Here is a 115,343-nt window from a genome sequence, read left to right on the forward strand (position 1 = left end):
CCAAACACAATTCTGCTCACCTGGAACCAGTACGATGCCCCGGCGCACATTACACAGGGTTCCATAGTTACATATAAAGTACAGCCCGGTAAATATTTACCCCCCATGGAGTTGGCCGCGGCGGTTAAAGCCTGCATTTCGGCATGGGCCGATACGTCGCTCAACCGCTCTGTTAGGTTGTGCCCCCGGCCAATAATTTTACCTCCATACACCACAATAGCACCAATGGGTATCTCGTCTTCTTCAAGTGCGTAGCGGGCCTCCTTTAAGGCTTCGCCCATAAAAAAATCGTCGGGCGAAATGGCGGGTTCATCCTCGAAACTGATATATCTCATTATATTAATTTACTGCCGTTAGGTACTGGTTTATCAATGTTGACCAAAACTATGTCGCCGTTTTCATCGGCAAAACCGGTAACTAAAAACTCCGACATGAAGTTAGCGATTTGTTTTTTCGGGAAATTGACCACTGCCACAATCTGCCGGCCGGGCAGTTCTTCTTTAGTATAATGCTTAGTGATCTGTGCGCTCGACCATTTAATGCCAAACTCGCCAAAATCAACCTTAACCTTAAAGGCAGGTTTGCGGGCCTCGGGGAAATCCTCAACTTGCAGTATAGTGCCCACCCTGAGCTCTACCTTTTCAAAATCATGCCAGGTAATAGTTTCCATGTGGGCAAAGGTAAAAACCTCAATTGAAAAAGTCTGAATCGTAATTGAAAACCTTACCTTGTTCACGTTCACGACTGCATGAACATCATGAACATTTATGAACACTTGACAATCAGTGATTTGCATTTTAGGCCTTAAGGCCAATCGCGGTACACGGGGAGGACATAGGACATCGTACTTTGCTGAATACTATTTACTAAAAGCCTTTTTTTCTAACTATTCCTGGTTTACGGTTCCTTCTTTTATCATCAGCGGCAACTCCCTCCGCACCATAACTGCGGGCCATTTTGGCTATACGTTCTTCCAGTGTTTCGGTGGTAAGCCGTTCGCGGCCAAGGCTGTCGACCATAATTGGGAAAGCAAATGGTGTAGGGCGCTCAATCACTTTCAGGATAATGTTTTGTGTAGCTATGCGTTGCAAGGCGGCCCGCAGCCTGAACTCTTCCAGCTGAAATGCCAGCGCTTCGTTATAAGCCTGCCTCACCAACAGGTTATCAGGTTCATACTCGCTAAACACCTCAAACAACAGGGAGGTTGATGCCTGCAGGTGCTTGTTTTTTACCTGTTGCCCGGGATAGCCAGTAAATACCAGTCCGCCGATGTGGGCTATATCTCTGAACCTGCGGCGTGCCATTTCATTGGCATTCAGGCTATGCTGTATATCATCGAGCAGGTTATCTATCGAAAAAAAACTGGCATCTTCCAGTGCCTGTTCAATGGGTATATCTTCGTCGGTAAGCAGTTCAAAACCATAATCGTTCATAGCGATGGAAAAGCTGGCCGGTTTTATTTTGCTGATACGATATGCCAGTAACGACGCCATGCCTTCATGCACAAGCCGCCCCTCAAAAGGATAGAACAGCAGGTGGTGCCCTTCGCGCGATTTAAATGACTCGATCAAAAACTCATGGCTTTGCGGCAAGTGCGAAAGTTGCTGCTGTAAATCAAATAATGGCTTAAGCGCTATAACTTCCTCATCCTTTTCAATACCATGCGCCACCTCATCAAGTTTATCCCTGAACACGGCGGCCAGTTGCGATGACAGCGGCATACGACCGCCGTTCCAACTGGGGATAATGCCTTTGGTGGAATTTGATTTTTTCACATAAGCAGTCATCTCTTTTACCCTGATAAACTCCAGACTGCGCCCCGCAAACCAAAAAGTGTTGCCCGGTTTTAATTTGGATACAAAAGATTCTTCAATTGTGCCCAGACTGCCGCCGCTCAGCCATTTTACTCGGATGCTAAGCTCGCTGGTAATGGTGCCAATGCTGAGGCGATGGCGCATAGCCACCCGGCGGCTGTTCACTTTGTACAGACCGTTTTCTACCTCTACTTTCAAAAATTCATCATACTGTGCCAGCGTTTTGCCTCCGCTGGTTATAAAATCAAGCAGCTGACCAAACTCATTACGGGTAATATCGGCAAAGGCATAGGTGCTTTTTACTTCTTTAAACAATTCATCGGCCCTAAACCCGTCTGATACCGCCAGTGTAACCATATACTGGATCAGCACATCCATAGTAAGCAGCATGGGGTCACGGCTTTCAAAAATCCCCCTTTTTATTGCCGCTTTCAGCGCCGCCCCCTCTAATAATTCTAACGAGTGTGTGGGTACGAAATACGCCCTTGATACCGCACCCGGGTGGTGACCGCTCCGGCCAGCCCGCTGCATAAAGCGGGCCACACCTTTAGGGCTGCCTACCTGCACCACCGTATCTACCGGGCGAAAATCGACGCCAAGATCTAGGCTCGAGGTGCATACCACCAGTTTCAACGCTTCGGCATGCAGGGCTTGCTCTACCCAGTTGCGGAGCTCATTATCCAGCGAGCCGTGGTGCATGGCCATGATGCCGGCATACTCCGGGTAATTATCTAATATGGCATGATACCATATTTCGGATTGTGAGCGGGTATTGGTAAATATGAGCGTGGTTTTGCTGCGGGCCACAATTTCCATTACCTCTGGCAGCAGTTTTAAACCGATATGCCCGGCCCAGGAGTAATTCTCTACATTGTCCGGAATGATTGATCTGATATCCAGTTTTTTATCAAGATTAGCGCGCACCATTTTTATACGTTCGGGCGGGAAATCGTTACCCAGCAATACTTCCGCGGCTTGTTCGAGATTACCTATGGTAGCGCTGATGCCCCAGATGCGAACCCCACCCCAGCCCTTCCCGAAGGGGAGGGGGATTTTTTCCTCTTGCTTTTCAACTCCCTCTCCAAAGGAGAGGGCTGGGGTGAGGTTTTTAAGTTTCGACAACCCCAGCTCCACCTGCACACCTCTCTTTGTACCTAAAAGCTCATGCCATTCATCAATTACCACTACCTGCAGTTGATTGAATAATTTAGGATATTCTTTTTGGGCAAGCATCAGGTGCAGGCTTTCGGGGGTGGTGAGTAATACTTCGGGCAGCTTTCTTTTGAGGGCGGCTTTTTCTGCTGCAGGGGTATCGCCGGTTCGTGTGGCAATGTTCCAGGGCAGGCCAATCTCATCGCAGGCTTCCTGCATGGCTTTGCGGATGTCGTTTGTGAGCGCACGCAATGGGGTTATCCACAGCATGAGCAGGCCATTGTTTTTTTGCGTGGTATAAGTATCCGGGTGTTTATTGATAAAATCGGCCAGAAAGGGGAGAAACAATGCAAAAGTTTTACCGCTGCCGGTAGGGGCATTGAGCAAACCCGAATAGCCGGAAAGGTAAGTAGTCTCCATTTCCTGCTGAAAAGGGAACTGCTGCCAGTTTTTTTGCCTGTACCACTGCCGTATAACCTGTTGACCTTTGGATGTCATTATTTTTGTTCAACAAATTAATGTTAATTTGGTTAGGATATAAACATCTGTACCAACAAAATAAATATAATCTGTTATTTAATTTATTATGAAAAACACCTTTGTACTATTATTATGCACCGCGTTATTTGCCTGCAATCAATCTGCTAAAAAAGAAAATACTGCCGATAAAGCTGCAGATACAGGTCGCGTAGAGCAGCCCATATTGGATGATTCCATAGCAAAAACCCCGGCATCAACAGATTCTACCAAAACTGAAACCGTTGCAGCCGATAAACTGATTATTCCTGGCCGGAGCATTGGAAACATGCAGATGAGTGGAGATGTAGCCAATGTTAGTGAACTATTGGGCCGCCCGGATAGTGCCGATGCCGCTATGGGTAGTTCGCTGATGGTTTGGTTTACTCAAAATCATAAACCTACAGGTTACAGGGTAAGCATATTTGCGCATCGTAAAATGGGCACAAAGGATGAGATCATCAGTCGCATTCAAAAGATACTGGTAACATCGCCCCAGTTTAAAACCGCTGAAGGCTATGGTGTAGGTACTTCTTTTGAAGAGATTAAAAAAAACTATGATCTTAAACCTACCGATACGTACAAGGATAAAAACGGAAAGGTGCAGATCTATACCGATCTGGATAAAGGTATTTCTTTTGAAATTGGAAGCGCCAATAAATGTGTAGGAGTTGTAGTGCACAAGCCACATGATACTGCGGCGGCCTATCTGAATATGCATTAATTGTCTACATAAAACAAAAGCCCCGGCCTGATCATCAGGTCGGGGCTTTTGTTTATATCGAAAGTTTATTTCTTCTCAGGCATTAGTATCAGCTTGATGAAGTTTTTATCGCTCAGGTATTTGTTAGCAGCATCTTTAGTGCTTTGCACGGTTACCTGTTCAAGACTGCTTACATGGCTCAGTATCTGATCAGGATTCTCTTTGTTTTGTACGGAAGAAGTCAGGTACCCGGCCCAAAAAATATTTTCTTTCAGTTGTTCCTGGGTTGAACGGGCTTCTTTAGCTACAAATTTCTGAATATCGGTAGGTTGGGCGCCGTTTTGTTTAATCTTGCCAATTTCTTCTATCGTAGCGTTTATCATTTTATCCACATTTTCAGGAGCGCATCCAAAATAAACAGAAATGGTGTACCTGCCGCTTGGAAGTTTATGATAACCGGCTCTTACCCCAGGCGCGTAAACACCGCTTTCCTGTTCACGCAGGCGCTCAATCAGTTTAATGTTCAACACCTCTTCCAGGGCATCCATTTGTAAATTGTTGGCCTCGTTATAATCATATTGACCGCTGAAAACCAGCTGAACACTGCTTTTCTCGCCAACTCCCTTGTTAACCGTTTTGGTAACTAAACCAGTTTGCGGATGTATGTCGAGATTTTTGAAGGTTTCGTTGCTGTTGGTTGATGGCAGTCCGCCTAAATAATGCTCCAGATAGGGTTTGATAGTTTCTACATTAAAGTTGCCCACCAGCGTAAAAGTAAAGCCGCTGGCATCTGCAAACCTGCTTTTATAAAAATCAAAAGCCTTATCAAGCGAAGCCGCGTTTAACCGCGGGAGCGTAGTAACCATCGCCCTAAAGTTGTTATTGCTTAAAACAGCCGCCACGGTATCCTGAAACACATTAACCGGCTCGAGGCTGCGATTAGCTAATAACGAGCGGGTTTGATCAATTTGTGACTGCCAGATATCCTTGTCTTTGCGGGGTTGGGTAATGTATAAATAAATAAGCTGTAAGGCGGTTTCAAAATCGGCAGGCGATGAACTGCCGCTGATACCTTGTGTAAACTCGCTGATATAAGGTGATACGTTCACATTTTTGCCCGCCAGTTTTTTATCCAATTGTCCCTGGTTAAACTGGGCAATGCCGCTGCTGCTTATAATAGATGCAGCCAGGTTTGCTGAGGTAAAATCATCATCGCTGGCTAATGAAGTGCCGCCAAAAGCATAGCCGTTTATCAATACCTGGTCGTTCCTGAAGTCGGTAGGTTTTAAAACTACCTTTACACCATTGCCCAGGGTTAGGGTGGTGGTGCCGATAGCATCATCCTTAACTTCATTGGTAACCTTGGTGCCTTCGGGCAGTTTGTTCAGCAAGGGATCTGACGATACATTATCAACATAAGCGGTAACATTTTGTCCTGCGGTGCTTATCCATTGCAATAATGTTTTTTCTGCAGGCAACTTGTCCTTTTCTTTATCCGGCGCCTCTACAATAACCACCCTGTTTTGGTCGCTGATAAATTTACCCGCGAGGGCATTCATTTCGGCTAATGTTATTTTATTAATGTTGTTAACATAGTAATTGTACTCATACTCAATACCCGGTATAGCTTCGCCTGTTAAAAAGTGTTGCTGGTATTCATGTACAAAATTTACCGACCTGGTTTTATCTTTTTCCCTGAAGGCGTTACCTATTTGTACCAGCGCGTCCTGTTTGGCCCGTTCCAGTTCGGTAAGTGTAAAGCCAAACTTACGAGCACGTTCTGTTTCCGCAACTACAGCTTTTATAGCGCCTTCCAGTTCGCCCGATTTAGCAACTGCAATGGAAGTAAAAGCATCCTGTTCCCCTAAAAAGCCTCCATAACTTGAACGGCCATATAAAAACGGTGGATTAGGTTTTTGCAGCAATTCGCCCAGGCGCGCGTTAAGCATCTGGTTAAATAGTTGCTCGCGTATTTGTTGCATATAATCGGCAGTTGTTTTGGTTGTTGTTCCGGGGTGTTTTACTATAATTTCGGCAAGGGTATAAGGGAACTCTGCATCCGTAGCAATCTTAACTGCCGTACCCGGTGTAGCCGGAACGGTATATTTTACACGAGGTTTTTCTCCGGCCGGATTTTGCAACTGCGAAAAATTCTGTTTAATAAGCTCTTCAACACGTTTAGGGTCAAAATCGCCAACGGCAATAACGGCCTGCAGATCCGGACGGTACCAGTCGTGATAAAAACTTTTAATAGTTTCAGGTTTAAAGTTTTTCAGGATATCCTCTTTACCTATTGGCAAACGCAAAGCATAGCGCGAATTGTTCAGCAGTACAGGTAAAATTTGTTGCTGTAAGCGTTCCTGCGCGTTTTTGCCGCGTAAACGTTCCTCTTCTAATACCACGCCGCGCTCTTTATCAATTTCGGCAGGGTCAAAACTTACATAACCGGCCCAGTTGGCAAGTATTTTAAAACCATTCTCAAAAATTTTAACCGTATCAGAAGGGATAGGTAGCTGGTATACGGTTTCATTAAACGAGGTATAGGCGTTCAAATCGGCGCCAAACTTAACCCCCGATTTCTGAAGGTAATCAACCATGGCGTTTTTTGGGAAATCGCGCGTGCCATTGAAGGCCATGTGCTCTGTAAAGTGAGCAAGGCCCTGCTGATCGTCAGTTTCCAATACAGAGCCTGCTTTATTTACGAGGTAAAGCTCGGCCTTGTTTTTGGGCTCAACGTTTTTCCTGATATAATAAGTTAGTCCGTTGGGCAGTTTGCCTATGATCACCTGATCGTCTACGGGTAATACATCGGCTTTTGCCTGCGTTGCGGCAGGTTTATTTTTGGACGAAGGTGCGGGTTTCTTTTTAACCTGCGCAAAAGCGCCGCCCGAGGTTATAATCAAAGCTAAGGCAACCGCGGAAAGCTTGAGGTTTAATTTCATATATTAATTAAGGAATATTTTATGCTAAGATGCAAAACGAAATTATTAGTTACAAATGCCGGAATTGTTAATTGCTTTTAGGTGTGGCGGTGGCAGTATCTGCCTGAAACGCGTCTTTCATCATCTGCTCCAGCTCGGGCCGATGATCAGTAACTACCTGCTGGCCCATGGCCATTCCTTTTTGCATCAGCAGCGGTGTTTTTAAGCTTACCTTTTTGCCGATGGGAGAATTGTAAAAGACGGTTAACTGTTTAAGCTCATCTTCCGTAAATTCGGCAGCATAAATTTTGGCGAAATTATCTTTGAGTACATCCCATGTATAATATTTGGCCATAAATGCCTGCATTACTTTTACATAAGATGCCCGGTGTTCTTCGGGCATTTGCGCGCTTGAGGAGTTGATCATATTCAGGGTAATATCTCCAAATTGTGCATTAATGCCCGTAGCTACCAGGTATTGTTCTGCCGCTTTTAAATGCGATGGCGTAAATGTGGGTGCTGTTGTCTGGGCTTTAAGGCCGGCAACTGAGAAAAGAAATAATGCGATAAGGATAATGCGGTTTAATTTCATGATTATATTTTGATAAAGATTTTTTTGATGTAGAACATCCACATCACCAGCCATAAAATAATCACCGTAAATATGGCGCTTGCCAGTGACGCGTTGATAGGTGAAAAGTACGGTGCGAACAGGGTTTGATAAATGGAAGCGCCTTTGATTTTGATCATGTCCATGTAATGCGGAATAAAACCCGAGAGCACGTAAGCAGTAATGGCATTAGCGCCAAACACCACAAAGAAATAAGTGAACCTTTTACGGCCCTGCACGTCAATAAGCCAGTAACTCAGAGAAAGTGCAATAGTAGCCAGACCGCCGGTGAATAATACAAATGAACTTGTCCATAAGGCTTTGTTAATAGGAAAGAACAAGTCCCAGATTAAACCAGCCACTACAGCTAATACACCATAGGTGAACATCCAGCTTACTTTTACATTTTCGTCGCGGTCCTTTCGTTTCAGCCAGCTGCCTACCCGTATGCCAAATAAACCGGTAGCCACAGCAGGTATCGTCCCTAACAAACCTTCCGGATCCCAGGTATGCGATTCGCGCCATAGGTGGTTGGTGGTAAATACAAGCCTATCTATCCATGCGCCCATATTGGTTTCTGATTCAAGATTGGCATAACCCACACCCGGTACGGGGATAAAGGTCATGATAATAAAATAACCAATTAAAGCGAATGCAAATATCCAGTCGCGTGTTTTTTGGGATGTTTTTAAATATAGTATGGTGCAGATAAAGTAAACCAGTGCAATACGCGGCAATACACCCGGCAAACGCAGGTGCGCCAAACCACCTTCGGGATGAAAGATCAGTTGTGTAATCCACGGGATAGCGATCAATATTGCCGTACGGCGCAGCGCGGTTAATATCATTTTGCCATGCGGCATGGTGGTTTTCTTGCTTTCCATAGCATATACCACAGATACGCCAACCATAAACAAAAAGAATGGAAACACCAGGTCGGTAGGGGTACAGCCATTCCATTTGGAATGTTCAAGTGGTGGGTAAATGTGTCCCCAATCGCCCGGATCATTTACCAGGATCATAGCTGCTATGGTGGCCCCGCGCATTACATCGAGGGAGAGGAGTCGTGGGCTTTTGATTTGCGTAGTCATTAGGTTGTACGTTTTACGTGGTACGTTATACGTTTTTATGGACTTATATTATTTATTTCTTACTTTTTCTATTAGATTTATATTCATCGCTCTCACCTTGTTGATCTTCTCCTGTAGAATGTTAAAGTCGTTTTCTGAAAGGTAGTTTAGATCTTTCGCTAATATGGTTAGATAATCTGTTTCGTTAGTAGATCCTAGTGAAATTTGAAGAAAGTTTGCAAAGTCTTTGGCCGTATGTCTGCCGCAGCCTTCGGCTATATTGCAAGATATGGATGTGGCAGCCCTTCGTGGCTGAGAGGTAACACCAAATATTTCTTCTTTTGGAAACTTTTTAGACGCTTCATAAATTTTAAGAGTAAGCTGATGAGCTTCTTGCCATAAAATCAGCTCCTTAAATTTTTGCATAGCAATAACTTAATTATATAACGTGCTACATTTAACTAAAAACGTAGCACGTACCACATCAAACGTATAACCCCTTAAAATTTATATCTCATAAACGCCTCCATGGCCTCATATTCAGCGAGGCCAAGGCGGTCATAGCGCTGAGCGGTGTCACGGGTACGGTCCTCGGCGCGCACCCAGAACTCACGGGCATCATCACCCGGGAACACGGGACGATCCTTTTGCGACTGGTGCTTGAAGATGGCATTGCGCTTGCGGATCACCTCCTGGGGAGATAAAGGCACGGCCATCTCAATCTCATAAGTTTCAAACTCATGCCATGCCCCGCGGTACATCCAGAGCCAGCAATCCTCCACCCAGGCCTCCTTGCCCTTCAGACGGTCCAAAGCAGCCAGGATAATTTTAAAGCATACCAAATGCGTGCCGTTCGGATCAGCAAAATCACCGGCCGCAAAGATCTGCTGGGGTTTCACCTGTTGCAGCAGTTCGATGGTCAGCAGGATATCCTCCTCGCCCACGGCATTCTTTTTGGTTTTACCCGTTTCGTAAAAAGGCAGGGCCATAAAATGGATATGGTCATCATGCAACCCCGCGTAACGGGCCCCCGAGATGGCCTCGGTCTTGCGGATAAACCCTTTCACGTTGCGGATCTCCTGGGTATCGATCTGGTTGGGCTGTTTCTGCGGGAAGAAAGCCCTCATGTCCTCGTATAGTTTTTTCAGGTGACCGGTGTCCTCACCAATGCTGTTGGTAAAGTCAATGGCAAACTCCATGTACCGCAATACATCATCATCCCACACGGCGGTATTGCCCGAAGTCTGGTAAGCCACATGTACATCATGTCCTTGATCCACCAAACGGATAAACGTGCCGCCCATAGAGATCACATCATCATCCGGGTGTGGAGAAAAGATGATGGAACGTTTCTTGGCTGGTAAAGCCCTTTCCGGGCGCTGCGAATCATCCGCATCGGGCTTGCCACCCGGCCATCCGGTAATGGTATGCTGTATCTTATTAAAAATATCAATGTTGATGTTGTATACCGGCCCCTGCTCTACGGCTAACTGCGCCATACCATGGTTGTTGTAATCCTCCTCGGTGAGCTTCAGTACCGGCTTGCCAATGGTATCGGCCAGCCAGATCACGGCTTTCTTCTTTAAAACCTTGTCATCCCAGGAACAGTCTTTTACTAACCAGGGGGTATCAAAACGGGTGAGCTCGGAAGCGGCGGCCTCATCCAGTACAAACTCCACGTTATCGGACAGCTGCAGGTAAGTAGCCGGAACATCGCCCGACATTTCGCCCTCCACGGCTTTCTTGATGATAGGGGCCTTCTTTTTGCTCCAGGCCATCAGGATGATCTCGCGGGCCTTGAAGATGGTGCCGATACCCATGGTGATGGCCTTGGTAGGCACATTGGCCTTACCGCCAAAATCACGGGAAGCATCATTGCGGGTCAAATCATCCAAAGTCACCAGGCGGGTACCCGAATTGGGTGCAGAGCCCGGCTCGTTGAACCCGATGTGACCGGTACGGCCGATCCCTAAGATCTGGAGGTCGAGGCCGCCGAGAGCTTCGATCTTGTGCTCATAATCGAGGCAGAAAGCCGCCACGGCATCCTGTTCCAGGGTACCATCGGGTATGTGCACATTAGCCTTATCAATATCCACATGGCTGAACAGGTTCTCGTACATGAAGGTGACATAGCTTTGGGCCGCATCGGGCTTCATGGGATAATACTCATCGAGGTTGAAAGTGATCACATCCCGAAAAGACAAGCCCTCTTGTTGATGCAACCGCACCAGTTCGGCATACACGCCAATGGGGGTAACGCCGGTAGCCAAACCTAAAACGGCTTTTTGTCCCTTGCTTTGTTTGCTGCGGATCAAAGCAGCAATCCTTGCGGCCACCGCCACGGATGCCACCTGCTGGTTATCATAAACGCTTACCGGCAGCTTCTCGTACCGGGTCTCTTCCAATAAATTTAATCGGGCCATGTATAAGGATTAATAAGTTTGTATGCTTGTTCCAAACAAATATATCAGATATTTACATAGTGCAGCTATTAAATTAACTTTTATAAAAACGCAATAAACTGTAATTTAAACCCATGTCGTCGCTTAATCAAAATCTGCAAAAACTCTTTACCATTGCCCAAAAACCTGTTAAAGTCGGTATCGGCTTAATGTCAGGCACCTCGCTTGACGGGTTGGATATAGCCTTATGCAGCTTTACAGGTAACGGCCTGCAAACCAGTTTTAAGCTGCTGCAATTTATTACTATACCTTATGGTCAAAGTTTTAAAAATGAGGTGCAGCAGGTATTTGCCCGTAAAACCGTTGATCTGGAGCAGATCACTTTATTGAATGCTTTTATTGGTGATTATCATGGTGAACTGGTATTGCAAGCGCTCGAAATGTGGAAAATTAACCCGGTTCTGGTCGATTTTATAGCCAGTCATGGCCAAACCATATACCACGCGCCTAAAAGACTGCATCAGCGCCCGGGTTATTCTAATGCAACTTTACAGATTGGCGACGGCGATCATCTGGCAGTAAAAACCGGAATATTGACCATCAGCGATTTCAGGCAGAAACATATAGCTGCCGGGGGAGAAGGTGCTCCATTAGCATTATATGGCGATGTATTGTTAGGTAGCAAGCCTGGCGAAAACAGGATATTGCTTAACATTGGCGGCATTGCCAATTTAACCTATTTACCTGCTGATGGTGATACGGCCAAAGTGTTATGCACTGATATTGGTCCGGGCAATACCTTGATTGATGCGGCCTGTCGTAAATATTTTAATGTGGCGTATGACCAGGATTCGGCTATTGCCAATAAAGGAAAGGTAAATGATGTATTGCTCGCGACCCTGCTTGATCATCCATTTTTCAACGAGGAATTACCAAAAACAACCGGACCGGAATTGTTTAGTCTCACGTATGTAGAGCAAGCACAGGCACGATCAGAGACTGAAAATATTAGGAATGAGGATTTGATTAGTACACTGAGTATGTTCACCGTGGTATCTATCGTGAATTTTATTAAGCAGCATATAGTGGCAGATAGTCTGAACATATTTGTAAGCGGAGGCGGTGCAAGAAACCCATTTGTGATCACCCATTTGAAAAAGGCATTTGCTGATACGACTATTGCCGATACAGGCAGCCTTGGAATAGACCCCGATGCCAAGGAGGCTATATTATTTGCTTTGTTGGGCAATGAAGCCTTGTGTGGAGAACCTATTGTTATTGGAAATAATCCCGCGGTGTTAATGGGCAAGTTCAGTTTTCCGCTTTGATTATATCATTAGCTTTTCGCAAAACAAAACATATAATTCCTTACTTTAGAATTATATGCTGCCTTTACTTATTTCTGAACAAATACGACAGGCTGACGCTTATACCATAGCCAACGAACCCATAACTTCGGTCGACCTGATGGAGCGTGCCTCAAAAGCTTTTGTTGGCTGGTTCATTAATCATTTTCCAGATAAAAAGCAATCTATATCCTTTTATTGCGGTACGGGCAATAATGGGGGCGACGGATTGGCTATTGCCCGGATATTAAGTCAGCACCAGTATAAAAAGTTGCGGGTTTACATAGCGCGTTTCAGTGATAAGACCTCTGACGATTTTGAGGTTAACCTGACACGGCTTAAACAAGCCGGTATTTCCCTTACTGAAATAAGTAAAGGCGATAGGGTTCCGGATGACGATAGTTCCGTTATTGTTGACGCGCTGCTGGGCAGCGGCCTAAACAAACCCCTCACTGAAAATTATGAGCGATTGGTAAAACACATCAATGAGCTCCATAAAACTATTGTCGCGGTTGATGTACCAACCGGATTTTTTTCGGAAGGAGAGGTGCAGCCTAACTCTACAGCCATAAAAGCTGAGCTTGTGATCACTTTTCAGCAACCTAAGATCAACTTTCTGCTGCCCGAATCAGCTCCATATATTAATTGCTGGGAAGCGGTTAACATCGGCATTGATGAAAAATATGTACAATCGCTCAACTCCCCATATCAATTTGTGGAGGAGAAGGACGTAAGATCGTTCCTTAAACCCCGACACCGTTTTAGCAATAAAGGAACTTACGGTCATGCACTGACCATTGCGGGCCAGGCGAAAACCATGGGAGCGGCCCTGCTTTGTTCTTCGGCTGCCGTACATGCCGGGGCCGGATTAACAACCGCCTGCGTGCCAGAAAGCGGCCTTATCGCTTTAAATAGTTACCTGCCCGAAATTATGGCCATCATAAGAAATGATCATGAGGTACCCGAAATTGAATGGGATAAATTTAGTTCAATTGCAGTTGGCCCAGGTCTGGGTAAAGACAATGATGCTATAGCTTTACTTTTCGCTATCATTAAAAATTACAAAAAACCTGTGGTTATTGATGCCGACGCCCTTAATTTGTTAGCTGATGATAAAGAGCTTTTAAGGCATTTGCCTGCCGGGAGCGTTTTAACCCCACACATGAAAGAGTTTGACAGGTTGTTTGGCGAACACAAAAATTGGTGGAACAGGCTGCAAACAGGAATAGAGCAGGCTCAAAAACTAAATCTGTACATCGTTTTAAAGAATGACTACACGATTACTATAGCCCCCGATGGTAAGGCTTATTTTAATTCAACAGGCAACCCGGCTATGGCATCCGGGGGAATGGGAGATGTGCTTACCGGTGTCATCGCTGCGCTTTTAGCTCAAAAATATACTTCATTGCAAGCTTGCCTCGCAGGGATTTATATACATGGAAAAGCTGGTGATGAGCTGGCATTGCCTAATCGCTTAAATGTAGTTTTACCGGGTAAATTGGCTGCACACTTACCTGTTACCATGGCAAAATTAATGGCATAAAAAACGGTTGCAAGTATTTATACAACCGTTTTTAATTAACTATTAACTGATCTTATAAAGAACTAAATACTCAAAATTTAAAGGTTAGATTTCCTGATATAAATCAGGTTTTTCAAACTAACTATTCATAAGACACCCGAACTGGGGTATTTGTTACAAAAAAAAGGATAATTGCTTTAGAATTTAGTTAAATAATTGTTAAATAACGGTATAAAGGTATGTTTTATTTATAAAATAACGTAAAAATGCTTTAATATTATATAAAGCAACCCGAATATGACAATAAAAACTAAAATTTAACACCTATGTGAGGATAGGCTGATATGATAAAAATAATAAAAACGGGAGGGGAATAGCTAATTAAAATTTACCTAAAACCACCATTTGGTCCATGGTAGGATTAACGCTGCCACCCTTAGGTTCGAGTGTTACGGCAAAGGCATCGGCCAGGGCAATCGGTTTCATTTCTTTCATATTGGCGGAGTCGGCTGGCGCGTCGAAAACGCCCAGATCAACAGGCTTGCCACCTACCAATGCCCAAAGCTGGTATTGGTGATCTTTATCATTTTGAGGCAATTTTACATTGCTCATATCAATAATTACTTTTTTCTGTGCTGCACTAAATGCAACGGTTACAGCCAGAGCCGGATTTTTAGTTCCCTGCAGCATTAGTAATTTAAAGGATGGATCCCGGAAAATACTTAATTGGCGGTCCATTAAATTAACCCTATTGCTAAACCGTTGGTTTTGCACTTGTAATGCCACTAACTGGCTTTTTGACTGCTGCAGGTTTGAATATACGTTCACCAAAGCAATACTACTTGCTATTAATAATGTAAGGGAGGCTGCAAAAGCATATTTATAAAAATTGCTTCCTCCGCCGGCAGGTAAAGTTACAATGTTGTCTTCTTCGTAAGATGTGCTTTCTTCGTGATGTGGCGCTGCTGTAAAATTATTATCATCGCCCAAATTGGTCAGGATGCTGCCTAACACACGGCTGCGTAAATTTTCTGACGGTTCAACAGCATTCGCTTGTGCATATAATTCCATTGACTGCTCAATAGCATCCAGTTCTGCCTTTATCTCCGGATATTTTAAAGCCATCTCTTCCACCAGCAACTTTTCGCCGGGGCTTATATCCCCCAGAACGTAAAGCTCCAGTATCCCTGATTCCATATATGCTTTTATATCTTCCACTTCAATTAAAATGTTTTCTGAGCTGCTGTATGCCCATCCTTAACCTCGTTTTGATGGTACCAAGCGGAACGCCCAGTTCATCAGCAGCTTCAACATGTGTATACCCCTGGAAATACACCAGATCAATAATTGATTTTTGCTCGGGTTTTAAGGTGTCAACCAAATCCTTCACCCCCATCAACTCCGGTTTATAAACCGTGTTTCTTTGTTCGTCAATGGAAGTTACGTTATTTTCAATCTCCTGGTTTTTATTCTGATTCTTAAAATCTTTTGATCTGATCTTGTCTATCGCGAGGTTACGCGCAATATTAACCATCCAGGTAAATAAACGGCCTTTTTCGGCACTATAGCCTGAAAAGGAATGCCAGATTTTTACAAAGGTTTCTTGTAAAACATCTTCGGATATGGCGGTGTCAATAACAATACGTGAAATTATTCCATATAATGAAGCAGAATACATATCATATAAAGCTTCAATAGCAATTTTTTCATGGTTCCTTAGCGAAAGGACCAGTTGCTCTTCTGTTAGCGATATTTTATGTTTCTTGCTCAACTATGTGAATATATAAAGGAATTATAATATATCAAACAGATGTTTTTCTGCATGATAGGATGAGCGTACCAATGGTCCGCTTTCCACGTATTTAAAACCCTTATCTAATCCAAATTGTTTGAGCCTGGCAAATTGATCAGGGTGAATCCAGTCAATTACCGGGTGATGGTTACGTGTAGGCTGTAAATATTGCCCAAGAGTTAGGATATGTACGCCGGCAGCCAGCAGGTCGTCCATTGCTTCTAAAATATCGTCTTCGGTTTCGCCTAAACCCAGCATAATACCCGATTTGGTACGCAAACCTGCTTCCGAAACGTGTTTTAAAGCCTCCAGGCTGCGATCGTATTTGGCTTGTATGCGTACTTCTTTGGTCAAACGGCGTACAGTTTCCAGGTTATGTGATACTACCTCGGGCCGGGTTTCCAAAACACGGGCAAGGTTATCCCAGTTACCCCTGAAATCGGGTAGTAAAGTCTCTAAAGTGGTATTAGGGCTTTCGCGGCGTATGGCATTAATGGTTTCGGCCCAGATGATAGATCCGCCGTCTTTCAGGTCGTCACGGTCAACAGAGGTAATAACACAGTGTTTTACCTGCATCAGCTTAACCGAAGTTGCCACCCGGTTAGGCTCGTCAATATCAACCGCTAAAGGCCGGCCTGTTGCTACCGCGCAAAAAGAGCATGACCGAGTACAAATATTACCCAGGATCATGAAGGTAGCCGTTCCCGCTCCCCAGCACTCGCCCATGTTAGGACAATTGCCGCTCTCGCAAATGGTGTGCAGCTTATGTTCATCAACCAAACCGCGCACATGAGCATACTCTTTTCCAATAGGAAGCTTAACTCTGAGCCAGTCTGGCTTACGTTGAGGCTGGCTAACAGCGGGAACTACCGGTAAATCAATCATGGTACAAATGTAATTAAAAACCAAATAACCCTTTAGGGGCTAACGGGTAAGTTTTACGAATAGATTATAATAGTAGAAAGGAATAAGAATTAAGAGTCAGGAAATAAGATGCTGAGCACCGCAGCAGCATGGCGGGTAAACCTTCACGCACGCTTCTTCGACAAGCTCAGGATGGCAGGTTATTTTTAGCTTATCAATGATACCGGTAAAATTTCTGAAACTGCTAATTTAAAACTGAAAGGGCCTCTTCGATAGAGATGCCGCCATGTGATTGGTCAAGTATGCATTCGCCATCTTTTATCAGCAATAACTGGGGCGATTCATGATGCACCTGGAAAACTTCGGCTACCTGTTTTGAAAGGTCACGATAACTGATCAGATCCAGAAAATAAAGGGGCATATCTTCAGGTAAATCTTCCCAGTCGAGCTCAAAACGCCTTTTGGCCATCATACTGATGGAGCAGCGGGTGCTGTGTTTAAATATAAGGCTGTAACCTTGATTTTGTTTAATTTGAGTTATTTGATCTGCCGACTCCAACGATATCCAATTCATAAAATAATTATATAGTATACTGTGTTACAACGTAATTATAACACAAAAACTGCTAATAGTTTTGGGCGAAAATAAAAAATGACAATATCCTGTTATCTGCCGCTTTTAGGATATGAACCATAAGCAGGGCATAATTTATTTGAGCATGATGAGATCATGCTTCCAACAACCAGGGCAATAAGCGCTATGTAAATAACTTTTTTCATTTTATATTAACTAACAGTTTTTACGAAAATTAACTCCTTAATGTTTCGGCAAGGGCGGCCATTTTTATAGCTGTAATGGCAGCTTCGTCGCCTTTATTACCATGTTTACCACCGGCACGGTCAATAGCCTGCTGTTGGTTATCAGTGGTTAATACACCAAATATAACGGGTTTTGAATATTTTATAGCAACATTGCTTATCCCATTTGCTACCGCGTTGCAAATAAAATCAAAATGCCGGGTTTCTCCCTGTATTACACATCCCAAGCAGATCACCGCATCTAATTTATCATTTTTTAATAACAGATCAGCGCCGGATGTTAATTCAAAGCTGCCTGGTACCGAGTAGGTGTAAATATGCTCGGGCAATGCTCCATTATTAACAAGGCTTTGGTAAGCGCCCTGATAAAGTGCATTAGTAATTTCAGCATTCCATTCGGCTACAACTATGCCAAAGCGGTATGCTATGGCCGATGGTATTTCGGTTTGAGAAAAGTCTGATAAATTTTTAAGCTGTGTAGCCATTTTGATTTCGGATTTATGTTGATTTCGGATTTTTAATTTCGGAATTGTTTTTTATTGTAGTTCAAATCCTCTGTAAAAAAAATGTCCGATTTCGGATTTCATGGCTCTGTAAGTCAATAAATCCAAAATCGAACATCCCAAATTCGAAATTTTAATTATTATTTCGCTTCTGCGCGTGCAATATATTCGTCAATATTTTGTGCTTCTGCACTTTCCGGATATTCTGTTTTTATCCTTTTATAAGCTTCGGCGGCAGATTTGCTGTCTTTTTGTTCTTCGTAAACAAGGCCAAGCTTTTTTAGGTAAAGCGGCGATAAAAATTTATTTTTTGCTTTATCAACTGCCTTATTAAAATAGGTTATCGCATTGCTGTAATCTTTTAACTCTACGTAAGCATCGCCCGCACTTCCATAAGCTTCGGCAGCTACCATGCTATCGTCGCCGTGGTAGTTGTTTAGGTTGTCAATAGCCTTACGGTATTCGCCTTTGTTTAAATAAGCGGTACCCAAGTAAAAGTAAGCAAGGTTTGCTGCCTTGGTATTGCTGTATTCGCTGATGATCTTTTCAAAACCAGGATAGCTGGCATCGCCTTTAATAGCTTTGTCCCAATCTTTTTTGGCCCAAAAATCCTGCGCAACGTGCATTTGATCTGCAGCTGTTATTTCGCGCGGACCCAAATATAATTTCAGATACAGAAGATAAATAGCAATGAGGGCAATAATAGCCCCACCTATAAATAATAGGCTTTTTTGATTCTCGCGTACAAAATTGCCGCTGTGCCCGATATTACTTTCCGGTGATGCAACTTTGGTATTCGCCTGGGTTTTTGACATTGTTGTTACAAAATTAAGTTTGCAAAGTTACGGTTTTCAAAATTTCTGGCAATACCTTTTAAATTAAATAATTAAAGTTTTGTTGGTGGGTTAACCCATGCAAAAAATAAAGCTGTTCAATTAGGTAAAAAAGTAGCTATAGTGAAGTGGTAAATAAATACAGGACATTCCAAGCAACTCAGAAACAGGTAAATAATCTTGCTATCTATTGGCTGTTTACAAAAAATGTAAAAATACCCTGATTGTGGAAACTTAATACAAATACCGAAGAACTAATTGCCTAAATTTGCCTTCCCGTTATGTATTTGCAACAGCTGTCAGTTATTAATTTTAAGAATTATGAAGAGGCCGAACTTGTTTTTAGCGAGGGGGTGAATGCCTTTACCGGAAATAACGGAGCCGGTAAAACCAATCTGCTCGATGCTATTCATTACCTCTCGTTGTGCAAAAGCTATTTTAACCCCATTGACAGCCAGCAGATAAAACAGGGCACCGATTTTTTTATCATTACCGGTGTTTTTAATAAAAATAATCAGACCGAGGCTGTGGCCTGTTCTGTAAAACGTAACCAGAAAAAACAATTTAAGCGCAACAAGAAAGATTATCAGCGCCTGGCCGATCATATAGGTTTACTGCCGCTGGTGATGATATCGCCGTATGATACCAGTATTATTACCGATGGCAGTGAGGAGCGCCGCAAGTTTATCGATAATGTAATATCACAAACAGATAACCATTACCTCGACGAATTGATTACTTATAATAAGGTACTGGCCAACCGTAACGCGCTGTTAAAGCTCATTGCAGATACCGGCCGTTATGACCCGGGACTGCTGGAAGTACTTGATGAGCAGCTAACTGCTTCGGGCAACCGGATTTTTGAAAGGCGCAAGGCCTTTATGGAAAACTTTACGGAGATATTTAACAGGCATTACGGTTTTTTAAGCGATGGGGCGGAGCAAGTAGAGCTGGTTTATGAATCGCAACTGCTGCAGGATGATTTTGCTGTTTTGCTGAAAAAAAGTGTGGAGCGCGACAGGGTGCTGGAGCGCACCACAATGGGCATACATAAAGACGATCTTCAGTTTGGCATACATGGCATGCCCATGAAAAAATTTGGATCGCAGGGACAGCAGAAGTCTTTTCTGATAGCGCTTAAACTTGCGCAGTACACATTTTTATATCAGCAAAAAGGGTTTAAGCCCCTGTTACTGCTTGATGATATTTTTGACAAGCTTGATGATGACCGCGTTACCAAGCTCATGAAAATGGTATCAAATAATGATTTTGGACAAGTATTTATTACCGATACCAGTGTAAGCAGGGTTGAAAATGTTTTTAATAAAATAGCGGTAGGCGTGAAACTATTTAAAGTAACAGGAGGGGCAATTGATGCGTAAAGCAAATGACAAATCGTTAAAAGAGGCTATTGAACAAATGCTTAACGTTTATAAAATTAAACGCCGTTTTGATGAAACTGCTGTGGTTGCCGCCTGGCCCGAGCTGGTTGGCAAGCCCGTGGCTAACCGCACTAAAGAGTTATTTATACGCGACAAAAAACTGTTTTTACGTATCGAATCGTCAGTAATAAAAAACGAACTGATGATGATGCGCGCGCAGATAATGGATAAGATAAATGAAAAGGCTAACAGCGTGTTGGTAGAGGAGGTTATTTTTCTTTAGAAAAACGCAGCTTTTGTTTTACACCGATATCATCATTGATTACCGAGTAAGCAAAAATAAATATCCCCGGAATAATAAAAGCGAGCTGAACTTCGGGGTGTGCCTTATAAAGCAATATGGTTGCAGCTGTTAAACACACAATCAGCAGCAAATATATGATGCATTTCAAAAACAGTTTCATACAATTAACTTTAATTAGCCGGGTACTAAATACAGAAGTGTAATCAAAACAGAATGTTACCCCCCTGTTAGGTAAATTTACAAAACCAATATTGAAAAAGAACAAAAAAAATGATAATTACAGGCGTAATTAACTCATTAACACCTGTAATTATCTAATGATTAAAATTTTTCGAAAGCCGAAAAGAAGAAGTTGCCTTCAATTTCAGCATTCTCATCAGAGTCAGATCCGTGAACTGCATTTGCTTCAATTGATTTAGCGAATAAGTTACGGATAGTGCCTTCTTCTGCCTTTGACGGATCGGTTGCGCCAATCAGCTTGCGGAAATCTTCAATAGCATTGTCTTTCTCTAATATAGCAGCTACAATTGGTCCTGATGACATGAATTCAACCAATGCTTTGTAAAAAGGGCGTTCTTTATGAACTTCATAAAACTGACCGGCTTTTTCGGCGCTTAAAGCAGTATATTTAAGAGCGATGATCTTGAATCCGCTCTTGGTAATTTTGTCTAAAATTGCACCAATATGCCCGTTTGCAACTGCGTCGGGCTTTATCATGGTAAAAGTTCTGTTGGTTTTCATTCTTGCTTTTTAAAATTGCCGCAAAAATAGGGTTTTACATCTGTAACATAAAGCGTTTTGAATTAAATTAGATGGTTTGTATTTAATTTATTTATTTAGCTTTGCAACTCTTTTTTAAAATTGATGTTAGATTTAGCCGCGCTTAAAAACCTCTTAGCTCAACCTCAAAAAATAGTGATCACCACCCATCATAAACCCGATGGTGATGCTATGGGTTCGTCGTTAGGATTGTACAACTACCTGATACAGCAAGGCCATCATGCCAAAGTGATTACCCCTACAGATTATCCCGACTTTTTGAGCTGGATGCCTGGCAACGAAGAGGTTATCATTTTTACCGAACAAACAGCGCAATCGGCTGCTTTAATTGCTGATGCGGATCTGATATTCTGTCTTGATTTTAACGCCCTGGGCCGTATTAACGAAATGGGAGTGTTAGTAGGCGAAAGCCCGGCTTACAAGATCATGATCGATCATCACCTGGAGCCCGAAGATTTTGATGATTACCGCCATTGGAACATCAATGCCTGCGCTACAGCTCAGCTCATTTATGATTTTATTGTTAATGAACTGCACCATTCTGAATTAATTAATAAGGATGTGGCTACCTGTTTATATACGGGTATCATGACCGATTCGGCATCGTTCAGGTTGCCAAATACCACCTCAGCCGTACACCGCATAGTAGCCGAATTGATTGATGCGGGCGCGGTTAACTGGCGTATACATGAGCTGGTTTATAATAGTGCATCAGAGAGCCGTTTACGCTTCCTGGGCCACTGCCTGGCTAATTGCCTGGAGGTTTTGCCTGAGTATAATACCGCAATTATTGCCGTAGGTAAACACGATCTGGAAAAATTTGACGTTGATACAGGTGATACTGAAGGTATAGTGAATTATGCTTTATCAATAGCCAGCATCCGTTTGGCAGCATTTATAGTGGAGCGGAAAGATAAGGTTAAGCTTTCGCTGCGCTCAAAAGGCGAATTTCCTGCAAACGAGATCGTTAAAAAATATTTTAGCGGCGGTGGTCACCGCAACGCGGCCGGCGGTCATTCAAACGACAGTCTTGAACAGGTTGTACAACAATTTAAATTAATATTACCCGAATATAAAAAACTATTAATACAGTAAGAAAAACAGTAAAAATGAAAAGAAAATTAATGTTCTTGTCTCTTGCGGCTATAGGTTTAGCAAGTTGCAACGGTGGATTTAAGCAGGGCGATGGCGGTTTGCTTTATAACATCCACACCTCAAAAGGCGGTGCAAAAATCAAAGAAGGTGACTTTGTGAGCCTTAACATGGTAATTAAAACCGACGGCGACTCTATATTGAACAGCACCTATGAAAGCGGTCAGCAGGCAAAAATGGCTATGCCAAAATCTCAAAGCAAAGGTGATATTGTGAGCGGTATAAACTTGCTTGGCGAGGGCGATAGCGCCACATTTAAAATAGCTGCCGATTCTTTGTTTAAAAATGGCCAGCAACGTCCTCCGGGTTTTAAAAGCAAATATGTAGTATATACCGTTAAAATTGAAAAAGTAATTGCAAAAGGATCACTTAACGAGCAGGTTTTCCGCGGCCGTATTACCGACTACTTAAAATCAGAAACTGAAGCCGTTAAAAAACAAGAGCCTGCTAAAATTCAAAAATATATTGCCGATCATCACCTGAAACTTGAAAAAACAGCGTCAGGTTTGCAATATGTAATCACCAATCCGGGTACAGGCGCAAAACCGGCAGTTGGCGATACTGCCGTTGTAAACTATACAGGTAAACAAACTAATGATAAAGTATTTGATACCAGCATAAAAGATATTGCGAAAAAAGAAAAAGTACAGATGGATCCAATGCGTCAGTTTGCTCCAATCCGTATTCCTGTTGGTGAAGGTAAAGTAATACCAGGCTGGGACGAGGGTTTGCAACTCCTGAACAAAGGTGCAAAAGCAACCTTCATCATCCCTTCTGATATCGCTTACAAAGACCAGGGAGTAGGCCCTATCGGTCCATACTCTCCGCTTGTTTTTGAAGTGGAAATGGTAGACATTGTTAAACCAAACCCCAATGCGCCAAAACCGGTTGCACCACAAATGCAGCCACCGGCAGCCAAATAATTAAGAACATTCATCCACAGCCTTTCTGCCCACAGGCAGAAAGGCTTTTTTTATTTATTACTTATGAAGAAGAATCCTGTTTATTTCCTGTTGTCATTATTCGCTTTGTTAACCACAAGCGCTTATGCGCAGGACCCGAGACCTAATATGCAGCCCACGCCAAAGGGAGCATTTTATCAGAAATTCACCAACAATACCGGCGAAAAAATAAAGCTGAACGATGTAATTACATTTAACTTTATCCAAAAAACCGATAAGGATTCTATTCTTTTCAGCACCTATAAATCGGGTAAACCGGTACAGGCGCAAATACAACCTTCACAAAATGTGGGCGATTTAATGGATGTATTCCCTTTATTAGCTGTTAAAGACAGTGCGCTGGTTAAGGTACCAACCGACTCGGTTTTTAAAGGTCATGAAGAAGCCCGTCCGCCGTTTTTTCCAAAAGGAAGCTATTTAACATTCATCCTTAAAATTGAAAAGGTACAATCATTAACCGATGCCATCGCCGAAAAAAAGGCAGAAGGGCAGAAGTTAAAAGATAATGAAGCCGCTGCTGCTAACAGTTATATAGCCACTAATAAAATAAACGCCACAACAACAGCATCGGGCTTAAAGTATGTAATTACCCAGCCATCTGTAAAGCGTAAACCTGTTGCCGGCGATACCGTACTGGTAAACTATACCGGGCGTATATTAAGCGGTAAAGTTTTCGATTCGAGTATTGAAGCCGAAGCCAAGAAAGCCGGTTTGGATCAGCCTGGCCGCCCATATGAACCTATCAGTGTTGTGGTTGGCCAGGGCCAGGTAATCCCGGGTTGGGACGAAGGTCTGCTTTTATTGAACGAAGGATCAAAAGCTACCCTGATTGTTCCATCGGCCCTTGCCTATGGCGAAAAGGGCGCGGGGCAGGATATTCCTCCTTACAGCACACTGCTGTTTGATGTAGAACTGGTGCAAGTGAAGCCAGCCAAACACGCGCCTGTCGCTAAAAAAACCGGCATAATAAGCCCGGGCAAAAAGCGGGTGTACAGAAAAACACCGGTAAGTAAAAAGAAAAATTAACATAAAAGCCTTCTGCCAAAAAACAGAAGGCTTTTTTATTTTTGCATCATGGTATTAACCGACACCCATACCCACCTATATTACGAAACCATTGCCGATAAGCGTGCCGCCCTTATGGAGCGCTGCATCAGCAATAATATTAACCGACTGTTTTTGCCCAATGTTGATACGGAATCGGTACCGCTGGTATTTGACCTGGTGCATAACTATCCAGAGCAATGTTTCCCTATGCTGGGACTGCACCCGTGCTCGGTAAAGGCCGATTGGGAGCAGGAACTGGATAATATCCGTAACGCGCAGCAACAAAACAAAATTTTTGCCATTGGTGAAATAGGTATTGATCTGTACTGGGACAAAACCTTTTTGAAAGAACAGATAGAAGCTTTCAGGCAGCAAATTAACTGGGCTAAAAGTTTGAAACTGCCCATCGTGATACACTGCCGCGATGCTTTTAACGAAGTTTATGAAGTACTGCAACAAGAACAGGACGAGGATCTGCGCGGTATATTTCATTGTTTTACAGGTACGCTGGAACAGGCAAACAACGTAACTGCATTGGGTTTTTACCTGGGAATAGGCGGGGTAGTAACCTATAAAAATTCCGGGCTGGACAAAGTTGTGGCCGAAATTGACCTGAAACATATAGTTTTAGAAACAGATTCTCCGTACCTTACGCCCGTTCCGTTCCGTGGTAAGCCTAATGAAAGTTCATACCTGATCTACATAGCACAAAAAGTGGCGGAGCTCCATCAAACAGATGTAGATACAGCGGCCCATATCACCACTGAAAATTCAAAACTACTGTTTGGTATATAAAATATTTATTTCATGGATTTATACAGCATAAACCTTACTTCATGAGTCAGATACTGATCATCTATACCGGGGGTACAATTGGGATGATGACCGATCCTGTGACCAAAGTTTTAAAACCGATAAACTTTGAGCAGATAATGGATAACGTTCCCGAACTCGAAAAACTGAATTGCCGTATTAAGGTACATTCTTTTGATGAGATCATTGATTCGTCGAACATGAATCCGGCTATCTGGAGCGAACTGGCTGGTCTTATCCAGTCAAACTATCATGATAACGATGGTTTTGTAATATTGCACGGGTCAGACACAATGGCGTATACGGCCTCGGCACTGAGCTTTATGCTCGAGAATTTGGGCAAGCCCGTTATATTCACTGGCTCACAGCTGCCTATTAGCGCCATCCGTACCGATGCTAAGGAAAACCTGATGACGGCCATTGAAATTGCCAAATCAAAAAAAGCCGACCGCGCGCGCGTACCTGAAGTATGTATCTATTTTGATTATAAGCTGTTTCGCGGTAACCGGGCATTTAAATATAATTCTTCAAAATTTGAGGCCTTCCGCTCGCCTAATTACCCAATACTGGCCGAATCGGGTGTCCACCTGCGTTTCAGCGCCAATGATATCAGGCATCCAGAGGAAGGTTCTAAACTCATTATACATAATAACCTCGTGAGCGACGTTGCGGTGTTGAAGCTTTACCCGGGCATTGGCACCAAAGTGGTTGAAACCATCCTGAACTCAGATGTAAGGGGCGTAGTAATGGAAACATTTGGCGCAGGTAACACTACTACCGATGCCTGGTTTATCGACCTGTTGAAAGGTGCTATTGACAGTGGTAAGGTGATTGTTGATATATCGCAATGTAAGGTGGGCACGGTGGAGCTTGGTCGCTACGAAACCAGCAGGCATCTGAAAGATATTGGCGTGGCCAACGGTTATGACATGACATTTGAATCGGCCGTAACCAAAATGATGTACCTGCTGGGCATGTTTGATGATCCGGCAATGGTGAAGCAATACATGGAGCTTGACCTGCGGGGAGAGATTACAGTATCATAATTAAAATCTGAACGCCCGTCATTGCTGTAACGAAGCATTCTCTAAGCTATACAGGGTGAGTAATGCTTGTTGTAGAGCGCTCAATTGCCGCTGTGACTATTACTCTGAAACAGCCACAGCGGAACGAGATAATGGGCAGGTATGGTACCACCCAATTCAAAATTACTTTAATTTAAAGTGGTAGCCCAGCTTAAGCGATAAGGCATCCTGGATAAGACGGCTGCCGTAGTTGTCGTACTTGGCACCAATGTCGATACCGTTTTTAAGTTTTATACCTAATGATGGTGTATAGACAAAAGAGGTATTATTATTGGAGGCAAAGCCAACACCTGCTTCTCCGCCTAAATAAAACGCATCAGCCAGGTAAAAACGCAGGCCAACCTTAACAGGCACTACGTTTTTTACTGTATAATTATTGTTGTAATAAACATTGCCATTATCATCCATAATGCCGTAGCTGTAATAGTATGAATTGAACATGTGCGTATAACCCACAGAGAAAGTAGCTTCCAAATTGTTTGATAGAGGTTTATATAAGTCAACTTCGGCACCCAAAATATGATCGTCCCAGTTATCAGAACTTGCACCGGGGTTAATGCTTACGCCTAATTCAAAGTCATGATTGTTGCCGGTGGAAGTAATTGGTTTACGCGAACCCAGCTTAACGGTACCAAAGCCATAAGCCAATCTTAAAGCGATGTTTTTGGTCATTTTATCTTTGGTATAGTCTTCATATTTAACGCTGATATCCATGCCGTTTTTCAAGGCCAGGCCAACAGAAGGCGACCACAGGAACGAGGTGCCCCACTGCTCAAAGGCAAAGCCTGCGCCGGCTTCGCCGCACAGGTAAAGGCTATTGGTTACAAAATATTTAATGCCCAGCTTAGCTGGGATCACGTTGTAGGGGCTGCCATATTGCGAGTAATTGGCAAAATGATCTTTTTCAAAAAAGTGGGTAAAGCCTGTAGTAATAGTTCCTGAAAAATGACTGTTAAAATCCTTTTGTAAGCGGATATCGCCGCCTAAAGTGTATTTAAAGGCGTTGGTAGGAGTTATGCCTGTATTAATACCGAAGCCGACACGCCAGCTGTTGTTTGTTTGAGCATATGCTGCGGAAGTAAATAGTACGAAAAGAACGAAAATAGATGAAAGTAAATGTTTCATGTGGGTGTAAATTGATTTATAAATGATTTGTGTAATAGCGATTTAATCGGCAGGTAAAAAGTCGAGCGCTTTTTTGATGGTCAATAAACTGATAATGAAGGCCAGGGCTGCAGCAGGCTGTTGGCTCTGGAGCACGTAGGAAATAAATACAATAATTAAAAACACACTCAGGATGCTTAGTAAAACAAGCTTAATAAACCTTGTATCCTGACAACTTAATTCCTGTGACGACTGATGATTATGCAGGTTGGCAACTATACCTTTTAACAAGGCCAGTGAAAAAAGCAGCACCATTGCCAGTGTTTTTGGCAGCTCCTGCCATATAAGCAAACTATAGACAATAGTTAGTGTGCCTATCAATAAAAATAGCATCAATACAGTAACAGCTGTTTCGCGAACTCTTTCCATGTTGTTGTTTTTGGAGATGTGACAACAACAGCCGCTTTTACCCCTACAGCAATCTGATATTATTTACCTAATTTAAACCGATACCCCAGGCGCAGGGCAAATTGTTTGTAATAGGACTGAAGTCCGTAATCCTCAAACTTGAAACTGGTTTCCAGTCCGCTATGAAAACTAAACCCTGCAGATACGCCATATGTTAATGAGCGATAAGGTTTATTTATGACAACCGGATCAGAGCTTCCGGAAATGTAAGGATTACTATAAGGCTCATCAAATAAACCGAACGCTGCGCCTACCTCGCCTCCTATAAAAAAAGTTTTACCAGTATATAATCTTATGCCTGCTTTAACAGGTATGAATTTTAGATAATTACTTTTATAAGTGTAATCGTTTTCTGAAAATGAAGTGTATCCAACAGAAAATGTGCCGGTTATATGTTCGCCCAGATCACGATGGGTAAATATTTCACCGCTGTAAACAGCCCCGCCGAAAGGATCGTCCCAGATAATGCCGGCGCCAGCTGATGCGCCCAAATACCATGAACTTGAATTATCATGGGCTTTGAGAGCAGGATCAAAGGCTTTGCTAAAAACAGAATTAAAAGCAACACCCGCTTCCCAGCCAACCCATTTCTTAACCTGGTGCTCATATAGGTAGTTGTTATTCGAAGGTTCGGGTATGTGGGTAACATTCTTAAATCCGGCAATATGGAATGAGCCGCTATGGTTATAATGGTTAAAGGTTGGGCCGCCTACCAGGCTGATACTTTTTGAAAGCTGAATATTTAACAATAGTTTACCCTGTAGCCACCTGTCATCAAATGATGAGCCGGCATGAACAAACTGGTAAGCTGTCTCTGTAGAAAAATATATCCACTGGCTTAGCATAAAATCATGGCCAAGGCCTAAACCAAAATAATGCAGTTTACTGTTTGGTGATATGTTTGACCCTATATATACCGTACTGTAAAATGCATGGGTGCCGGTTTTTAAACTCACATTAGTGTTTACAAGATCATTGCTTGATAAGGTTACTTTGTAAAAGCCATTGCCAATAATATTTACCAGGCCAATGCTGGCCCCTTTGGAGGTATCTGCACGGTTCACTAAGCCTATTTGCAGGCCTTTTAGTTTACCGGCTTCATTATGTAACCCAGCTACCTGCATGCCTTCAACCTCACTTTCGGCTTTGTTAATAAACCCGGCTACCTGTAAACCCCTTACGGTATCCAAAGCACGGTTATGTACACCTGCGGCCTGTATACCTGTAACTGTACCACCAACAAGATTAAACACCCCTGCCAGTTGCATATATTTGGAATCCATTTTATTGATGTTGAAAAGGCCTCCAAATTCAAAACCGTTTACACCTGCTGTATAGCCACCGATAAGATTAAGCGAAAATTTATTGACTACCTGCGGACTAAACATGCCATGTGAGCTTAAACCAGGTGTTAAAGATACCTGGAACGGGCGTTTGGCAAAAAAATCGGGAATATTTAAGCTTTGGATGCGTTGCTTTGCTGATGAAAATAAATGGCCCATAGCGGTGCGCTCTACCCGATTACTTTTATTTACGGCATTATCATAATTGCCACTTTGTGAGCGGCTGTTAATTGATACGGCCTGCAAAAAATTGATGGAGGTATCCCGGTAAGCTAACTTGCTTGCCGTTAAACTGATCTGCCCCGGATGATCTGCTCTAAACTTCAGCTTAAAATAGCCATGCTCATCGGTTAGTGCCGAAGCCAGTTGCTCTTTTATATAAACGCTGGCATTCATGAGCCGTTCGCCGGTACGTTCATCAATCACCAATCCGCTTATGGAGTAGGTGTTATTATCATTGGTAATATCGGTATTGAGTAAAGAAAGAGTTGGTAACGGCTGGGTTATGATCAAGTAATTATTGCGTTCCTCAATATCATATTTACCATGAAACAGCGTAACTAAAATATCCGATATGGTTTGATTATCCGCACTCATCGTGATCAGGCTGTCCTGCGATAACAGTCTGCCATTGTATGAAAAATAAAACTCTCCTTTTTTTCCAATATCCCGCAGCGCGTCGGCCAATCTGGCGTGGTCAAACTGAATGCTTATACGTCTATTCAAAATACTTTGAGCCTGCGCCGGCCGGATACCGAATAGCAGCATTACCATTAAAAGCAGCAGTAATTGGCGTGGTGGTAAAAATTTGGTAGCAGTTATAATCATTAAAAATGGCGAACTTATTTAAGGATAATCCTATTCTGTTCTTTTTCTATCGTAATTTTAAAAGTGCGGCTAACAATTGTTAAGATATTATCTAAAGTGTCATCTGTTCTGAAAGTAGAATTTACAAGCAAGTTATTTAGTTCTTTTCTTTTGATAATAATATGGCTGTCATAAGCCTGGTTCAGTACCTCCACAAATCGTGATAGCGGAACATTATTGGCAAGGAATTCCTTACTGCGGTAATAATTATACAATTTGTCGGGATTGGTTTCTTTAACCAGCTTGCCCGATGCCTGTTGTACCCATACTTTTTCTCCCGGTTTAAGCAGTACCATACTACCATTTTCGCTTACCTGCACTACGCCTGTTTCTACAATTACTTCAACTATCCCCTTTTTATTAATTACATTGAATGATGTGCCTACCACTTTTATGGTAGTACTGCCGGCCGTAATAATAAAAGGTTTTGTTTTGTTGTGTGCAACATTAAAAAAAGCTTCACCTTTTAATAAAGTTACCATACGCTGGCTGCCGGTAAATTTCTCCGGATAATTAAGTAATGCGTATTTATTCAGGGTGATCATTGAACCATCGGATAAGGTATCGGTTTTAACCAGTTCCTGAGTTTCAAACTTAACCTGATGATCAACAAACCGGTTAAAATATAACCAGGAGCTGCCTGCAATAAACAATACGGCGGCGGCAATTTTTAGCCAGGTATAATTATTTAACGATACAATTTTAGCATGCCTTGTTTTTTGTTCCACCGCCCTTTGTTTTAGTTGTTGAAGCGATGCGTAAGCGTCAATATCCGGGTCGGCTTTGAAATTTTTGCTGCTGTCCCATATCAGCCTGAATTGTTCAAACCTGCGTTCATTTTCAGCGTTAAGAGCCCGCCATTCGGTAACCTGTGTGGCTTGCTCGGGCGAAACCTCCTGAAGCAGATAACTGATCAGCAATTCATCATTTATATGTAATTGTTTCTTCATGCCATCAGTTTTATTAGTATCCATATCATCAGCGGCAGGTAATCTGCCAGTTGTAACCGGAGCCGTTTAAGTGCCTTGCCCATTTGGTTATCTACCGTTTTAATAGAAATGCCCAGTTGGGTAGCTATTTCCGAATATTTTAGTTCTTCAAACCGGCTTAGCTGGAACACAGTACGGCACTGCTCCGGCAAATCATTAATTGATTTTTGCAACCGCTGCTCAAACTCCTGGTATTGCAGCTTGTCAAATGGGTGTTCTGTGTGTTTGTCCATTTCGTGAATTGTATGTGTCTGATATTTCTGCTTTACCTTATGATGCTTAAAATAATTCATACATTCATTATAAACGGAGCGGTACAGGTAGGCCTTTAATGACGTATGTATGGTGACCCGTTCCCGTTTTTCAAGGATCTTTAAAAACACATCCTGTACTATTTCGTCAGCTAGGGCGCTGTTGTTAACCATAGTGAAGGCATAATGGTGTAATGACGCATAATTATCCAGGTAAATCTGGTCAAAGCCCGGCCTTTCCGCATCTAAATGCAGTACATAAGGTGTTTTAGGTGTGTTATCTGTTTGCAATTGCTGGGTTTAAAATTAATACTTTAAACTTTTATTATGCAGCAGACAACAATCCGGGCATAAACCCCTATGCCGGTTTGAAATTTTTTTTGAAAAATAAAAGAGCCAATACTTATGTGGTAATGGCTCTTCTTATAACAGGTTCAATTGAGGTTTACCTCACCGGCTGGGTTTTGTAAATAATGATATCACCGTCGCGAAGATCATAGGTGTTATTTATAAACGCCTGGATGTGTGGCTGGGCATTGTGAAATGCTAAACCTTCGGCATCGCTCCATTCCTCATGAAAAATGTACATGTCCGGGTCGGTATCTACCTGGTGCAGGTCATATTGCAAACACGCAACCTCCTGTGTTGAGTGACTTACCAATTCCAGCAGGTGTTGTTTTAAAACTTCGGCCTGGCCAGGTTTGCTTTTAATTAGCGCAGTTAAGTAAATGCTCATGTTTTTGTGTTTTTACGGTGATGAAATTTTTGGTGAGGTGGTCTGTGTATATCAAAAGGTCGCGTTGTACATCGGCGTTCTTTTCCACGTCATGAAAATGCAGGCTTTCCAAAGGCGTCATGCCGGTAAAGGCGTTCATGCGGTGAAAGCCAAACAGCACACCATTATCTACGCTGGTTTCATTAAAGAATTCATCGGGCAGCGTAAATGCTTCTTTTGGTGCATTCCATGAGCTGGTTACCATATACTGACGGCCGTGCAGCATGCCACCGGTTCCGTAATTAATAGCCGGATTGGCAGATGAGCGCCCGTCGCTATGATATATCCCCTTGGCATAACCTTCGGTAAATACCACGTCAATGTATTTTTTTAGCCCGTGTGGTACGTGGAACCACCAGATAGGGGTGTGGTATATTACAACATCGGCCCATACATATTTTTCAACCTCTTCAGCCGGATCATATGCTTCATTAATATCCGTGTATTTAACCTCAAAGCCTGATTGGTTCCGGAAAAAATCGATGGTGGCATCGGTTATGGTTTTATTAAACCTCCCGCCTGAATGGCCAAATTTTTGACCCCCGTTTATTACAAATATTTTCTTCATGATGATATTCAAATTTTAATAAGACAAAATTATGGTGGAATTATCTACTATTAAAATAATTTAAATCATATATTTGTATCATAATTATAATAGTTAAAATCATGGTGAACTTAGAATGGTACCGGACGTTTAAAGCCATATATGAAACCGGTACACTTACCGGCGCTGCCGAAGCGCTGTATGTATCGCAGCCTGGTGTTAGTTTGCACCTTGGCTCATTGGAGGCCTATGTGGGTTATAAGCTTTTTGACCGTACTTCCCGTAAAATAGTATCAACAGAGCGCGGTAAAATATTGTATAATTATATACAGGAAGCGCTGGAAAAACTGGAATTGGCCGAAAAGCATTTTCACCGCAGTACCGAGAAAGACACGCCAACTATTAGTATAGGCATGTGCTTTGAAACCTTTCAAATTACGCTGGAGCCTTATCTGGCAAGCTTGCCTTTTAACGTGATCATCAAGTTTGGCGAATACCCTGAAGTGCTGAGCGATTTGGACAATGGTATCCTCGACTTGATTATCACTCCCCATCGGGGCAATAATAAAAGTATTGAATACATTCCTTTCTCCAAAGAGACTATTGTATTGGTAGCCGGTAAAAATACCGACACAACGTTATTTGAAAAATTGCGACAGCAAAACGATATGGCTGGATTACAGCAATGGCTCACCGGCCAGAAATGGTACGGCACAACCGGCGATATGGAACACTGGATAAGGTTCTGGTACGTTAATTTTAGTAAACGCCCCAATTTTAAGCCCAACTTTATTGTCCCTAATTTAAATTCTATTGTACGGTGTTTGAGCAGTGGCGAGGGCCTGGCGGTAATCCCTGATTTTTTATGCAAAAGAGAGATTGAAAACGGAGAGGTAAAGCTGATATGGGAGGGCAGGCAAAAAATTGAGAATACGCTTCATTTTGCCATGCGCAAGAAAACCATTTACGACAAAGAAATTAATACCATTAAGGAAATTTTTGTGAAAGAGATGGCGTAACCTCTGTGTATCGCCGTTTCGGGAACCAATAATAACCCCATCCAACCCTCCCCTTAGGGGAGGGTTGGATGGGGTTATTTCTTCCACTCGTTATCAACCAGGCGCCATATATTTAATGGGTTGGCATTTTGCAAAGCTAAGGGCAGCAGACTGTCCGGCCAGTTTTGGTAACATACAGGGCGTACCCAGCGTTTTACCGCGTTAATACCAACTGCTGTGAAACGGCTATCTGTAGTGGCCGGGTATGGCCCCCCGTGTACCATGCTTGCGCAAACTTCAACACCGGTTGGTACTCCGTTAAACAAAATTCTGCCGGCAATTGATGGTAACAGGTCCACCAGCTTTGTATGGCTGTTAAGATCATCAGCAGTGCCCATCACGGTAACCGTTAGCTGCCCCGATACCGATTTTAATATGGTTACCAGCTCCTGTTCATCCTTACAGGATACCATAAGTGAATAAGGGCCAAATACTTCTTCGTGCAGCAGTGGGTTTGCTAAAAATGTTTCGCCGCTTACCAGCGCAACGGTTGGCAGGGCTTCAATATCCTGTGCAGCAGTGGCGGCTTGCTGAACCACTTTTACGCCTGCTTGTGCCAGAGCTGCGTGGCTCTTTTTTTCGTATGCGGAGTGAATGCCTGCATGCAACATTTTAGCAGGCTGCACCGCTTCAATTCCGCTGCTTAAATGATCCAGAAAGCTATGCAGGGCAGGGCTTTCAACCGCCAGCAATAAGCCGGGGTTAGTGCAAAACTGACCCATTCCCAATGTAATGGAGCCGGCGTATTGTGTTGCAAGGTCGGCGGCGTTTTTTTGCAGGGTATCTGGCAAAAATATAACCGGATTAATGCTGCCCATTTCTGAAAAAACAGGTATAGGGTTTTTGCGCTGTGCCGAATAGTCAAATAAAGCTTTACCACCGGCTGTTGAGCCCGTAAAACCTACAGCGGCAGTATGGTCGGCTTGTACAAGGGCCTTGCCGCTTTCAAAAGAATTGCCATGAACGTGCTGAAAAACATCATCGGGCATGTTGCATTTTGCAATAGCCTTTTTGATAGCTCCATACACCATTTCAGATGTTTCGGCATGTGCCGGATGTGCTTTTACCACAACAGAACAACTAGCGGCCAACGCACTGGCGGTATCTCCACCTGCGGTTGAATAAGCGAACGGGAAATTACTGGCGCCAAAAACAACCACTGGTCCTAAGGGAATGAGCATTTTACGCAAGTCGGGCTTAGGTAACGGAGTTCTTTCGGGGTTTGCAGTATCAATATTGGCCTCTACCCAACTGCCTTCGCGTAACATGGCGGCAAACATGCGTAATTGTGAAGTAGTTCGGGCCCGCTCGCCGGTTAGGCGAGGTATAGGCAAATTGGTTTCTGCTGACGCTTTTTGCAGCAACTCGTCGCCAAGGGCCTCAATTTCATCGGCAATAGTGTCAATAAATGTACTTTTCTCTTCAATGCTCTTTTTTTGGAAGATCTCAAAGGCGGCGTGCGAGCGCTGCATTATCTGGTTTATTTCTTCAGTACTCGCTTCTTTAAAAGTATTAGCCATGATAGATATATGATTGGTTATAATGATAAAACGGCAGGAGCCGGAAATAATTTTTAACAAATATATTTAATCAGGGTTCAATATGATTCACTGATACTATCCATTAATGCTATGATTTTGGCATGTTTGGGTACGGATATAAATTATCTGGCTACTCACCATGCTAAAATGCCCGGAAGTTAACCCACGTCTATAGTGCTGCAGTAATAAGGAGTAAAGTGAGTGCCTGCTCAAGGTAAATTAGCGGGTGCTTTCTACGGTATAAACAAAACTATCGGCCTTATAATAACCCAGGTTATATTCAATGGGTCTTTCGCCCTGGTCATAAACATATCTTTTTCTGAATAGCACGGGGCTGCCAATTGCAACCCTGAGTTTATCGGCAATAAAGGTACTGGCGGCTTTAGCGCTAATCTCTTCTTTTGACAGGGTAGCAATAACAGAATGTTCCTGCTCCAGCATTTCATATAGGGGCCTTTTAAAATCTTCGTCGCCGGTAAGGCCAACACGCGGATGAAAATAAGAGGCAAAATACACGAAAGGCTCATCTGAACGGCCACGTACCCGTTCCATTTTTAATATTTTCCGGTCGGTTTTTATTTCAAAGAATTTGGCCAATGCTTCATCCGGAAATACCCAGGTGACATGCAGTTCGAAGTTTTTGATAGGGATGCCCCTTAATGCCATTTCCTGCGAAAAGCTTAACCAGTTATTTGATTTTGAACTAACCGCGGCCTGGGCAACCTTTGTACCAAATCTTTTTTTACGAACCAGCAGTCCTTCAAAAACTAATTTATTAATGGCTTGTCTTAAAGTAGTACGCGATATGGCCAGTTTTTTGGCAAGGTCGACTTCGTTGGGTAAAAGTTTTCCTTCCTGATATTCGTCTTCTGCTATTAACTTTCTTAAAAGGGCTTCTGCCTGTATGTGTAGAGGAATTGGGCTTTTATGGTCTATAGCGTATTTCATTTATCCGAATAAGTTACAATGATAAGTATTTTTAACCAGCAAGTTAATTGTTGCTACATAAAGACGCTTTGGTTCGATATTTAGTACAATCCTTTACAATTATGATACGTAAAAATAAAATAATTTGAAAACTATTCTAATAAAGAAATTATTTATATGTTTGTACATAATAATTTGATAAGCCTATCCTTGCCGAATTTCATTAATAACGGATTCCCTTTCCATAAGTTAATAGGCATAATCAGATATGTTCATACATTATTACAATAAATGGATACTAATCAAACTAATACCCCTATACAGTACGGACCGGTTGATAGCCTGCTCCGTAAGACTTCTCAATTTTTAATGCCTGTAAAGTTAAACGGATTTAATACCCAGCAGGATGAATATAACATTTATCCGGTGCATTCCATGTCAACAGGCAAAATTTTTAATGGATATGACTCACTTGCTCAATACATTATTAACCAAAAAACTGTAATAATTGATGGTTATACGGGTGTTTTCTGGAATAAGGTACAAGACGCGTTAAATAAATGTTTTACAGCAAAGGGTTTAACCATAAACTGGATAGAAACTTCGGCTTATTTAAAACCGGCCGGGGATATTGATGTCCTGACCGAGCCTTTTTTAGGGACGTCTGATGCTGTGTGGGGAACCAAATGTACCTTGTCCCTTCATGACTTTTATGACCTGGATAAGCTAATCGGACAAGCACCAAATCAAGCGTATGATATCAATATAGTCATGGGCACTGGGGCCTTCTTAATTGGATGGGATGTGCCTGTAATTTATATTGATCTGCCAAAAAACGAGCTGCAGTTCAGGATGCGAGCAGGCTCCATTACTAATCTGGGTACCAGCCAGGTAAAAGGGCCGTTTCAGATGTACAAACGCTTTTACTTTGTTGACTGGGTTTTATTAAATGCACATAAAAAACAGATACTCGATAAAATAACAGTGATAGCAGACGGGCAATGGCCCGATGATATTAACTGGATGCACCAAACCGACTTTGTAGAAAGGTTAAACCAGATGAGCAAGTCGGTGATCAGGGTTAGGCCCTGGTTTGAGCCAGGCGCCTGGGGTGGGCATTGGATCAGGGAACACATTAAGGATATCAATAAAGATGTAGTTAATTATGCATGGTCGTTTGAATTGATAGTGCCCGAAAATGGTCTGGTATTTGAAAGTGATGGTTACCTGCTCGAGGTATCGTTTGATTTCCTGATGTTTCATAACAGGGAACAGGTATTAGGTAAGCATGCACAGCGGTTTGGCGATGAGTTCCCCATCCGTTTTGATTTTCTGGATACTTGTGATGGGGGTAATTTATCAATTCAGTGCCACCCTAAATTAAAATATATACAGGAAAACTTTGGGGAAACCATAACCCAGGATGAAACCTATTATATATTAGATTGCAAGGATAATGCCGAGGTATATCTCGGTTTTCAGGAAGATATTGATGCCGGAGAATTTAAATCGGTGCTGGAAGCAAGTCAGGCTGAAAACAGCGAGGTGGACATTAAACATTACGTGCAGGCGCATGAAGCCAGAAAGCACGATCTGTTTTTGATTCCGAATGGTACTGTACATAGCGCTGGTGCCAATAACCTGGTATTGGAAATCAGTGCCACACCCTATATTTTTACCTTTAAAATGTATGATTGGCTGAGGCTTGACCTTGATGGTAACCCCCGCCCCATAAACATTGACCATGCCTTTAATAACCTTGATTTTAGCCGCAAGGGGCAAAAGGTTCAGGATGAGCTTATTTCAAAGCAAACCGTAATACAACAGGGCGATGATTGGCAACTGGTGCACGTACCAACACACCGCGAGCATTTTTATGATGTGCACCGCATAGAGTTTGATACGGAGGTTAAGGCTGAAACAGACAATCAATGCCATGTAATGATGCTGGTTGAAGGATCGGCAATATCGATAAAAACCGCCGACGGGACAGAACATGTTTTTGCCTACGCCGAAACTTTTGTAGTGCCCGCTGCTGCAGCATCATACATATTGACCAATTTGGGCCAGGGACGTGCAAAAGTTGTAAAAGCCTTTTTAAAATAATATACATTTTACTCCTGTTATTCACAAATACGTTCAGGTTAACCTAATCACAAACACCAAATTCATTTCAGAATGTTATACAAAGGCCGGTGATTTGATCATCGGCCTTTTGTTGTTTTTAACATGGCAATGTAATTAAATGCAATTAAGTTGCATTTAATTTATGACTTCTGTAATTTCAAATCGAAATCTAACTAACCATATTATGAATGCAGAAATGGACTTTGATGTAATTATTGTAGGAGGCAGTTATGCCGGTTTATCGGCTGCTATGGCTTTGGGCCGCGCTCTCCGTAAGGTTTTGGTGATTGATGGTGGTAAACCCTGTAATCGGCAAACTCCCCATTCGCATAATTTTTTAACCCGCGACGGTGAAACGCCGGCCGCTATAGCAAGCATAGCAAAAGAACAACTGGCAAAATATACAACTGTTAAATTGGTTACTGATTTTGCTATAGAAGCATCAAAACTTGATGCAGGTTTTCAAATAATTACCCGTTCGGGAACAAACTATACCGCAAAAAAGATACTGTTTGCTACGGGCATAATCGACATAATGCCTGCTATTCCCGGTTTTGCTGAGTGTTGGGGCATTTCGGTATTGCATTGCCCATATTGCCATGGCTATGAGGTCCGTCATCAGCCTACCGGAATTTTGGGTAATGGCGATGCTGGTTTTGAGCTTGCAAAACTTATCAGCAACTGGACGAATGATATTACATTCTTCACTAACGGTAAATCAACCTTGTCTGCAGAACAGGAACAACTGCTCGTAAAGCACAACATTAAGATTATTGAAACCGAAGTACAGCAAATTGTTCATGATAACGGCCAGATCAAAAATATAATACTCCAAAATAACGAAGCTTACCAGCTAACCGCCATGTATGCCAGGCTGCCATTTAACCAACACAGCGATTTGCCGCAGCAGTTTGGGTGCGACCTTACAAATGAAGGATATATAGCGGTTGATGGTTTTTATCATACCAGCATACCTGGTATTTATGCCGCCGGAGATAATGCAACCATGGTGCGGTCGGTTGCCGTAGTTGTAGCTGCCGGAATGGTGGCAGCGGCTGCTATCAACAGGGACATGATTACTGAAGAGTTTTAAAATATATTACCGGGGGCAGTAAAAGTTTACGCTTCCGGTAATACAAGATCATACCTTAATTCGGTTAGGGCTTTATCAAAGGCATGAGATACTTTTTCTTCGGTTAAACGGAAGCCGTATTTGGTGTATAAAAAAATGGCGGCGTGTTGCTCATTAGTCGTCCATAAATATGCCTTTTTGTAGCCAAGTTCACGCATATAGGCCATAAACTCATTCATCAGTTTTTTCCCAAGACCAACTCCGCGGTATTCTGGCAAGAAAATAAGATACCGGAGCTGAACTGATTGCCCGCGATGAAAACCTATCATGCACCCGATAATCTGATTATTATGCTCGCAGATCCAAACCCTGTCTTTCACTGTATCGTATTTGCGGGCAAACTCCTGCAGGCCTTCCAAAACGTACCCTTCAAAATTTAAACCATACCCAAGTTCATGTGCATACTGTTTTCCGTGCATGTAAGCTATGTAACCCAGGTCGCCCGGCAACAATTCTTTTCTGAGTGTGATATTATCAAGATGTATAGCGGTCTCCATTAAATTAAGATTGTTTTTTTAGAATATTCATTATGGCATTCATGTGGGTTACCAGTTCCTGCCGATCTGTGCTGTTCAAATTGGTGATCAGATCACTGATCTGTTTGTCTGATGCTTTGTTCAGCATGGTAAACTCCTGTATACCTTTTTCGGTTAACGAAATAAGCATGGCCCGTGCGTCATTACCAGATGAAGTCCTGGTTATTAAGCCATCCTTCTCCAGCTTTTTTAGTAGCCTGCTTAAATAGCTTTTATCAATATTCATAACCGTCATAATCTGCGAGGCCTGCACGCTTTTTCCGCTGTATATTTCAAAAATGATGCGGCCTTCGGCAAGGGAATAAGCGCTATGTAGCAGGTGTTTGTCGAGCAAACCGATAATATCTGTATAAAACCGGTTGAACTTTCGGATATCCGGAATGGGATCTTTTTCTTTAACCATATACAAAGATAAATGAATATAGTTGACTTTGTCAACTATATTCATTGAAAAAAAGAAGACCGGCTTTTAAAGCCGGCCTTCTTTTTTTAATAGGTGAGGGTTAATCCACCGCCTAAGCCCATATCGCTATCGTAATGGGTTGACAGGGAGAAGGATTTATTGATGATGTATCGGAAACCCGCGGCATACTCCTTGTCGGTATTGCCCATAATGGTAAAGCGCAGGCGACTGGTAAGCGGAATATCATCCCGGCTTAGCTGAAATCTTAGTTTTCCGTTTCCATCTATACGCGCATCAGCCACAAAGAGCATGGGCAGGGTATAGGCTACGCCAGCAACTACGGTTTTACGATTACTTTTATTACTTACCTGTCCGAAGAGGTTTTTTTCTGCCCCATGGTTTCTTTGATAATGATAATCAAAACCGCCATAAGCGTATAGCCATTGCATTTGGCCAAAATATCGGCCAATCATGGTTTCACTTTCATAACCTGAGCGGTCATTATAACCCAGGTGCCATAGCGTAGAAAATTTCCAGCGGGTATTGGCCAATGCCGCATTGCCATCGCTGCCAATACTTTCCAGTCCTACCTTTGCCGAGGCATAAAAATGTTGGTCATCGGCATATATCTTTTTAATTGACTTGGCCGGGTCTGGGATCTCAGGATTTGGAGGTGAATTTTCATAACTGAATATACGGCCCATACCACTCATCATGTGGTAAAGTATATGACAGTGAAAAAACCAGTCGCCGCTTTCAGTTGCCCTAAACTCAATGGTATCCCGTTCCATAGGCATAATATCAAGCGTGTTTTTCAATGGAGCGTATTCGCCCTGCCCGTTTAGCACCCTGAAGTAATGGCCATGCAGGTGCATAGGATGGCGCATCATGGTATTGTTATACAGGATGATCCTGACGTTTTCGCCACTTTTTATCAATATCTTATCCGATTCGGATACGGTTTTATTATTGATACTCCATACATAACGGTTCATGTTGCCTGTTAGATCAAACCGCAGCAGTTTAGTTGGACCTTTAGGAAGGGTAGTAACTTTGGTTGATTTGAGCATACCATAATTCAGCGTCACAATATCTGATGATGAACTATTGTTCATGTCCATACCGGCCATGTGCTCATGTTCCATTTTCTTATCGCCCATGCTATCCATTTTCATGCCGTCCGTATGGGGTATTTCTTTCTTCTTAGCTGTTGGTTTTTCTGCTTCGCCGGTAATTTCAGGGTACATTACGGTATTCATGTCCATTACCTGGTTGCTCATTTCCATGCCCTCCATTCCTTTCATGTTGCCATTCATGTCCATCATGTCGTTCATCATTTTCATCCCCTCAAAGTATTTGAGCCGGGGTAGGTGAGCAGCCTTGTGCGGTGTACCACTGCCTAGCCATAGGGAGGTGAATTTGGTCCGGTCCTCGGGTGTAGCTAAAAACTCATAACTGCCGTCTTTGGGTATGGTAACTACTACATCATAGGTTTCTGCAACGGCAATGATCAGCCTGTCTACCTCTACCGGTTCCACATCTTCACCATCATTGGCTACCACACTAATTTTACCGCCTGCATAGTTAAGCCAGAAATAGGTAGATGAACTGCCGTTAACCACATGAAGCCTTACCTTATCGCCGGCTTTAAATTGCGGAGCTGTATTTTCAGACTTCCCGTTGCTGAAAAAGCGGTCGTAATATACATCGCTCACATCCATGGCCGTCATGCGTTTCCACTCGTTGGCCACCTTGGTTTTAAAATGGCCTTCCCTAATGGCTTCCAGGTAGTTTTGCGTGCTGCCTTTTTGTATGGCAAACCAATCGGTAGCGTTATGCAGCCTGCGTTGTACCTGATCAGGATTTTCATCTGTCCAATCACTCAGCAATAATGTATAATCTTTTATGGGCGATGGCTTCTTTTCATTAATGATAAAAGCGCCATACATGCCGCTTTGCTGCTGCGTCATGGTGTGCGAATGATACCAATATGTACCATGCTGCACCAGGGGAAATTTATACAGGTGGGTTTCGCCCGCTTTTACAGGCGAGGTGGTTAAATAGGAAACTCCGTCATAACGGTTAGGCAAAATTAAGCCATGCCAGTGTATGGAAGTTTCCATCATCATGTTGTTATGCACATAAATTTCGGCCGTATCACCCTCGGTAAACGTAAGGGTAGGTGCCGGTATAGAGCCATTGATGGCCATGGCTGGCCTGGCTTTACCCGTGTAATTTACTGTGGTATCGCCAATATATATATGGTAAATATCCCTGTTGCCAATTTTGGTATAAAAGGGCAAACGTTTTACAGCTGCACCCGGATCCGTTTTCATAGACATGCTATGCTGGCCAAAAGCAAAAAACGACAGTGATAAGTTTACCCATATTAAAAGGAAACTTTTCATAATTAAAAAAGAATTATGACTACTTAACAGCCGGGGTCAGTGTCTCTGTTGTTTTGCCGCAGGTAAGCATTTGCTTACCATAATAAGGGTTTTTGACAGCGCTGGTTTCACTTAACCAGGTTGCCTTTTTCATAGGGCAGTATTGTTCATAAACGGTCGCCGTATTAAGCTTTAAACCCTTTGTTACTTCGTAAAGGTTTTTTGATAAGCTGGTAAAATGCTCACGCTGATGATCAATAGCATCGCTTTCGCTAATGTGCTTGCTGTCAAACCGGAGCTTTTCAAAATAAGTCATCCATAGTTTGTGCTGCTCTGGGGTAAGTTTGTTCATTGGCACAGCGGTAATTGCAGTGAGCAGGTCGGCAGCTTTGGTTTTAGCGGCGGCCTTATCGTCGGCAGTTAGCGCGTTTTTAACATCAAGGTAAGCGGTTAGTACATTGTTTACAGCTACACCAGCAGGATTATCCTGTGCTTTGGCGTTTGAATAAGAAATAAATACAGTTATTAATATGATGAATGTTTTAAGCGTTTTCATGGTGTTTTTATTTAAAGGTATTGAAATTTATCTGGTAGATTTTAATGCGGCAGGCAACAGTGATATGCTTACCCTGAAGTATGGATTGGAGAAAACGGAGCAATAAATCTTCGCCTGCCCAAAAATAACCTGCCTTTTATCAGATTTGGAGAGACCGTAATTGTATAGCAATAAATTTACCCGATGGGCTTGGTGGCGCCTTAGCGTACCGTCCAATAAACCTATCTGAAATGCTATACTGATCGGTTAGGGGAACGTAATTAAGTTGTTGAAAAACCAAAAAAACTTGTGGTGCCTGAACATCAACTGAAACCGGTTTTATGTTCTCTTTAATTACATAGTTACCATGTTTACTGCAGCAGTCGCAAGCTTTATTTTTATCGCAATGTCTGTCCTGATGACTGTTATGGTTCATGGCTTGCATAGCCATTTTGGGTTGAAAAAAGTGTTCGCCGGCGCAATGCACCATGCATACAAACATCCCTGTTGTGAGCGACAGGTAAAATGCTGCAATGGTTATAATGGCTGCTTTCTTCATTGAAAGCAAAGTTAAGCTATTCTAGAACACCCGTCTTATAAAATTTTGTCGGGGATTTATAAAATTTTGAGGATTACTGCAGGCGGCTTATCTGAAAAACGGATATATTGTTTAACATCAATTGGTGAGTATCGCACATAACATTTTGATTGTTTGTCTGTTTACTCAGTTATAAACCATGATGCTGATATTATGAATACGAGTGACGAAGCGCAATTGCAGATCTTTATCCATGAGCGGGTTGAGGCTATTTGTAATAAAGATATTGCCGGGGCCACAAACCGTTATGCACAAGATGTCATGTTGTTTGATGTGGTTGGCCCCTTGCAGCAAAGCGGCATTAAAGCGATGCAGGAAAGGCTGAACACATGGTTTGCCTCATTTGACGGAAATATTGGCTTTGAAATTAAGGATCTTAACATTGTTTTAGGTGGTGATGCCGGGTTTTGCTATAGCTTTAACCATGTTAGCGCCAAAACAAAAGACGGCGGGAACCTGAATATGTGGTGGCGCGAAACGCTTGGATGGCAGAAGATTAACGGTGAATGGCTTGTTACCCATGCGCACAGTTCTGTACCTTTTGATGCTGTAAGTGGGAAGGGAGCTATAGGGTTAAAACCCTGAAGTTATTTAAGCCGGATATTTGTTGTTCATGTAATTTACTGAAGAGGCAATTAATTGCCGCAGTACAGTTTCATCAATGTCCTGCAGTTTTTTGATGTAGATACAGCCTTTGCCGGTTTTATGTTTACCAAAATTTACAAGCAGCTTTTGTTTCTCTTCAAAATCCTGGTAAAGATAGAGTGAAATTTCGGCTTTGCGAGGTGAAAAACCGGCCAGAGGCGCATCTCCTTCACGCCCGCTGTCATATTTATAGTGATAGCTGCCAAAACCAACAATAGCAGGCCCCCACATTTTGGCTTTAAAACCGGTTTGTTCTTCCATGATCTCTACCAGGCGAAAGCTATCTTTCCGTTTAGTTTCATCAGTTACCGAATTTAAAAAATCGGCTACGCTGGCGGTAGTTTCTGTTGTTTTGTTCTTAGCCATTGTATAACGTGTTTGGTTAATACTATTCTTAGGCCATAACTATGTTTAAAGATAATATTTTTTGACAGCTAAAAATGTTTTTTAAACTATCGTAATGTCGAATAATTATAAAACTGGAGCCTTCCTGTACCATTTACAGTGATGGTTTTGGTTTCATCGGCCCCGCGGCTATTTTTTAAGGTAAGCGTAATCTGGTTTTCGCCCTTTTGCAGGGGTATTCGGGCATAAGAAATATTGGCAGGTAGTGTTTGCCAGTTACGGGTATCTGCTTTTTCAGAGAGCAGGCTGTATAGTTGTATGCCATAACCAAGCCCCTCTAACAATGAATTGGTTTTGCCATCGCTTTTGGCGCTTGCACGTACCGAGTATTCGGCAATTTTTTTTACCGCCAGCCGTGAAAGTACTTTGCCCATTTCATTTAATGTGCGCTGTTGCAGTGTTTTAAAAGCAAGTTCATTTATATCTTCTGCTTTTTCGAACGGTATTTTATCCTGGTTGCTGGTAATAACAGCACTGGAGTAAAAAGGAGTTTGCGCAATATATTTTGGCCAGGCAACCCTTAAACTTTCAAACGATTTTAAATTTACCCTGTTCCTGTCGCCGCCATAATTAAAAGGTATTACCAAACCGCCTGCCGCGTCGGTAAAAAATAAATCACCATTATTATTCCTGATCAGGCTGAAAAAAAGGTCGACCTGTGTTTTAACCGGTGCACGGCCATTTTCCCAAAAAAAGATCAGTTCTCCGCCTTCAGCAGGTTTTTGAGGTTCGTAGCTTATGCCAAATGTTTTTTCAAACTGATCGGCTTCTGTTGTAAACCCATTCAATAATGCTGTGCGGATCACATCTTCCTGAAGCCCTAGCGGCATGGTTGTACCGTAATAAGTTTTATCGGGTGCTGCCAGGTATATTTCGGCAGCATTACGATAGGATATAAAGGCATTGTTAACATCATTATTGCTTTCATAAAGCATACCCTGCAGCATGAGCGAAAAAGCATCATTGCTGTAGCGTTTCTCTTTGTTGTTAAACTTGTCGCCCTGTTCCTGAGCTTGCAGGGTGATGCGCCGGGCTTCAACAATGGCATCTTCGGTGTTGTGCAGGTACTGATAATTGAGCGCCTTATAATAATGGATCATGAATTTCTCAAAATCCTCGCCCTTATATCGCTGCTCCATGGGGTTAACCAGCACGCCAACAGCCTCGTCGGTAGCACTTGTAAGGCCCTGATCAAGCATCTGATCGGCGTCGTTAAAGTATTTATTGCTGTTTTGGTAATCTCCGTTAAGGTGGGCTATACGTCCTTTTTCCATCAGGTACAATAGCTTATTGCGGGGCTTTTGTATCAGGCTGTTCTTATCGAGTTCTGTTTCTGCTGCTTTATAATTTCCGGCCGAAACATTTTTATAGTATGGAAGAATACGGTCATTATAAGATGCACAGCCCGACAAAAGAAACATCAGTCCTATAACAGATGACGCCTGAAGGATATACGTACGGAGATTTATCATTATGAAATGTAAATTGCCCTGAACACCGGGTCTCGACATTCAGGGCAATGGAAATTACCGGATCAGTTTTTAACGTATTTGGCTATTTTCTTTTCACCGATCCAAACCACTTCATTGGTTTGTATATTAGTCAGCTCAAGGTTTACCTGGTAATAAACCACTTTCTGGCGTTTGTGCGCGTCAACAATAGAATTTATAGAACCTTGCAAAATATAGTCGGCACCGTTTTCAAGGCCAAATTTTTTCATGCTCGAAACAGTAGCGTTAGTTTGCTGATCTTCTTTTTCGGCACGCAGTTCCTCGCGTTTTTTACCGCCCTGCACCAAACGCACCCTTTGAGTTTGTATAAATGCGCTTTCAATGTCTTTTAAAAAGGTCTCGGCATCAATATGCTCGTGACTTTTGTTTTGAACAAACCCAACAATAACAACTGGCTTTTTACCCTGGTGTTCTTCCTGGTGGGTACTTATCCAGTTGGCGCCAAGAATTTTACCTGTTAGTTCATCTGCCGCCATTCTTGAGTCGCTGTTGTTCCAGCCGCCGCTCACATCTATGGTTTGATCTGTGCTTACACGTGTTACCTGCCTGGAGCAAGAGGCTATAAGCATCCCTGAAACTGCAATTGCAGCAACTGTTAAAAATTTATTGAATTTCATGTGTATTGTTGTGTTTTATGATATAGTTAGATTGAGTTTTATATGAATTGTTACCAGCCAAATCCTACGCCGATACTGGTACGTCCGCCCCAGCCGCCTCTGTATCCGCCACCCCAGTTGCCGCCATAGCCGCCCCAGCGGTTGCCATATCCACGGCCCCAGTTGTAGCCCAAGCTCACACTTGGATAATAAGAACCATATCCGTAAAGCCCCCATCCCGGCGAATAATCATAATAACCGTTCATACGTTCCTGGTGTCTCCATTCGCGGTTTTGACGGCGACGTTCTTGCCTGGCCTCGTACCAGTCATACGCTTTATAAGTGTTTTGAACAGTAGTGCCATGCAAACTGTTCAGGGTATCGGCAACTCTGGCATATTTAACCTGACTTTCCATATACCTTGGGTTTTGGTCGGGCAATAAACCAGCTTGCTGGGCTTTTACTATGCCACTGTAAAGGCTGCCAAATAGCAAGCCGGCCATAATAATTATCTTCCTTTGCATCACTTTAAAATTAATTAGTAAAAATAAGCAAATTATAACCACAGGTACTTACATAAAGTTAACCGGAAGTCATTTATTTAACCTTTTTTAACTATGACGATCATATTTTAAACAAATAAAAAAACGGGTGGAAAACTTACAGGGTTTTGACCTGTAAACTTCTGTCATTTGACTTAAGAAAGGCCCAATGGATTAACAGAAGATTAAATAATAATTCAGGTAAAGGTGATAGCATTTATTCAGCCGACACGTTGCTACTTACAGGCTTATTTTTTAAAATAAAAGCTCAATGTAACAAAAACGAAGTAGACAATGTCTGACCGTGAAAACTGGGTGCGGAGATTTTTTAGGGCTGCGATCAGGTGGTTTTTTACCGTATTTCTGGAGATCTGTAAACGATCGGCTATTTCATCATAGGTTAGCCCTTCTTCGCGGCTAAGCCTGAAAACCTGCTGCTGCTGCTTAGGTAAATTTTTAAATGCCGATTCGGCAAAGTCCTGCAAATTGTTAAGCAGTATGGTTTCTTCGGTATCGTTATGTAAATACGTAATCGATTGCCAAAGTTTTTCTAAACCAGCTTTCGAAATAGAATGCTGCCGCAATGAGTTTAATGTTAAACGGCGGCAGATGCTAAATAAATAAGGACCAATAGGATACGCTTCATCGAGTTTTTCCCTGTTTAGCCAGAGGTTTAAAAACGATTCCTGAACAACCTCCTCGCTCAGTTCATTATTTTTAAGAAAACGATTGGCAAAACTGTAAAGCCGTTTGCTGTAAATATTATAAACGTGATAAAATGCAGCCTGATCATCTTCTTTCAGACGGGCGGCAAATTCATCACTTTGATTTTCCAGCAGCTTCACTAATACGGGGATTAATAACGTCAAATTTACCAAATCTAAAAAAGATTTAATAATAACAATATAACACTATGATAAAATATCATTATTGCTACATAACGTAACTATCGGTTAACTAATTGTTTTACAAAATATAATTTGGGTAATTATAATAGCGGTGGGCAATAAAAGCAGCTTTCGAAAAAAAAAGTTTACAGGCCTATAGTCCTATGTTAATTTAAAAGTGTATTACCGTTATATTAAGAAGCCAAACTGATTAAACCAGCTACTGTGGATAAGGAACGCATAAGTTTACTTTTAAAAGGATATACCGAGAACAACATAGTCAGAGCAGACTTTGATGAGCTGATGGCTTATATGGCCAATACGGCTAACGACAAAGAACTGCATGAACTTATGCAGGAACAATGGAATAATATTACCGATGATTATTCTTTTGATGAGCTGCGGCAGAGTTTGCTGTTTCAAAAAATAACTGCCGATCCGAGATTTGCACAAAGCATAACATTGCCTGAAAGAAAAGTTTTCCGTCTGAAAAAATGGATGTCGGTCGCTGCCGGACTGTTGTTTTTCCTGAGCGCAGGCTTTTACATGGCTTATCGTTTAAAAACTCCTCATCCGCAAGAGATTGTTGAATATCGTCAAAAAATAGTACCCTACGGTAAAAAGGTGCAGATAGGGCTGCCCGATGGCACCCAGGTTTGGGTTAACTCTGGCAGTAAATTAATATACCCGTCAAGCTTTACCGGCAATACCAGGGAATTGTACCTGGAGGGCGAAGCTTATTTTGATGTAGCACATGATGCCAAAAGGCCGTTTATTCTCCACACGGGGAAAGTGATTACCAGGGTTTTAGGTACAGCGTTTAATGTTAAGGCTTATGGCTCAAATGAAATGAGTGTTACCGTAGCCAGGGGTAAAGTAAGCGTAGGCATGCAAAATAAATTGCTAAGTGTATTAATACCCAATGAATGTTTAAGCTACAACCGCGTTAATGGCGATTCAAAAAAATATCATGTTGATGCTTCAAAATTACGCTGGATGAACGGTGACTTAATTTTTGACAATATCAACCTTGAAGAGGCCGCTCATGTAATTGAACGGTGGTACGATGTTCAGATCAGCTTTAACAACTCCAGGGCCAAAAGTTACCATTTCACAGCCTCATTCCTGAAACATGAAAATATTGACCAGATCATGGAAGTATTAAGCGAATTTTCTGGCTTTACATATAAACGCGAAGGCAAAAAAATTACTATCCAATAAAAAAACACTAACGCAAAACTTAAAATCATATGAGAAAAAAATAACATATCAACAAGGCTGTCAGTGGTGATAGCAAACCTAAAAAAAGAAACCGCTGCGGCGCCAACCGCAACGGCTTTTAAATCAGATAACAGAAGTATGAACTCTGTTATCAATTGAGTTTAAACCAGTTTTCCCAAACCGCTTAAATCAAAGTAAAATTATGAATTTTTTACTACTAAAATTTTTTTCTGTTCCGAAAAAACAGACTGTACCATTAACCATACTTCTCCGCATTATGAGGTATACTTCAGTTACCTTAACAGTTATACTTATTTGTTGCAATATGCTGTTCGCGCATATAACAAATGGGCAAACCATTAGGGATATAAACGTTGTTTTAGGTGTACAAAACCAAAGTCTTAAGTATGCCATCAAGCAAATTGAAAAGCAAACCAATTTTAGGTTTACTTATAAAAATGATGAGCTTAAATCATACAAAAACGTAACTCTGCCAGACGGTAACCGTACGGTAGAGCAAACATTGCAGCTTTTACTGGGTCAAACCGACCTGATGTATAAGCAACGGAATAATTATATTCTGTTGGTTCCCAAACCCCAGCAAAACATAACAATTGTTAAACAAGAGCAGGAAGTACTTCCTCCGGCCGAAAACATAACCATTAAAGGAAAGGTTACCGATAAAGGCACCGGCGAAGCCCTGATAGGTGTTTCTATACGCGTTAAAGGCAGCCAGAATGGTGTTGCTACTGACGTTAACGGTGCATTTTCTATATCAGCTCCCGATAATGGCACATTAGTGGTTACCTACATTGGCTATGAAACTGTAGAAGTACCTATTAACAAACAGGCTGCTATTAACATTGCATTAACCGCTTCTGCAAAAGGTTTAAATGAAGTTGTTGTTGTTGGTTACGGTACACAGAAAAAAATAAACCTTACCGGTTCTATAGCTACGGTGAACAGCGATAAATTGGAAAATCGCCCAATGGTGAATCTTGGTGATGGATTACAGGGTCTTATTCCCAACTTAAATGTAAGCCTTGGCGGCGGCGAACCTGGAACAGGCGCTACATTTAACGTGCGCGGTGGTACAACGTTGCCTTCAACAGCACCACAAGCAGGACAAGATCCTAAATCAGTACCTACAGCTCCCTTGGTGTTGGTTGATGGTGTAGCACGTGACCCTAACCTTATCGACCCTAACGATGTAGCCAGTGTAACTGTATTAAAAGACGCAGCATCTGCAGCTATATACGGTGGTCGTGCGGCTAACGGCGTAATTTTAATTACCACCAAAAGTGGCAAGGCCGGTCCAACAAGGGTTAGCTATTCAGGTTCTTATACCATTTCAAGACCTACTCGTTTAGTAGAGAATGTAAATTCGGTTGATTACATTAAAATGTTTAATGAGGCTAACCGTACGGGTTTAAAAAGCGGTGGTTATTCAACTACGCCATTTACTTCAGTTGACTCTACCATGGCTGCTGCTTATTTTAATGACCCAGCTAATAACCCAACCGGTTATCCTGACCCGGGTAACCCGAAAAGATACCGCTATGTAGGTAATACCGACTGGACAAAGGTGCTTTATCCAGGATGGGCCCCTACACAGCAACATAACATATCGGTATCAGGAGGCGAAGGTAAAACCACTTTCTTAACCAGCCTGGGTTACTTCAGGCAGGACGGTTTGCAAAAATCTGCAAACCAGGTTTTCCAGCGCTATACTCCTACTTTAAAGGTTAACTCTGATGTAACCAAATGGTTAACGCTGGGTTTAAACATGAGCATGACCCATACCGATAATAACCAGCCGGCCCAAACCCGTATTAACCAAGGTGGTGCATGGCTGTACTCTAATATTCCACCAGTAATGCCGGTTTACAACCCAGATGGTAATTTTGCCGGTCAGGGTAATTATACCAACCCGATGGCGGTTAATGCGTTATCAGGTAGGGATATTGATTCACAAAATGATTTCTGGACAACTGGCCGCGTGATCATTAGACCGGTTGATCATGTGTCTGTAAATGTTGACTATACCTGGAATACCCTGAATGATAACCGCAAAGCAAACCTAATACCTTTTAATGAGTATGGTGTAAATGGTACTTTCCTGGATATTTACCCATGGACAAACCCATCACAGGTAATTGAAAACAAAACCAACAATAACTACAACTCTTTAAATGCTTTTGCAACCTACGAAAATACCTTTAACAAAAAACATTACTTTAAAGCGCTGGTAGGTTATAACCAGGAGTATCAGCACTATATACTGGGCAGTACATTGGTTAAAAACCTGATAGATCCTACACTACCGGCATCAGGTATTAATAACGATTCAAAACCACAAGTTGGAAGCGTTGAAACAGAGTATGCACTGGTTGGTACCTTTTCGAGGTTAAACTATATTTATGATAACAAATACCTGGTAGAAATTAATGCCCGTTATGATGGTACTTCCCGTTTTCAACCAGATCATCGTTACTCGTTTTCTCCATCAGCATCTGTTGGCTGGAATGTGTCTGAAGAATCATTTATGGAAGGCATCAAAGGCACACTTAACCAGTTAAAATTAAGGGCATCATACGGCCAGTTGCCAAACCAGAACGTACCGGGCGCCGGTTCAACCACTCAAATGCTGAATATGCTGGCGGGTTCAATCGCGTCTTCATATAATCAATATCCATACATTGCAGTTCAGCAAACAGGTTTGGTTAATTACCTCTTGAATGGGCAACAAGGTGTATTTGTTGCGGCACCGGCTTTAGTGAGCTCGTCATTTACCTGGGAAAAGGTACAAACTAAAAACCTTGGTTTAGATTATGCTTTATTTAACAGTAAGCTAAACGGCTCTTTTGATTATTTTATAACCAACATTAAGGATATTTTGGTACCGAGTCAGCAAGTCCCATCAACACTGGGCGCGCCAATTCCACCAAGTAACTCGGCCAATGTAAAATCACATGGCTGGGAGTTTAGCCTGAACTGGAACGATAAGATCAACGAACTTAAATATAGTATTACACTGGGTTTGTCTAATACTTCCAATACCCGCGTAACTAAGTATAATGGTAATCCAACCAATAGTATCTATGATTTTATTCAGGGGCAGGACCTGGGAAATATTTATGGATATATTAACGATGGCTATTATAAAACAGATGCAGAGGCAGCTGCCATTGATAATACAGCATTGGCGGGTTACAAATGGCTTGCAGGCGATATCAAGTACAGAGATATTAGCGGGCCAGATGGTAAACCCGACCAAAAAATAACCTTTGGTAACAATACGTTGGGTAACATGGGAGATAAAAAGCTGATAGGTAATACTACCGCACACTATAAATTCGGGTTTAACCTAAATCTTAATTATAAGAATTTTGATTTTGCAACCTTTATTCAAGGAGTGTTAAAGCAGGATTTTTATCCTAATGAGTATGTATTTTATGCATTCAGAGATGATGAATACAGTATTCCTTCACAAATGACCACTGATTACTGGACGCCAACCAATACCAATGCTTATTTCCCACGCATCAGGTTTAGTGGCGGTGGCAATGAGCAGCCTCAAGATAAATACATTCTTAATGCTGCTTATGCACGTGTTAAGCAATTAACATTTGGGTACAGCCTACCCGCAGAAGTGGTTAAGAGCATCAAGCTGCAGAGGTTAAGGGTTTATGTAACAGGTGCAAATTTGTTTACTATAACATCGCTTAACAAAAATTACGATCCTGAAACGGCAACAAGCTTTGGTACTTACCCATTAAATAAATCATTATCGTTTGGCTTACAGGCTACATTTTAATAATGTGCCTATTGTTGAGCTGGATTAACAGATTTTAAAAAATATAAAAATGAAAAATAAATATATCCTATATATAGCCTGCGTTGCAATGGTCCTTGTTGCATCTTGTAAAAAGGAAAGCTTTCTTGACCGGCAGCCTTTAAGCGATGTAGTTCCTGAAAAGTTTTTTAAAAATGAAACAGATTTGCAGTTATATTGTAATCAATATTACTCCGCATTAACCATACAAAACTTTTTAAAGGCCGATAATAATTCTGATGATAAGGCTAATGCCACAATAAATCCTGTTTTGGCAAATACTTATACTATTCCGAGTACTGCTACGCACAATTATTCAACCAGCGGCACAACGCTTGATTTTAATTCAAATACGCCTGGTACGGTAATTAATAGTAACACGGTAAATGTTAATCAATCAGGTACCGACTGGGACTTCGCACTGATCAGGGCATGCAACTTTTTCCTGGCTAATTATCAAAAAGCCGATATCCCTGATGCCACTAAGAACATTTATGTAGGCGAAACCCTGTTTTTCAGGGCTAATGACTTCTGGAAAAAAGTGAAAGCCTTTGGTGATGTGCCTTACATAAACCGTTACATTGTAGATACTTCAAAATCTGTTTTATACGGCCCGAGAATGCCGCACAAACAGGTAATGGATTCTGTATTGAAAGATATCAATTTTGCAGTAGCTAACTTGCCTGTAACGCCGGTCGACGGTCGTTTGGGTAAATACGCGGCACTGGCCCTAAAAGCACGTGTTTGTTTGTGGGAAGGTACCTGGCGTAAATATGCGCATACTGGCGACGAAACTACTTATTTACAAGCTGCTGTAGATGCCGCTGCTGAAATCAGGAACTCTGGTCTGTATAAACTCTATTCAACAGGCAATCCACAGTCTGATTATTATAACCTGTTTATACAGGATGAATTAAAGGGCAACGCTGAGGCAATATTGCCTCAGCGTTATTTACCAAGTATTTTAATGAACGGTATTGACCGTTCGCTTGGCGAAGCTGCAGATGGTTACAGCAAAGATTTCGTGAACTCTATTTTATGTTCAGATGGTCTGCCTATATCGTTAAGCCCGCTTTATAAAGGCGACAATACACCGGAGGATGAATCAACTAATCGCGATCCGCGTTACAAACAACTGATAGCAACGCGTGGCTTTGACTTCCTTGCCGGCGATCTGATTACCTTGCCGCGTATTGGTACCACGGTTACTTCAACAGGATATCAGCCTATCAAGGGGCGTTCGAGCAGCCTGGCTGCCTGGAATGCAAATGCTTCTGTTTATGATTTCTTCATTTTCAGATATGCCGAAGTATTACTGATTGAGGCAGAAGCAAAAGCTGAATTAGGACAGGCTACACAAACGGATATTGATAACACTATAAATAAGCTGCGCGACAGGGTAGGTATGCCGCACATGATCATAGCCACCCTGGTTAAGGATCCTAAGTCTGATTTTCCTGGATTACCTGTGCTCATCGATGAGATCCGCCGTGAGCGCCGTATTGAGCTGGGTTCTGAAGGGTTCCGTTTCGACGATATCAAAAGATGGCGCGCGGGTACTTTGATCAACAACCCAAATACCATTTTGGGTATGAAACTTACTCCTGCCCTGCGTGCTCAATATACAGCTGCGCACCTTGACGTAAGCAGTGTAGTTGTTGACGCCAATAACTACATACGCCAGTACCCGAGCATTACCACCCGTACCTGGAATGATAAAATGTATCTTTTGCCAATACCAACGCAGGAGTTAACATTGAATCCAAACCTAAAACAAAACCCCGGCTGGTAACCAGTAAGCAGCGGGTATAAGAACCCGTGCGCAACTGCAGTCCTGTTTGATTAACCTAAGGATGTATCAAACAGGACTGTGTTGTTTTAAACTATTCTCAATAAATAAATTTACCTATCTGAAATCCATTTTAAAAGAATGAAAAAGCTAATAGTTGTTGCGTTATTGCTGGTAAATGCGGTAACAATATTTGCGCAACAAGCTCCTAAACTTTATGGGGCGCTGCCCACTCAACGGCAGCTTAACTGGCAGGAAACAGAAATGTACTGCATTGTACATTTCAGCATGGCTACCTATACTGATAAAGAATGGGGCTACGGTGATGAAGATCCTAAAATATTTAATCCGGCACACTTTAGCGCCCTGCAAATAGTGAGCGCGGCAAAAGCCGGCGGATTTAAAGGTATTGTAGTAGTGGCTAAACATCATGATGGTTTTTGTCTTTGGCCAACCAAAACCACTTCGCATAATATCAGCGCGAGTCCGTATAAAAACGGCAAGGGCGATATTGTAAAGGAGTACCAGGAAGCCTGCATTAAGCTGGGTGTGAAAATGGGTATTTACTGCTCACCATGGGACAGGAATAATCCCATGTACGGGCAGCCCGCTTATGTTACAGAGGTTTATCGTAAACAACTGGAAGAGTTGTATGCCAATTATGGGCCGTTGTTTATGTCATGGCATGATGGCGCCAACGGTGGCGACGGCTATTATGGAGGTACACGCGAACTCCGTAAAATTGACCGTTCAACTTATTATGGTTGGGATACTACCTGGGGTATAACCCGCAAAATGCAGCCGGGCGCAGCCATATTTGGCGATGCCGGACCTGATGTGCGCTGGGTAGGAAACGAGGAAGGACATGCCGGTGAAACCTATTGGGAAACCTTTACGCCACACTCCACCGATGGTAAAAGGCCTGCCAACGGTAACGTAAAATATGAGGAAAGTACCGAAGGTACCCGCAATGGCAAATACTGGATACCGGCCGAATGCGACGTGCCGTCAAGACCCGGATGGTTTTATCATGAGGCGCAGGACGGCCAAACCAAATCGCCTTATACCTTGCTCGATCTGTATTATAAAAGTGTAGGCCGCGGGGCATGTCTTGATTTGGGCTTGTCGCCTGATAAGGATGGTCAATTAACAAATGAAGATGTGCAATCATTGAAACAATTTGGATCAATCATTAAACAAACATTTGCTGTAAACCTACTCAAAGGGGCGACGCTTAAAGCGGGCAATGTTCGCGGTAATAACGCCGCTAAATTTGGCACTGCGTTTTTGCTTGATAACAACAGGTACAGCTATTGGGCAACTGACGATGCGGTAACCAAACCCGAATTGATTGCCGATATGCATACCCCGAAAACATTTAACGTAATCCGTTTACGTGAAAATATAAAGCTTGGTCAGCGTATAGAAAGTGTAGCTGTTGATGCCTGGCAGAATAATACCTGGAAGGAGATTGCCACGGCAACAAGTGTGGGCGCTAACAGATTGATTCGCCTGCCTCAAAACATAACTGCCACCAAAGTAAGGCTTCGTATTACTGCCTCGCCGGTTTGTATTGCCCTGAGCGATTTTGGCTTGTTTAAAGAGCCGGTTCATTTGTCGGCGCCCGAGATACTGCGCAGCATTAAAGGTGAGCTTAGTATAAAAACAGAAGCGCCTGTGAGCAGCATCCATTATACAACAGACGGTACCGAACCGGGTTTAAACTCCCCGGTTTATAATGAGCTATTTGCTTTTGATAAAGGTGGTATTGTAAAAGCCGTAAGTTTTGAGGGACAAGAACACAGTGAAGTTAAAACACAGGTTTTTGGTGTAAGTAAAGCCGGTTGGACTATTTTGCCCGGCCAAACTGCGGATAAATTTAAGCGGAGAGTAGAAAACTTGATTGACGAAGATCCGCATACCATATATAATACCTGTACAAAAAATGATTCGCTATTATTTCAGCCCCAGGAAATAAGTGTAGATTTAGGGCAAAGGCAGGCTATAAAGGCATTTGTTTATTTACCACGCCAGGATAAAAATAAAGAAGGCATTGTTGATAGTTACATTTACCAGGTAAGTAACGATGGCCAGCACTGGACACCGGCAGCAGAAGGTGAATTTTCAAATATAGCCTCTAACCCAATTGAACAAACAGTAAAGCTCAATACACCGGTTAGCGCCCGTTATTTTAAATTTATTGCCCGGCATGTAATCAGCGGTAATGGAATTGCGGTAGCAGAGCTGGGCGTACTTTAAATGACAATATATTTTTATACATACAACTTCAATTCTCTATGAAAAAGCTTTTCTTTTTGCTTTTGATCTTTTTTTCGGCAGGCATGGTAAACGCGCAGCAAAAACACGTGTTTTCCCTGAGTAAAACTGATTTTTTGCTTGATGGCAAACCTTTCCAGATCATTAGCGGCGAGATGCACCCGGCGCGGATACCGAAAATATACTGGCGCCATCGTATCCAAATGGCCAAAGCAATGGGATGTAATACCATTGCCGCATATGTTTTTTGGAATTACCTGGAACAGCAGCCCGGTGTATTTGATTTTACAACAGAGAACAGAAATATTGCCGAGTTTATCAATATCTGCAAGCAGGAAGGGATGTGGGTATTATTAAGACCAGGCCCTTACGTTTGCGCGGAGTGGGATTTTGGCGGCTTGCCCCCTTATCTGTTAAAAACTCCTGATATTAAAGTAAGGTGTATGGATCCAACCTATATGGCTGCGGTTAGCCGGTATGTGTCTGCGCTTTCCAAACAGGTAAAGCCTTTGCTATGTACTAGTGGCGGTCCTATCATTATGGTTCAGGTAGAGAACGAATACGGCAGCTACTCAAACGACAGGGAATATATCAAAAGCCTGAGAAAACTATGGCTTAACAATGGTATTAATGTGCCTTTTTACACAGCCGATGGCCCGACAGCCTTTATGCTGGAAGCCGGTAGTGTTGACGGGGCAGCCATAGGTTTGGATAGCGGTATAAGTGATGCCGATTTTGAGCAGGCGTTTAAACAAAATCCTAACGTACCTGCCTTTAGCAGCGAAACTTATCCGGGATGGTTAACACACTGGAAAGAAAAATGGCAAAGACCCGATAAGGCCGATATTTTAAAACAGGTAACTTATTTGCTGGATCATAAAAGGTCATTCAATTTATATGTGATACACGGCGGCACAAACTTTGGCTTTAATGCCGGGGCGAATGCTTTTAATCCAACGCAATTTCAACCCGATGTTACCAGCTATGATTATGATGCCCCGGTTAATGAGCAGGGTGCGCCGACAGATAAATATTTTGCCCTGCGCGACCTGATCGCTAAATATGTTAAATATAAAATACCGGAAGTACCCAAGCCAATCCCATCAGCAACTATACCGGCATTTCAAATGCAGCCATTTACTACGGTGTGGAAAGAGCTGCCCGCCGCAATAAAGTCGCCGCAGCCCAAAACAATGGAGGCATTGGGACAATACAGCGGTTTTATTTTATATCGTACCAAATTAATAGGCCATAAAAGCGGCAATTTAACCATTACCGAACCTCATGATTTTGCCCTTGTGTTACTGAATGGCAAGCTGATTGATACCGTGTATCGTGACGGAGGTAAATGGACTATCAAACTACCTAAAACCGATGTGAAAGACCCTGTTCTGGACATTTTGGTAGAGAACATGGGGCATATCAATTTTGCACAGTACATGATTGATCGCAAAGGTATAACCGACCGCGTTACCCTGGAAGGCATGACCCTTACCAACTGGGAAATATTTAAACTGCCAATGGATGATAAGTTTGCTTCGTCCCTTAAGCCAAAATACCCGGAAGGTTTTCACGACGGCGTTTTCTTTGATGGAAGCTTTGAATTAAGCACAATAAACGATACCTATCTTGACCTGAGTAACTTTAAAAAGGGAGTGGTATGGGTAAATGGCCATAATTTGGGCAGATATTGGAATGTTGGGCCTCAGTTCCGTTTGTACTGCCCTGCAAACTGGCTGCGCAAAGGCAAAAATGATGTTAGAGTGTTTGACCTTCATCAGCAAAATGCGGCCACCATTAGTGGCGTGAGAACGTTGGAATAATAAATTCAATTCTGGTTATAACACAAACGGCCCGGGCTATATAGCCCGGGCCGTTTGTGTTATTTTTTGGTAATTATTTATACCGATTGTTGAATTTAATTAACCCTGTCCTGGCTGGTACATTCTTTTTTCAACCGGCTGATAATATTCATTCAGGTTTTCTGGTGTGCGGGCGTTATAGCCTAACACTTGTCTTAAATCTTCGCTCAATCCCTCACCAAAGGTATAGCCTAAAAAGCGGGGATAATCAAGCTGCTGTTTAAAAAATGGACGGGTGAATGCCATGGTCAGCGTTCTTCTTTTACCTTCTGTATTGTTTTTACCGGCGGCATGCCATAAGTTAGAGTCAAACAAAATGATGCTGCCCTTTTTTGCTACCGCACGATCTGCGTGCTGGAAAAAATACCCCTCTTCCGGCTTGTCATCCTGCTTATGAGAGCCTGACAGGAAGTAAGTTGCCCCGTTTTCAATGGTAAAATCATCTAAAATAATCATCATCTGGATCATCATTTTAAAATCGCCGGTAAAGCTTCTTATGTCGCGGTGAATATTTTGTACATAAGGCTTATCGTCCTTTTGGTTTATTACAGCACCTAATGAATTCAGAATGTATTTCCCGGTTAAAAAATGCCCTATCTGGTTGGCGCAATATTTCCGTTCAAGAAATTTAAGGGTAAAAGTATCCCGTTCTACCAGATGGTGCAATGTGCCGTTCATGTTTGCACTTATTCCGTTTTTGATTTGAATATCGCGTCTTACTTCATATGCCTTTATCAATGAGTCATTAATTTCATCAACAAAAGTGGTATCTAATGCATCTTCATAAATAATCCAGCCATACTCGTCCATTAGTTTATTAAAGGTATCAAGGTCGGTATCTGAATAAGTGATCTTATTTTTCATATTACTTGGTTTGGGGAAATTTAAATAGCGTTGGTTTCTATGTTTGAAACGTAAGGTTGTGTTTTTCTTTTCGGCTGACGATATAATGGGAAATAATTTGATTCTCCATTTGCCTCTGCACCGGCCTTTAAAACAAGATCATTATAAGCAGCATTATCATTAATATAACACCAGATGCGGTCTTGCATCTGCAGATCTGAAAAGTATTTTTTGAACATGAAAAGAGAATCCTCCTTGCCACCTACTCCGCCTCCAAGGTGGAATATTTTCTTTCCAAGCCTTCTGCCAATCATGCTTATCTCATCTGTTAATAATTTACTTGGCGATTCTTTCAGGTATTCGGGAGATGTTGCTGAAAGATGGTTTCTGATAATATCGTCTGATAACAATATAAGCGCTCCGCAAATCAATTCTTCACCGTCGTAAATAAGAATAAGTTTATTATCAAACCCTTCTGCATTAAGCAGATCGGCAAAATACTGCTCGTCAAAATAATAATGTGATGAGGCGTTCACCCGGTCCATATTTTTACAATACATTGCGGTGAAGTTTTTAATGTCTTCCGGGCTGTTTACCTCTTTAATGATATATCCCTTTTCACGCAGTTTTCTTACCTGGCGCGAAAGCCTTTTCTCATATTTACCTCGCTGCTCCTCAATAGACATTGAAAGGTCCATATACAAGGTTGTTCCATTTTCTTGTAATCCGCCAATACTTTCCAGGATATAGTGCTGATTGAGGAATGGGTGTAGTCTTGAAAATATACATACAGCCTTTTCTTTCTTCATGAAGCTTACAAAAGCGGTTTTAAAATGCGCAATTGTGGCTGCCGACAGGGTTGAGAGATCAATATTAGATAAAGGCCCGCAATATCCATAAGCAGACGTCATATCGTAAAATGGAGAATCATCTATTTTACGCTTAATTACCGGTAAAGCAATAAAAAACTCGCCTTCCTCATGTACAAACAAAATTGGCTCACCTTCTTTATTTAAAGAGTGATAATACCAGGAGTGATAAACTTCGTATGTTTTTGACCTGTTTATATAAGCGTCCCATTCCTTTTTATCCCTGATAGTGAAGTTTTGGTAATGCATAGTTCTCGTTTAGATTAATAGTTAATATGTTTCGGCACGTTTAAATTGTTTTTAAAGAGTTTTTTCCGCATCTGCATATAAATGCAGGTTGCTATTTCCCATCAGATGGATTCATCGGTAGTATGGTCATCGCCCTCTTTTATATAGATAGATGGGCAATTAGTGTAAATAATAAAGCAGGATGAATTAATGCTACAGATAGGGGCGTTTGTAACAATATGAACGAGCCGGAGCCATGTGCAGGTAAACCTGCCTATGCATTGGCAAAATGATAAATGGTAATTGCGCTTTATTAAACAGGTTATTACGATGCCGGACGGCGATAATATACCCGTTTTTAGTCGTGAACAGCCTTAAAAATTAAAGCAGGTATTTTACCGTGGCGTAAACCTTGCGTATCCTGCGTTTCTTCAATTCATATATAATGTACCTTCTTAAATATAACTTTAATAGTTTATACTTGACAATGCCCCGATAACTGAATTTCCTGATGATAAGGTTAAAATCGCTGATCACCATTTCCATCCGTTTGTCGGTTTTAATCATGCTCCATATACCTCCGGTATGGTTACGATAACAGCTCATTACCTCGGGAATTACGTATATTTTACCGCCGGTAACAGAGGTGGCAAAAATTTTAAGAAACTTATCGGCTGCGTAGCAATCAAAATACCATGGTTTTTGAAATAAAGCATGTATTTCGGGCAGATTACGATATACTACAGTGGCCGTTTTTGTTTCTACCTGTTTACCGCTAAGTAAATCATGATAGGTGTGAACCAGTGGCACGGGATTGGGTTCAACATACAGCATATTGCCATGGGTATCAACTACCTTGGTATAGTGGCAACAAATAACATACTCCGGATTTTGCTCTAAAAAATCAACCTGCTTTTGCAGTTTATGGGGGTCTGTCCAGTAGTCATCGCCGTCGCAAATCGCTATATATTTACCGGTACAATATTTAATCGCATTAACCATGTTAAGATGCGGACCAACATTTTTTTCGGGGGTAATTACCTTAACCTTGTCGGGATACTTTTCTGTAAATGATTTTAATATCTCGCCTGTACTATCAGTTGAGCAGTCTTCCCCAATAATAATTTCGAATTGAAAATTAGTTTGCTGCATCAAAAAGCTCTCGACGGTTTGGGCGATAAATTGCTCCTGGTTATAAGTTGTACAGCATACACTGACCATCAAGTCTGGTTTTATTATCATGTCACGTTTATTTTCATGGCTCGCTTAATAATTGCGGATAGCCAAATCATTGTTTAAAACTTCAGGCTCTACGTCATAGCCGGTCACAGCTTCGCTATACCACTTACATGACCGTTTAAATTTTGAACAGAAAATTACCCCAGATTAATTCTGTGCTGCATCTGTTCCGTTATGGTTATGAGATGAAATTTTTGTGTTAAGGTTTTTTATTCATCCGTACAAAAAAGTAAGTTTTTATATCACTCTTTGATACTTCAAATTTATTTAAATGGTATTCAATTAATAAAGCAACTCAGCAATTGAATGTGAAATTGTAAAACGCCTTTGAATACTTCACAATAGGTGTAAAGTTATTCACGCTTATTGTAAAGAATTGGCTAAAGTCAGGCGTGATACCAGGCGTGATCAAGTTCGAATTGTAAATATTACAGCTCTCTCCGGCTTACATCTTTTAGGAATATGACGAAATTTTATGCTTTGGCAAGAGTCTTCTGTGCCAAAACCTTTGGTTTGAACTTAATGTATGTTAAATAAAAGTTGGTTATTAATGATGTTTAAGTCAATTACTTAACATTAACATTACATTAAAATGTTTCCTTTGTTTGCTATTTGAAATTGGTTGGCTACCTGTATATTTTTATAATAATTAACGCTTTGTTTTAATGCTATGATCATTTGCTTAATTTTTATATATGAGTAATATCCCTGCCAAAACCACCCAATTGGTACTGTTACTACTTTTATTATTGCTGAACAACGCGGCTTTGGCCCAGGTAAATGAAACCCGCGAATTGCAGCAGTTGCAATCATCGGGTCAACAACATCCAGATTCAGCATTAATTGTTCTGAGAAAGATTCATGCCAGGGCCGTTCAGGATAATGATAACCTTGCAGCGGGAAGGAGTTTGCAACAAATGGGGCAGATATGCTTTAACCAGGGGCATTATGCCCAGGCCCTTGATTTTTATTTGCATGCCGATAAAATATTCGGACAGGAAGGGAACAGGGACCTGCTTGCCGAAAATATGAGTAAAATGGGGATCCTGTATTATTACAACAAGCAATCAGATAAATCATACCAACTATATAAAAAGGCCTTGTCGCTTTATAAGTCAACAGACAATAAGAAGGGTCAGGCAGAAGTATTTGGCGCTATCGGGCACCTGTACGAAAAGCATCATAAATACGACAGCTCTTTTTATTATCAGCATTTAGCACTAAAAACCTATAACCAGATAGGGGATAACTATGGTCAGGCCAAGATATATGAAAATTTAGGCAGCATTTATGAAGACCTGACAAGCTACGATTCTTCTTACACCTGTTTTAAAAGATCACTGGAGCTTTACCGTTTACACCATGATGAAGTGGCCAGTCTTGAGGTGATTAATAATATTGGCGACATTTTGCGTAAAACGGGTAAATATGAACAAGGCATACAGCAATCTCGCGTGGCTTATGCACTGTCATTAAAAACCAATAACCTGTATCAGCTTGCGGCTTCCAGCCGCGACATAGGCAAGGGTTACCAATTATTAAACCGGCTGGATAGCGCCTACCATTATCTTGAACTTAGCCGCAAATATTCGCTCGAGGTGTATTCAAGGGAAAGCCTCAAACAAACCGCTTTTTTGCAGGTGCTGTATGATATGGATAAAAAAAGCGATGAAATTATAAGGCTTAATAATATCCGTAAAACTAACCAGATAATTACGGTAGCGGTTATTACCATTGTATTATTACTCATCATTCTGGGCGTGGTTATCTTTAGCAGGCAGCGTTTAAAGATCAAAGACCAGCGTGTTTTGGCCGAACAAAATAATTCCATTTTTGAGGCGCAACGGGAGCTGATGGAACTTGAATTAAAGAATAAACAGCTTGAAGAGGAAAGCCTGAAACAACAGTTGGAGCTTAAAAGTAATGAACTATCCGCACATACCTTAAACCTCATTAAAAATAACCAGTTGCTGGAAAGCATGCGTAATACACTTCAGGACATGGTTAAGGATGATAAGCGTGACCAGAAAAAACAGATGCAGCAGATCATTCAGCAAATTAACCAGAATTTTAATCACGAGCAGCACTGGAAAGAGTTTACCGTTGCTTTTGAACAGGTTCATCAGCGTTTTTATGATAAACTGAAACAGCATAGCAATGATCTTACCTCAACAGATATAAGGCTCATTGCATTGCTTAAGGTTAATATGGATTCTAAAGATATTGCCGGCTTGTTGGGTATTTCTATAGACAGTTTGAGGGTTGCAAGGTATCGGCTACGTAAAAAACTCAACATTCAGCAGGGCGATAACCTCTCTACTTTCATTCAGGCCCTGTAATGCTAAAAAGCCTTTCAGGTGCTTAACATTTGCTTAATGTAACGGTAACGAAAGCATAATGGCGATTTTGATAATGTTTAAAATATTGTAAATCAATTACTTAATTAAATAAGTTGCTGTTGTATATACGCGGCTTGTAACGCTGTTTCCTTTTTGTAACGGCCAATATTCCTGGTGATAAGAGTTGTTTAAACACCTTTGCCCCGTCAAAAAAAAACAACTCACAATTGTATCAATCAGCAAACAATGAAGAAATATCTACAGACCTTATTATTCCTGCTGTTGTGTGCCACGGCAGCAAACGCAACAAAGCTTAAGGGCTATGTTTATGACCGTAAAACCGGCGAACCAATGGTGGGCGCCACGGTTAACCTCGATAATACTAAGAAAGCGACAACTACCGGTTTAGATGGCTCATTTGAGCTCAAAGATGTACCAAGGGGAAAACAGACCCTGCGTATTTCTTATGTGATGTATAAAACCGTTGCAAAGGAACTGGATATATTAAAGGAGGATAACCCTTCCGTAAAAATATATATGGAAGATGCCAGTACCGCCCTGCAGGAAGTTTCAATATCTGCAAAAAAGAATGGGTCGACAGAAAATACAGCCAGGCGTTTGGAGCAGCAGTCAACCCAGGTGATGAACGTTGTATCCGGAAGGGCTATAGAAATATCGCCAGATTTAACCGTGGCCAACGTTATAGCGCGTGTTTCGGGCGTATCTGTTGAAAGGAACAGCAATGGCGACGGGCAATACGCCATATTGAGGGGTATGGATAAACGCTATAACTATACATTGGTTAATGGCGTTAAAATACCAAGTCCCGATAACAAATACCGCTATGTGCCGCTTGATATATTCCCGTCAGACTTGTTAGCCAGGCTGGAGGTTTATAAAACCCTTACCCCTAACCTGGAAGGTGATGCCGTTGGCGGCGTTGTGAACATGGTGATGAAAGACGCTCCCGACCGTTTTGAAGTAAACGCCAACATTGCCGGAGGCTATAGCCAGTTATTTTTCGACCGCAAATTTATGAGTTATGATTATGGGTCAATAAACCACAAATCGCCTTCAGAAATTAATGGTAAAGCTTACCAGGCTACCCAGGCCGATTTTCCTAAGGGAACGCTGAACTATTCTTTAAAGCACCCCGCACCTAACGTGGTAGGCAGCTTGTCATTAGGTCAGCGCTTTTTTGATAGCAAGCTTGGCGTGCTTGTTGCGGGTAGTTATCAAAATACTTACCGGGGAAGCAATAGTGTATTCTTTGATTCAAAAGTTGCCAGTACGGATAAGTTCGCTTCTATTACCAGCAGGAGTGACCGGCAATATTCAGAGCAGCAAAAACGTTACGGCCTGTTCTCAAAAGTTGATTACGTAATCGACAGCCGCAACAAGCTAAGTTTATTTAATACCTATGTTAACCTTACCAATATTCAGGTTCGCGATGAGGTTTCTATTGATTTTGCCAATAGCTATCACCCAGATCCGGGACAGGCCCAGTTAGGTTACTCAACACGCAGCCGTTTAACAGAACAGCAAATTTACAATGGTATGCTGCGTGGCGATCATAAACTGTTTAATGATAAATTAAAGGTACAATGGTCGGCGGTTTATTCATCTGCCGAAAATGAAGTGCCTGATAATACTTCAATTTCCCTGAATGGTGTCCGCGAAAATTATATAAATACCCGTACCCTATTGAGTAATGGCACGCCGCTTAACTATCGTTGGGAACGTAACACCGACGAAGATAAAGCGGGTTACCTTGACCTTACCTATACAGCGCCAATTGCAGGAGTTAATGTTGATTTCTCTGCGGGTGGTTTATATCGTGATAAGGAACGCAGTGGTTTTTATAACAATTATTCATTAACCCCGGTTAACCCGAACGCTGTTTATGGTGTGGATTTTCAAAATTATACCGACCTCAATTTTACGGTAACAAATCCGGGGGGTGCAGTAAATAACCCATTAACTTACGATGCTTCTGAAAAGATTGGTGCAGGATATGGTATGTTTAAGTTTACTACGAAAACTGTACAGGTTGTGGGTGGCGCACGGGTTGAACATACCAACCAGGGATATAACCTGCTTTTCCCGCAGGGCGAATTACGTCCAAAGGGCAGCCAAGTGTATACCGATGTACTGCCAAGCTTAACCTTAAAGTACTTTTTTACGGATAAAGAGCAATTGCATGCTTCGTATTTCAGGTCAATTAATCGCCCGGGGTTTTATGAGATAGTGCCGAGCAAAGTAGTGAATGAGGAATATGAAGAACGCGGTAACCCGGATTTGAAACGCGCTATAGCCGATAACTTTGATTTAAGATATGAGCTTTTTCCAAATGCATCTACACAATTGTTATTAGGTGCATTCTATAAATCTATCAAAGACCCAATTGAGTATATTTTTAAACCAGATGCCACCCGTGGCCAGGATATTTATTATACACCAGGCAACTTTGGTACAGCGCACAATTACGGTGTTGAGCTCGATTTTATTAAGTTTATTAATAAGTTTGGTGTAAAAGCCAACTATACCTACACACATTCACGTATTACCACGCCAAAAGATTCGAGGTATATTGATGCCAACGGCGACTTGCAAACCAGGCTGGTAAATCAAACAAGACCGCTTTTTGGACAGTCAGAACATATTGCAAATATTTCCCTGCTTTATAAGGATACCAAAAAGGGCTGGGATGCACAGGTGTCCGGAGCTTACACAGGCCCACGTATTAATACAGTTTCGCAATTTTTAGATAACGATTTATGGCAGCAAGGTTTTATTCAGATGGATGCTTCTGTTGAAAAGAGATTTAAAAATAACCTGAGCGTATTTATTAAGGGCGGCAACTTGCTTAACACCCCAAGCAAGCTGTTTATAAAAGGCACCAACCCGGCCAATGCAAATGTTGCAGGGCTGGACGAATCTAACGGGCGTACCCTGATCCGCAGTGATTATTATGAACAAACTTACCTTATAGGTGTACGCTATAAACTTTAAAAACATTAATCATTATCAATTCATAACATGATGAACTTAAAACAAATATTTGCAGCTATGCTGATATCGGCTATCGCCTTTACCGGTTGCAGAAAAGCTAACCTCGATGTAGATACCAGCTCTAACGATGGCTCTGCTTTGGGCGAAATATCAGGTGTATGGGCAAAAGGCAGCACCCAGATTATTAAGGGTGATGTTATTATCCCCGAAGGAAAATCACTCACCATTGAAGAAGGTGTTACCGTATTAATGGATACCCTGGCTAAACCCGAATTTATAGTGAGGGGAAACTTGTACTCTTTAGGTACGGCCGAAAACCCGGTGAAATTTACCGTGAACGATGCTTATAAAACACCGGCTAAAAAGTTTGGTAAAATGTGGGGCGGTATATTGGCAGCTCCAACCTGCAGCGAACTGGTGCTTGACCATACTATTTTAGAGTACGGAGGTAATACTACTTCTGATGCCTCAACTTCGGTAAAACAAGGTTTATATAAGGCTACCGCCGGCGAAAACTTACCTGCGCTATGGTTTTCAAATGTAAACGGAAAGCTTATTGTAGTTAACTGTACAGTGCGGAATTTTCAGGAAGACTGTACTTATATTGAAGGTGGTAAAATCATTTTTGCCAACAATATATTTTATACTACTGGCGTAACAGGCGGCGAGGCCATGAACTTTAAATCGGGCTGTTTGGCCGATGTTGGCTTTAATATGGTGTACAGCACCAATACCAATGCCTTAAAGCTATCTAACTCCGGCGACCGTACCCCGCAGGCTTATATCATCGCCTATAACAATACCATGATCAATACCGGCTGGCGCAGACCATCGGCTAAAGGTGGTTCTATTTGGGTAGAAAATACCGTTCATGTTGATTTGTATAACAACCTGTTTGCCAATACCCGTTTCGGCATAAAAAGAGATACCAAAGCGCCGGAAGATAAGCGCTCCGTGATCAGCAATAACCTGTATTTTGGTTATGATCAAACCACGGTAAATCAGTTTCAGCCATCAAACGATATTGTAGCTGGTGTAAACGATATTATCAGTAACAAGGCTGGTGATAACGATCCTAAGTTCGTGAACTACCCTGAATCAACCCCGGTATTAAACCCCGATTTTGATCTTACCTGGGATTTTCATTTACAAGCCGGATCACCTGCTTTAGGCAAAGGCAAAACCAACTTTACAAGGCACCATGCGGCGGGTATAACGGTTAACGGAATAACCTATACTTCGCCGGAGCCTGCCAATTATATAGGGGCTTTTGGTACAAAGTAATTAACGCGACGTTCAATTAGCTCATCGCCCCTGTGTGGTGAGCTTTAACATATTATTAATGAGTAAACTAAACAATTTTTTATTTGCCCCATTGGCTATTGTACTGCTCAATACCGCCTGCGGCCAAAGCCAGGTGCGCGACGATAAACAACCCGCTGTGCCAGGTATCACGGCAACAGCTATAAAACCGGCTGTTATTACAGAACCGGTACTGTTTGACACCGACGATCCGGCCATTTGGATAAACCCCGCTAATCATGCGAAAAGTCTGATAATTGGTACCGACAAGAACAGCGAAGGTGCCCTGTATGTATTTGACCTGCAGGGGAAGATTATTAAAGATAAAGTAGTACGGGGACTAAAACGGCCAAACAACGTCGATTTAGCGTATGGCCTGATGTTAGGCGGCAAGCCCACAGATATTGCCATTACCACCGAGCGTATGACCCATAAACTGCGCATATACTCTTTGCCCGACATGAAACCTGTAGACAATGGTGGCATTGATGTATTTGTAGGCGAAACCGGTTTTGAATACCGCGATTTGATGGGGATATCCATTTATACCTCAAAAGCGGGTAAAATGTATGCCGTGGTTGGCCGTAAAAACGGCCCGAAAGATGGCGGATATTTATGGCAGTATTTATTACAGGATGATGGTACCGGCCACGTGAAAGCTACTTTGGTTCGTAAGTTTGGTAAATACAGCGGTAAAAAGGAAATTGAGTCAATTGCGGTTGATAACGAGCTGGGTTATATTTATTATTCGGACGAGCAGGTTGGTGTGCGCCAGTATTATGCCGATCCGGAGAAAGGCGACAAAGAGCTGGCCATATTTGGTACTACGGGCTTTAAGGCCGACCATGAAGGTATCTCCATTTATAAATTAACCCCAACCACCGGCTATATCCTGGTATCTGACCAGGGAGCTAATCGTTTTCAGATTTTTAGTCGCGAGGGCACAGCGAAAAATCCGTTTGACCATAAACTGGTGAAGATAGCCAATGTAGAAGCGCACGAAAGTGATGGCTCTGATGTAACAGCTACTCCGCTTAACGATACATTTAAACACGGTATTTTTGTGGTAATGTGTAACGATAAAACATTCCACTATTACCGTTGGGAAGATATAGCCGGCAAGGAGCTGAAAGTAAAAGCTGATAGCGCTAAATTACTACCCTAATAAATATATATACAAGGAAAACCCGCCAATTAAAACTGACGGGCTTCCTTATTTATTCTGGTTTCGCAACCGCGAGTTATAACGCAGCAGTTGACGTTGCGCTAAATTGAGCCTTTGTAGCGCTTAAAATTTCGCCATTGGTTTTGCTTTGTACAAACCCTACAACCTCCCAGCCTTGTGTATTAAAGCCTTGCGGAAGTTTAATAGTGCTTACACCTTTTTTCTCCGGTGTTAGTTTCACAGGGTACAGCCCACGTACTATTTGGGCATGTGTTAGGGTACGACCATCGTTTTCACCAGCCTTTACTTTGCTTACAGCAGATTTTTGTACTACGGCTAATAATAGCTTGTCAGTTGCTGAGCCGCTCGTTACCTGGTAATTTACAGTAAGCTTATCGCCGTTTTGCTGTGCCTGAAGTGTAATGTTGGCCGAAGGTGAGCCTGCCAATCCTTCGGCAATAGCGTTGCGAAGGGCACGTTCGTCTGATCCTACAGCTTCAGATTTTCCGTTTATGACTACCTGCGGGGTGTAAACCTGGGCGTTAAGGGTGTAGCTGTATTCTTTTTGACGCTTTGAATAGTCGGCATTGCTGAAAATGTCTTTCCATCCCAACTGGTTCCAATAATCAACATGGTAGGCCAGTACATAAACAGGTTTCCCCTGTGATTCTTTTTGAATTTTGGCCAGTAATTCATCAGCAGACGGGCAGCTTGAGCAGCCTTCTGATGTAAACAATTCTAATAGGGCAAATCCCTTTCCATTTATGGTTTGATCGGCACTTTTAACGGGTTCTGTTTTATGGTTGATGGCGGCTCCTGCTACAATTGCCAGCAGCATAGGACCGGCGCAAAGACTTAAAAATTTAATAGGTTTCATATTTTCTGATGTTTTATTTAATTCAAAAATACAGTCATTACAGTCCGGAAAACAGGTAAAAAGAGCTCAGGTAGACATAATAGGGGCCTAACCCGGCGTTTTTGAGCCCGGAATAATTAGACTATGAATAGATTAAGAAGCACAGAGGTGAACAGCCCGAAAAGCTGTACGGAGCTTTCCTGGCTGTTGCTAAATATGGGATAAGCTTACCTGTTCTCGAGCCAGTTTAAGAAGAGTGGAGATTTTTCTTTGTTGACAAGTAATTTGTCGGGCGTTGGAATAACCAGCTTTACATATAACTTCCGCATAAAATAATGTTCAACTTCTTTTACAGCGCTAAAATTGATCAGGTACTGCCTGTTTAACCGGAAGAACTGAGCAGGCGATAACAGGCCTGCAACCTGGTCGAGCGATTGGTTAATACTGTATTCCTGCTGATCAAAACACATGATAGAAGTACCCTCGTTCCTGATGTAAAAAAAAGCGATAGTATCTGTAGCTATGGTAATATACTTGTTGTGTTTAAATACAAGAAAGCTCTTTTTTCCGGCCGGAGGTGCAATTTGCGATAGTAAGCTATTAATATCAGGCATAACGCTCTGCTGGAAAAAGTTTTTGAGCTCATCTACCTTTTTAAAGGCTTCGGCTATATCATTTTTTGAAAACGGCTTAAGTATATAATCCACGCTGTTAGCTTTAAATGCCTCAAGCGAATACTCGTCAAACGCGGTACAAAATATAATAGGGCACGAAACTTTAACCGATTTAAAAATCTCGAAACATAAGCCATCAGCAAGCTGAATGTCCATGAATATTAAATCGGGCTGCTGTTGTTCAGAAAGATAACGTACAGAGCTTTCCACACTCTGGAGCTGTGCAGTAATTTTTGCCTGCGGTTTTATCTCTGATATGATATTCTGAAGTGACCTGGCTGCCTTTAATTCGTCTTCAATGATGATTATATTCATGTATTAGCGGGAGTTTTATTTTGAATATTTTATCGGTAGTTATAATTTCAGCTTTCTTGTTTAACAGGTGCATATAACGCAGGTCAATATTTTTAAGGCCTACACCTAAAGATGAGTCTTCAGTCTTTTTTAACTGTAGCTGGTTTTCAACAACTATGGAGTCATCCTCAGTATAAAGCTTTATATGTAACGGTCGCTCTAACGACACCACATTATGTTTGATGCAGTTTTCTATCAGTAACTGTAAAGTAAATGGCGGAATAAGTGTGCCGAGATATTCACTGTCAATGGTATTTGTAAAAGTAAAGCCATCCTCAAATCTTGCTTTCAGCAAAAAATTATAAGCATCTACAATTTCCAGTTCTTCTGATAAATGGATGAGGTCTAATTTACGGCTTTCTAATGTAAAACGATAGAAATTTGCGAGCTTCAAAATAAAGTCGACCGAGTTTTTATCATCGGTTTCAACCATGGCCTTCAGGGTATTAAGGCTATTGAACAAAAAGTGGGGGTTTATCTGCTGTTTGAGCAATTCATACTGTGCGCCCAGGTTATCAGATTTGATGCGCTCCAGCTCAATGTTAACCTGCTGGTTTTTATAATTCTGATACATGAGATGTATGAACATGTAAAAAACGAGGTTAATAAGTATACCCCTTACTTCAACCATTAACATCACCGGCCCGAAATTGATATGTGACAATATTAATTGCTGAATGGCCGCTAACGCCAGCATAACGCCCAGGCCCAGCACCAGGCTGGTTAATAGCCGGGAATACGAGAAACTTCTGTTTTTTTGTTTAGACGGGTTTCCTTGCAGTGTGTATATGTTATAGTACCATACAAACAACGCAAATAAAGCCGTGATTGCCGAGTTTACGGCGGCCTCCGCGGTATTAAAATGCCGTTCTGCTATTTGTGGCACAGAGGCAAGCAAGCCCAGGAAAATTGAACTGATCCATATAATTCCAGGAGAAATTCTGAAGGGTGTATCTTTCATTTAATTATAAATTACTTTCATGGAAATACAGATGGCATCCGGGCAAATATAAGGTAAATTCTAACCTGCCGGCATCCCCGGTACCATGCCAAAACTTTTTACTAAGCTATAATAAGCAGCGTACTCCCGGTACCTATTTATGGCTCAGTTAGACATTTATAAACTTAAAGCAGACGATGTACACTTTGAATAATACAACGGCATTTGCCAGTGCTAACTTCAAACTGTAAGGCATTAAAAAAACAAGGCTTCTACATTAATCAATGTAGAAGCCTTGTGCAGAACATTCAAGTTTGTAGCTGAATGCTATTTACTCTTTGTCTTTTTTGGCAGGTGGTTCGTCGTTATCGTAGTTTAAGGTATAAGACGATTCTGATGCCCTGAATGATTGGTTTAAAAGATCGGTGGGAGGCTCATCACTTTCCGGCGACGGTATTCTTTCTTCATCCAGACCATTTGAATGCACATCCTGCTGGCTTCGCTGATCGTCTTTGTCTCCGTCTTCGAGGTCGTCAAGAGGGAGTTCGTCTTCTGGGTTAATCATGGTAGTTAGTTTTAATTTTTAACTAAAGATACATCACAAAGTTGACAATCGACAACCGAAATTGTTTAATGCAATTACCCGTTCATTATTAAAAATCAAACCGCCATTTGAGGTATATAACCCTCACTGAACATATTTACAAAAGACCTGGGGGTAAGTACCGTCAACTTTTCTGCTTCGGGCAACACAATCGGGTTTCCATAACCTCCGGGGCTCCACAAAAACAATTGGTTTTGCTTAAACAGGTGGGGTTTGTCTTTGTATAACACGAGTGTACCGTCGGGAAGTGCTTTGGGATTTTCCTCATAAGTAACTTTTGATTTGTCGGCGGCAATCCTTTCCGATTGAAGGATGTCGTCTATCCTGGCTACCGGGGTTTTCATATCAAAACCATATTGCGGGTTACCCTTTAACCAAAATTCTTTAAAACGTATATGATCTGCGTACCGGCACTGAAAACAAGGGCGGTGCCCGGCTGAGAACGCGGTGGCCTCGTCTAAAAAGAAAAGCTCGGTCCAACGGTCGGGTGTCATCACTTTGCGGTAGCGCCCCCTGAATTCTAAAACGCAGGTGATCCACGCCTTTATTTTAAAAGGACGTATAATTTCTTTCTGCTCATTATGTATCACCCCTCTGTTCCCGAGCCACGCGCCGCGTTCGGGAGTTTTAATAATGTTGCCAAGTGGGTCAACTCTGTTTTGTAACATGATCTGTAAATTTAAACAATTGCCCGGCTTTATGTTTTTGCTTTACCGCTCATTGTCTTCATAAGCAAGCAGTTTTCTTTTTACCTCACTGCCCCAATAATAACGATCAAAACTGCCGTCAGACCGAACCGCGCGATGGCATGGTAAAATATAGCTTACCGGATTGGCGCCCACAGCTGTTCCGGTGGCCCGCGCATTCCGGACGCCATTAGCTAACGCCGCATAAGTAGTAATCCCGCCAAAAGGCACCAGGGTCAGTCTTTTCCATACATTTAACTGGAACGCGGTACCTTTTAAATGAAGATGTACCGGGAGGTTAAGCTCCGGACTATTTAAATGCGCCACGGCTTCCTTTATATATTCCGTTTCTTTCTCCGGAAAAATGCTCCCGGGAAATCTTCTTTTAAGATCGGCAAACGCAAATGTCCTATCGCCATTTGTAAAACCTAAAAAGCAGACTCCCTTTATTGTAGCCGCTATAAGTACTTCTCCAATTGTGGTATCTGCTGTTTTCCAGAATATCGGCAAAGCATTGTCTTCCGGTTCCCATTCTGTTATTGTAAAGGCATCATTGGTCAATTGCAATACGGTGTTATTAATGCGGTTTATAATAGCTGGCTTATTTAAAAGAGTATCCTCGTTTGCCGATTCATTCGATTTGTTTTTCATAGTAATTTCTGTATTAGCTAAGCGCATCATGAAATATAATGCCCAGGCTATGCCTATGCCCGCTATGCAGCGGACTTACACCGTGCTTCATATTAACCCTGTAGTATCCCTTGCTTCCCCTTACCGGCCGAAAGTTAGTAGTGAATAAAACCATGTCGCCCAAACCGGGTGTTAATACATTTGCTTTTGATTGCGCACGTGGTACCTGTTCGGTTATCACAAACTCGCCGCCGGTATAGTCGTGGTTTATTTGATCAAGCATAAAAACCATTTGTAAAGGAAAATATACTTCTCCATACAAATCCTGGTGCAAGGTGTTAAACCCGCCTTCAGCATATTGCAATATCAATACGGTAGGTTTTGTTTGCCCTGCTGCATGGCTCAGGTTTTTCATCTCTTCATGGGCAGGGGGAAATTGCTTATCGATCCCAAGTTCCTGCATCCATTTGTTGGCAACCGGTGCAATTTGAGGGTAAATACTTTCCCTTAAATTGGTAATGATAGTCGGCAAAGGGTATTTATAATATTTGTACTCCCCGCTTCCAAACCGATAGCGCTCCATGTTTATTGTTTTCCGGTATTCATCGGCATTATAATCTTTAATCAGGGTATCGCATTCCTCTTTATTCAAAACGTTTTTAACAATTACAAAACCCTTGTCATGTAAGGTCTTTGTAATTTCCTGCCAGTTAAGGTTGTCTATACGTTGTTTAATAGTTAAAGCCCGTTGTGTTTCCATCATTCAAAAGTTTAGTTCAAAATTAATGGCGGCCGAACGGTTACAAACCCGTTTCTTGCTATGTTGCATTATGGTTTATAATCTTCATAAAGTGCTGAGTAGTATATTTAAAGTCAGCAAGAAACGGGTTTAAACGAGGCAATTAGTAAGATAATTTTGTAGTGTAACAAAAAGGAATAAATCATGAAAGCTCAATTAAATTTATTTAGTAACGGTTTAACCGGCACAGATAACAGTTCAGCAATTTTAGATAAGGCTGTATTGAAGGAGCGTATTAAAAACACTCATTTTCAATCTGCCCATCCATCGTTTATCATAGTAAAATGGGAGGCTGGCGATGAGCTATTGCCCATGTATTATACAATTGAAGAAACACCACTGGGCGAGGTTTTAATAGCCGCTACTTCAAAGGGTATAACTTATCTGGGGTTTATTGTTAAGGATGAAACCAAAGCTATAGCCGATGTAAAAAAGCGCTTCCCCGAAAGTAATTTAATGGCAGGCAGTACAGATTGGCATATCGCAGCAATAAACCGGATAGAAAATCCCGAAACCGAACAGCCATTACATTTGCATTTAAAAGGTACCGAATACCAGTTAAGCATTTGGGAAAAGCTGTTGTTGATCCCTTTCGGCGGGGTTACAAACTACAAAATGTTAGGTGATGGTAATCCCGATTCGCGGGAGATTGGCGCAGCCGTAGGAGCGAATCCGGTTGGTTATTTGATCCCTTGCCACCGGGTTATCCGGGCCGATGGTAATTTTTATGGCTTTTTCTGGGGAAATAAGGTTAAAGCTCATTTATTAACTTATGAGGCCGTATGTGCTGTCAATTAAAAAATATAAATTACCGATACATAGCAGAACGTTATGAAAACGCAACAGGAAATAGATTATAACAGAATAGCGGAGGCGATTAGTTTCTTCAGGGAAAACTTTAAATCGCAGCCAAGCCTTGATGATGTTGCCGAACACGTGCACCTCAGCCCATTTCATTTTCAACGTATGTTTTTGGAATGGGCCGGGGTAACGCCAAAGCAATTTCTCCAGTACCTGAGCATAGAACATGCTAAGGAAATATTAAAAAACACCAATTCGAACCTTTTTGAAACGGCCTTTGAAACTGGTTTATCAGGTACCGGCAGGCTGCACGACCTGTTTATCAAGGTTGAGGGGATGACACCCGGCGAATATAAAAACGGCGGCTCGTCGCTTCAAATCAATTATTCGTTTGCCGATACGCCATTTGGTAAGGTGATCGTAGCGTCTACCAATAAAGGGATATGCCACATGGCGTTTGTTGACGAGGGTGAAGAATTGGCCCTGGAAAAATTGAAGGCAAATTATCCAAACGCAGCTTACAGCCAGCTTGTGGACAGGATACAGCAAAATGCCCTGTTTATTTTTACGCAGGACTGGAGCCGTCTGGATGAAATAAAACTGCACCTAAAAGGCACCGACTTTCAGATAAAGGTATGGGAAACGTTATTAAAAGTGCCGCCGGGCGGACTTACCACCTATGGCGACCTTGCCAAAAAAGCAGGCTTTGAAAAAGCATCAAGAGCGGTTGGAACCAGCGTTGGGAACAATCCCGTAGCATTCCTGATACCCTGTCACCGGGTTATCAAATCAACCGGCGAAATTGGGCAGTATCATTGGGGATCTGCACGCAAAAATGCCATTATTGGCTGGGAAGCAGCTTTGCAACGAAAGGCTTCTTAATGCCTGAAAAGAAAAAACGCGTAAGGAATTTTCCTTACGCGTTTGGTCTACTATTTATAAATGTTTTCTGTTACCAGAACCTCACATAAAGCGCCGTGAGCAGTAATAAGGTAACTATAATTAAAGCCAGTGTTGAAGGTTCAACCTTAAACATGCTTTTGTCGAGTACAAAGGCTTTGGGGTTAATTTTCGGTCCGGCAAAACTTACAATTACGATGGCTATTATGGTGAACAGGAACGACAGTCCCATACAGATCAGGAACGGTATTTCGTAACCACCATGCCCGTTAGGGAAAGCGGTGTATAGCCAGGTTTCGTGCCCGAATATTTTAGGAGCGTAATTATTGAACAATACCGACATGGCAAACCCGGTTACGATACCCACAATGGCTGCTGCCCCGGTTGTACGTTTCCAGAAAAAGCCCAGTATAAATATGGCAAATATACCCGGGCTGATAAAACCGGTGTACTTTTGAATAAAGGTGAAGCCACCCTCGCCGCCTATACCTAAAAGATCTTTCCAGGTTAGTAATATAGATAGCACCATGGCTGCCACAATAACAAACTTGCCCATTAATACCATGCCTTTTTCATCAGCATCCTTTTTAATGTATTTTTTGTATATGTCCATAGTAAATATGGTAGATATACTATTGGCCTTGCCAGCCAGCGAGGCCACAATAGCCGCCGTTAAGGCTGCTATGGAAAGACCTTTTAAACCGTTTGGCAAAAAGCCAAGTACAGCCGAGTAGGCATTATCTGGATTTAAATGACCACCAGCGTTCATTTCCTGTTGCAGGCCACCGTTTTTATATAAAACATAAGCGGCTACGCCCGGCAGTATCACAATAATAGGCATGGCCAGTTTCATTAAACCGGCAAATAATATCCCGGTGCGGGCTGTTTTCAAATCGGAACCCAAGGCCCTTTGGGTGATGTATTGGTTACAACCCCAGTAATTTAAATTTACTATCCATTGCCCGGCAAAATACATGGCAATCCCTGGCAGCAACAGGTACTTATCAATATCGGCCTGTGATGCATTTGGGCCTGGTTTGGCCAATATCATTTTAAAATGCTCCGGCGAATCTTTAAGCATAGCTGTAAAACCGGCTAACGCGTTTTTACCTAAACCAAAATGCTCACTCACCAGTGTTAAGGCAATATAGGTGGTCGCTAAACCACCAATTACCAGTACCAGCACTTGTATAACATCGGTAAAGCCAATTACCTTCATGCCACCAAGCGCTATAACCAGCGCGAAAACGGAAAGCGCGATAATTATCCAATGGAAAGTGTTAGGGTCGCCACCGGCCAGGCTATTAATGGCCAGCGCTCCCAGGAACAGTATCGAAGTCAGGTTTACAAATACATATAAAAACAACCAGAAAATGGCCATGATCAAACTAACCGCCTGATTGTACCGCGTTTCCAGGAACTGGGGCATGGTAAATATCTTATTTTTAAGATATACCGGGATAAACCAAACCGCCACAATAATGAGCGCAATGGCAGCTATCCATTCATATGCAGCAACGGCAATACCTACCGTAAAACCCTGGCCGCTGGCACCGATAAATTGCTCAGCCGAAATATTGGAAGCGATAAGTGACGCGCCTATTGCCCACCAGGTAAGCGAACCTTCGGCCAAAAAGAAATCATGGCTGCCGGATACCCCCGCCTTTTTTTTGCGATTGTATACCCAATAGCCATATCCTGCTACTACAAAAAAATAGATAACGAATATGACGTAATCAATGGTGGAAAACTTACTCATAATGTGGTTTTAATTAATTTATTGCGGGTTAAAAATAAATTTACCCAGCGGCTTAAATTCCCATCATGCCGCCGGGTGAATTTTAGAAGGGTCTATCTGTAAGCAGCATCGTTCCAGCGTATCTCATTGCGGAACTGGTCTATCCTGGTGTCTTTTCCTATGCGTAAAAACTCAATACCGGCCATGTCTGCAAAATCCTGCAGGTGTTCTGCTGTCAGGTTTTGGCTGTAAGCGGTGTGGTGTGCCCCACCGGCATAAATCCAGGCAGCGCAGCCGGTTTTCATATCAGGATAAGGTTTCCATAATACCCTTGCTACAGGCAGTTTAGGCAGGTCGTTTTGCGGTTCAACGGCCTCAACCTCATTTATAAGCAGGCGGAAACGGTTGCCCATATCAACAATGGAGGCATTAAGCGCAGCACCACCGGCTACATTAAAAACCAAACGGGCCGGATCGGCCTTGCCGCCAATACCCAGAGGATGTACTTCTAACGAAGCCTTACCGTTTGCTAAAGAAGCGTCAACCTCCAGCATGTGCGAACCTAATACCAAGGCGTTATTGGGATCAAAGTGATAGGTATAATCTTCCATAAAAGCGTTGCCGCCTTTTAAGCCTGAGCCCATTACTTTAAGCGCGCGTACCAAAGCAGCCGTTTTCCAGTCGCCTTCACCTGCAAAGCCATAGCCGTCGGCCATCAGGCGCTGTGAGGCAATACCCGGCAATTGAGCCATGCCATGCAGATCTTCAAACGTATCTGAAAAACCTTTAAAGCCGCCATCTTTTAAAAATTTGCGCATGCCCAATTCAATTTTGGCAGCCTCATAGACTGATGAATGTTTTGCTCCGCCTCTCTTAAGCTCATCGGCCATGGTGTAGGTAGCTTCATATTCATCTACCAGGGCGTTAACATCGGCTTCGCTTACGGCGTTGATAATCGCAACAAGATCGCCGATGCCATAGGTATTTACGGAGAACCCAAATTTTAGTTCGGCTTCTACCTTATCACCATCGGTAACGGCTACAAAACGCATGTTATCGCCGAAACGGGCAAACTTGGCGCCCTGCCAGTCGTACCAGCCGGCGGCGGCACGTGTCCAGGTTTCTATCTGGCTCAACACTTCAGGATCTTGCCAGTGGCCAACAACTACCTTACGGTTGATGCGCATACGCGATACCATGAACCCAAACTCACGATCGCCGTGGGCGCTTTGGGTAAGGTTCATAAAGTCCATATCAATAGAGCTCCATGGAATATCGCGGTTAAATTGCGTATGCAGGTGCAGCATTGGCTTTTTAAGGATGCTCAGACCGCGAATCCACATTTTGGCCGGCGAAAATGTGTGCATCCAAGTAATAATACCAATGCAGTTTTCTGCAACGTTGGCTTGCTGCAGGGTTGTATATATTTCGTCGGTGCTTTTAACCACCGGTTTGTAAACGATGCGTACGGGAATTTTTCCGGAATTGTCAAGCCCGGCGGTTATTTGCTGTGAGTGTTCAGCTACTTGTTTTAATGTTTCTTCGCCGTACAGATCCTGGCTTCCGGTAATGAACCAAACTTCAAATGTTTTTAAATCGATCATGTATATTAATTATTGATTTTGTGATTAGTTATTAGTTTGCGGGCGACAGCCTGAACAGCGCCGCGCCATGTATATTAATATTTTGCTGATAATTTGTTTTGTAAGCACCGATATCCTGTTTCTTCCACAGGTCGCGCACTTTTATTTTGCCCTTTAAACCCAATGCCGCCAAATCGACGGATACATTTTGTGCTTTCTCACCTATGTTGAAGAGTGCCACATATAGATCTTTGCTTCCCTGCACGTGCGAATACCAAACCATAGCGCCATCTTTTTTGTATAGCTGGCGTGGGTTTTCGCCGTTTTGGTTGGTGGCAAGCACTTCGTTGTTGGTAAACAGCTTTAATTCCAGCTCGCGGTTTTCGGGTAGGTTGCCGCCCAGCATCAGGGGCGAGCGATAGATACACCAAAAGGTCATGTGGGTATAAAGTTCATCTTCGGTAAAGCGGCTGTAGCGTTCAACGCCAACCGGGCCGCGTTTTGACAGCTTGCCTATTTGTATCATATCGCAATCGGGCCAGTGGCCGGGGCCACCTACGCCTTCCCAGCTTTTAGCATAATCAAACATGTGCAGCACTTCTTTCCAGTTGTCCCAGAAATCATCGGCCATGCGCCACATATTGGCATATTTGGTGGCATGTGCTGCCTGGCTAACCGGAGTTTCGCCGGGCGAAAGGCTAAATGCTACAGGCCTGCCGCATTGGTCAATTGCTTTTTTATAACCTTCCACTTCGGCAGCGCTGTATGGGCGGGAAAGGTCATCAACTTTAATAAAATCAACACCCCATGAGGCATAAAGCTCCAATAACGAGTTCAGGTATTCCTGGGCGCCCGGCTTTTTCATATCCAGCCCGTACATGTGGTTCATCCATGGGCAGGTAGAATTTGTGTCGGCAATCATATCGGCAGTAATACCGCTAACCCCTTTTACCGGCGACTTAGCCCACACGGCCTGCCTCGGGATGCCCCGCATAACATGGATGCCGAATTTTAAACCTTGAGCATGCACATAATCGGCAAGCGGTTTAAAGCCGTTACCGCCAAATGCCGAAGGGAATTTATTGGGTTGAGGTGTTAAACGGCCCCATTTATCCATAGTTAACCAGGGTATATAAGAGCCATCCTGTAACCTTTTTTGAAATGGGTTGCCAATATTACTGCCCTGCGGATTATCATACGACCATAAAAAATCAACCACGATGTATTGCCATCCGTATGGTTTCAGATATTTTGCCATGTAATCGGCATTGGCCTTTACCTCATCTTCATGCACCGCCGAGCCAAAGCAGTTATAACTGTTCCAGCCCATAGGGGGAGTGTTGGCTACAGCGGTGTTTTGTGCTGATGCAGTAATGTTCGAGAAAATGCAGGCGGCCAGTACAATCAGGTAACGTAATTTCATGCTGATAAATATTTATTGACCGTAATAAGAGTTAGGACCATGTTTGCGCTCATAGTGTTTTTTAATAAGTGAATCCTTTAAACGCGGCGCGCTGTTGTTGATTTGTTCGGTGAGGTAGGCCATTTGTGCAACAGCTTCCAGAACGGCACTGTTATACACAGCTTTTTCGGCTGTTTTGCCCCAGGTAAACGGCGCGTGGTTGCCTACTAAAACCATTTCTACCTCGCGATAATCAATGCCCTGCTCTTTAAAGCAATCCATGATCTGGAAACCGGTCTGGTATTCGTAATCACCTTCAATCATCCTGTCGTCCATAGGTGGTGCGCAAGGGATATCCGCGGTTAAGTGATCGGCATGGGTGGTGCCGAAAATGGGTATGCAGCGCTGGGATTGTGCCCAGGCCGTAGCATAGGTTGAATGGGTATGTACAATGCCATTGATATGCTCCCAACTTTTATATAACACCGCGTGTGTAAGCGTATCCGACGACGGCCTAAGATCGCCCTCGATGGTTTTGCCGTTAAAATCCACGATCACCATTTTCTCTGGCGTTAATTCATCATAAGGCACACCGCTTGGCTTGATTGCAAAAACGCCCAGTTCCCTGTCGGCAGCGCTCACGTTACCAAAAGTGAACAGCACCAGGCCCAGTTTTGGCAATTGCATATTGGCCTCGTAAGCCGTTTGTTTTATATGTTGATACTTGCTCATCACATTAAATATTTTGAAATTCTTCCGCTTTGGTTTTTGCTACCTGCCCGGCTACAAATTCGCCGAGCGTTTTATATTGCTCATAGCGGTTGCTGTAAACTTCTTTAAGGTTGATGTTGGGATAATACTCTTCGTCAAAACCGCGACCCATAGCTGCCATGGCTTCTTCAATTGTAGGATAAATACCGGCCACTACTGCGGCAAACATGGCTGCACCCAAAGCGCAGGTATGTTTAAACTGATGGATGCGGATAGGCATGCCCAGCACATCGGCCATCATTTGCATTACAAAAGGCGATTTTTTGGCTACCCCGCCAATGCCAATGATCCCTTTTACCGGGATACCCTCTGAAATGAATCTGTCTACAATGCTTTTGGCGCCAAAACAAGTAGCCTCTGCCAGCGCGCGGAAAACGCGCGGGGCATCGCTGCCTAAGCTAAGTCCGCTGATGGCGCCTTTAAGTTCCTGGTTGGCATCGGGTGTACGGCGGCCGTTAAACCAATCCATAGCCAGTTCATTAGCTTCGTCAACTGGTAGCAACGCTGCCTGGCGGCTGAGTTCGGGAATAACAAGTTCGGCCATTTCAGCTTTCAGGGCTTTGGCAGTAGTCGCGTCAATTATTTTTGATTGTGAGAGCAACTGGTTAACCGGCCATGAAATAAGGTTTCTGAACCAGGCGTAGGTATCGCCAAATGCCGATTGCCCGGCCTCTAAACCTACCATGCCGGGTATAACCGAACCATTCACCTGCCCGCAAATACCGCGAACAAGGGTATCTTTCATGGCTGCAGTCGGAGCAACCAATATATCGCAGGTAGAAGTGCCCATTACCTTACTTAAATGATAAGGCTCTATTTGCCCGCCCACGGCGCCCATGTGAGCGTCGAAGGCGCCTGTGCCTACCACTACATCGGTGGGCAGGCCTAAACGTTGCGCCCATTCGGTGCTTATGGTGCCTGCCGCTTCATCGGCAGTGTGAGTATCTTTATATAATTTGTCGGTAAAACCTTTTAACAAAGGATCAAGCGAAGAAAAGAAATCATCGGGTGGTAAGCCATCGAATTCTTCGGCCCAAAGGGCCTTGTGCCCGGCAGAGCAGCGGCCGCGTTTTATAGCTTTAACATCAGTGCCGCCGGTTAACAGGAAGGGGATCCAGTCGCAATGTTCTACCCAGGATGCAGCGGCATTTCTAACGGTTTCATCAACCCTTAAAACATGCAGCAGCTTGGCCCAAAACCATTCTGACGAATAGATGCCGCCTACGTATTTCAAATAATTGGTATCGAATTTTGTGGCGTGCTCGTTGATTTGGGCCGCTTCTTTAACCGAAGTGTGATCTTTCCAGAGCACAAACATGGCATTGGGATTGGTTTCAAAGCCGGGGGTTAAAGCAAGGGGTGTACCGCTGCCGTCAACCGCTACCGGGGTAGAACCTGTAGTATCAACCGATAGGCCTTTAATGAAAGCGGCTACATCGGCTCCGGCCTGGGCAATGCAATCCTTAATAGTTGCCTCCAGCCCGTCGATATAGTCCTGCGGATGCTGCCTGAACTGGTTTTGCGGAGGCTCACAAAATAAGCCATCGCGCCAGCGCGGGTATTCGTAAACCGACGAGGCTATTTCTTCGCCATTTAAAGCATTAACAATAACGGAGCGCACAGAATCTGATCCATAGTCAACCCCAATAACAAATTGGCCCTTACTCATAAAAGTTTATAATGATTGTCAAAAGAACACTTAATTTTTTACAAAAAACAATATTTTATGAAAAATATTTAAAATCGTTCATCAAAAATTTAAGAAAGCTGAAATTACAGGGTATCCGGGTTAGGGATAAAGTTCATAAACGCCTGGAATTTAGCGTAATAATTTTGCATGTTGAGCTGGTAATAATATGCGCCCCGTTTAGATCCAGCTTTATCTTTATCGGCCAGTTTAATGAGTAAACCGGTGGCTAATACCCTTTTACTAAAGTTGCGCTTGTCAATGGTGGTATTAAATACGCATTCGTAAAGGGTTTGCAACTGGGGAATGGTAAACTTTGTAGGCAGCAGCTCAAAAAGTATAGGGTGCATAGCCGCTTTATAACGGATGCGTTTGCGGGCCTGGTCAAGCATTTCCTGCTGGTCAAATATCAGTTTGGGAGTACGTTTCAGCTGGAACCATTCGGCCTGGTAATCGGAGCTTATTTGTGTTTGATATTTTTGAATATCGATGAGGGCAAAATAGGCGACTGATACTGTACGTTCCATCGGATCGCGCTGAGGATCACCATAAGTATACAATTGTTCGAGGTAAACACCTTCAAGTCCGGTTAGTTGTTTAAGAATACGGTTTGCGGACTGATCCAGGCTTTCGTCCGCCTGTACAAAACCACCCATCAGGCTCCAGTTTCCTTTTTCAGGCTGGAAACCTCTCTTAATGAGCAATAGCTTTAAAACTTCTCCGTCAAATCCAAAAATTATGCAATCTACAGCCAGCAATAACCTGGTTTGTTTAGAATACTTGAGCATTTTATACCCTTAAAATTATGATGAAAAACAAATATAGAATAACATTTGATGTAAGTATAAAGAAAAGAAACAGCAAAAAAAAAATAAAACGCCATGTCTGAGATCGATTTAGCTCATTAACAGCTCATTAATCCAATTAAAGCATTTATTTAATTGTTTTATGCACAATTATAGGTTGTAGATGTCTTAATTTTTTTTCTTTTTAGAAGGCTTGGCTACCTTATTAAATTGAAGGGCAAGGTTGATCCAGTGATCAAAATTTTTGGCTGATTGAAGGTTTTCCATATCCACATATACAAAATCCTTCATTACCCGGCCGCCGTTCATCATTTGCCGGCAGTCGCCCTTTTCCAGTTCGGTAAGAGCCTGCTCCCGGCCTATGCGGCATAGTAAGCCCTGATCATTTACGCAAACGCACATTTTGTCGTCAACCATAAAACATACTCCCTGAAACATTTTTACCTCGTCAACAACGGGCCTGTCGGCAAGAGCTTCACGCACCCTGTTGGTTAATACTTCATTATAAGCCATAATTGTATTTTTGGTATGCTAATATAAAATTTATCAGAATTGGGTTAGTTTTTCGAGGTCTTTGCGTATGCGGCTTTTTTCGGTAGTTGTTTTGGCCAGTTTAAGGGCTGTTTGCAGGTGCCGGGTGGCTGTTGGCGTATCTGTACCGGTATACAAATGCCCCAATAGTACATGATAGAGGTGGTTATCGTTAAGCTGTAATTTTTCTGCCTCAATAATAGCCTCCTGTTTGCCGCGGGCCTTGTAAAGCGCGTAGGTACGGTTGAGCGCAGCAATGGGTGAATAATTGATTTGCAGCAAACGGTTATACAGCTGTAATATACTTTCCCATTTTTTAACCGTATCTGCCTTAACGGTATGCCAATAGGCAATGGCCGCCTCCAGATGATACTTATTTACATCGGTGCCTTTTGACGCCGTGTTCAGGTAATAGTTTCCCCTTGTTATCAGCTCATCATTCCATAAGCTGGTATCCTGCTCGTCGTAACGGATCATCTCCCCATTGTCATCGGTACGGGCATCAAAGCGCGAGGCATGGAAACACATGAGGGCCATTAAGGCATTAGCATCGGGCAGGTTGGTGTTTTCGTTTTCTATGAGTAAATAGGTGAGGCGCATGGCCTCCAGGCAAAGATCCTTACGCAGGGTGGTATCTTTACTGGTAGAGTAGTAGCCCTCGTTAAACAGCAGATAGAGGGTTGTTAAAACCGCCCGTATCCTTGTATTTACCTCAGGCGGCGGCGGAAAAGCGATTTTTACCTGCTGGTCGCGCAGTTTTTCTTTTGCCCTGAATAAACGCTTGTTAATGGTTTCTTTATTTGATAAAAAAGCATCGGCAATTTCGTCAATCCCAAAACCGCAGAGTATGCGGAGGGCAAGGCCTATCTGTGCTTCGGGAGGGAGTATAGGCTGGCAAATGGCAAACATGAGCTGCAGCTGGCTATCACGGATATGCTCGTCAGATAGGTCAATCTCCATTTCCTCCCAGTTGATCTCAGAAGTTTGCAGTGCAGGCGAAATTTTTTGCTCAAACAGTTTATTGCGTCTTAAATAGTCTTTAGCCCTGTTGCGGGCCACCGTATACAGCCAGGCCACCGGGTTATCGGGCAAGCCCTTTAATCCCCAGGTTTCGGCCGCGGTTAAAAATGTATCGCTTGCAATATCTTCGGCAATTTCGGGGTGTTCAAAGCCAAAATGCCGGTATAACACCGATGTTATTTTGCGGTACTCGGTGCGGAATAAGTGGGGGAGCAGCTCATTTTTATTCATTGCGGTTAAAAAGGCCTCCTCCATGTGTTGAAGGAGGCGTGGTTGTTTTTACATTTCCATAGGTATAATAGTACGTACCTCAACATTGCCGCCAATGGATAATACGGGACAGCCTTTTGATATTTCAGAAGCTTCGCTCAGGGACGCGGCGCGGATAATGATATAACCGCCAACAACCTCTTTAACTTCAACATAAGGCCCGTCGGTAATAATGCCGCCCGGTTTTACCACCTGGCCATCCTGAGCCAAACGGTTTCCCGGGTTTACTAACTTGTTTTGGGCGGCAATGCTGCCCATCCAGTCCATCCAGTCTTTCATCATGGCTTGCATTTGCGCAGGGGAAGGCTGCGCTTCGCCGGCTGAAAAATCTCTTCTGAAAAGTAATAAAAACTCGTTCATGTGTTTAAAGTTTAATGATTAAAACCCTATGACGATTACGCTATTGGGAATTGGACAGGCAGATAATAATTAATTGGTGGTAGCCGCGGCAAGATACGGCATTTATAAATTTATCAAAACCACACCACCAGAAACTTTATTGATCAAAGTGTAGCATTTTAAAAAAGCCCGTATCTAAATACTCAAAAATAAAGCAGTTAAGCTTGGATGCAGGATTATTAAATTAAAGTTCATGATGTCATTTGAAGAAATTTATGATACCTATTACAACAAAATATTTCGCGTATGCATGGGGTATATGAATGATCATGAATGGGCTAAGGATGTTACGCAGGAAACCTTTATTACCGTTTGGCAAAAGCTGGCGCAGTTCCGTAATGAATCGGCCATAGGTACCTGGATATTCCGCATAGCATCTAACATTTGCCTGCGGCAGCTTGAAAGACAAAACCGTATGCCCCGGGCCGAAATGCCTGTTCAACTGGAAGATAAACCGCCACCGGATACGGAGAGCCAGGTACAGCTGCTTTACCGGTGTATTGCTGAACTACCGGAGATAGACCGTATTATTATTTCATTAGAGCTGGAAGACATTAAACAAGCAGAAATAGCCAGCATAGTGGGGCTTTCCGAAACAAACATCAGGGTAAAGGTTTACCGCATAAAAGCAAAACTTTCGCAAAAATTTAAAGTTTATGAGCAGCAATATTGATTTTAAAGCCATTTGGCTGCAACAGGATCCGGTTGCTAAACCTGATATAAGCGAGGTTATAAAAAAGGGGATGAAACTAAAGCAAAAGGCGCGCAACAAGCTGCTTATTGTAAATGGCTTGCTGCTGGCTACTACGGTATATTATATATGGCTTTTAATTTACGGTTTGCATACAGCCATGCTTACTACAATTATAGGTACTATACTGCTTATTGCAGGTTTTGTGGCTTATATGGTGGTTTCTAACGGATTATTATTAAGTTTGTTCAAAAGTCATCCCGAAACTGATAGCTTTGCCTACCTGACCGAATTATTGGCAATTCGCCGAAAACAAAATTTTATTCAAGCCAGGTTAATGAAAGTGTACACGCTCACCTTATCGGTGGGTATGGCATTGGTATTGATTGAATCTGTTAAAAAAATAGGCCTCATGTGGGGTAGTGCGATATATATTGTGCTTTTTGGTTGGATAGCTTTTGTGTATTTTTACCTCAAACCCAGGATAATAAAAAAACAGCGGGCCGAGTGGGGCGCTATCATTGAAAAATTACAGACCATAAACGATCAGTTGTTGCTCCTGAAAGACATGGAATAGTATGTAAAAATCACCTGTTTTTAATTATTAAGTACCGGTTTGAAACAAATCAATAATATTAGCATCTAAGAAAACATGGAAGGCCAAAAAATAATACAAGCAGTTACTGATTTATTTACAGGAGCTGATGAGCGCGATTGGCAAAAGGTGCGAAGCGTGATGGCAGATAACGTTTTGCTTGATTATCAATCAATGACAGGAATAGAACCGGGCATGCAAACGCCTGAGCAAATAATAGATGCCTGGGCTTCATTTTTACCCGGGTTTGATAAAACAGATCACCAGCTTTCGGAGTTTAGGGTAAGGCTGCACGGCCATGAAGCCGATGTGCATTATGTGGGCAAAGCCGATCATTTTTTAGATGGCGAATTGTGGACAATCTCCGGAAGTTATGAAACCAAGCTCGAAAAGCAGGATGGTACCTGGTTAATTGTTTACCTTAAGCTTGACTACGATAAGCAAACCGGTAATACAGGCTTGCCAATGCGGGCTAAACAAAAGCTCGCTGCTCAGCAATAAAATTGTTGAAATTGCTGTTTTAATCATCGTGCATCTTTTGCTGGAGAGGGCTGTTATTTGAATTTTATAATTTACCATGCATCCTACCGAAACCATTGAAGAATTTTATGAGGGGCATCCCGCTATGAAGATGCTATCATCAGGGGGGCATCAACAAGGGGCCGGGCACTTTAATGTGTACCCGCGGGGCGAAATTTGTCATGATTTAACCAGTTACCACCGCCGCGATTTTTATAAAATATCACTCAGTATCGGCGGCGGTACATTATACTATGCTGATAAGGGCATCACTTTTGATAAATGCGCACTGGTTTTTTCAAATCCAAGTATTCCGTATTCATGGGAGGCAGCGGCGGTGAAACAAACAGGCTACTTTTGCCTGTTTACCGAAGATTTTATCAGCAGTAATAACCGCAGCGAAAGTTTTATTGATTCGCCATTGTTTAAGGTGGGAGGCAGCCCGGTTTATTTTGTTAACGACGAGCAGGTAAAAACCATCAGCGATATATTTTGCAAAATGCTTGATGAAATTGACTCAGATTATATGTACAAATATGATCTGCTGCGCAATTATGTTAACCTTATAGTTCATGAAGCCCTTAAGTTAAAACCAGCTGATACTTTTTTTAAACACAGCAATGCATCGTCGCGTATAGCCAATTTATTTATGGAACTGCTGGAACGGCAGTTTCCTATCGATTCGCCAAATTACGCGTTGAAACTCAAAACCGCTAATGATTATGCCAGTCGTTTATCGGTTCATGTTAACCACCTTAACCGGGCTGTTAAAGAAATTACAGGCAAAACCACCAGCATGCACATTGCCGAGCGTGTGGCAAAAGAGGCAAAGGCCTTACTGAGGCATACCGACTGGAACATTGCCGATATTGCCTACAGCCTGGGTTTTGAATACCCTGCTTATTTTAATAACTTTTTCAAAAAGCAAACCACGCTCAACCCAAAAGCATTCAGGGTTTAAATTGTTTGAATTTTATAATTTTTGGTTTGATAATTATAAACGGCTGGAGCTTAGGCGCCATAAATTTGTAGTGCAAAAACAAACAATCTATGGAATACAGGAATTTAGGAAACACCGGCGAAAAATTATCGGCCATTGGTTTGGGCTGCATGGGAATGAGCTTTGCTTATGGCCCGGTTGACAACGATGAATCAATAGCTACGCTTAATCTCGCGCTCGATCTGGGTGTTAACTTTTGGGATACGGCCGATATGTATGCCAATGGCAAGAACGAAGAGCTGATTGCCAAAGTGCTTAAAACCAACCGCGATAAGATATTTATAGCCACCAAATTTGGTTTCAGGTATCGCGACGAAAACGCACCCTATGCAGGCAGCGGCAGTTCAAATGTTTATTTTGACGGATCGCCGGCGCATGTTAAAAACGCAGTTGAACAAAGTCTGAAACGACTAAATATTGATACTATTGACCTGTACTACGCGCATCGCATTGACCCGAATGTACCGGTTGAAGACATGGTAGGCGCCATGGCCGAGTTGGTAAAGGAAGGTAAGGTACGTTACCTTGGCTTATCAGAAGCATCGGTTGCAAGTATCCGTAAGGCACATGCCGTTCACCCTATAGCAGCGCTGCAAAGCGAATACTCATTATTAAGCCGCGATGTGGAAGATGAAATACTGCCTGTTTTGCGCGAGTTGAATATTTCGCTGGTGCCTTACAGCCCGCTGGCCCGCGGCCTGGTAACCAATACCATAAGCAAAGATGGTTTGGCCGCCGATGATTTCCGCCACACATTGCCCCGTTTCAGCGATGATAAATGGGATAATAATCAAAAACTGGCAACCGCCTTTGCCGATATAGCAGGGCAGAAAAATGTAAGTCCGGCGCAATTGGCTTTGGCCTGGGTGCTGGCGCAAGGGCAGGATATTATACCTATTCCCGGCACCAAAAAACGCAAATACCTGCAGGAAAATGCAGGAGCCGCTGATGTTAAACTATCGGCTGCTGATTTAGAAGATATCAGCGCGCTTTTACTGAAATACCCTGATACCGGCGAACGCTATGGCGAGGCTTCTTTAAAATTGACCAATTTATAATGAAAGCTGTATATTTTGAAAAAACGGGCGACGCTCAAAATGTATTATCATTAAAACAATTTGATAAGCCCGTAGCGGCAGCCAACCAGATAGTTGTAAAACTGCTGAGCAGCTCCATAAACCCCGCCGATTTTTTCTTTATCGGGGGTACCTATCGCTTTCAACCTCAGTTTCCGCAAATAGCGGGACTGGAAGGCGCGGGCATTATTGATAGCGTTGACGAGGGCGTTGATCTGGCTCCCGGTACACTGGTATCGTTCTTAGGCAAAAATACCTGGGCCGAGTATGTGGCGGTATCGAAGGATGATATCATGGTGCTGCCGCCCGATTTCCCGGTAGAAAAGGCAAGCCAGTTTACCTTAAACCCTTTTACTGCCTGGGGCCTGCTTGAACGTGCCGGTTTAAAAGCCGGCGACTGGCTGCTGCTTACCGCCGGAAATTCGGTGGTTTCAAAGCTGCTGATACAGATTGCCCGGTTGCGCAATATTAACGTAATAGCTACAGTGAGGCATTCGCAAAGCGCGCCCATATTAATGACCTATGGCGCAAAAGTTATTAATGTAGCCCATGAGGATATTATTGAAAGCGTATTGCAAATTACAGGCGGCAAAGGTGTTAATGTAGCGATGGATGCCGTAGGTGGTAAAACCGGCACCGGCGTTTTGCAATGCCTGCAGCCCGGCGGCAAGCTCATTATATACAGCAGGCTGGCTGAGGAGCCCGTAACATTTTACAATGCCGATGTGCTTTATAAAAATCTTACCATAAGCGGGTTCGGCATCAGGGCATACCTGGATAGTAAATCGGCTGAGGAAAAGAGTGCCATCATCCAATCGCTTGTAGAAATTATTGGCAACCCGGAATTTAAAATGGAGGTGGCGGCTACCTACCCACTCGATGATTATAAAGAGGCCGTTAAAACAGCCCAGGAAGCCCAAAAAGAGGGTAAGGTACTTTTCAGTTTTTAATAATCAATACATAATGGACAAGCAGCTTGTAGTTAATAAACTATACCTGTTGCCTGCGGGGCACGGTATAGTTAAAGAATATTTTATTAATACCGATCTGGGTTTTGATAACCCCAGCATGGTACGCTCCCCGCTTTTTATTTATTTGCTGGATACCAGCGACGGGCTCATACTTATTGATACCGGTTTAGATGAGGTTTTTTTGAATAATCCGAATTATTATGACGGTACTCCCATGGAAGGTCTGTTGTATCTGTATATGAAAGAGGAACACCTCATCCCTAATTTGCTAAAAAACGCGGGGTACAAACCGGAGGATATAAAAATGGTGATCTCTACGCATCTTCACTGCGATCATTCAGGAGGGCATAAATACTTCCGCGAAACGCCTGTGCTGATACAGAAAAATGAACTGACCAAGCTTGCTGATGAAACCTATTCACCGCCGGAGTGTCGCATTAAGGAACTTAATTATGAGATAATCGACGGCGACTATGAGCTGTGCGACAATATCAAACTCATTTCTACACCAGGTCACTCACCGGGACATCAATCAGTATTGATCAATACAGCAAGCTCCGGTTATGTATTGCTTTGCATTGACGTAGCGCTTACCGAAGGCATCTTTAAACGCAACGTTCCCTATTTTGCTGTTGACCCCGAAACCGCGGCAGCATCGCTCAGCAAAGCACAAGCTATTGCCAAACAATATAACGCTGTAGTGTTATATGGCCATGACGCCAGGCAAGCCGAAACCGTAAAGGTGTATCCCGAATTTTATTAATATCCGCCAGGATATTACCTGTCGCGATTTGATAATAATTGTCGTAGAATGATAGTAAGACCTGACAGGTCGACTATTAGTTTTGTAGGTGTTACCGGCCTATTTTCAAAATTTTAGAATAACCTGGTAACAAAATGCTAAAAAACTTATCTAACTAACTCAGTATTTACCTATTATTTTAGTTTTATGCCCTTTGTACGAATAAGTTTGTTAAAAACATTATCTGCCGATGCTAAAGACAAAATATCAAAAGCAGTCCATCAATCATTAATGGACGAGTTTAATGTGCCTTTGGATGATTATTTTCATGTAATTGAAGAGCTTGAAGTTACACAGTTATATTACCCTAAAAGTTACTTAGGTATATCGCATTCCGGTAATATGGTTTATGTTCAGATAACCGCCGGCTCAGGTCGCACATATGAGCAGAAAGAAAAATTATATGCTGCCATTGCAGGCAGGATAGCCGCAGAAACCCCGGTTTCGGTCAATGATGTAATTATTGTACTTGTTGAAAACGGCGGTAAAGAAAACTGGTCGTTTGGTGGGGGTAGGATACAGAGCCTGAGCCACATAAAGCCCGCGCAATAAGTAATCGCGGTAACTAAATATTTTTATTGTCTGCCTGTTCGGTTTTGTACAATTTTTTGTGATACCACTCCCGCAATTTTGTAAAAGCAGAAAGGCTATTGCTGTTATCAAACGGGAATGGACCCATTAAAGTTAGAAGTATGAATACAACACAACAAGTTATACCATCGATAGCTGTACGCAGTATTGGCGGCGGATTACTGCTTATGGCCCTATTTACCATGATGTGGACTGGGATAGCTCAGAGCGGCCTGCGTGGACACGATCATTCTATGGTACTAATTACGTTTTCTGTTTTGAGTGTCATATTTGTGATATTTGGCATCACATTGTTCATTGCAGCTAAAAGATTTCCCAAATTTACCAATGAGGGCAGCGCGGACAAAGGCAGGAATATGCTCAAATGGTTTGGAATCATTTTCGGCATTGAGTTTACGGCTATACCGCTTGTTTCGGTTGTACTTTTCCTGCTAAAAGACCAGCAATTTGTTTTACCCGCTATTGCCTTAATTGTTGGGCTGCACTTTTACCCCATGGCGAAGGTGTTCAACAGAAAAATTGATTATTATTTAGCCACCTGGACCTGCATTATAGCCATTGCCAGTATTGTAATAACAGCCGGCAACAGTTATTCGCAAGCGCTTACACTAACCTTCCTGGGTATTGGGGTAGCATTGGCCACTACCTTCTATGGGGTTTATATGCTGCTTGCGGGATATAAACTTATAAAGCAATAATAGCAGGAATCGGGTTGCGGGCTGGCTAACCCTTTTTTAAAATTACGTCTATGAAAAATCATCATTATCAAACAACTATCACCTGGACCGGCAATACAGGTGAGGGAACTAAACACTACAAGTCATACGAACGCTGCCATGATATTAGTGTTGAGGGTAAGCTACCAATCCAGGGCTCATCAGATCCAAACTTCCGCGGCGACAAATCAAGGCATTGCCCCGAGGATCTACTGGTAGCTGCTGTTTCATCATGCCACATGCTGTGGTACCTGCACCTTTGCACCACTGCCGGCATTGTGGTAACCGCGTATGAAGATACTGCTGAAGGAGTAATGCTCGAAAACAACAACGGAAGCGGTTGCTTTACACTAATACTGTTACGGCCGGTTATCACCATTAATGACGAAGCATTGATTGACAGGGCCAACGAGTTACATAAAGAAGCCAATAAAATGTGCTTTATTGCCAACTCCTGTAATTTTCCGATACTGCACGAACCTTTGTATAAAATAGCGGTGCCCGAAACGGCTGAATAAAATATACTATGGAAACGCTTAAACAAAAGGTTGAAGCTTTTAACAAGCTTATTACCGCCGACGAAACGGTAAAGGCTATGGAACTGTATTATGCTGGTGACGTAGCGCTGCAGGAAAATGAAGAAGCACCCCGCGGAGGGAAACAGGCATGTATGGCCCGTGAAATAGCCTTGTTAGCCAAATTCGACCTTATTATTGAAATAACCAGACAGGCTATTGATGAGGCCGGTGGGGTTGTTTTTAGCGAATACATGATGACTATTACCGATAAATCCAACGGTAACGTGATGCACCGTAAAGAAATATCTGTACAACAATGGGAAAACGGCTTAATAAAAACAGAAAAGTTTTATTATAACCAGGCGGCGCTATTATAAGCGGTAAAAAAGAAGCCGTCTCATAAGTCAATTATGAGGCGGTTTTTTTATTTAGAGCGATTTAGATAAGCTATTAGGGAAGGCGGACTGTGTTGGTTTGTTCTGTTTTTTGGATTGGTTCAGCTGTCTTTGGGGAGATAAAAGCCTTTTTCTCAGGCTTTCCATTTTCTGAGGTTATGAGCGATGGATAATAACCCTATTTCTACCTCTGTTTTGGACATTCCTTTCAACAGGAATCGTCTGAAACCATGATTGTGCTTCAGTTGCGCGAATACCGGCTCCACATCAGCGGGTCTTCGTTTTCGGTATTTGATGCCCTGTTCTGTGTTCAATCTTTCTTTCGCTGCCTGTTTATGTTTTCTCAGACTGTGGTTGATCTCGACGATCCGGTTGCCGGGGTTTTGGTGACATACGCCCCGCATCGGACAGCCTTCACAGTTCTGCGCCTGATAGCGGCTGATCAACTGCAGAAAACCTGAAGAAGTTATCCGCTGACCGTCGCCAACATGGTGCATGCGCTGGCCCATCGGGCAGGTGAGATAGTTATCCGCTTCGTTATAATGCAGACTATCGTTACTGAATGCTTTGATACCTTCTTTTTGTTCCTTGTCGAACGTATTGTATTTGATATAAGCTTCAATACCTTTTTGCTGCAGCACACCATAGTTCTCGTCCGAGCCGTAACCTGCATCGGCAACTATCGCTTTGGGCAGTTCTTTATAAAGGGATTCGTACTGTTCGATATGTGATGGTAGCGTTTGGTAATCGGTCGGGGTCTGGTGCAGCGTGTAATTGAGAATGAACTGCTCTTGGGTGGAGATCTGTAGGTTATAAGCAGGCTTGAGTTGCCCATTCAGCATATGATCTTCTTTCATCCGCATGAATGTAGCATCCGGGTCGGTCTTTGACATACTGTTACGCCCAGCCAATAACTTTTCCTGTTCATCATATTTGGCCAGGTTCTCCGGCCAATGCTTTTTTGCATAGTTCAGCTTTTGTTTTACTTTCCCCGCCACGTCTTCCTTATCCTCCAATGCCGCGTTGATCTTTGAGATCGTTTCTTTCACTTTCTCAGGGTTGATCTCGCTGTATTCCAGCGGTGCGGTGTCTTTGAGTTCTTCAGCAGCAATACTTTGCGCATAGCCCCATAACTCATCAAGCTGGGCTTTCATCTTCTCTTTACTGTTCTTTATGCTTTTACCCCATACAAAAGTGTACTTGTTCGCCACCGATTCGATCTTGGTGCCATCAGTGAAAACGGCCTCCTTCAATGATACAATTCCTTCCTGTTGTAATAAAAGAACGATCTGTGAGAATATCTGCTTTAGTACCCCTGATAGCTTTTCACTGCGAAAACGGTTGATGGTATTGTGGTCGGGCTTTTTCATGCCCAATAACCACATGAAGTGAACGTTCTGTGCCGCCTGGTCTTCCAGTTTACGTGAGGAATACGTATTGGTCAGATAACCATAAACCAGCAGTTTCAGCATCAGCCGGGGATGAAAACTCGACGCGCCGCCGCCTTTGTACTTCCGGTTGAGTGGCTTGACATCGACCGCGTCAACCACCTGTTTAACTATCCGTACCGGATGACCTGCCGGTACCAATTCTTCCAGTTTATACGGTAAAAACGTTAACTGGTCCGGATCATATGCCTTAAAGACTACCTTGCCTCCCATGTCTTTAAGATACACAAAAAACCGCCCCATATTTGACTTATGAGACGGCTTCTACATTAGCCATTAATTATTTAAAAGCAGGCTCATATCCGGTTAAAGAAATATCATACATGCTGGGTTATAACGAACTAAGCGCCTTTTACCCGCACCTTTAAACGCTGGACAGGCATTGCCCCGGCGCTTTTTCAGAAGGAGCATAATTAACTAAATATTATATCATTGCGAGCGCAGTGTGGCAATCTCGTTATGCAAGAAGGAGAGATCATAAACAACCCCAATAAATCCATACAATAAACAACACCTGTAAAGGCACACGGAACCATAAATATCGAGGGCCAGATCCATTATAAGTGCCTTTTTCCATATCAATATGTTTTACAGCGCCATTGATATTGGCCGGCAGCAGAAGTATAAAAAATACGATCAGCAACCAGGCGGTGAGTGTACGGGTGGCAGGTACAAGCAAACCCGCAGCTGCCGCTATTTCAATAACGCCGGTTATATAAACCAATTCCTTTTTAAAGGGGATAAAAGCGGGGATGAGCATGGCCAGGCCTTTATTAAAAACAAAGTGACCAACAGAAGTAAATACCAGCATAATTGCCATGGCTATTTGTGTCGATAGCGCGATGTTATAATGAGCTATGAGTTCGGTAACTACCATACTTATACCAAAAGTTACCAGCAATACTATTAAGGGTTTCATGTTTGTTTTTTTCTTCAAATTTCGGCATGTTAAAAAAAGCAAACAATGAACCTGGGTTAAGTAATGCGGCGGCGTATGCGGCTCAGGCCCTGCGGGGTAATGCCAATGTATGATGCTATGTATTTTAAAGGGATTTGCCTGATGAGCTGGGGCTGTTCGGTAAATAAGTTTAAATATCGTTGCTCGGCAGTATCATTTAAAAGCGATAGTTCACGTTTGGCCTTTGTCATGAAAATGCCTTCGCAGGCATAGCGGCCAATGGTATTTCCAATTGTGGTATCGGCGTAAATTTCCTGCAGGCTCTGGTAAGTTAAGCTCCACAGTGTGGTTTCGGTAAGTGTTTGAATTTGACAGATTGACGGGGATCGGGATAAAAACGAATCATAGGCGCTGATAAAATTATTATCAAAACTAAATGCGAAGGTGATATCGTTATCTTCTTTGGGGATATAATAACGCACAATGCCCTGCTCCATGAACGAGAGGTGGTTTTCTGTTTGCCCGGTTTTTAAAAGCAGTGCTTTTTTAGGGAACTGGCGTTTAACAAGTTTTGACGAAAATATTTGCCAATCCTGATCACTAAGCGGGGCTATACGCTCCAGATATTCCCGTATTTTTTCCATAAAAGTGAAGATAAGCACTAAGGCTTATCTTCTGAAACAGAGCAACCCAAAATCACTATTAAAATTACTGATCTTACTAATAACATTAAGCGCTAATGGGCTGCCTGCTTTTTTCTATACTGCGGGCAATTTCTATATCCGGACTCCTGTACTTGTATTCGGGGATGCTGGCGAGCGACGATGCATGCACCTGTTCGCCCAAGCCGTAAAACTGCTGAAAGCTCATAATTAGCGGTCGCCATTTGTTAGGATCAACACGGTTTGGATCATTTTCCATAATGATAGATTCTTCGAGATATACCCGTACTATTTTCAGTTCCATGGTTACTATGCGGCCGCGTTGTTGTTCATTATCTTCGCCAATAGGATGAATGGCCGCAACATGGGCCTCCAGTTGTACGGGGCATTCCATAACGCGCGGTGCATCTACCTTTTGCGAGGGTACAGGGGTAAGGCCGGCCACACCAAACTTGTCGGGTTCAAAGTAATAGCCACGGCTTTGCTTGGCTTCTGGTACCGGGTTCATCCCGGTTTTAAGCGCGAGGTTATTTACCGCCTGCACCTCATTAACCGATGGCAGGTTTAATACACATTGTTTGGTGCGCATAAGGTTTTGTACCGTTTTTGAGGTTGTTGCCATGCCAATGATGCAGCGCCAACCCAGCCAGAAGGCCGAAGACATAGGGGCCAGGTTATACGAACCATCATCGTTCATGGTGCTGATCAATACTACCGGCGTGCCGAAATACAGAATGGCCGGTTCGCTTATTTTATGCATTTTGATATGATTTGAATGAATAAGAAACTATACTGCTTGCTTATTCAAAATTGCCAAATCATCCATCGACATAAAACCCGAAACTTGCTATGTTTAGTGGTTTACTTGCTTGCTGTCTTCCGGAGCCTCCTTCCGGTCGAACATGCCGTAATCCCGCACTACATGAGCAATGCGTAAGTGATAATCTTTAAATATATAGTCCCGACCTTTTGCCTGTGCGTCGCGGTGTATTTCTACATTGCGCCATTGCTTTACGGCCTCTTCGTCGCGCCAAAATGAAAGTGATAATATTTTTCCTTCATCGGTGAGGCTTTGAAACCGCTCTATTGAGATAAAGCCATCAATAGCTACCAGGGTGGGTTTAAGAAATGCGGCTATGTCCAGATATTCCTGCTTTTTGCCATCCGCTGGAATCACTTCAAAAATCACTGCTACCATTTTTATGCAATTAAGTTATTATGAAAGTAACAGTACAAAGACGCCGGTGTTTGGCAGAAATTGCGGCCTTGTTATTGATTATTGTGGGGGGATAAATCTGTTGCCAACTCTTGGGTCAGAAAATAAACTAAAAATAATGATTGCATTCAAAAACATGCAAATAATATGTTAAAATGAGCAAAACTGAATCGTTTTTTAAACAAAAAATGTCCAAAATAGTCAGTTTTGAGCACAAAAAGTGTTAAAATTTAAGCCTGTCAAAAAAAGCGGCTAATCCTTTCTGAATAACTTAAAGTAATCGGAACACCATGCCGTCCATGTCCTCGTTAATGTGTATCTGGCAGGCCAGGCGACTGTCGGGGCCGGCGTTGGGGAGGGTATCGAGCATGTCAAGTTCATTATCGGTCGGAGTGAAATAGGTATCCGGGCCTTCGAGTACCTGCACATGGCAGGTGGCGCACAGGGCCATGCCGCCGCAGGTGGCAAGTACCTCGTATTCAGAGGCTTTTAGCACTTCCATCAGGCTTAGGCTGATGCCTTCAGGTATTTCGACCGGGGCGCGGTGGCCCTCTCTGTCTTCAATGGTTAAGTTAATCATGGCTAAAATTCGGTTACGCCGTAAACGGTGGTGTATTTAAAACTTAGTTTTTGTTCAGGGTAAACGTATTTAAACGCGCTCTGGGCCATCAACGCAGCCTCATGGAAACCGCAGAGTATCAGTTTTAGCTTGCCGGGATAGGTATTAATATCGCCAATGGCATAAATACGTTCTACGCTGGTGCTATAGTCGCGGGTGTTTACCACTATGGCCGAAAAGTCGATATTCAGCCCCCAGTTGGCTATAGGGCCCAGTTTAGGGCTCAGACCAAACAGCGGGATCAGGTGATCGGCAGCTATATGGCTTACGTTGTTGTTACGGTCAAGCAGGGTAATTTCCTGCAAGTGGCCTTCGCCGGTGAGCGCCACTACATTTGATTTGAGGATGAGGTCTATCTTGCCCTCTTTGGCCAGTTCAAAAACTTTTTCGGCAGAGTCTGGCGCGCCCCTGAAAGTATCGCCGCGGTGCACAAGCGTTACCTTTTCGGCAATGTTCGACAGGAATATGGCCCAGTCAAGCGCTGAATCGCCGCCGCCAGCCAGTACCACTTTACGGTCGCGGAAGGTCTCGGGATTTTTAACCATATAGGCTACACCCCGGCCTTCAAACTCCAACAGGCGGTCAATCTCGGGCTTGCGGGGCTCAAAGCAGCCCAGTCCGCCGGCTATTACCACCACCTGGCAGTGTACGGTGGTGCCATCGTTAGTTTGTATAAAGTAGGAACCGTCATCATTTTTAGTAAGCGTTTCTACCCGTTCGCCCAAACTAAAGGTAGGGTGGAAGGGCGCGCCCTGTTCCATGAGCCTGTCAACCAACTGTTGCGCGGTTATATCCGGATACCCGGGAATATCATAAATAGGTTTGTGCGGATATATCTCAGAAAGCTGTCCGCCAACCTGTGGCAATACATCAATTAAATGGCAGCGCATTTTGAGCAAACCAGCTTCAAAAACGGCAAATAAACCAACCGGTCCAGCGCCTATAATGCAGATATCGGTACTAATATGTTCCATAAAAAATGCTTTTGATGAGCACTCAAATGTGAACACAAGTCATAACTAAATCAAATGACATTTAGTTATGAAGGATTACTTGTAGTTATAATTGGTAAGGCAAAAACGCTTAAAAAGCTCAATAAGCTTGTTGTTTTTGCCATGCAGCTGTATAAACTGAAAAGTGCGGAAAATCTCCATCCCCTTTATTTCAATTATGCTGAGCTCGTTGTATTTTAATTCGCTTAACACCGACTGGATAGACAGGAAAGTAGCTGTTTCTGAGTGCAATAGGTATTGTTTAATGGCGATGCTGCTCTCCAGCTGAATTTCAATTTTCAGGTCGCGGGGATTGATCTGAACGCCGGCCAGGGCATTGTAAATTACATCAAGCGTGCCCGAACCGGCCTCGCGCAGCACCAGCGGGATCTCCAGCAGTTGCCTGGGACTGATCTCCGTTTTTTTGGATAGCTTATTATTGGCCCTGGTCACCAGCACGATCTCGTCTTTGGCAAATGGCGAATAAGCCAGTTGCGGCGAATGGGCCGCCCCTTCCACAATGGCTATATCAATTTTTTCGTCCAGTATCAGCTGCGAAATATGGTCGGTGTTCCCTTGTATAAAGCTAAAGGTAAGCTCCGGGTATGTTTTTTTGAAGAGGGCCAGTATTTTGGGCAAAATGGTTTGGGCCACAGTAGTGCTGGCGCCAATGTGCAGGGTGCCGGCCTCAATATTATTCAGCTGGGCCAGCTCAGTTTCTAGGTCGGTATAGGTGTGGAATATCTTTTCGGCATATTGGGTTAATATTTTGCCGGCGGGGGTAAGCGCTATGTTGTTCCCGTTGCGTTTAAACAGCTGTACGTTCAGCTGCTGTTCCAGCTCTTTAATGTGCTTGGTAACAGCGGGTTGGGTGATGAACAGCTCGTGGGCCGCCTTTGTAAAACTCAACCTTTGCGAAACCGTGTAAAAAACCTTTAACCTGAAATCGAAAATCATGGAGTTAAATTTAGCTATTTCATTTGAGATAGCCAGCAACCAATTTGAACTTCGGATTACTTTAAGTTATAGTGACTTTTGTAAAAACGTTTTTTTTAACAAATTTTGGGGGCAAAAACAGGAAATTCAAGGTCATTTTTAGCGAAAAAATTACTCAAAAAGAGTGCGTTTTAACATATTTTAACACTTTTTGAGCGATTACCCTTAAAATTGGGGCTAAAAACGAGTGGTTTAAAATTTACTCTTCCGGATGGCTACGAAAAATACCAATTGGCGCCATGATGTACATGATCACCAGCAGGCAACCCAGTAAAATCATTCTTGTAAAAAGGTATATAAACGTTTCCATTGTACATAAGATTAACATTTTGTCAAAATGTTACAGTATCAACAGACGGCAATTCAAATTTCCTTAATTTACCTGCTGAACCCTTAGCCCGTTTAATATGCAAAACAACCTTCAGCAAGCCTTTGGCAATATTGATATCTACCTGTTCGACCAGTTATTGAAAGGACGTTTTGACAATTGTAAAACCGTACTTGATGCCGGTTGCGGGGGCGGGCGTAACCTGGTTTACTTTATGCAAAATAATTACCAGGTATTTGGTGTCGATCAAAATCCGGAGGCGGTTGAGGCGGTTAAGCAATTATCGGCTAAGTTGGCCGCTGATAACCCTTTAAGCAATTTTAGCGTGGCGGGCGTGGAAGATATGCCCTTTGCTAATCAGCAATTCGATCTGGTTATTTGCAGCGCGGTGCTGCATTTTGCCCAGGATGAGCGGCATTTCGATGCGATGGTGCGCTCCCTGTGGCGGGTACTTAAACCGGGAGGTTATTTATTTACACGTCTGGCATCAAGTATTGGTATCGAAGCACTGGTATATAGTATTGGCAACGGGCGTTACCAGCTACCAGATGGTTCTGAACGGTATTTGGTGAATGAGCAAACATTGCTTAAGTATACCCGCGAACTAAACGGAGCCCTTTACGAACCTATAAAAACAACCAATGTGCAAAATCTGCGGTGTATGACTACATGGTGTATACAAAAGACTTAAACTCTCTTACTTAGCCTTCACCTGCCATATTTTATTTGATGAATCATCGGCAACCAGCAGTGATCCATCCTTAGCTATCGCTACACCAACCGGGCGACCGTATACCTTGCCCTTAGCGGTATCGGCAATAAAGCCGGTTAAAAAATCTTCCATTTTGCCGGTTGGCTTGCCGTTTTCAAAAGGTACAAAAGTTACTTTATAACCCACCAGTTTTGAGCTGTTCCATGAGCCGTGCTGCCCTATAAAAGCTCCGTTCATATAACGCTGCGGAAAGCTTTTGCCGTTGTAAAATGCCAGACCTAATGATGCGGTATGAGCCCCAAGGGCAAAATCAGGCACGATAGTTTTTTTTACCATATCGGGATTTTCGCCTTTGCGCACCGGATCTTCATGCTGACCAAAGTAGGCCCAGGGCCAGCCATAAAAACCGCCTTCTTTAACGCTTGTCAGGTAATCGGGTACCAGGTTATCGCCTAAATTATCGCGTTCATTTACAACGGTGTAAAGTACATCCGTGCCCGGCATAAAATCGATGCCCGCGGGGTTGCGCAGACCGCTGGCATATACACGTTCGCCGCCGCCATCGGGGTTTATCTCCAGTATATCGGCCCGGCGCTTTTCGTTTCCCATACCATGCTCTGCCACATTGCTGCCCGAGCCAACCGATACATAAATTTTTGTACCGGCTTTGTTGGCCCGCAGGTTACGCGTCCAGTGGTTATTATATCCACCCGCAGGCAGATTCAGTATTTTTACCCCTTTGCCGCTCACTGTGGTGTCGCCCGCTTTATAGGGGTATCGCCATAAACCATCTGTATTGGCCACATAAAACCAATCGCCAAGTGTTAGTATACCAAATGGCTGATTCAATTGAGCTAAGAAGATAATTTTTGAATCGGGCTTGCCATCACCGTTGGTATCCTTAAACAGGAGAATCTTGTTAGCGCTTTTTCCCATGTTTTGCGATTTGCTTACCCCGATAATATCGGCGCCTATTTTTTTGATCCCTGTAACTTCGGTATTGGCTTCAGACACAAAAACATCACCATTGGGCGCTACATAAATATTACGCGGATTGGCCAGACTATCGGCGTACAAACTTACGGTAAAGCCTTCAGGAGCTACAGGTGTTTTGCCTTTTGGCCAGCCAATCACCTCGCAATAGTTTTTAACGGCCTTAGTGGCGTAAGGAGCGTCAAGCTTAACCTGCTGGTCGCTTTTATTTGCAACGGTATCGGCGTTGTTATAATTACTCGGTTTTTTTTGCTTGCAAGCCGTGACGAGTAGGCTTGCCGCCAGCATATATATTACATGAATTTTCATGGGAAAGATGGATGATGTTTTTCTTACTAATTAACTTTTTTTCAAGGCTTTTGTTTGGCAGGCGCCGCTCCCGGCGTGTATTTGATATCGCACAACTTTCACATAATGTGCTCATTGTAGCTGTTAATTCATAAAAAAAGATACATTTGGTACAAGTTAACCTAATTAATGCGACCGCCTATCCTTAAGCTATTTTTACTGTTACTTTTTGCACTGGCTTTTGGCAGCGCTGCTGCACAGGTATGCAGCGGTGGTTTAGGAGATCCGGTAATTAACCAGGATTTTGGATCGGGTGCAGGTACGGGTGATCCATTAACAGATGACATTACCACGTTAACTTACACTACTAATTGTCCCGAAGATGGTTCATATACCATTACGCATTACAGCGGCGGCTGCCACAATACCTGGCACACCGTTTACACCGATCATACCGGCAATACCAACGGCTTTTTCATGATGATAAACGCCAGTTATGCCCCAAGTGTGTTTTTTACCCAAAAGGCCGATGTGCTGTGCGAAAACACAACATATGAGTTTTCGGCCTATGTATTAAACCTTTTAACTGCACAGGCCAGTGATAATACGGTTATACACCCGGAGATTGTGTTTTCGGTTGAGACCATCACGGGACAGGTGCTGAAAACTTATGATACGGGTATCATACCGCCAACCTCGACACCGGTATGGGTTAAAGACAGTTTGTTTTTTACCACGCCGCCGGGTGTTACGCAGGTTGTTGTAAAAATGACCAATAAAGCGCCCGGCGGCAACGGTAACGATTTGCTGCTTGACGATATTACCTTCAGGGCCTGTGGCCCCATTGTACAGGTCGGTTTTACTACCATAGAGGCTAATGAGCCAAAGAACCAATGCGTGGGCGAAACCAAAACATACACCCTGAAAGCAAAAGTTAACGAAGGTTACACCAACCCTAAAATACAATGGCAGCAGGATAAAGGCGATGGCGGTGGCTGGATTGATATAGCCGGCGCAACAAATGATACTTATAGTTTTACTATTGGCGGCGGTAACCTGGGTGTTTTTAAATACCGCCTTGCTGCTGCCGAGGGGCAAAATATAAATTCGGCAAATTGTAAGGTTTTTTCAAACGCGCTTACAGTCACCGTAAATCCTTATCCTGTTGTTGCAACTATTGAGCCGCAAACGCAGTGTGAAGGTGATGCCGTAATGCTGAACGCCACGGGCGGCGCTACTTACGAATGGAGCGGCCCCGGCATTACGGCCGCAAACAAACATCAAAACCCGCTTGTTTTTAACGCGGTAACACCCGCTGCTGCGGGTAATTATACGGTTATAGTAACTTCTGAGGCCGGATGTTCGTCCACAGCCCATACATCGCTCGCCGTAAATTCAAGACCGGTTGTTACGGTAGAGGAGCCTACAACCATTTGCATGGGTAATTCAACAACCCTTAACGCTTCGGCGCCGGGGAATAATCAATATAGCTGGTCGCCCGCAACGGGTTTGTCTGACCCAAATGTGAGAAATCCGGTGGCCAATCCCACCCAAACTACCGCCTATACGGTTAAGGTTACCAATGATAAGCAATGCTTTACCACCAAAACAGTTACACTAACCGTGTTGCCCCCGCCCATTGCCGACGCGGGAGGTGATAAAAAGATATTCGAGGGACAATCGGTAAAACTGGATGGCTCGGCAAAGTTTGGCGATGTGTATTCATGGACGCCTGTCGATTACCTGAGCGACCCGCACTCGCTTAATCCTATAGCCAGTCCGGTTGACGACATTACCTATACCCTGCATGTTACCTCCAATTTTAATTGCGGTACCGATGAGAATAGTGTTTTTGTAAGGGTTTATAAAAAAGTGGTAGTTCCCAACACCTTCTCGCCCAATGGCGATGGCGTAAATGATTTTTGGGACATTGAGGCGCTGGTAACCTATCCGCAAAGTTTGCTTACCGTATACAACCGTTACGGCAGGCAGGTTTATAGCAGCAGGGGATACGATCAGCCCTGGAAAGGTACTTACAACGGTAATGTATTACCAACGGGCACCTACTACTATGTGATCGATCTGAAAAGCGGCGCGCCGTTGTTGTCGGGATGGGTGCAGATTATAAAATAGTTACGGTTAGACTCACCCCGCTTCGCTGCAAAGAGGGTGAAAGATTAGCCTCCTCTAAATCTCCCCCCAATAGGGGAGACTTTAAAAGTATTTTAAAGCCCTCTCCTTTGGAGAGGGTTGGGTGAGGCTACAACCCTCTTTGCGCCGCAGGCATAGAGGGTGATCCAGCGCAGCGCAGATCGGGAGAGTCTAAAACTTAATAAACTTATCTATCTGCTCATTGGTAAACTTCACGGTATCGGCTTTAAAAAGCTGGCCGTTCTCGTCAAGTTCTTTATTGATAGATGCGATGTGGATTTTTAACGACATGATATTGAGATGAATGTAATGACAAACCCCGGTAAAATGATCAATGCCCCTGATGTTGCCATACTTGCCCGATGATAAGCCCACCAGGGCGGCTTTCTTTTCATAAAAACTTTCGGGGAAGGCACAGGCATCAATCAATACCTTCAGCACACCTGGGAAGCTGCCATTATATTCGGGTATGATAAATAAAAACTTGTCTGTTTGTGTAATGATTTGCTGTATAGGCTCAAATTCGGGGGTGCGCTTGCCATACATATCACTCTGCAATAAATTGCAGGGCAAATCGGTAAGCGATAACAAACCGGCTTCCGTTCCTTTTTCGCGAAGTTGCTGCTGATAATATTGCGCAAGTTTTAATGTGTGGCTTCCCGGACGGTTTGTTGACGATATGATAGTAACCATGTAGTAGTTTTGATTTATTGATTACTGAATTATTGATTTTTGTCTTCGATAATGAAATAGTTTATAAACGTTAATATCATTCAATAAATCAATAATTCGGTAAATCAGTAACTAATATTGTTTGTAAATTGGCAAATCCTGTGGATTTCGGAATTGTTTTAATTCCGTATCTTTATCACCGGATAAAAACTTTACGAAAGTAGAAATTTCTAATTCTATTTTACGTTGTTATAAATCATTGTAATTTAAATTTTTGAAAATATAGAATGAGTAAAATAATTGCTTTAGCCAACCAGAAAGGTGGCGTAGGAAAAACTACATCATCTATAAATCTGGCCGCAAGTTTGGCCGTATTAGATTTTAAAACCTTGTTGGTTGATGCCGATCCGCAGGCTAATTCAACGTCGGGAATTGGTTTCGATCCTCGTAACATCAAGAATAGCATTTATGAATGCATCATAAACCAGGTTGACCCTCATGAGGCAATCCAGAAAACGGATACACCCAATCTTGACCTGCTACCAGCTCATATTGACCTGGTAGGTGCTGAGATTGAGATGATTAACCTGAGCGGTCGCGAATATAAAATGAAACAGGTATTTGATGCTGTGCGCGATGAATATGATTTTATTATTATTGACTGCTCCCCTTCATTGGGTTTAATAACTATTAACGCTTTAACCGCTGCCGACTCGGTAATTATCCCGGTACAGTGTGAATATTTCGCGTTGGAGGGTTTGGGTAAATTGCTGAATACCATCAAAATTGTACAGTCGCGCTTAAACCCGCAGCTGGAAATTGAAGGTATACTGCTTACCATGTACGATGTGCGCCTGCGTCTGTCAAACCAGGTGGTTGACGAGGTAAAAACGCATTTTGAGGATATGGTTTTTGATACCATTATTCAGCGCAACACCCGTTTAAGCGAAGCGCCAAGCTTTGGCGTATCGGTAATCATGCATGATGCAACCTGTAAGGGAGCTATAAATTATTTAAATCTGGCACGCGAAATCATCGAAAAGAACGGTCTTACCAAAGGTGAGCCCCAAACCGCAACAGCAACAGTGTAACCAATGAGTAGTGAAAGAAGAAATGCCCTGGGCAAAGGATTAAGTGCGCTGTTGAATGACTCTGTAAACGTACAACCTTATAACAAAACTAAGGATAATAAAGATAAAGAAGCCTCAACATCTGCGGTTGAGGTTAACAGTCTGGGTTCGGTAAATGAAATACTGCTGGCCGAAATTGAGGTAAACCCTTTTCAGCCCCGTACCGATTTTGACGAGCAGGCACTTGCCGAACTGGCCGATTCCATTAAATTACAGGGGCTTATACAACCCATTACTGTAAGGCGTGTTAATGCGCATAAATACCAGCTTATATCGGGCGAGCGCCGTTTTCGCGCGTCGAAAATTGCGGGTTTAACACAGATACCCGCCTACGTGCGCACCGCCAACGACCAGCAAATGCTGGAAATGGCACTCATTGAAAACATTCAGCGCGAAAACCTGAATGCCATTGAGGTTGCCCTTAGCTTTCAGCGCATGATTGAGGAATGTAACCTTAAACAGGAAGAGCTGGGCGACAGGGTAAGTAAAAACCGCTCAACCGTTACCAATTATCTGCGATTATTAAAACTACCACCAAGCATACAGGCATCCATTCGCGATGGTGAACTTACCATGGGCCATGCCAAGGCGCTTATTAATGTTGGCGACCCCGCCAAACAATTATATTTACACCAACATATTATTCAGCAGGGTTTATCCGTTCGTAAGGTTGAAGAATTAGTTCGTGACATGCAAAAGGCACCGGTGAAAAAAGAGGGCAAACAACCCGAGCCGGTATCATACCAATTGCAAAAAATACAGGACGATCTGGCTTCAAAGTTTAGTACACGGGTAAAACTCAAGGTAGGCAACCGGGGCAATGGCGTTATTGAAATACCATTCCTCTCAGAAGATGATCTGGGCCGTATCCTTGAGATGCTGGATTGGTAAAAAATGTATAGATACATATTCACTCTTTTATTGCTAAACACGCTGGCTTTTTTAGCCAGCGCACAAACTAACACAGATAGTTTAGGTAATAAAATCCGCAGGTATGGATCTTACGCGCCAGTAATAAAAGAGAAGGTTTATCATCCTGATAGTGCACATAAACCTTATAAAGCTGTTATCAGATCATTATTTTTACCCGGTTTAGGACAAGTGTACAATCGGCATTGGTGGAAAGTTCCTGTTATTTACAGTGGCATAGGCTTGCTTGGCTCATCAATTGTGTATAATCAAAAATATTATAATGAGAATTTGGCACTTTCCAGATTGCTTCAGGATCGTGCCAATAATACCGATCCCTCACTTGTTCAAAGCCCCAATCATAAATTGTATTTGCAGTACAAAACTCAGTACGAGTTGTATGTAAAAAATAATGTTTCGGTATCGCAAGCTCAAAATGCATTTGAAAACCACAGGCGTAACCGCGATCTGAGCATATTTGGCCTGGCAACGGTTTGGGCAATAAACGTAATTGATGCTTATATTGATGCGAAATTTATTCACAGTTTTAGTGTGGATAATAATTTAACACTTAATCCAGTTAGTGCTGTAGACAAGCGAGCGATTTATGTGGGTAATAATAGGGCTTCCTATAATCTGGGTTTAAAAGTTACTTTTACTTTGCAATAAATTGCCTGGCAGAACAGTTTAGCAGGCTGGTTGATTAAATATTATATTTATAAAATGTATAAATTTTTGTTTGCTATTGGGTTAATGTTGGTAACTGCCTTTGCGGCTACAGCGCAAATTGTGGATACTACAGTAGCGGGCAAAGCAGATACTGTAAGAAAAGCATCAAACACCGCGCCGGGCTCCTTTGCTCCGCCTATTAAAAAGGAGAAAACTTTTAAGCCAGATAGCTTGCATAGCCCGCATAAGGCCGTAATGCATTCGCTGATGGTTCCTGGGTGGGGACAGCTGTATAACCGCAGGTGGTGGAAAGTGCCCATAATTTATGGCGGTATTGGTTTACTGGTATCTGCGGTGATATTTAATCAGAAGTATTATAACCAGGATATAGCGCTTGCCCGCTATCGTAAACAGGGTATTGCGCCAAACAAGGGCGATAAGTATTATGATATTTACCAGTTGTACGAACTCTATAAAGTGCCCGATCAAAGTATATATAGCGAGCTTGACGGCTACAGACGTAACCGCGACCTAAGTATATTGGGTATTTTAGGCGCATGGGGTATTCAAACTATTGATGCTTACATTGATGCCAAGTTTATCCACTCGTACACGGTTGATAATAACTTGTCAATGAAAGTTACACCGGGTATAATGGGGCAGCCGGTTTATGCACAAAGTGCAAATAGTACATTTATTCCGACTGTAAAAATTACCTTTACGTTTTAATATAGTATCAAGTAATCAGTATCAGGTATCAAGACAGCTACAGCTCCATGGGCACATTGGAGATTTCAGGAATCTTGATACTTGATAGCTATCTGATACTAACTACTTGATACTAACTACTCGATACTAAAAAATATGAAGATAGCATTACTGGGCTATGGAAAAATGGGCAAGATCATTGAAAAGATAGCCCTTAGCCGCAAGCATGAAATTGTTTTAACTATTGATCATGATAACCTGCATGATCTTACCCCCGAAAACCTGCAAAAAGCCGATGTTGTAATTGAATTTACTATGCCGGCATCGGTGCTAAGCAATATTGAACATTGTTTTAACGCCGGCGTACCTGTTGTAGTAGGTACAACCGGGTGGTACGATAAAATACCAGAAATAAAACAGCGCTGCGAAGAAGGCAACCATACCTTAATGTATGCTTCAAACTTTAGCGTGGGGGTGAACATATTTTTCCATGTGAACCGTTTGCTGGCCAAAATGATGAACAATTACCCGCACTACGATGTGCAGGTTGAAGAAATTCATCATATCCAGAAAATGGATGCACCAAGCGGCACGGCTATAACTATTGCCGAAGGTATTATTGAAAATCTCGACTCCAAATCGGAGTGGGTTAACGTGTTAACTACCGATGATAAGAGTGATGATGAAACAGTTGATGCTAACCAATTACTTATCGAGTCGATGCGTATTGACAGCGTTCCGGGCACGCATACGGTTATTTACGATTCGGAGGTTGATTCTATTGAATTTAAGCATACCGCGCACAACCGTAACGGTTTTGCCCTGGGCGCCGTGTTGGCCGCCGAATGGGTGCATAATAAAAAAGGTTTTTACTCGGTAGAAGCCATGTTTGATTTTAACAGTTAATGGTATAATTTATACACGAATACAAGAGTTACTAAGGTGAATTAATTGAAGATGTGCGCATTTATTCGGTAACATATAACTTACATGTTAGTCATAGCTAATAAAAAATAAATACATACTTTAGAAAAATCTGCACATTTGCAAATTTGAAGTGGGCACGCCCGTTTATCATCTGCATATTTGCGCATCAATTAACACATGAACTGGAAATTCTGGAAAAAAGATAAAAGCAAGCCCCGGAAGAAAAAAAGCGCCGCACGTGAATGGGCCGACGCTATTGTTTTTGCAGTTATAGCCGCTACACTGATACGTACCCTTTTTATTGAGGCCTATGTAATACCCAGCGGGTCAATGGAAAGCTCCCTTTTAATTGGCGACTACCTTTTTGTAAGCAAAGTAAATTATGGTGCCCGCATGCCCATAACGCCGGTTGCTATTCCGTTTATGCACCATACCATACCTTATACCACCAATGCCAAGGCTTATTGGGATGGCGTACAGCTGCCTTATTACCGTTTGCCGGGTTTCAGCGATATAAAAAAGGGTGACATTGTGGTTTTTAACCAGCCAATGGAAGCCGACTCGCCTTATTTCAGGCCGGTTGATAAGCGCGAAAATATTATTAAACGCTGCCAGGGTACGCCGGGCGATACGCTGAGCCTGGTTAATGCGCAGGTTTATATAAACGGCAAGCCGGAGACTACGGCCCCCAGAGGCGAAATGACCTATGTGGTTAAAACCGATGGCAGCCAGATAAATCCGCAGCTAATTAATGAGCTCCATTTAACTGATATTGGCATTATTGACAGTACCAGCTTTAAAACCAATACTACCGTGGCCTCGGCCAATGCTTTAAAGGCATATTCAAATATTAAGTCGGTTACTGCCGATATTGCACCTAAAGGTGTTCCCGATGATCTGAACCCCGTTTATCCCGGTAAATATCCCCGGTATAAAACAACGCCAAACTTTCCGCACTACACCTGGAACATTGATAATTTCGGCCCTGTTGTTATCCCCAAAAAGGGTTGGACAGTTAAGCTGGATAGCTTAAACTTCCCAATTTATGGTCGGGCTATTGAAATTTATGAGCACAACAAAGTAAAAGTAGTAGGCGCTGATATTTATATAAACGATAAAAAAACCGATACTTACACCTTTAAGCTAAACTACTATTGGATGATGGGCGATAACCGCCATAATTCTGAAGATTCGCGTTACTGGGGATTTTTGCCCGAAGACCATGTGGTTGGCAAAGCATTGTTTACCTGGCTGAGCGTTGATAGCACCGCCTCATTCGTGAATAAAATACGCTGGAACAGGTTGTTTAGAGGGATACATTAATAATTAGAATTTAAAAATAAAAAAGTGAATATTATACTTGCTATTATACTGCTGATCATTCTGCCTTTTGTAGGATTATGGAAATTATTTGAAAAGGCCGGGCGACCAGGATGGGAAGGGGTTGTGCCTTTATACAATATTTATGGGATGATTAAACTTAGCGGCAGGCCCACCTGGTGGTTTATACTGATATTAATTCCCGGACTTAATTTATTGGTGCTGATAGGTATTGCGGTTGATTTTGTAAAGTCATTTGGCAAGTTTAGCCTGCTTGATCATATATTGGTAGTGGCATTGCCATTTATATTTTTACCAAAGTGGGGCTTCGACAAGGATACCAAATATCAGGGTCGATCAACCAGTCCGGAGTTCAGGGAGAAATATAAGGTGGCCCTTAAAAAAACCGCGACACGTGAATGGGCAGATGCTATTATTTTCGCGGTGATAGCTGCTACGCTGATCCGTACTTTGTTTATTGAGGCTTATGTAATCCCCAGCGCGTCTATGGAAAGCTCGCTGCTCATTGGCGATTACCTTTTTGTAAGCAAAGTAAACTATGGTGCCCGCCTGCCTATGACGCCCGTGGCATTTCCTTTCGCACATCACACCATGCCGCTCATTGGTACCAAAGCTTATTGGGATGGTATTGAATTGCCTTATTATCGCCTTCCGGGCCTGAGCGATATTAAAAAGGGCGATGTAGTAGTTTTTAACTACCCTATGGATGCCGATTCGCCATTATACCGTCCGGTTGATAAGCGTGAAAATTATATTAAACGCTGCCAGGGTACACCCGGCGATACCTTAAGCGTAGTTAATGCCCAGGTATTTATAAATGGCAAGGCCGCGCCAAATCCCGCTCATGGCGAAATGGGTTATGTGGTAAAATCTGACGGTAGCGAGCTTAATCCGCAGCTTATCAGCGAACTTCACCTGGAAGATATCTCCCCAAGAAGTGGTACCGATTTTACGGTTAATACCACCCTGGCCTCGGTTGCTGCCTTAAAGGGATATTCCAATATCAAATCGATAACACCTGATATTGCTCCGAAAGGCGCTGAAAGCGATATTTATCCTACCAAGTATCCTTTATATAAAATAACCCCCAACTTCCCGGCATTTAACTGGAACGTAGATAATTATGGACCTGTCATCGTGCCGAAACGCGGCTGGACAGTTAAGCTGGATAGTTTAACCTTCCCGGTTTATGGCCGCGCTATTGAAATATATGAGGGTAACAAGGTACAGGTAGTTGGTAAGGATATCCTGATCAATGGTGTAAAGACTGATAGTTATACCTTCAAACTCAACTATTACTTTATGATGGGTGATAACCGCCATAATTCTGAAGATTCACGTTTCTGGGGATTTGTACCCGAAGATCATATTGTAGGCAAGGCCCTGTTCATCTGGATGAGTATTGATGATAACGCCGGCTTCCTGAACAAAATCAGGTGGAGCAGGTTGTTTAATATTATACATTAAGCCTGATATGATGCGCAGATGATAAATTTCAAATGTGCAGATTAACAATAAAATCAACGCTCTGTTCTAAAACGAACCGGGCGTTTTTTGTTTGATTTCGATCTCCCCCTGTCATTGCGAGGAACGAAGCAATCTCTATACTGTACAGGACGAACAAGCCTATCGCAGAGCGCTCAATTGCCGCTTGGGCTGTTACTTTGTCTTGATACAAAGTAACCAAAAATCAAGTCAGCAGAAATGCTTCTTTACACACAGGCCTTTACCCTGCAAATCAGGCAGAACCACGGGCCGCAATTATTTTGCCCTACTTGATTCGCACATACCGTCGCTTCAGCAAAAACTTGC

109 protein-coding genes (1 of these 109 running past the window's edge) are annotated in these 115,343 nt (G+C 42.7%); 45 read left to right on the forward strand and 64 right to left on the reverse strand.

Features of this window, described 5'->3' with window-relative positions:
* The 3 genes from SNE25_RS05520 to SNE25_RS05530 all read right to left on the reverse strand — a co-directional run.
* Positions 1 to 335 carry the 5' portion of a nucleoside deaminase gene (locus tag SNE25_RS05520; RefSeq protein WP_321564092.1) on the reverse strand. Its footprint begins 139 nt before the window's first position, so only the first 335 of its 474 coding nucleotides appear in the window; the start codon lies at positions 333 to 335; the stop codon falls past the left edge of the window.
* Entirely contained in the window at positions 335 to 670 is a 336-nt protein-coding gene (locus SNE25_RS05525) for a tRNA-binding protein (protein ID WP_321564093.1), read from the reverse strand. The genes SNE25_RS05520 and SNE25_RS05525 overlap by 1 nt, the downstream gene beginning before the upstream one ends.
* Before the next feature lie 196 nt (positions 671 to 866).
* Positions 867 to 3,464, reverse strand: a complete 2,598-nt coding sequence (locus tag SNE25_RS05530; RefSeq protein WP_321564094.1) for a ligase-associated DNA damage response DEXH box helicase — start codon at positions 3,462 to 3,464, stop codon at positions 867 to 869.
* Positions 3,465 to 3,552: 88 nt separating this feature from the next.
* Here SNE25_RS05530 and SNE25_RS05535 point away from each other — a divergent pair, with 88 nt between their 5' ends.
* Positions 3,553 to 4,206, forward strand: a complete 654-nt coding sequence (locus tag SNE25_RS05535) for a hypothetical protein (protein WP_321564095.1) — start codon at positions 3,553 to 3,555, stop codon at positions 4,204 to 4,206.
* 65 nt (positions 4,207 to 4,271) lie between these two features.
* On the opposite strand, the gene SNE25_RS05540 is transcribed toward SNE25_RS05535, so the two are convergent.
* From SNE25_RS05540 to nagB, 5 genes are all read right to left on the reverse strand, one after another.
* Complete coding sequence (locus SNE25_RS05540) at positions 4,272 to 7,127, reverse strand: M16 family metallopeptidase (RefSeq protein WP_321564096.1); 2,856 nt, start codon at positions 7,125 to 7,127, stop codon at positions 4,272 to 4,274.
* Between the two features lie 67 nt (positions 7,128 to 7,194).
* Complete coding sequence (locus SNE25_RS05545; RefSeq protein WP_321564097.1) at positions 7,195 to 7,698, reverse strand: DUF2059 domain-containing protein; 504 nt, start codon at positions 7,696 to 7,698, stop codon at positions 7,195 to 7,197.
* A gap of 2 nt (positions 7,699 to 7,700) precedes the next feature.
* The gene (locus tag SNE25_RS05550; protein WP_321564098.1) at positions 7,701 to 8,807 is read right to left on the reverse strand and encodes an acyltransferase family protein; all 1,107 of its coding nucleotides are present in this window, start codon (positions 8,805 to 8,807) and stop codon (positions 7,701 to 7,703) included.
* Between the two features lie 48 nt (positions 8,808 to 8,855).
* Entirely contained in the window at positions 8,856 to 9,212 is a 357-nt protein-coding gene (locus tag SNE25_RS05555; RefSeq protein WP_321564099.1) for a four helix bundle protein, read from the reverse strand.
* A gap of 74 nt (positions 9,213 to 9,286) precedes the next feature.
* A complete protein-coding gene (nagB, locus tag SNE25_RS05560; RefSeq protein ID WP_321564100.1) occupies positions 9,287 to 11,209 on the reverse strand; it encodes a glucosamine-6-phosphate deaminase in 1,923 nt (640 codons plus the stop codon).
* Between the two features lie 113 nt (positions 11,210 to 11,322).
* Here nagB and SNE25_RS05565 point away from each other — a divergent pair, with 113 nt between their 5' ends.
* Both SNE25_RS05565 and SNE25_RS05570 read left to right on the forward strand, forming a co-directional pair.
* Positions 11,323 to 12,516, forward strand: coding sequence for an anhydro-N-acetylmuramic acid kinase (locus SNE25_RS05565; protein ID WP_321564101.1), 1,194 nt, complete (start codon positions 11,323 to 11,325; stop codon positions 12,514 to 12,516).
* 55 nt (positions 12,517 to 12,571) lie between these two features.
* The gene (locus SNE25_RS05570) at positions 12,572 to 14,077 is read left to right on the forward strand and encodes an NAD(P)H-hydrate dehydratase (RefSeq protein ID WP_321564102.1); all 1,506 of its coding nucleotides are present in this window, start codon (positions 12,572 to 12,574) and stop codon (positions 14,075 to 14,077) included.
* Positions 14,078 to 14,437: 360 nt separating this feature from the next.
* Here the strand turns inward: SNE25_RS05570 and SNE25_RS05575 are convergent, their stop codons facing one another.
* The 6 genes from SNE25_RS05575 to SNE25_RS05600 form a co-directional block, all read right to left on the reverse strand.
* Entirely contained in the window at positions 14,438 to 15,253 is an 816-nt protein-coding gene (locus tag SNE25_RS05575) for an anti-sigma factor (protein WP_321564103.1), read from the reverse strand.
* A gap of 22 nt (positions 15,254 to 15,275) precedes the next feature.
* Entirely contained in the window at positions 15,276 to 15,827 is a 552-nt protein-coding gene (locus tag SNE25_RS05580; RefSeq protein ID WP_321564104.1) for an RNA polymerase sigma factor, read from the reverse strand.
* A gap of 21 nt (positions 15,828 to 15,848) precedes the next feature.
* Positions 15,849 to 16,733 (reverse strand): lipoyl synthase, encoded by an 885-nt coding sequence (gene lipA, locus SNE25_RS05585; RefSeq protein ID WP_321564105.1) that lies wholly within the window; start codon positions 16,731 to 16,733, stop codon positions 15,849 to 15,851.
* A gap of 223 nt (positions 16,734 to 16,956) precedes the next feature.
* Positions 16,957 to 17,286, reverse strand: coding sequence for a bacillithiol system redox-active protein YtxJ (ytxJ, locus tag SNE25_RS05590; RefSeq protein ID WP_321564106.1), 330 nt, complete (start codon positions 17,284 to 17,286; stop codon positions 16,957 to 16,959).
* Between the two features lie 235 nt (positions 17,287 to 17,521).
* Positions 17,522 to 18,016: a 6,7-dimethyl-8-ribityllumazine synthase gene (ribH, locus tag SNE25_RS05595; RefSeq protein ID WP_321564107.1), complete on the reverse strand. Its 495-nt coding sequence runs from the start codon at positions 18,014 to 18,016 to the stop codon at positions 17,522 to 17,524.
* Between the two features lie 158 nt (positions 18,017 to 18,174).
* Positions 18,175 to 18,849, reverse strand: coding sequence for a tetratricopeptide repeat protein (locus SNE25_RS05600; protein WP_321564108.1), 675 nt, complete (start codon positions 18,847 to 18,849; stop codon positions 18,175 to 18,177).
* A gap of 299 nt (positions 18,850 to 19,148) precedes the next feature.
* Between SNE25_RS05600 and recF the strand changes: the two genes are divergently transcribed.
* Together recF and SNE25_RS05610 are read left to right on the forward strand one after the other, a co-directional pair.
* Positions 19,149 to 20,249, forward strand: coding sequence for a DNA replication/repair protein RecF (gene recF / locus SNE25_RS05605; protein WP_321564109.1), 1,101 nt, complete (start codon positions 19,149 to 19,151; stop codon positions 20,247 to 20,249).
* The gene (locus tag SNE25_RS05610) at positions 20,242 to 20,532 is read left to right on the forward strand and encodes a DUF721 domain-containing protein (protein ID WP_321564110.1); all 291 of its coding nucleotides are present in this window, start codon (positions 20,242 to 20,244) and stop codon (positions 20,530 to 20,532) included. Before recF ends, SNE25_RS05610 begins: the two co-directional genes overlap by 8 nt.
* On the opposite strand, the gene SNE25_RS05615 is transcribed toward SNE25_RS05610, so the two are convergent.
* Positions 20,519 to 20,713, reverse strand: a complete 195-nt coding sequence (locus tag SNE25_RS05615; RefSeq protein ID WP_321564111.1) for a hypothetical protein — start codon at positions 20,711 to 20,713, stop codon at positions 20,519 to 20,521. The two genes, SNE25_RS05610 and SNE25_RS05615, sit on opposite strands and share 14 nt — an antisense overlap.
* A gap of 161 nt (positions 20,714 to 20,874) precedes the next feature.
* Entirely contained in the window at positions 20,875 to 21,294 is a 420-nt protein-coding gene (locus tag SNE25_RS05620) for a nucleoside-diphosphate kinase (RefSeq protein WP_321564112.1), read from the reverse strand.
* A gap of 123 nt (positions 21,295 to 21,417) precedes the next feature.
* On the opposite strand from SNE25_RS05620, the gene SNE25_RS05625 reads away from it, so the two are divergent.
* The 5 genes from SNE25_RS05625 to SNE25_RS05645 all read left to right on the forward strand — a co-directional run bounded on the left by SNE25_RS05625 (position 21,418) and on the right by SNE25_RS05645 (position 26,353).
* Entirely contained in the window at positions 21,418 to 22,428 is a 1,011-nt protein-coding gene (locus SNE25_RS05625; protein ID WP_321564113.1) for a DHH family phosphoesterase, read from the forward strand.
* Positions 22,429 to 22,442: 14 nt separating this feature from the next.
* Positions 22,443 to 23,408 carry an FKBP-type peptidyl-prolyl cis-trans isomerase gene (locus tag SNE25_RS05630; protein ID WP_321564114.1) on the forward strand — a complete coding sequence of 322 codons (966 nt, stop codon included), beginning with the start codon at positions 22,443 to 22,445 and terminating at the stop codon, positions 23,406 to 23,408.
* A gap of 63 nt (positions 23,409 to 23,471) precedes the next feature.
* Positions 23,472 to 24,473 (forward strand): FKBP-type peptidyl-prolyl cis-trans isomerase, encoded by a 1,002-nt coding sequence (locus SNE25_RS05635; protein WP_321564115.1) that lies wholly within the window; start codon positions 23,472 to 23,474, stop codon positions 24,471 to 24,473.
* A 48-nt stretch (positions 24,474 to 24,521) separates the two neighbouring features.
* Positions 24,522 to 25,289 (forward strand): TatD family hydrolase, encoded by a 768-nt coding sequence (locus SNE25_RS05640; protein ID WP_321564116.1) that lies wholly within the window; start codon positions 24,522 to 24,524, stop codon positions 25,287 to 25,289.
* Between the two features lie 41 nt (positions 25,290 to 25,330).
* Positions 25,331 to 26,353, forward strand: a complete 1,023-nt coding sequence (locus SNE25_RS05645) for an asparaginase (protein ID WP_321564117.1) — start codon at positions 25,331 to 25,333, stop codon at positions 26,351 to 26,353.
* A 162-nt stretch (positions 26,354 to 26,515) separates the two neighbouring features.
* On the opposite strand, the gene SNE25_RS05650 is transcribed toward SNE25_RS05645, so the two are convergent.
* The 7 genes from SNE25_RS05650 to SNE25_RS05680 all read right to left on the reverse strand — a co-directional run bounded on the left by SNE25_RS05650 (position 26,516) and on the right by SNE25_RS05680 (position 32,757).
* On the reverse strand, positions 26,516 to 27,517 hold the full coding sequence (locus SNE25_RS05650) for a hypothetical protein (RefSeq protein ID WP_321564118.1): 1,002 nt from the start codon (positions 27,515 to 27,517) through the stop codon (positions 26,516 to 26,518).
* Between the two features lie 42 nt (positions 27,518 to 27,559).
* A complete protein-coding gene (locus SNE25_RS05655) occupies positions 27,560 to 27,925 on the reverse strand; it encodes a hypothetical protein (RefSeq protein ID WP_321564119.1) in 366 nt (121 codons plus the stop codon).
* A 59-nt stretch (positions 27,926 to 27,984) separates the two neighbouring features.
* The gene (locus tag SNE25_RS05660) at positions 27,985 to 30,135 is read right to left on the reverse strand and encodes a carboxypeptidase-like regulatory domain-containing protein (RefSeq protein ID WP_321564120.1); all 2,151 of its coding nucleotides are present in this window, start codon (positions 30,133 to 30,135) and stop codon (positions 27,985 to 27,987) included.
* Positions 30,136 to 30,149: 14 nt separating this feature from the next.
* Complete coding sequence (locus SNE25_RS05665) at positions 30,150 to 31,124, reverse strand: FecR domain-containing protein (RefSeq protein WP_321564121.1); 975 nt, start codon at positions 31,122 to 31,124, stop codon at positions 30,150 to 30,152.
* Entirely contained in the window at positions 31,121 to 31,705 is a 585-nt protein-coding gene (locus tag SNE25_RS05670) for an RNA polymerase sigma-70 factor (RefSeq protein ID WP_321564122.1), read from the reverse strand. Before SNE25_RS05670 ends, SNE25_RS05665 begins: the two co-directional genes overlap by 4 nt.
* 154 nt (positions 31,706 to 31,859) lie before the next feature.
* A complete protein-coding gene (locus SNE25_RS05675) occupies positions 31,860 to 32,150 on the reverse strand; it encodes a putative quinol monooxygenase (protein ID WP_321564123.1) in 291 nt (96 codons plus the stop codon).
* Positions 32,122 to 32,757: an NAD(P)H-dependent oxidoreductase gene (locus SNE25_RS05680; protein ID WP_321564124.1), complete on the reverse strand. Its 636-nt coding sequence runs from the start codon at positions 32,755 to 32,757 to the stop codon at positions 32,122 to 32,124. The genes SNE25_RS05675 and SNE25_RS05680 overlap by 29 nt, the downstream gene beginning before the upstream one ends.
* 101 nt (positions 32,758 to 32,858) lie before the next feature.
* Between SNE25_RS05680 and SNE25_RS05685 the strand changes: the two genes are divergently transcribed.
* Positions 32,859 to 33,755, forward strand: a complete 897-nt coding sequence (locus SNE25_RS05685) for a LysR family transcriptional regulator (RefSeq protein WP_321564125.1) — start codon at positions 32,859 to 32,861, stop codon at positions 33,753 to 33,755.
* A gap of 74 nt (positions 33,756 to 33,829) precedes the next feature.
* Here SNE25_RS05685 and SNE25_RS05690 read toward each other — a convergent pair whose 3' ends face one another.
* Positions 33,830 to 35,314, reverse strand: a complete 1,485-nt coding sequence (locus tag SNE25_RS05690) for an aldehyde dehydrogenase (NADP(+)) (RefSeq protein WP_321564126.1) — start codon at positions 35,312 to 35,314, stop codon at positions 33,830 to 33,832.
* A gap of 240 nt (positions 35,315 to 35,554) precedes the next feature.
* The gene (locus SNE25_RS05695) at positions 35,555 to 36,283 is read right to left on the reverse strand and encodes a GntR family transcriptional regulator (RefSeq protein ID WP_321564127.1); all 729 of its coding nucleotides are present in this window, start codon (positions 36,281 to 36,283) and stop codon (positions 35,555 to 35,557) included.
* A 270-nt stretch (positions 36,284 to 36,553) separates the two neighbouring features.
* On the opposite strand from SNE25_RS05695, the gene SNE25_RS05700 reads away from it, so the two are divergent.
* A complete protein-coding gene (locus SNE25_RS05700) occupies positions 36,554 to 38,368 on the forward strand; it encodes a class I mannose-6-phosphate isomerase (protein WP_321564128.1) in 1,815 nt (604 codons plus the stop codon).
* 205 nt (positions 38,369 to 38,573) lie between these two features.
* Complete coding sequence (locus SNE25_RS05705; RefSeq protein WP_321564129.1) at positions 38,574 to 39,482, forward strand: NAD(P)/FAD-dependent oxidoreductase; 909 nt, start codon at positions 38,574 to 38,576, stop codon at positions 39,480 to 39,482.
* 26 nt (positions 39,483 to 39,508) lie between these two features.
* Here the strand turns inward: SNE25_RS05705 and SNE25_RS05710 are convergent, their stop codons facing one another.
* The 5 genes from SNE25_RS05710 to SNE25_RS05730 all read right to left on the reverse strand — a co-directional run bounded on the left by SNE25_RS05710 (position 39,509) and on the right by SNE25_RS05730 (position 43,941).
* Positions 39,509 to 40,018: a GNAT family N-acetyltransferase gene (locus SNE25_RS05710; protein ID WP_321564130.1), complete on the reverse strand. Its 510-nt coding sequence runs from the start codon at positions 40,016 to 40,018 to the stop codon at positions 39,509 to 39,511.
* Between the two features lie 4 nt (positions 40,019 to 40,022).
* A complete protein-coding gene (locus SNE25_RS05715; RefSeq protein ID WP_321564131.1) occupies positions 40,023 to 40,460 on the reverse strand; it encodes a MarR family winged helix-turn-helix transcriptional regulator in 438 nt (145 codons plus the stop codon).
* 86 nt (positions 40,461 to 40,546) lie between these two features.
* Complete coding sequence (locus SNE25_RS05720) at positions 40,547 to 42,868, reverse strand: multicopper oxidase domain-containing protein (RefSeq protein WP_321564132.1); 2,322 nt, start codon at positions 42,866 to 42,868, stop codon at positions 40,547 to 40,549.
* Positions 42,869 to 42,887: 19 nt separating this feature from the next.
* Complete coding sequence (locus tag SNE25_RS05725; RefSeq protein ID WP_321564133.1) at positions 42,888 to 43,403, reverse strand: DUF3347 domain-containing protein; 516 nt, start codon at positions 43,401 to 43,403, stop codon at positions 42,888 to 42,890.
* Between the two features lie 139 nt (positions 43,404 to 43,542).
* Entirely contained in the window at positions 43,543 to 43,941 is a 399-nt protein-coding gene (locus tag SNE25_RS05730) for a hypothetical protein (protein WP_321564134.1), read from the reverse strand.
* Between the two features lie 192 nt (positions 43,942 to 44,133).
* On the opposite strand from SNE25_RS05730, the gene SNE25_RS05735 reads away from it, so the two are divergent.
* A complete protein-coding gene (locus SNE25_RS05735) occupies positions 44,134 to 44,565 on the forward strand; it encodes a YybH family protein (RefSeq protein ID WP_321564135.1) in 432 nt (143 codons plus the stop codon).
* A gap of 6 nt (positions 44,566 to 44,571) precedes the next feature.
* On the opposite strand, the gene SNE25_RS05740 is transcribed toward SNE25_RS05735, so the two are convergent.
* The 5 genes from SNE25_RS05740 to SNE25_RS05760 all read right to left on the reverse strand — a co-directional run bounded on the left by SNE25_RS05740 (position 44,572) and on the right by SNE25_RS05760 (position 48,548).
* The gene (locus SNE25_RS05740; protein ID WP_321564136.1) at positions 44,572 to 44,991 is read right to left on the reverse strand and encodes a DUF1801 domain-containing protein; all 420 of its coding nucleotides are present in this window, start codon (positions 44,989 to 44,991) and stop codon (positions 44,572 to 44,574) included.
* 86 nt (positions 44,992 to 45,077) lie between these two features.
* On the reverse strand, positions 45,078 to 46,502 hold the full coding sequence (locus SNE25_RS05745; protein ID WP_321564137.1) for a COG3014 family protein: 1,425 nt from the start codon (positions 46,500 to 46,502) through the stop codon (positions 45,078 to 45,080).
* 62 nt (positions 46,503 to 46,564) lie between these two features.
* Positions 46,565 to 47,158, reverse strand: coding sequence for a penicillin-binding protein activator LpoB (locus SNE25_RS05750; RefSeq protein WP_321564138.1), 594 nt, complete (start codon positions 47,156 to 47,158; stop codon positions 46,565 to 46,567).
* 50 nt (positions 47,159 to 47,208) lie between these two features.
* Positions 47,209 to 47,661, reverse strand: a complete 453-nt coding sequence (locus tag SNE25_RS05755) for a hypothetical protein (protein WP_321564139.1) — start codon at positions 47,659 to 47,661, stop codon at positions 47,209 to 47,211.
* A gap of 266 nt (positions 47,662 to 47,927) precedes the next feature.
* Positions 47,928 to 48,548, reverse strand: a complete 621-nt coding sequence (locus tag SNE25_RS05760; protein ID WP_321564140.1) for an RNA polymerase sigma factor — start codon at positions 48,546 to 48,548, stop codon at positions 47,928 to 47,930.
* Between the two features lie 243 nt (positions 48,549 to 48,791).
* Here SNE25_RS05760 and SNE25_RS05765 point away from each other — a divergent pair, with 243 nt between their 5' ends.
* The 5 genes from SNE25_RS05765 to SNE25_RS05785 all read left to right on the forward strand — a co-directional run bounded on the left by SNE25_RS05765 (position 48,792) and on the right by SNE25_RS05785 (position 59,511).
* The gene (locus SNE25_RS05765) at positions 48,792 to 49,787 is read left to right on the forward strand and encodes a FecR family protein (protein WP_321564141.1); all 996 of its coding nucleotides are present in this window, start codon (positions 48,792 to 48,794) and stop codon (positions 49,785 to 49,787) included.
* A gap of 325 nt (positions 49,788 to 50,112) precedes the next feature.
* The gene (locus SNE25_RS05770) at positions 50,113 to 53,604 is read left to right on the forward strand and encodes a TonB-dependent receptor (RefSeq protein ID WP_321564142.1); all 3,492 of its coding nucleotides are present in this window, start codon (positions 50,113 to 50,115) and stop codon (positions 53,602 to 53,604) included.
* Between the two features lie 49 nt (positions 53,605 to 53,653).
* The gene (locus SNE25_RS05775; protein ID WP_321564143.1) at positions 53,654 to 55,414 is read left to right on the forward strand and encodes a RagB/SusD family nutrient uptake outer membrane protein; all 1,761 of its coding nucleotides are present in this window, start codon (positions 53,654 to 53,656) and stop codon (positions 55,412 to 55,414) included.
* Positions 55,415 to 55,552: 138 nt separating this feature from the next.
* On the forward strand, positions 55,553 to 57,670 hold the full coding sequence (locus SNE25_RS05780) for an alpha-L-fucosidase (RefSeq protein ID WP_321564144.1): 2,118 nt from the start codon (positions 55,553 to 55,555) through the stop codon (positions 57,668 to 57,670).
* Between the two features lie 38 nt (positions 57,671 to 57,708).
* Positions 57,709 to 59,511, forward strand: a complete 1,803-nt coding sequence (locus SNE25_RS05785) for a glycoside hydrolase family 35 protein (RefSeq protein WP_321564145.1) — start codon at positions 57,709 to 57,711, stop codon at positions 59,509 to 59,511.
* Positions 59,512 to 59,610: 99 nt separating this feature from the next.
* Here the strand turns inward: SNE25_RS05785 and SNE25_RS05790 are convergent, their stop codons facing one another.
* The 3 genes from SNE25_RS05790 to SNE25_RS05800 all read right to left on the reverse strand — a co-directional run bounded on the left by SNE25_RS05790 (position 59,611) and on the right by SNE25_RS05800 (position 62,732).
* Entirely contained in the window at positions 59,611 to 60,414 is an 804-nt protein-coding gene (locus tag SNE25_RS05790; protein ID WP_321564146.1) for a phytanoyl-CoA dioxygenase family protein, read from the reverse strand.
* Positions 60,415 to 60,434: 20 nt separating this feature from the next.
* Positions 60,435 to 61,511 (reverse strand): GNAT family N-acetyltransferase, encoded by a 1,077-nt coding sequence (locus tag SNE25_RS05795; RefSeq protein WP_321564147.1) that lies wholly within the window; start codon positions 61,509 to 61,511, stop codon positions 60,435 to 60,437.
* Between the two features lie 360 nt (positions 61,512 to 61,871).
* Positions 61,872 to 62,732, reverse strand: coding sequence for a glycosyltransferase family 2 protein (locus tag SNE25_RS05800; RefSeq protein WP_321564148.1), 861 nt, complete (start codon positions 62,730 to 62,732; stop codon positions 61,872 to 61,874).
* 692 nt (positions 62,733 to 63,424) lie between these two features.
* Between SNE25_RS05800 and SNE25_RS05805 the strand changes: the two genes are divergently transcribed.
* The 4 genes from SNE25_RS05805 to SNE25_RS05820 all read left to right on the forward strand — a co-directional run bounded on the left by SNE25_RS05805 (position 63,425) and on the right by SNE25_RS05820 (position 70,547).
* Positions 63,425 to 65,068 (forward strand): tetratricopeptide repeat protein, encoded by a 1,644-nt coding sequence (locus tag SNE25_RS05805; RefSeq protein ID WP_321564149.1) that lies wholly within the window; start codon positions 63,425 to 63,427, stop codon positions 65,066 to 65,068.
* Positions 65,069 to 65,314: 246 nt separating this feature from the next.
* Complete coding sequence (locus SNE25_RS05810) at positions 65,315 to 68,080, forward strand: TonB-dependent receptor (protein ID WP_321564150.1); 2,766 nt, start codon at positions 65,315 to 65,317, stop codon at positions 68,078 to 68,080.
* A 27-nt stretch (positions 68,081 to 68,107) separates the two neighbouring features.
* Entirely contained in the window at positions 68,108 to 69,364 is a 1,257-nt protein-coding gene (locus SNE25_RS05815) for a right-handed parallel beta-helix repeat-containing protein (protein ID WP_321564151.1), read from the forward strand.
* 58 nt (positions 69,365 to 69,422) lie between these two features.
* Positions 69,423 to 70,547 (forward strand): phytase, encoded by a 1,125-nt coding sequence (locus tag SNE25_RS05820; RefSeq protein ID WP_321564152.1) that lies wholly within the window; start codon positions 69,423 to 69,425, stop codon positions 70,545 to 70,547.
* Between the two features lie 76 nt (positions 70,548 to 70,623).
* Here the strand turns inward: SNE25_RS05820 and SNE25_RS05825 are convergent, their stop codons facing one another.
* The 7 genes from SNE25_RS05825 to SNE25_RS05855 form a co-directional block, all read right to left on the reverse strand.
* On the reverse strand, positions 70,624 to 71,424 hold the full coding sequence (locus SNE25_RS05825) for a DUF1223 domain-containing protein (RefSeq protein WP_321564153.1): 801 nt from the start codon (positions 71,422 to 71,424) through the stop codon (positions 70,624 to 70,626).
* Positions 71,425 to 71,630: 206 nt separating this feature from the next.
* Positions 71,631 to 72,392: a LytR/AlgR family response regulator transcription factor gene (locus SNE25_RS05830; protein ID WP_321564154.1), complete on the reverse strand. Its 762-nt coding sequence runs from the start codon at positions 72,390 to 72,392 to the stop codon at positions 71,631 to 71,633.
* The gene (locus SNE25_RS05835; protein WP_321564155.1) at positions 72,373 to 73,392 is read right to left on the reverse strand and encodes a sensor histidine kinase; all 1,020 of its coding nucleotides are present in this window, start codon (positions 73,390 to 73,392) and stop codon (positions 72,373 to 72,375) included. The genes SNE25_RS05830 and SNE25_RS05835 overlap by 20 nt, the downstream gene beginning before the upstream one ends.
* Positions 73,393 to 73,702: 310 nt before the next feature.
* Entirely contained in the window at positions 73,703 to 73,936 is a 234-nt protein-coding gene (locus SNE25_RS05840; protein ID WP_321564156.1) for a hypothetical protein, read from the reverse strand.
* Between the two features lie 95 nt (positions 73,937 to 74,031).
* On the reverse strand, positions 74,032 to 74,643 hold the full coding sequence (locus SNE25_RS05845) for a hypothetical protein (protein WP_321564157.1): 612 nt from the start codon (positions 74,641 to 74,643) through the stop codon (positions 74,032 to 74,034).
* A gap of 42 nt (positions 74,644 to 74,685) precedes the next feature.
* A complete protein-coding gene (locus SNE25_RS05850) occupies positions 74,686 to 75,312 on the reverse strand; it encodes a methylated-DNA--[protein]-cysteine S-methyltransferase (protein ID WP_321564158.1) in 627 nt (208 codons plus the stop codon).
* Positions 75,313 to 75,325: 13 nt separating this feature from the next.
* Positions 75,326 to 76,054: a 2OG-Fe(II) oxygenase gene (locus SNE25_RS05855; RefSeq protein WP_321564159.1), complete on the reverse strand. Its 729-nt coding sequence runs from the start codon at positions 76,052 to 76,054 to the stop codon at positions 75,326 to 75,328.
* 180 nt (positions 76,055 to 76,234) lie between these two features.
* Here SNE25_RS05855 and SNE25_RS05860 point away from each other — a divergent pair, with 180 nt between their 5' ends.
* Together SNE25_RS05860 and SNE25_RS05865 are read left to right on the forward strand one after the other, a co-directional pair.
* A complete protein-coding gene (locus tag SNE25_RS05860) occupies positions 76,235 to 76,888 on the forward strand; it encodes a methylated-DNA--[protein]-cysteine S-methyltransferase (RefSeq protein WP_321564160.1) in 654 nt (217 codons plus the stop codon).
* 33 nt (positions 76,889 to 76,921) lie between these two features.
* On the forward strand, positions 76,922 to 77,773 hold the full coding sequence (locus tag SNE25_RS05865) for a bifunctional helix-turn-helix domain-containing protein/methylated-DNA--[protein]-cysteine S-methyltransferase (RefSeq protein WP_321564161.1): 852 nt from the start codon (positions 76,922 to 76,924) through the stop codon (positions 77,771 to 77,773).
* Between the two features lie 70 nt (positions 77,774 to 77,843).
* Here SNE25_RS05865 and SNE25_RS05870 read toward each other — a convergent pair whose 3' ends face one another.
* The 9 genes from SNE25_RS05870 to SNE25_RS05910 form a co-directional block, all read right to left on the reverse strand.
* Complete coding sequence (locus SNE25_RS05870; RefSeq protein ID WP_321564162.1) at positions 77,844 to 79,550, reverse strand: sodium:solute symporter family transporter; 1,707 nt, start codon at positions 79,548 to 79,550, stop codon at positions 77,844 to 77,846.
* 92 nt (positions 79,551 to 79,642) lie between these two features.
* Entirely contained in the window at positions 79,643 to 81,133 is a 1,491-nt protein-coding gene (gene araA / locus SNE25_RS05875; protein ID WP_321564163.1) for an L-arabinose isomerase, read from the reverse strand.
* A 31-nt stretch (positions 81,134 to 81,164) separates the two neighbouring features.
* Complete coding sequence (locus SNE25_RS05880) at positions 81,165 to 82,535, reverse strand: glycoside hydrolase family 27 protein (RefSeq protein ID WP_321564164.1); 1,371 nt, start codon at positions 82,533 to 82,535, stop codon at positions 81,165 to 81,167.
* 12 nt (positions 82,536 to 82,547) lie between these two features.
* Entirely contained in the window at positions 82,548 to 83,246 is a 699-nt protein-coding gene (locus tag SNE25_RS05885; RefSeq protein WP_321564165.1) for an L-ribulose-5-phosphate 4-epimerase, read from the reverse strand.
* Positions 83,247 to 83,250: 4 nt separating this feature from the next.
* Positions 83,251 to 84,954: a ribulokinase gene (locus SNE25_RS05890; protein WP_321564166.1), complete on the reverse strand. Its 1,704-nt coding sequence runs from the start codon at positions 84,952 to 84,954 to the stop codon at positions 83,251 to 83,253.
* 104 nt (positions 84,955 to 85,058) lie between these two features.
* Positions 85,059 to 85,760 (reverse strand): NUDIX hydrolase, encoded by a 702-nt coding sequence (locus SNE25_RS05895; RefSeq protein WP_321564167.1) that lies wholly within the window; start codon positions 85,758 to 85,760, stop codon positions 85,059 to 85,061.
* A gap of 186 nt (positions 85,761 to 85,946) precedes the next feature.
* Positions 85,947 to 86,291, reverse strand: a complete 345-nt coding sequence (locus SNE25_RS05900; RefSeq protein WP_321564168.1) for a TfoX/Sxy family protein — start codon at positions 86,289 to 86,291, stop codon at positions 85,947 to 85,949.
* Between the two features lie 33 nt (positions 86,292 to 86,324).
* On the reverse strand, positions 86,325 to 87,560 hold the full coding sequence (locus SNE25_RS05905) for an RNA polymerase sigma factor (protein WP_321564169.1): 1,236 nt from the start codon (positions 87,558 to 87,560) through the stop codon (positions 86,325 to 86,327).
* A gap of 48 nt (positions 87,561 to 87,608) precedes the next feature.
* On the reverse strand, positions 87,609 to 87,959 hold the full coding sequence (locus SNE25_RS05910; RefSeq protein ID WP_321564170.1) for a YciI family protein: 351 nt from the start codon (positions 87,957 to 87,959) through the stop codon (positions 87,609 to 87,611).
* A 232-nt stretch (positions 87,960 to 88,191) separates the two neighbouring features.
* Here SNE25_RS05910 and SNE25_RS05915 point away from each other — a divergent pair, with 232 nt between their 5' ends.
* The 11 genes from SNE25_RS05915 (at position 88,192) to SNE25_RS05965 (ending at position 95,854) form a co-directional block, all read left to right on the forward strand.
* The gene (locus tag SNE25_RS05915; protein ID WP_321564171.1) at positions 88,192 to 88,671 is read left to right on the forward strand and encodes an RNA polymerase sigma factor; all 480 of its coding nucleotides are present in this window, start codon (positions 88,192 to 88,194) and stop codon (positions 88,669 to 88,671) included.
* Positions 88,655 to 89,266 carry a hypothetical protein gene (locus SNE25_RS05920; protein ID WP_321564172.1) on the forward strand — a complete coding sequence of 204 codons (612 nt, stop codon included), beginning with the start codon at positions 88,655 to 88,657 and terminating at the stop codon, positions 89,264 to 89,266. The genes SNE25_RS05915 and SNE25_RS05920 overlap by 17 nt, the downstream gene beginning before the upstream one ends.
* A gap of 75 nt (positions 89,267 to 89,341) precedes the next feature.
* On the forward strand, positions 89,342 to 89,785 hold the full coding sequence (locus SNE25_RS05925) for a nuclear transport factor 2 family protein (protein WP_321564173.1): 444 nt from the start codon (positions 89,342 to 89,344) through the stop codon (positions 89,783 to 89,785).
* 76 nt (positions 89,786 to 89,861) lie between these two features.
* Complete coding sequence (locus SNE25_RS05930; RefSeq protein WP_321564174.1) at positions 89,862 to 90,764, forward strand: helix-turn-helix domain-containing protein; 903 nt, start codon at positions 89,862 to 89,864, stop codon at positions 90,762 to 90,764.
* Positions 90,765 to 90,853: 89 nt separating this feature from the next.
* Positions 90,854 to 91,861, forward strand: coding sequence for an aldo/keto reductase (locus tag SNE25_RS05935; protein ID WP_321564175.1), 1,008 nt, complete (start codon positions 90,854 to 90,856; stop codon positions 91,859 to 91,861).
* Positions 91,861 to 92,829 (forward strand): zinc-dependent alcohol dehydrogenase family protein, encoded by a 969-nt coding sequence (locus SNE25_RS05940; protein WP_321564176.1) that lies wholly within the window; start codon positions 91,861 to 91,863, stop codon positions 92,827 to 92,829. Before SNE25_RS05935 ends, SNE25_RS05940 begins: the two co-directional genes overlap by 1 nt.
* A gap of 13 nt (positions 92,830 to 92,842) precedes the next feature.
* The gene (locus SNE25_RS05945; RefSeq protein WP_321564177.1) at positions 92,843 to 93,613 is read left to right on the forward strand and encodes an N-acyl homoserine lactonase family protein; all 771 of its coding nucleotides are present in this window, start codon (positions 92,843 to 92,845) and stop codon (positions 93,611 to 93,613) included.
* Positions 93,614 to 93,799: 186 nt separating this feature from the next.
* Positions 93,800 to 94,204, forward strand: coding sequence for a tautomerase family protein (locus SNE25_RS05950; RefSeq protein WP_321564178.1), 405 nt, complete (start codon positions 93,800 to 93,802; stop codon positions 94,202 to 94,204).
* A 140-nt stretch (positions 94,205 to 94,344) separates the two neighbouring features.
* The gene (locus SNE25_RS05955) at positions 94,345 to 94,941 is read left to right on the forward strand and encodes a hypothetical protein (RefSeq protein WP_321564179.1); all 597 of its coding nucleotides are present in this window, start codon (positions 94,345 to 94,347) and stop codon (positions 94,939 to 94,941) included.
* Between the two features lie 50 nt (positions 94,942 to 94,991).
* The gene (locus SNE25_RS05960; protein ID WP_321564180.1) at positions 94,992 to 95,477 is read left to right on the forward strand and encodes an OsmC family protein; all 486 of its coding nucleotides are present in this window, start codon (positions 94,992 to 94,994) and stop codon (positions 95,475 to 95,477) included.
* Between the two features lie 8 nt (positions 95,478 to 95,485).
* Positions 95,486 to 95,854: a nuclear transport factor 2 family protein gene (locus tag SNE25_RS05965; protein WP_321564181.1), complete on the forward strand. Its 369-nt coding sequence runs from the start codon at positions 95,486 to 95,488 to the stop codon at positions 95,852 to 95,854.
* Positions 95,855 to 96,006: 152 nt separating this feature from the next.
* On the opposite strand, the gene SNE25_RS05970 is transcribed toward SNE25_RS05965, so the two are convergent.
* From SNE25_RS05970 to SNE25_RS06005, 8 genes are all read right to left on the reverse strand, one after another.
* Complete coding sequence (locus SNE25_RS05970) at positions 96,007 to 97,533, reverse strand: IS1182 family transposase (protein WP_321566205.1); 1,527 nt, start codon at positions 97,531 to 97,533, stop codon at positions 96,007 to 96,009.
* Between the two features lie 262 nt (positions 97,534 to 97,795).
* On the reverse strand, positions 97,796 to 98,239 hold the full coding sequence (locus tag SNE25_RS05975; protein WP_321564182.1) for a DoxX family protein: 444 nt from the start codon (positions 98,237 to 98,239) through the stop codon (positions 97,796 to 97,798).
* A gap of 56 nt (positions 98,240 to 98,295) precedes the next feature.
* Positions 98,296 to 98,862, reverse strand: coding sequence for a Crp/Fnr family transcriptional regulator (locus SNE25_RS05980; protein WP_321564183.1), 567 nt, complete (start codon positions 98,860 to 98,862; stop codon positions 98,296 to 98,298).
* A gap of 85 nt (positions 98,863 to 98,947) precedes the next feature.
* Positions 98,948 to 99,640 (reverse strand): flavin reductase family protein, encoded by a 693-nt coding sequence (locus SNE25_RS05985; protein ID WP_321564184.1) that lies wholly within the window; start codon positions 99,638 to 99,640, stop codon positions 98,948 to 98,950.
* Between the two features lie 93 nt (positions 99,641 to 99,733).
* Entirely contained in the window at positions 99,734 to 100,078 is a 345-nt protein-coding gene (locus tag SNE25_RS05990; protein WP_321564185.1) for an antibiotic biosynthesis monooxygenase family protein, read from the reverse strand.
* 289 nt (positions 100,079 to 100,367) lie between these two features.
* Positions 100,368 to 100,676: a 2Fe-2S iron-sulfur cluster-binding protein gene (locus tag SNE25_RS05995; protein ID WP_321564186.1), complete on the reverse strand. Its 309-nt coding sequence runs from the start codon at positions 100,674 to 100,676 to the stop codon at positions 100,368 to 100,370.
* A 2-nt stretch (positions 100,677 to 100,678) separates the two neighbouring features.
* Positions 100,679 to 101,689, reverse strand: coding sequence for an NAD(P)/FAD-dependent oxidoreductase (locus SNE25_RS06000; protein ID WP_321564187.1), 1,011 nt, complete (start codon positions 101,687 to 101,689; stop codon positions 100,679 to 100,681).
* 75 nt (positions 101,690 to 101,764) lie between these two features.
* Positions 101,765 to 102,664, reverse strand: coding sequence for a LysR family transcriptional regulator (locus SNE25_RS06005; protein ID WP_321564188.1), 900 nt, complete (start codon positions 102,662 to 102,664; stop codon positions 101,765 to 101,767).
* Positions 102,665 to 103,110: 446 nt separating this feature from the next.
* Between SNE25_RS06005 and SNE25_RS06010 the strand changes: the two genes are divergently transcribed.
* Positions 103,111 to 103,722: a class I SAM-dependent methyltransferase gene (locus SNE25_RS06010; RefSeq protein WP_321564189.1), complete on the forward strand. Its 612-nt coding sequence runs from the start codon at positions 103,111 to 103,113 to the stop codon at positions 103,720 to 103,722.
* A 6-nt stretch (positions 103,723 to 103,728) separates the two neighbouring features.
* Here the strand turns inward: SNE25_RS06010 and SNE25_RS06015 are convergent, their stop codons facing one another.
* Positions 103,729 to 105,045, reverse strand: a complete 1,317-nt coding sequence (locus SNE25_RS06015) for a PQQ-dependent sugar dehydrogenase (RefSeq protein WP_321564190.1) — start codon at positions 105,043 to 105,045, stop codon at positions 103,729 to 103,731.
* A 168-nt stretch (positions 105,046 to 105,213) separates the two neighbouring features.
* Here SNE25_RS06015 and SNE25_RS06020 point away from each other — a divergent pair, with 168 nt between their 5' ends.
* On the forward strand, positions 105,214 to 107,157 hold the full coding sequence (locus SNE25_RS06020; RefSeq protein ID WP_321564191.1) for a gliding motility-associated C-terminal domain-containing protein: 1,944 nt from the start codon (positions 105,214 to 105,216) through the stop codon (positions 107,155 to 107,157).
* Positions 107,158 to 107,346: 189 nt separating this feature from the next.
* On the opposite strand, the gene SNE25_RS06025 is transcribed toward SNE25_RS06020, so the two are convergent.
* Complete coding sequence (locus SNE25_RS06025) at positions 107,347 to 107,868, reverse strand: NADPH-dependent FMN reductase (protein WP_321564192.1); 522 nt, start codon at positions 107,866 to 107,868, stop codon at positions 107,347 to 107,349.
* Between the two features lie 266 nt (positions 107,869 to 108,134).
* On the opposite strand from SNE25_RS06025, the gene SNE25_RS06030 reads away from it, so the two are divergent.
* The 7 genes from SNE25_RS06030 (at position 108,135) to lepB (SNE25_RS06060) (ending at position 114,998) form a co-directional block, all read left to right on the forward strand.
* Positions 108,135 to 108,938 carry a ParA family protein gene (locus SNE25_RS06030; RefSeq protein WP_321564193.1) on the forward strand — a complete coding sequence of 268 codons (804 nt, stop codon included), beginning with the start codon at positions 108,135 to 108,137 and terminating at the stop codon, positions 108,936 to 108,938.
* Between the two features lie 3 nt (positions 108,939 to 108,941).
* Positions 108,942 to 109,868 (forward strand): ParB/RepB/Spo0J family partition protein, encoded by a 927-nt coding sequence (locus SNE25_RS06035; RefSeq protein WP_321564194.1) that lies wholly within the window; start codon positions 108,942 to 108,944, stop codon positions 109,866 to 109,868.
* 3 nt (positions 109,869 to 109,871) lie between these two features.
* Entirely contained in the window at positions 109,872 to 110,555 is a 684-nt protein-coding gene (locus tag SNE25_RS06040) for a DUF5683 domain-containing protein (RefSeq protein ID WP_321564195.1), read from the forward strand.
* A 54-nt stretch (positions 110,556 to 110,609) separates the two neighbouring features.
* Positions 110,610 to 111,284 (forward strand): DUF5683 domain-containing protein, encoded by a 675-nt coding sequence (locus SNE25_RS06045; RefSeq protein WP_321564196.1) that lies wholly within the window; start codon positions 110,610 to 110,612, stop codon positions 111,282 to 111,284.
* Positions 111,285 to 111,419: 135 nt separating this feature from the next.
* A complete protein-coding gene (gene dapB / locus SNE25_RS06050) occupies positions 111,420 to 112,169 on the forward strand; it encodes a 4-hydroxy-tetrahydrodipicolinate reductase (protein WP_321564197.1) in 750 nt (249 codons plus the stop codon).
* Positions 112,170 to 112,367: 198 nt separating this feature from the next.
* Positions 112,368 to 113,513, forward strand: a complete 1,146-nt coding sequence (lepB, locus tag SNE25_RS06055) for a signal peptidase I (RefSeq protein ID WP_321564198.1) — start codon at positions 112,368 to 112,370, stop codon at positions 113,511 to 113,513.
* A 24-nt stretch (positions 113,514 to 113,537) separates the two neighbouring features.
* On the forward strand, positions 113,538 to 114,998 hold the full coding sequence (gene lepB, locus SNE25_RS06060) for a signal peptidase I (RefSeq protein WP_321564199.1): 1,461 nt from the start codon (positions 113,538 to 113,540) through the stop codon (positions 114,996 to 114,998).
* Positions 114,999 to 115,343 lie beyond the last annotated feature (345 nt).

The sequence above is a fragment of the Mucilaginibacter sabulilitoris genome (assembly GCF_034262375.1).
GTDB lineage: Bacteria > Bacteroidota > Bacteroidia > Sphingobacteriales > Sphingobacteriaceae > Mucilaginibacter > Mucilaginibacter sabulilitoris.

What these genes read in the sequence shown, in the direction of transcription:
- SNE25_RS05525 (WP_321564093.1), bottom strand. Translation starts at nt 670, where the DNA reads ATGGAAACTATTACCTGGCATGATTTTGAAAAGGTAGAGCTCAGGGTG.
- SNE25_RS05530 (WP_321564094.1), bottom strand. Translation starts at nt 3,464, where the DNA reads ATGACATCCAAAGGTCAACAGGTTATACGGCAGTGGTACAGGCAAAAA.
- SNE25_RS05535 (WP_321564095.1), top strand. Translation starts at nt 3,553, where the DNA reads ATGAAAAACACCTTTGTACTATTATTATGCACCGCGTTATTTGCCTGC.
- SNE25_RS05540 (WP_321564096.1), bottom strand. Translation starts at nt 7,127, where the DNA reads ATGAAATTAAACCTCAAGCTTTCCGCGGTTGCCTTAGCTTTGATTATA.
- SNE25_RS05545 (WP_321564097.1), bottom strand. Translation starts at nt 7,698, where the DNA reads ATGAAATTAAACCGCATTATCCTTATCGCATTATTTCTTTTCTCAGTT.
- SNE25_RS05550 (WP_321564098.1), bottom strand. Translation starts at nt 8,807, where the DNA reads ATGACTACGCAAATCAAAAGCCCACGACTCCTCTCCCTCGATGTAATG.
- SNE25_RS05555 (WP_321564099.1), bottom strand. Translation starts at nt 9,212, where the DNA reads ATGCAAAAATTTAAGGAGCTGATTTTATGGCAAGAAGCTCATCAGCTT.
- nagB (WP_321564100.1), bottom strand. Translation starts at nt 11,209, where the DNA reads ATGGCCCGATTAAATTTATTGGAAGAGACCCGGTACGAGAAGCTGCCG.
- SNE25_RS05565 (WP_321564101.1), top strand. Translation starts at nt 11,323, where the DNA reads ATGTCGTCGCTTAATCAAAATCTGCAAAAACTCTTTACCATTGCCCAA.
- SNE25_RS05570 (WP_321564102.1), top strand. Translation starts at nt 12,572, where the DNA reads ATGCTGCCTTTACTTATTTCTGAACAAATACGACAGGCTGACGCTTAT.
- SNE25_RS05575 (WP_321564103.1), bottom strand. Translation starts at nt 15,253, where the DNA reads ATGGAATCAGGGATACTGGAGCTTTACGTTCTGGGGGATATAAGCCCC.
- lipA (WP_321564105.1), bottom strand. Translation starts at nt 16,733, where the DNA reads ATGATTGATTTACCGGTAGTTCCCGCTGTTAGCCAGCCTCAACGTAAG.
- ytxJ (WP_321564106.1), bottom strand. Translation starts at nt 17,286, where the DNA reads ATGAATTGGATATCGTTGGAGTCGGCAGATCAAATAACTCAAATTAAA.
- ribH (WP_321564107.1), bottom strand. Translation starts at nt 18,016, where the DNA reads ATGGCTACACAGCTTAAAAATTTATCAGACTTTTCTCAAACCGAAATA.
- SNE25_RS05600 (WP_321564108.1), bottom strand. Translation starts at nt 18,849, where the DNA reads ATGTCAAAAACCCAGGCGAATACCAAAGTTGCATCACCGGAAAGTAAT.
- recF (WP_321564109.1), top strand. Translation starts at nt 19,149, where the DNA reads ATGTATTTGCAACAGCTGTCAGTTATTAATTTTAAGAATTATGAAGAG.
- SNE25_RS05610 (WP_321564110.1), top strand. Translation starts at nt 20,242, where the DNA reads ATGCGTAAAGCAAATGACAAATCGTTAAAAGAGGCTATTGAACAAATG.
- SNE25_RS05615 (WP_321564111.1), bottom strand. Translation starts at nt 20,713, where the DNA reads ATGAAACTGTTTTTGAAATGCATCATATATTTGCTGCTGATTGTGTGT.
- SNE25_RS05620 (WP_321564112.1), bottom strand. Translation starts at nt 21,294, where the DNA reads ATGAAAACCAACAGAACTTTTACCATGATAAAGCCCGACGCAGTTGCA.
- SNE25_RS05625 (WP_321564113.1), top strand. Translation starts at nt 21,418, where the DNA reads ATGTTAGATTTAGCCGCGCTTAAAAACCTCTTAGCTCAACCTCAAAAA.
- SNE25_RS05630 (WP_321564114.1), top strand. Translation starts at nt 22,443, where the DNA reads ATGAAAAGAAAATTAATGTTCTTGTCTCTTGCGGCTATAGGTTTAGCA.
- SNE25_RS05635 (WP_321564115.1), top strand. Translation starts at nt 23,472, where the DNA reads ATGAAGAAGAATCCTGTTTATTTCCTGTTGTCATTATTCGCTTTGTTA.
- SNE25_RS05640 (WP_321564116.1), top strand. Translation starts at nt 24,522, where the DNA reads ATGGTATTAACCGACACCCATACCCACCTATATTACGAAACCATTGCC.
- SNE25_RS05645 (WP_321564117.1), top strand. Translation starts at nt 25,331, where the DNA reads ATGAGTCAGATACTGATCATCTATACCGGGGGTACAATTGGGATGATG.
- SNE25_RS05650 (WP_321564118.1), bottom strand. Translation starts at nt 27,517, where the DNA reads ATGAAACATTTACTTTCATCTATTTTCGTTCTTTTCGTACTATTTACT.
- SNE25_RS05655 (WP_321564119.1), bottom strand. Translation starts at nt 27,925, where the DNA reads ATGGAAAGAGTTCGCGAAACAGCTGTTACTGTATTGATGCTATTTTTA.
- SNE25_RS05660 (WP_321564120.1), bottom strand. Translation starts at nt 30,135, where the DNA reads ATGATTATAACTGCTACCAAATTTTTACCACCACGCCAATTACTGCTG.
- SNE25_RS05665 (WP_321564121.1), bottom strand. Translation starts at nt 31,124, where the DNA reads ATGAAGAAACAATTACATATAAATGATGAATTGCTGATCAGTTATCTG.
- SNE25_RS05675 (WP_321564123.1), bottom strand. Translation starts at nt 32,150, where the DNA reads ATGAGCATTTACTTAACTGCGCTAATTAAAAGCAAACCTGGCCAGGCC.
- SNE25_RS05680 (WP_321564124.1), bottom strand. Translation starts at nt 32,757, where the DNA reads ATGAAGAAAATATTTGTAATAAACGGGGGTCAAAAATTTGGCCATTCA.
- SNE25_RS05685 (WP_321564125.1), top strand. Translation starts at nt 32,859, where the DNA reads ATGGTGAACTTAGAATGGTACCGGACGTTTAAAGCCATATATGAAACC.
- SNE25_RS05690 (WP_321564126.1), bottom strand. Translation starts at nt 35,314, where the DNA reads ATGGCTAATACTTTTAAAGAAGCGAGTACTGAAGAAATAAACCAGATA.
- SNE25_RS05695 (WP_321564127.1), bottom strand. Translation starts at nt 36,283, where the DNA reads ATGAAATACGCTATAGACCATAAAAGCCCAATTCCTCTACACATACAG.
- SNE25_RS05700 (WP_321564128.1), top strand. Translation starts at nt 36,554, where the DNA reads ATGGATACTAATCAAACTAATACCCCTATACAGTACGGACCGGTTGAT.
- SNE25_RS05705 (WP_321564129.1), top strand. Translation starts at nt 38,574, where the DNA reads ATGAATGCAGAAATGGACTTTGATGTAATTATTGTAGGAGGCAGTTAT.
- SNE25_RS05710 (WP_321564130.1), bottom strand. Translation starts at nt 40,018, where the DNA reads ATGGAGACCGCTATACATCTTGATAATATCACACTCAGAAAAGAATTG.
- SNE25_RS05715 (WP_321564131.1), bottom strand. Translation starts at nt 40,460, where the DNA reads ATGGTTAAAGAAAAAGATCCCATTCCGGATATCCGAAAGTTCAACCGG.
- SNE25_RS05720 (WP_321564132.1), bottom strand. Translation starts at nt 42,868, where the DNA reads ATGAAAAGTTTCCTTTTAATATGGGTAAACTTATCACTGTCGTTTTTT.
- SNE25_RS05725 (WP_321564133.1), bottom strand. Translation starts at nt 43,403, where the DNA reads ATGAAAACGCTTAAAACATTCATCATATTAATAACTGTATTTATTTCT.
- SNE25_RS05730 (WP_321564134.1), bottom strand. Translation starts at nt 43,941, where the DNA reads ATGAAGAAAGCAGCCATTATAACCATTGCAGCATTTTACCTGTCGCTC.
- SNE25_RS05735 (WP_321564135.1), top strand. Translation starts at nt 44,134, where the DNA reads ATGAATACGAGTGACGAAGCGCAATTGCAGATCTTTATCCATGAGCGG.
- SNE25_RS05740 (WP_321564136.1), bottom strand. Translation starts at nt 44,991, where the DNA reads ATGGCTAAGAACAAAACAACAGAAACTACCGCCAGCGTAGCCGATTTT.
- SNE25_RS05745 (WP_321564137.1), bottom strand. Translation starts at nt 46,502, where the DNA reads ATGATAAATCTCCGTACGTATATCCTTCAGGCGTCATCTGTTATAGGA.
- SNE25_RS05750 (WP_321564138.1), bottom strand. Translation starts at nt 47,158, where the DNA reads ATGAAATTCAATAAATTTTTAACAGTTGCTGCAATTGCAGTTTCAGGG.
- SNE25_RS05755 (WP_321564139.1), bottom strand. Translation starts at nt 47,661, where the DNA reads ATGCAAAGGAAGATAATTATTATGGCCGGCTTGCTATTTGGCAGCCTT.
- SNE25_RS05770 (WP_321564142.1), top strand. Translation starts at nt 50,113, where the DNA reads ATGCTGTTCGCGCATATAACAAATGGGCAAACCATTAGGGATATAAAC.
- SNE25_RS05775 (WP_321564143.1), top strand. Translation starts at nt 53,654, where the DNA reads ATGAAAAATAAATATATCCTATATATAGCCTGCGTTGCAATGGTCCTT.
- SNE25_RS05780 (WP_321564144.1), top strand. Translation starts at nt 55,553, where the DNA reads ATGAAAAAGCTAATAGTTGTTGCGTTATTGCTGGTAAATGCGGTAACA.
- SNE25_RS05785 (WP_321564145.1), top strand. Translation starts at nt 57,709, where the DNA reads ATGAAAAAGCTTTTCTTTTTGCTTTTGATCTTTTTTTCGGCAGGCATG.
- SNE25_RS05790 (WP_321564146.1), bottom strand. Translation starts at nt 60,414, where the DNA reads ATGAAAAATAAGATCACTTATTCAGATACCGACCTTGATACCTTTAAT.
- SNE25_RS05795 (WP_321564147.1), bottom strand. Translation starts at nt 61,511, where the DNA reads ATGCATTACCAAAACTTCACTATCAGGGATAAAAAGGAATGGGACGCT.
- SNE25_RS05800 (WP_321564148.1), bottom strand. Translation starts at nt 62,732, where the DNA reads ATGATAATAAAACCAGACTTGATGGTCAGTGTATGCTGTACAACTTAT.
- SNE25_RS05805 (WP_321564149.1), top strand. Translation starts at nt 63,425, where the DNA reads ATGAGTAATATCCCTGCCAAAACCACCCAATTGGTACTGTTACTACTT.
- SNE25_RS05810 (WP_321564150.1), top strand. Translation starts at nt 65,315, where the DNA reads ATGAAGAAATATCTACAGACCTTATTATTCCTGCTGTTGTGTGCCACG.
- SNE25_RS05815 (WP_321564151.1), top strand. Translation starts at nt 68,108, where the DNA reads ATGATGAACTTAAAACAAATATTTGCAGCTATGCTGATATCGGCTATC.
- SNE25_RS05820 (WP_321564152.1), top strand. Translation starts at nt 69,423, where the DNA reads ATGAGTAAACTAAACAATTTTTTATTTGCCCCATTGGCTATTGTACTG.
- SNE25_RS05825 (WP_321564153.1), bottom strand. Translation starts at nt 71,424, where the DNA reads ATGAAACCTATTAAATTTTTAAGTCTTTGCGCCGGTCCTATGCTGCTG.
- SNE25_RS05830 (WP_321564154.1), bottom strand. Translation starts at nt 72,392, where the DNA reads ATGAATATAATCATCATTGAAGACGAATTAAAGGCAGCCAGGTCACTT.
- SNE25_RS05835 (WP_321564155.1), bottom strand. Translation starts at nt 73,392, where the DNA reads ATGAAAGATACACCCTTCAGAATTTCTCCTGGAATTATATGGATCAGT.
- SNE25_RS05840 (WP_321564156.1), bottom strand. Translation starts at nt 73,936, where the DNA reads ATGATTAACCCAGAAGACGAACTCCCTCTTGACGACCTCGAAGACGGA.
- SNE25_RS05845 (WP_321564157.1), bottom strand. Translation starts at nt 74,643, where the DNA reads ATGTTACAAAACAGAGTTGACCCACTTGGCAACATTATTAAAACTCCC.
- SNE25_RS05850 (WP_321564158.1), bottom strand. Translation starts at nt 75,312, where the DNA reads ATGAAAAACAAATCGAATGAATCGGCAAACGAGGATACTCTTTTAAAT.
- SNE25_RS05855 (WP_321564159.1), bottom strand. Translation starts at nt 76,054, where the DNA reads ATGATGGAAACACAACGGGCTTTAACTATTAAACAACGTATAGACAAC.
- SNE25_RS05860 (WP_321564160.1), top strand. Translation starts at nt 76,235, where the DNA reads ATGAAAGCTCAATTAAATTTATTTAGTAACGGTTTAACCGGCACAGAT.
- SNE25_RS05865 (WP_321564161.1), top strand. Translation starts at nt 76,922, where the DNA reads ATGAAAACGCAACAGGAAATAGATTATAACAGAATAGCGGAGGCGATT.
- SNE25_RS05870 (WP_321564162.1), bottom strand. Translation starts at nt 79,550, where the DNA reads ATGAGTAAGTTTTCCACCATTGATTACGTCATATTCGTTATCTATTTT.
- araA (WP_321564163.1), bottom strand. Translation starts at nt 81,133, where the DNA reads ATGATCGATTTAAAAACATTTGAAGTTTGGTTCATTACCGGAAGCCAG.
- SNE25_RS05880 (WP_321564164.1), bottom strand. Translation starts at nt 82,535, where the DNA reads ATGAAATTACGTTACCTGATTGTACTGGCCGCCTGCATTTTCTCGAAC.
- SNE25_RS05885 (WP_321564165.1), bottom strand. Translation starts at nt 83,246, where the DNA reads ATGAGCAAGTATCAACATATAAAACAAACGGCTTACGAGGCCAATATG.
- SNE25_RS05890 (WP_321564166.1), bottom strand. Translation starts at nt 84,954, where the DNA reads ATGAGTAAGGGCCAATTTGTTATTGGGGTTGACTATGGATCAGATTCT.
- SNE25_RS05895 (WP_321564167.1), bottom strand. Translation starts at nt 85,760, where the DNA reads ATGCTCAAGTATTCTAAACAAACCAGGTTATTGCTGGCTGTAGATTGC.
- SNE25_RS05900 (WP_321564168.1), bottom strand. Translation starts at nt 86,291, where the DNA reads ATGGCTTATAATGAAGTATTAACCAACAGGGTGCGTGAAGCTCTTGCC.
- SNE25_RS05905 (WP_321564169.1), bottom strand. Translation starts at nt 87,560, where the DNA reads ATGAATAAAAATGAGCTGCTCCCCCACTTATTCCGCACCGAGTACCGC.
- SNE25_RS05910 (WP_321564170.1), bottom strand. Translation starts at nt 87,959, where the DNA reads ATGAACGAGTTTTTATTACTTTTCAGAAGAGATTTTTCAGCCGGCGAA.
- SNE25_RS05915 (WP_321564171.1), top strand. Translation starts at nt 88,192, where the DNA reads ATGATGTCATTTGAAGAAATTTATGATACCTATTACAACAAAATATTT.
- SNE25_RS05920 (WP_321564172.1), top strand. Translation starts at nt 88,655, where the DNA reads ATGAGCAGCAATATTGATTTTAAAGCCATTTGGCTGCAACAGGATCCG.
- SNE25_RS05925 (WP_321564173.1), top strand. Translation starts at nt 89,342, where the DNA reads ATGGAAGGCCAAAAAATAATACAAGCAGTTACTGATTTATTTACAGGA.
- SNE25_RS05930 (WP_321564174.1), top strand. Translation starts at nt 89,862, where the DNA reads ATGCATCCTACCGAAACCATTGAAGAATTTTATGAGGGGCATCCCGCT.
- SNE25_RS05935 (WP_321564175.1), top strand. Translation starts at nt 90,854, where the DNA reads ATGGAATACAGGAATTTAGGAAACACCGGCGAAAAATTATCGGCCATT.
- SNE25_RS05940 (WP_321564176.1), top strand. Translation starts at nt 91,861, where the DNA reads ATGAAAGCTGTATATTTTGAAAAAACGGGCGACGCTCAAAATGTATTA.
- SNE25_RS05945 (WP_321564177.1), top strand. Translation starts at nt 92,843, where the DNA reads ATGGACAAGCAGCTTGTAGTTAATAAACTATACCTGTTGCCTGCGGGG.
- SNE25_RS05950 (WP_321564178.1), top strand. Translation starts at nt 93,800, where the DNA reads ATGCCCTTTGTACGAATAAGTTTGTTAAAAACATTATCTGCCGATGCT.
- SNE25_RS05955 (WP_321564179.1), top strand. Translation starts at nt 94,345, where the DNA reads ATGAATACAACACAACAAGTTATACCATCGATAGCTGTACGCAGTATT.
- SNE25_RS05960 (WP_321564180.1), top strand. Translation starts at nt 94,992, where the DNA reads ATGAAAAATCATCATTATCAAACAACTATCACCTGGACCGGCAATACA.
- SNE25_RS05965 (WP_321564181.1), top strand. Translation starts at nt 95,486, where the DNA reads ATGGAAACGCTTAAACAAAAGGTTGAAGCTTTTAACAAGCTTATTACC.
- SNE25_RS05970 (WP_321566205.1), bottom strand. Translation starts at nt 97,533, where the DNA reads ATGGGAGGCAAGGTAGTCTTTAAGGCATATGATCCGGACCAGTTAACG.
- SNE25_RS05975 (WP_321564182.1), bottom strand. Translation starts at nt 98,239, where the DNA reads ATGAAACCCTTAATAGTATTGCTGGTAACTTTTGGTATAAGTATGGTA.
- SNE25_RS05980 (WP_321564183.1), bottom strand. Translation starts at nt 98,862, where the DNA reads ATGGAAAAAATACGGGAATATCTGGAGCGTATAGCCCCGCTTAGTGAT.
- SNE25_RS05985 (WP_321564184.1), bottom strand. Translation starts at nt 99,640, where the DNA reads ATGCATAAAATAAGCGAACCGGCCATTCTGTATTTCGGCACGCCGGTA.
- SNE25_RS05990 (WP_321564185.1), bottom strand. Translation starts at nt 100,078, where the DNA reads ATGGTAGCAGTGATTTTTGAAGTGATTCCAGCGGATGGCAAAAAGCAG.
- SNE25_RS05995 (WP_321564186.1), bottom strand. Translation starts at nt 100,676, where the DNA reads ATGATTAACTTAACCATTGAAGACAGAGAGGGCCACCGCGCCCCGGTC.
- SNE25_RS06000 (WP_321564187.1), bottom strand. Translation starts at nt 101,689, where the DNA reads ATGGAACATATTAGTACCGATATCTGCATTATAGGCGCTGGACCGGTT.
- SNE25_RS06005 (WP_321564188.1), bottom strand. Translation starts at nt 102,664, where the DNA reads ATGATTTTCGATTTCAGGTTAAAGGTTTTTTACACGGTTTCGCAAAGG.
- SNE25_RS06010 (WP_321564189.1), top strand. Translation starts at nt 103,111, where the DNA reads ATGCAAAACAACCTTCAGCAAGCCTTTGGCAATATTGATATCTACCTG.
- SNE25_RS06015 (WP_321564190.1), bottom strand. Translation starts at nt 105,045, where the DNA reads ATGAAAATTCATGTAATATATATGCTGGCGGCAAGCCTACTCGTCACG.
- SNE25_RS06020 (WP_321564191.1), top strand. Translation starts at nt 105,214, where the DNA reads ATGCGACCGCCTATCCTTAAGCTATTTTTACTGTTACTTTTTGCACTG.
- SNE25_RS06025 (WP_321564192.1), bottom strand. Translation starts at nt 107,868, where the DNA reads ATGGTTACTATCATATCGTCAACAAACCGTCCGGGAAGCCACACATTA.
- SNE25_RS06030 (WP_321564193.1), top strand. Translation starts at nt 108,135, where the DNA reads ATGAGTAAAATAATTGCTTTAGCCAACCAGAAAGGTGGCGTAGGAAAA.
- SNE25_RS06035 (WP_321564194.1), top strand. Translation starts at nt 108,942, where the DNA reads ATGAGTAGTGAAAGAAGAAATGCCCTGGGCAAAGGATTAAGTGCGCTG.
- SNE25_RS06040 (WP_321564195.1), top strand. Translation starts at nt 109,872, where the DNA reads ATGTATAGATACATATTCACTCTTTTATTGCTAAACACGCTGGCTTTT.
- SNE25_RS06045 (WP_321564196.1), top strand. Translation starts at nt 110,610, where the DNA reads ATGTATAAATTTTTGTTTGCTATTGGGTTAATGTTGGTAACTGCCTTT.
- dapB (WP_321564197.1), top strand. Translation starts at nt 111,420, where the DNA reads ATGAAGATAGCATTACTGGGCTATGGAAAAATGGGCAAGATCATTGAA.
- lepB (WP_321564198.1), top strand. Translation starts at nt 112,368, where the DNA reads ATGAACTGGAAATTCTGGAAAAAAGATAAAAGCAAGCCCCGGAAGAAA.